The 115343-nt window shown below is 61.4% G+C and carries 100 protein-coding genes (2 of these 100 only partly in view); 57 read left to right on the top strand and 43 right to left on the bottom strand.

The annotated features are described in order from the left end of the window. A protein-coding gene (locus HB676_RS04710) for a sensor histidine kinase (protein ID WP_213736502.1) crosses the window boundary here: on the top strand, positions 1–841 show its 3' portion. It extends 668 nt beyond the left edge of the window; 841 of the gene's 1509 nt are visible here — the last part of the coding sequence; its start codon lies off the left edge, out of view; the stop codon is at positions 839–841. A gap of 113 nt (positions 842–954) precedes the next feature. Here the strand turns inward: HB676_RS04710 and HB676_RS33705 are convergent, their stop codons facing one another. Then, positions 955–1242 carry a hypothetical protein gene (locus tag HB676_RS33705; protein ID WP_346347255.1) on the bottom strand — a complete coding sequence of 96 codons (288 nt, stop codon included), beginning with the start codon at positions 1240–1242 and terminating at the stop codon, positions 955–957. 776 nt (positions 1243–2018) lie between these two features. Between HB676_RS33705 and HB676_RS04700 the strand changes: the two genes are divergently transcribed. The 5 genes from HB676_RS04700 to HB676_RS04680 all read left to right on the top strand — a co-directional run bounded on the left by HB676_RS04700 (position 2019) and on the right by HB676_RS04680 (position 7750). After that, positions 2019–2414, top strand: coding sequence for a helix-turn-helix transcriptional regulator (locus HB676_RS04700; RefSeq protein ID WP_213736501.1), 396 nt, complete (start codon positions 2019–2021; stop codon positions 2412–2414). 490 nt (positions 2415–2904) lie between these two features. After that, positions 2905–4248 (top strand): L,D-transpeptidase family protein, encoded by a 1344-nt coding sequence (locus HB676_RS04695; protein ID WP_213736500.1) that lies wholly within the window; start codon positions 2905–2907, stop codon positions 4246–4248. 181 nt (positions 4249–4429) lie between these two features. Continuing rightward, positions 4430–5254, top strand: coding sequence for an enoyl-CoA hydratase (locus HB676_RS04690; RefSeq protein WP_213736499.1), 825 nt, complete (start codon positions 4430–4432; stop codon positions 5252–5254). A 120-nt stretch (positions 5255–5374) separates the two neighbouring features. Next, complete coding sequence (locus HB676_RS04685) at positions 5375–6358, top strand: tripartite tricarboxylate transporter substrate-binding protein (RefSeq protein WP_213736498.1); 984 nt, start codon at positions 5375–5377, stop codon at positions 6356–6358. A 204-nt stretch (positions 6359–6562) separates the two neighbouring features. Further along, the gene (locus HB676_RS04680; protein WP_213736497.1) at positions 6563–7750 is read left to right on the top strand and encodes an FAD-dependent monooxygenase; all 1188 of its coding nucleotides are present in this window, start codon (positions 6563–6565) and stop codon (positions 7748–7750) included. Positions 7751–8461: 711 nt separating this feature from the next. Here the strand turns inward: HB676_RS04680 and HB676_RS04675 are convergent. From HB676_RS04675 to HB676_RS04665, 3 genes are all read right to left on the bottom strand, one after another. Then, positions 8462–9544 (bottom strand): isocitrate/isopropylmalate dehydrogenase family protein, encoded by a 1083-nt coding sequence (locus HB676_RS04675; RefSeq protein WP_213736496.1) that lies wholly within the window; start codon positions 9542–9544, stop codon positions 8462–8464. Positions 9545–9688: 144 nt separating this feature from the next. Further along, on the bottom strand, positions 9689–10753 hold the full coding sequence (locus HB676_RS04670; protein ID WP_213736495.1) for an alcohol dehydrogenase: 1065 nt from the start codon (positions 10751–10753) through the stop codon (positions 9689–9691). A gap of 108 nt (positions 10754–10861) precedes the next feature. Beyond that, positions 10862–12067, bottom strand: a complete 1206-nt coding sequence (locus tag HB676_RS04665) for a CoA transferase (protein ID WP_213736494.1) — start codon at positions 12065–12067, stop codon at positions 10862–10864. Between the two features lie 197 nt (positions 12068–12264). Between HB676_RS04665 and glgA the strand changes: the two genes are divergently transcribed. Then, entirely contained in the window at positions 12265–13683 is a 1419-nt protein-coding gene (glgA, locus tag HB676_RS04660; protein WP_213736493.1) for a glycogen synthase GlgA, read from the top strand. Between the two features lie 2 nt (positions 13684–13685). Here the strand turns inward: glgA and HB676_RS04655 are convergent, their stop codons facing one another. The 4 genes from HB676_RS04655 to HB676_RS04640 form a co-directional block, all read right to left on the bottom strand. Next, positions 13686–14924: an MFS transporter gene (locus HB676_RS04655; RefSeq protein ID WP_213736492.1), complete on the bottom strand. Its 1239-nt coding sequence runs from the start codon at positions 14922–14924 to the stop codon at positions 13686–13688. A gap of 96 nt (positions 14925–15020) precedes the next feature. Next, positions 15021–15494 (bottom strand): PRC-barrel domain-containing protein, encoded by a 474-nt coding sequence (locus HB676_RS04650; RefSeq protein WP_213736491.1) that lies wholly within the window; start codon positions 15492–15494, stop codon positions 15021–15023. 149 nt (positions 15495–15643) lie between these two features. Further along, entirely contained in the window at positions 15644–17845 is a 2202-nt protein-coding gene (locus tag HB676_RS04645; protein ID WP_213736490.1) for an amylo-alpha-1,6-glucosidase, read from the bottom strand. 66 nt (positions 17846–17911) lie between these two features. Next, positions 17912–19675: an ABC transporter ATP-binding protein gene (locus tag HB676_RS04640; protein ID WP_213736489.1), complete on the bottom strand. Its 1764-nt coding sequence runs from the start codon at positions 19673–19675 to the stop codon at positions 17912–17914. Positions 19676–19978: 303 nt separating this feature from the next. Here HB676_RS04640 and HB676_RS04635 point away from each other — a divergent pair, with 303 nt between their 5' ends. Further along, positions 19979–21046, top strand: a complete 1068-nt coding sequence (locus tag HB676_RS04635; protein ID WP_213736488.1) for a glycosyltransferase family 4 protein — start codon at positions 19979–19981, stop codon at positions 21044–21046. Positions 21047–21064: 18 nt separating this feature from the next. Here the strand turns inward: HB676_RS04635 and HB676_RS04630 are convergent, their stop codons facing one another. Continuing rightward, on the bottom strand, positions 21065–21805 hold the full coding sequence (locus HB676_RS04630) for a GntR family transcriptional regulator (RefSeq protein ID WP_213736487.1): 741 nt from the start codon (positions 21803–21805) through the stop codon (positions 21065–21067). 182 nt (positions 21806–21987) lie between these two features. Here HB676_RS04630 and HB676_RS04625 point away from each other — a divergent pair, with 182 nt between their 5' ends. From HB676_RS04625 to HB676_RS04600, 6 genes are all read left to right on the top strand, one after another. Next, positions 21988–23262, top strand: coding sequence for an ABC transporter substrate-binding protein (locus tag HB676_RS04625; protein ID WP_213736486.1), 1275 nt, complete (start codon positions 21988–21990; stop codon positions 23260–23262). A 13-nt stretch (positions 23263–23275) separates the two neighbouring features. Next, on the top strand, positions 23276–24145 hold the full coding sequence (locus HB676_RS04620; protein ID WP_213736485.1) for a branched-chain amino acid ABC transporter permease: 870 nt from the start codon (positions 23276–23278) through the stop codon (positions 24143–24145). Then, a complete protein-coding gene (locus HB676_RS04615) occupies positions 24142–25131 on the top strand; it encodes a branched-chain amino acid ABC transporter permease (RefSeq protein WP_213736484.1) in 990 nt (329 codons plus the stop codon). Before HB676_RS04620 ends, HB676_RS04615 begins: the two co-directional genes overlap by 4 nt. After that, on the top strand, positions 25128–25871 hold the full coding sequence (locus tag HB676_RS04610) for an ABC transporter ATP-binding protein (RefSeq protein ID WP_213736483.1): 744 nt from the start codon (positions 25128–25130) through the stop codon (positions 25869–25871). Before HB676_RS04615 ends, HB676_RS04610 begins: the two co-directional genes overlap by 4 nt. Beyond that, complete coding sequence (locus HB676_RS04605) at positions 25871–26575, top strand: ATP-binding cassette domain-containing protein (RefSeq protein WP_213736482.1); 705 nt, start codon at positions 25871–25873, stop codon at positions 26573–26575. The genes HB676_RS04610 and HB676_RS04605 overlap by 1 nt, the downstream gene beginning before the upstream one ends. Positions 26576–27621: 1046 nt before the next feature. After that, positions 27622–28122 (top strand): DapH/DapD/GlmU-related protein, encoded by a 501-nt coding sequence (locus tag HB676_RS04600; protein ID WP_249780056.1) that lies wholly within the window; start codon positions 27622–27624, stop codon positions 28120–28122. 54 nt (positions 28123–28176) lie between these two features. Here HB676_RS04600 and HB676_RS04595 read toward each other — a convergent pair whose 3' ends face one another. Continuing rightward, positions 28177–29244 carry an isocitrate/isopropylmalate family dehydrogenase gene (locus tag HB676_RS04595; protein ID WP_213736480.1) on the bottom strand — a complete coding sequence of 356 codons (1068 nt, stop codon included), beginning with the start codon at positions 29242–29244 and terminating at the stop codon, positions 28177–28179. Positions 29245–29592: 348 nt separating this feature from the next. Here HB676_RS04595 and HB676_RS04590 point away from each other — a divergent pair, with 348 nt between their 5' ends. Genes HB676_RS04590 through soxA form a run of 7 tightly spaced genes read left to right on the top strand, consistent with a single transcriptional unit; the run spans position 29593 to position 35607 of the window. Then, positions 29593–30042, top strand: coding sequence for a (2Fe-2S)-binding protein (locus tag HB676_RS04590; protein ID WP_213736479.1), 450 nt, complete (start codon positions 29593–29595; stop codon positions 30040–30042). Positions 30043–30052: 10 nt separating this feature from the next. After that, positions 30053–32233, top strand: a complete 2181-nt coding sequence (locus HB676_RS04585; RefSeq protein WP_213736478.1) for a molybdopterin cofactor-binding domain-containing protein — start codon at positions 30053–30055, stop codon at positions 32231–32233. Positions 32234–32284: 51 nt separating this feature from the next. Beyond that, positions 32285–33565 (top strand): NAD(P)/FAD-dependent oxidoreductase, encoded by a 1281-nt coding sequence (locus HB676_RS04580; protein WP_213736477.1) that lies wholly within the window; start codon positions 32285–32287, stop codon positions 33563–33565. 16 nt (positions 33566–33581) lie between these two features. Next, positions 33582–34010 (top strand): sulfur oxidation c-type cytochrome SoxX, encoded by a 429-nt coding sequence (gene soxX / locus HB676_RS04575; protein WP_213736476.1) that lies wholly within the window; start codon positions 33582–33584, stop codon positions 34008–34010. Between the two features lie 9 nt (positions 34011–34019). Beyond that, positions 34020–34499, top strand: a complete 480-nt coding sequence (locus HB676_RS04570; protein ID WP_213736475.1) for a SoxY-related AACIE arm protein — start codon at positions 34020–34022, stop codon at positions 34497–34499. Next, the gene (soxZ, locus tag HB676_RS04565) at positions 34499–34819 is read left to right on the top strand and encodes a thiosulfate oxidation carrier complex protein SoxZ (protein WP_213736474.1); all 321 of its coding nucleotides are present in this window, start codon (positions 34499–34501) and stop codon (positions 34817–34819) included. Before HB676_RS04570 ends, soxZ begins: the two co-directional genes overlap by 1 nt. Then, the gene (gene soxA / locus HB676_RS04560; RefSeq protein WP_213736473.1) at positions 34816–35607 is read left to right on the top strand and encodes a sulfur oxidation c-type cytochrome SoxA; all 792 of its coding nucleotides are present in this window, start codon (positions 34816–34818) and stop codon (positions 35605–35607) included. Before soxZ ends, soxA begins: the two co-directional genes overlap by 4 nt. 1 nt (position 35608) lies before the next feature. On the opposite strand, the gene HB676_RS04555 is transcribed toward soxA, so the two are convergent. Then, positions 35609–36952: an MmgE/PrpD family protein gene (locus HB676_RS04555; protein WP_213736472.1), complete on the bottom strand. Its 1344-nt coding sequence runs from the start codon at positions 36950–36952 to the stop codon at positions 35609–35611. A gap of 144 nt (positions 36953–37096) precedes the next feature. Here HB676_RS04555 and HB676_RS04550 point away from each other — a divergent pair, with 144 nt between their 5' ends. Then, entirely contained in the window at positions 37097–38074 is a 978-nt protein-coding gene (locus tag HB676_RS04550) for a tripartite tricarboxylate transporter substrate binding protein (protein ID WP_213736471.1), read from the top strand. 30 nt (positions 38075–38104) lie between these two features. Here the strand turns inward: HB676_RS04550 and HB676_RS04545 are convergent, their stop codons facing one another. After that, positions 38105–38548 (bottom strand): helix-turn-helix domain-containing protein, encoded by a 444-nt coding sequence (locus HB676_RS04545; protein WP_213736470.1) that lies wholly within the window; start codon positions 38546–38548, stop codon positions 38105–38107. 82 nt (positions 38549–38630) lie between these two features. Between HB676_RS04545 and HB676_RS04540 the strand changes: the two genes are divergently transcribed. Both HB676_RS04540 and HB676_RS04535 read left to right on the top strand, forming a co-directional pair. After that, positions 38631–39287, top strand: coding sequence for a cation transporter (locus tag HB676_RS04540; RefSeq protein WP_213736469.1), 657 nt, complete (start codon positions 38631–38633; stop codon positions 39285–39287). 28 nt (positions 39288–39315) lie between these two features. After that, positions 39316–40164 carry a hypothetical protein gene (locus HB676_RS04535; protein ID WP_213736468.1) on the top strand — a complete coding sequence of 283 codons (849 nt, stop codon included), beginning with the start codon at positions 39316–39318 and terminating at the stop codon, positions 40162–40164. 160 nt (positions 40165–40324) lie between these two features. Here HB676_RS04535 and HB676_RS04530 read toward each other — a convergent pair whose 3' ends face one another. The 4 genes from HB676_RS04530 to HB676_RS04515 all read right to left on the bottom strand — a co-directional run bounded on the left by HB676_RS04530 (position 40325) and on the right by HB676_RS04515 (position 44949). Continuing rightward, complete coding sequence (locus HB676_RS04530) at positions 40325–41974, bottom strand: regulator (RefSeq protein WP_213736467.1); 1650 nt, start codon at positions 41972–41974, stop codon at positions 40325–40327. Next, on the bottom strand, positions 41971–42696 hold the full coding sequence (locus HB676_RS04525) for an isochorismatase family cysteine hydrolase (RefSeq protein ID WP_213736466.1): 726 nt from the start codon (positions 42694–42696) through the stop codon (positions 41971–41973). The genes HB676_RS04530 and HB676_RS04525 overlap by 4 nt, the downstream gene beginning before the upstream one ends. Before the next feature lie 340 nt (positions 42697–43036). Further along, positions 43037–44137, bottom strand: a complete 1101-nt coding sequence (locus HB676_RS04520) for a BMP family ABC transporter substrate-binding protein (protein WP_213736465.1) — start codon at positions 44135–44137, stop codon at positions 43037–43039. Between the two features lie 59 nt (positions 44138–44196). Continuing rightward, positions 44197–44949 carry a GntR family transcriptional regulator gene (locus HB676_RS04515; protein ID WP_213736464.1) on the bottom strand — a complete coding sequence of 251 codons (753 nt, stop codon included), beginning with the start codon at positions 44947–44949 and terminating at the stop codon, positions 44197–44199. A gap of 310 nt (positions 44950–45259) precedes the next feature. Here HB676_RS04515 and HB676_RS04510 point away from each other — a divergent pair, with 310 nt between their 5' ends. From HB676_RS04510 to HB676_RS04495, 4 genes are all read left to right on the top strand, one after another. Next, positions 45260–45427 (top strand): hypothetical protein, encoded by a 168-nt coding sequence (locus tag HB676_RS04510; protein ID WP_213736463.1) that lies wholly within the window; start codon positions 45260–45262, stop codon positions 45425–45427. Beyond that, positions 45424–46359, top strand: coding sequence for an urea carboxylase-associated family protein (locus tag HB676_RS04505; RefSeq protein WP_213736462.1), 936 nt, complete (start codon positions 45424–45426; stop codon positions 46357–46359). The genes HB676_RS04510 and HB676_RS04505 overlap by 4 nt, the downstream gene beginning before the upstream one ends. 23 nt (positions 46360–46382) lie before the next feature. Next, positions 46383–47060: a flavin reductase family protein gene (locus tag HB676_RS04500; protein WP_213736612.1), complete on the top strand. Its 678-nt coding sequence runs from the start codon at positions 46383–46385 to the stop codon at positions 47058–47060. A gap of 154 nt (positions 47061–47214) precedes the next feature. Next, the gene (locus HB676_RS04495) at positions 47215–48534 is read left to right on the top strand and encodes a dicarboxylate/amino acid:cation symporter (protein ID WP_213736461.1); all 1320 of its coding nucleotides are present in this window, start codon (positions 47215–47217) and stop codon (positions 48532–48534) included. Between the two features lie 32 nt (positions 48535–48566). Here HB676_RS04495 and HB676_RS04490 read toward each other — a convergent pair whose 3' ends face one another. Next, positions 48567–49841, bottom strand: a complete 1275-nt coding sequence (locus HB676_RS04490) for an allantoate amidohydrolase (RefSeq protein ID WP_213736611.1) — start codon at positions 49839–49841, stop codon at positions 48567–48569. 435 nt (positions 49842–50276) lie between these two features. On the opposite strand from HB676_RS04490, the gene HB676_RS04485 reads away from it, so the two are divergent. The 6 genes from HB676_RS04485 to HB676_RS04460 all read left to right on the top strand — a co-directional run bounded on the left by HB676_RS04485 (position 50277) and on the right by HB676_RS04460 (position 56298). Next, positions 50277–51386 carry a BMP family ABC transporter substrate-binding protein gene (locus HB676_RS04485; RefSeq protein WP_213736460.1) on the top strand — a complete coding sequence of 370 codons (1110 nt, stop codon included), beginning with the start codon at positions 50277–50279 and terminating at the stop codon, positions 51384–51386. Further along, the gene (locus tag HB676_RS04480) at positions 51383–52492 is read left to right on the top strand and encodes an ABC transporter permease (protein WP_213736459.1); all 1110 of its coding nucleotides are present in this window, start codon (positions 51383–51385) and stop codon (positions 52490–52492) included. The genes HB676_RS04485 and HB676_RS04480 overlap by 4 nt, the downstream gene beginning before the upstream one ends. A 1-nt stretch (position 52493) precedes the next feature. After that, a complete protein-coding gene (locus tag HB676_RS04475) occupies positions 52494–53420 on the top strand; it encodes an ABC transporter permease (RefSeq protein WP_213736458.1) in 927 nt (308 codons plus the stop codon). 27 nt (positions 53421–53447) lie between these two features. Further along, positions 53448–54131 carry an isochorismatase family cysteine hydrolase gene (locus HB676_RS04470; protein WP_213736457.1) on the top strand — a complete coding sequence of 228 codons (684 nt, stop codon included), beginning with the start codon at positions 53448–53450 and terminating at the stop codon, positions 54129–54131. After that, the gene (locus HB676_RS04465; RefSeq protein WP_213736456.1) at positions 54128–55660 is read left to right on the top strand and encodes an ABC transporter ATP-binding protein; all 1533 of its coding nucleotides are present in this window, start codon (positions 54128–54130) and stop codon (positions 55658–55660) included. The genes HB676_RS04470 and HB676_RS04465 overlap by 4 nt, the downstream gene beginning before the upstream one ends. Positions 55661–55773: 113 nt before the next feature. Beyond that, positions 55774–56298 carry a nucleoside deaminase gene (locus HB676_RS04460; protein WP_249780074.1) on the top strand — a complete coding sequence of 175 codons (525 nt, stop codon included), beginning with the start codon at positions 55774–55776 and terminating at the stop codon, positions 56296–56298. A 54-nt stretch (positions 56299–56352) separates the two neighbouring features. On the opposite strand, the gene HB676_RS04455 is transcribed toward HB676_RS04460, so the two are convergent. Both HB676_RS04455 and HB676_RS04450 read right to left on the bottom strand, forming a co-directional pair. After that, on the bottom strand, positions 56353–56631 hold the full coding sequence (locus HB676_RS04455) for a hypothetical protein (protein ID WP_213736455.1): 279 nt from the start codon (positions 56629–56631) through the stop codon (positions 56353–56355). 209 nt (positions 56632–56840) lie between these two features. Further along, positions 56841–57956, bottom strand: a complete 1116-nt coding sequence (locus HB676_RS04450) for a hypothetical protein (RefSeq protein ID WP_213736454.1) — start codon at positions 57954–57956, stop codon at positions 56841–56843. A gap of 591 nt (positions 57957–58547) precedes the next feature. On the opposite strand from HB676_RS04450, the gene HB676_RS04445 reads away from it, so the two are divergent. The 4 genes from HB676_RS04445 (at position 58548) to HB676_RS04430 (ending at position 63256) form a co-directional block, all read left to right on the top strand. Next, a complete protein-coding gene (locus HB676_RS04445) occupies positions 58548–60119 on the top strand; it encodes an ABC transporter ATP-binding protein (protein WP_213736453.1) in 1572 nt (523 codons plus the stop codon). Beyond that, the gene (locus HB676_RS04440) at positions 60103–61194 is read left to right on the top strand and encodes an ABC transporter permease (RefSeq protein WP_213736452.1); all 1092 of its coding nucleotides are present in this window, start codon (positions 60103–60105) and stop codon (positions 61192–61194) included. Before HB676_RS04445 ends, HB676_RS04440 begins: the two co-directional genes overlap by 17 nt. Beyond that, positions 61181–62098 carry an ABC transporter permease gene (locus HB676_RS04435; protein WP_213736451.1) on the top strand — a complete coding sequence of 306 codons (918 nt, stop codon included), beginning with the start codon at positions 61181–61183 and terminating at the stop codon, positions 62096–62098. Before HB676_RS04440 ends, HB676_RS04435 begins: the two co-directional genes overlap by 14 nt. A 78-nt stretch (positions 62099–62176) precedes the next feature. Next, complete coding sequence (locus tag HB676_RS04430) at positions 62177–63256, top strand: BMP family ABC transporter substrate-binding protein (protein ID WP_213736450.1); 1080 nt, start codon at positions 62177–62179, stop codon at positions 63254–63256. A 73-nt stretch (positions 63257–63329) separates the two neighbouring features. Here the strand turns inward: HB676_RS04430 and HB676_RS04425 are convergent, their stop codons facing one another. Further along, the gene (locus tag HB676_RS04425) at positions 63330–64676 is read right to left on the bottom strand and encodes an 8-oxoguanine deaminase (RefSeq protein ID WP_213736449.1); all 1347 of its coding nucleotides are present in this window, start codon (positions 64674–64676) and stop codon (positions 63330–63332) included. Positions 64677–64876: 200 nt separating this feature from the next. On the opposite strand from HB676_RS04425, the gene HB676_RS04420 reads away from it, so the two are divergent. After that, positions 64877–65698, top strand: a complete 822-nt coding sequence (locus HB676_RS04420; protein ID WP_213736448.1) for an FAD binding domain-containing protein — start codon at positions 64877–64879, stop codon at positions 65696–65698. A gap of 2 nt (positions 65699–65700) precedes the next feature. Beyond that, positions 65701–68427, top strand: coding sequence for a molybdopterin-dependent oxidoreductase (locus tag HB676_RS04415; protein WP_213736447.1), 2727 nt, complete (start codon positions 65701–65703; stop codon positions 68425–68427). Positions 68428–68492: 65 nt separating this feature from the next. Here HB676_RS04415 and pucL read toward each other — a convergent pair whose 3' ends face one another. Further along, on the bottom strand, positions 68493–69332 hold the full coding sequence (gene pucL, locus HB676_RS04410; protein ID WP_213736446.1) for a factor-independent urate hydroxylase: 840 nt from the start codon (positions 69330–69332) through the stop codon (positions 68493–68495). Between the two features lie 196 nt (positions 69333–69528). Between pucL and HB676_RS04405 the strand changes: the two genes are divergently transcribed. Further along, a complete protein-coding gene (locus HB676_RS04405) occupies positions 69529–70929 on the top strand; it encodes a nucleobase:cation symporter-2 family protein (RefSeq protein ID WP_213736445.1) in 1401 nt (466 codons plus the stop codon). Here HB676_RS04405 and uraD read toward each other — a convergent pair whose 3' ends face one another. From uraD to HB676_RS04390, 3 genes are read right to left on the bottom strand one after another with little or no spacing between them, the layout of a single operon-like run. Then, on the bottom strand, positions 70930–71817 hold the full coding sequence (gene uraD, locus HB676_RS04400; RefSeq protein WP_213736444.1) for a 2-oxo-4-hydroxy-4-carboxy-5-ureidoimidazoline decarboxylase: 888 nt from the start codon (positions 71815–71817) through the stop codon (positions 70930–70932). Between the two features lie 10 nt (positions 71818–71827). Then, positions 71828–72763 (bottom strand): allantoinase PuuE, encoded by a 936-nt coding sequence (gene puuE / locus HB676_RS04395; RefSeq protein ID WP_213736443.1) that lies wholly within the window; start codon positions 72761–72763, stop codon positions 71828–71830. Next, positions 72763–73176 carry a DUF3830 family protein gene (locus tag HB676_RS04390; RefSeq protein ID WP_213736442.1) on the bottom strand — a complete coding sequence of 138 codons (414 nt, stop codon included), beginning with the start codon at positions 73174–73176 and terminating at the stop codon, positions 72763–72765. The genes puuE and HB676_RS04390 overlap by 1 nt, the downstream gene beginning before the upstream one ends. Before the next feature lie 245 nt (positions 73177–73421). Between HB676_RS04390 and HB676_RS04385 the strand changes: the two genes are divergently transcribed. The 4 genes from HB676_RS04385 to HB676_RS04370 all read left to right on the top strand — a co-directional run bounded on the left by HB676_RS04385 (position 73422) and on the right by HB676_RS04370 (position 76908). After that, entirely contained in the window at positions 73422–73733 is a 312-nt protein-coding gene (locus tag HB676_RS04385; protein WP_213736441.1) for a hypothetical protein, read from the top strand. A 122-nt stretch (positions 73734–73855) separates the two neighbouring features. Continuing rightward, positions 73856–74647: a class II aldolase/adducin family protein gene (locus HB676_RS04380; protein ID WP_213736440.1), complete on the top strand. Its 792-nt coding sequence runs from the start codon at positions 73856–73858 to the stop codon at positions 74645–74647. Between the two features lie 231 nt (positions 74648–74878). Then, positions 74879–75352 (top strand): tripartite tricarboxylate transporter TctB family protein, encoded by a 474-nt coding sequence (locus HB676_RS04375; RefSeq protein ID WP_213736439.1) that lies wholly within the window; start codon positions 74879–74881, stop codon positions 75350–75352. After that, positions 75349–76908: a tripartite tricarboxylate transporter permease gene (locus HB676_RS04370; protein WP_213736438.1), complete on the top strand. Its 1560-nt coding sequence runs from the start codon at positions 75349–75351 to the stop codon at positions 76906–76908. The genes HB676_RS04375 and HB676_RS04370 overlap by 4 nt, the downstream gene beginning before the upstream one ends. 13 nt (positions 76909–76921) lie before the next feature. Here HB676_RS04370 and HB676_RS04365 read toward each other — a convergent pair whose 3' ends face one another. The 3 genes from HB676_RS04365 to HB676_RS04355 form a co-directional block, all read right to left on the bottom strand. After that, on the bottom strand, positions 76922–78361 hold the full coding sequence (locus tag HB676_RS04365; RefSeq protein WP_213736437.1) for a M20/M25/M40 family metallo-hydrolase: 1440 nt from the start codon (positions 78359–78361) through the stop codon (positions 76922–76924). 91 nt (positions 78362–78452) lie between these two features. Then, complete coding sequence (locus HB676_RS04360; protein WP_213736436.1) at positions 78453–78875, bottom strand: cytochrome c; 423 nt, start codon at positions 78873–78875, stop codon at positions 78453–78455. A gap of 30 nt (positions 78876–78905) precedes the next feature. Then, positions 78906–80498 (bottom strand): flavin monoamine oxidase family protein, encoded by a 1593-nt coding sequence (locus HB676_RS04355; RefSeq protein ID WP_213736435.1) that lies wholly within the window; start codon positions 80496–80498, stop codon positions 78906–78908. Between the two features lie 145 nt (positions 80499–80643). Between HB676_RS04355 and HB676_RS04350 the strand changes: the two genes are divergently transcribed. Further along, positions 80644–81837, top strand: a complete 1194-nt coding sequence (locus HB676_RS04350) for a urate hydroxylase PuuD (protein ID WP_213736609.1) — start codon at positions 80644–80646, stop codon at positions 81835–81837. Between the two features lie 13 nt (positions 81838–81850). Here HB676_RS04350 and HB676_RS04345 read toward each other — a convergent pair whose 3' ends face one another. Next, positions 81851–83056: a BtaA family protein gene (locus HB676_RS04345; protein WP_213736434.1), complete on the bottom strand. Its 1206-nt coding sequence runs from the start codon at positions 83054–83056 to the stop codon at positions 81851–81853. A gap of 190 nt (positions 83057–83246) precedes the next feature. Here HB676_RS04345 and HB676_RS04340 point away from each other — a divergent pair, with 190 nt between their 5' ends. Both HB676_RS04340 and HB676_RS04335 read left to right on the top strand, forming a co-directional pair. Next, entirely contained in the window at positions 83247–83951 is a 705-nt protein-coding gene (locus tag HB676_RS04340) for a class I SAM-dependent methyltransferase (protein ID WP_213736433.1), read from the top strand. Positions 83952–83959: 8 nt separating this feature from the next. Continuing rightward, a complete protein-coding gene (locus HB676_RS04335; RefSeq protein ID WP_213736607.1) occupies positions 83960–84283 on the top strand; it encodes an SMR family transporter in 324 nt (107 codons plus the stop codon). 31 nt (positions 84284–84314) lie between these two features. On the opposite strand, the gene HB676_RS04330 is transcribed toward HB676_RS04335, so the two are convergent. Next, complete coding sequence (locus HB676_RS04330; protein WP_249780054.1) at positions 84315–85316, bottom strand: YbhN family protein; 1002 nt, start codon at positions 85314–85316, stop codon at positions 84315–84317. Between the two features lie 218 nt (positions 85317–85534). Between HB676_RS04330 and HB676_RS04325 the strand changes: the two genes are divergently transcribed. The 5 genes from HB676_RS04325 (at position 85535) to HB676_RS04305 (ending at position 95442) form a co-directional block, all read left to right on the top strand. After that, the gene (locus tag HB676_RS04325) at positions 85535–85756 is read left to right on the top strand and encodes a hypothetical protein (RefSeq protein WP_213736432.1); all 222 of its coding nucleotides are present in this window, start codon (positions 85535–85537) and stop codon (positions 85754–85756) included. 553 nt (positions 85757–86309) lie between these two features. Further along, the gene (locus HB676_RS04320) at positions 86310–87506 is read left to right on the top strand and encodes an efflux RND transporter periplasmic adaptor subunit (RefSeq protein WP_346347254.1); all 1197 of its coding nucleotides are present in this window, start codon (positions 86310–86312) and stop codon (positions 87504–87506) included. After that, on the top strand, positions 87503–90610 hold the full coding sequence (locus tag HB676_RS04315) for an MdtB/MuxB family multidrug efflux RND transporter permease subunit (protein WP_213736430.1): 3108 nt from the start codon (positions 87503–87505) through the stop codon (positions 90608–90610). The genes HB676_RS04320 and HB676_RS04315 overlap by 4 nt, the downstream gene beginning before the upstream one ends. A 3-nt stretch (positions 90611–90613) precedes the next feature. Continuing rightward, on the top strand, positions 90614–93901 hold the full coding sequence (locus HB676_RS04310) for an efflux RND transporter permease subunit (protein ID WP_213736429.1): 3288 nt from the start codon (positions 90614–90616) through the stop codon (positions 93899–93901). 14 nt (positions 93902–93915) lie between these two features. Continuing rightward, positions 93916–95442, top strand: coding sequence for an efflux transporter outer membrane subunit (locus HB676_RS04305; RefSeq protein ID WP_249780053.1), 1527 nt, complete (start codon positions 93916–93918; stop codon positions 95440–95442). Positions 95443–95514: 72 nt separating this feature from the next. On the opposite strand, the gene HB676_RS04300 is transcribed toward HB676_RS04305, so the two are convergent. The 5 genes from HB676_RS04300 to HB676_RS04280 all read right to left on the bottom strand — a co-directional run bounded on the left by HB676_RS04300 (position 95515) and on the right by HB676_RS04280 (position 99751). Further along, positions 95515–95748: a hypothetical protein gene (locus HB676_RS04300; protein WP_213736428.1), complete on the bottom strand. Its 234-nt coding sequence runs from the start codon at positions 95746–95748 to the stop codon at positions 95515–95517. A 122-nt stretch (positions 95749–95870) separates the two neighbouring features. After that, positions 95871–96857, bottom strand: coding sequence for an ABC transporter substrate-binding protein (locus HB676_RS04295; RefSeq protein ID WP_213736427.1), 987 nt, complete (start codon positions 96855–96857; stop codon positions 95871–95873). A 32-nt stretch (positions 96858–96889) separates the two neighbouring features. After that, entirely contained in the window at positions 96890–98014 is a 1125-nt protein-coding gene (locus HB676_RS04290) for an ABC transporter permease (RefSeq protein ID WP_249780052.1), read from the bottom strand. Next, a complete protein-coding gene (locus HB676_RS04285; RefSeq protein WP_213736426.1) occupies positions 98011–98937 on the bottom strand; it encodes an ABC transporter permease subunit in 927 nt (308 codons plus the stop codon). The genes HB676_RS04290 and HB676_RS04285 overlap by 4 nt, the downstream gene beginning before the upstream one ends. Further along, complete coding sequence (locus HB676_RS04280) at positions 98927–99751, bottom strand: ABC transporter ATP-binding protein (protein WP_213736425.1); 825 nt, start codon at positions 99749–99751, stop codon at positions 98927–98929. Before HB676_RS04280 ends, HB676_RS04285 begins: the two co-directional genes overlap by 11 nt. 329 nt (positions 99752–100080) lie before the next feature. Between HB676_RS04280 and HB676_RS04275 the strand changes: the two genes are divergently transcribed. From HB676_RS04275 to HB676_RS04260, 4 genes are read left to right on the top strand one after another with little or no spacing between them, the layout of a single operon-like run. Beyond that, complete coding sequence (locus HB676_RS04275; RefSeq protein ID WP_213736424.1) at positions 100081–100959, top strand: xanthine dehydrogenase family protein subunit M; 879 nt, start codon at positions 100081–100083, stop codon at positions 100957–100959. Further along, the gene (locus HB676_RS04270; protein ID WP_213736423.1) at positions 100949–101431 is read left to right on the top strand and encodes a (2Fe-2S)-binding protein; all 483 of its coding nucleotides are present in this window, start codon (positions 100949–100951) and stop codon (positions 101429–101431) included. The genes HB676_RS04275 and HB676_RS04270 overlap by 11 nt, the downstream gene beginning before the upstream one ends. Before the next feature lie 5 nt (positions 101432–101436). Continuing rightward, entirely contained in the window at positions 101437–103779 is a 2343-nt protein-coding gene (locus HB676_RS04265) for a xanthine dehydrogenase family protein molybdopterin-binding subunit (protein WP_213736422.1), read from the top strand. Further along, positions 103776–104636, top strand: coding sequence for an NmrA family NAD(P)-binding protein (locus HB676_RS04260; RefSeq protein WP_213736421.1), 861 nt, complete (start codon positions 103776–103778; stop codon positions 104634–104636). The genes HB676_RS04265 and HB676_RS04260 overlap by 4 nt, the downstream gene beginning before the upstream one ends. On the opposite strand, the gene HB676_RS04255 is transcribed toward HB676_RS04260, so the two are convergent. The 9 genes from HB676_RS04255 to HB676_RS04215 all read right to left on the bottom strand — a co-directional run. Next, complete coding sequence (locus tag HB676_RS04255; RefSeq protein WP_213736420.1) at positions 104627–106036, bottom strand: amidase; 1410 nt, start codon at positions 106034–106036, stop codon at positions 104627–104629. The two genes, HB676_RS04260 and HB676_RS04255, sit on opposite strands and share 10 nt — an antisense overlap. Before the next feature lie 9 nt (positions 106037–106045). Then, complete coding sequence (locus tag HB676_RS04250; protein ID WP_213736419.1) at positions 106046–106810, bottom strand: ABC transporter permease; 765 nt, start codon at positions 106808–106810, stop codon at positions 106046–106048. Further along, positions 106807–107628, bottom strand: a complete 822-nt coding sequence (locus tag HB676_RS04245; RefSeq protein ID WP_346347253.1) for an ABC transporter ATP-binding protein — start codon at positions 107626–107628, stop codon at positions 106807–106809. The genes HB676_RS04250 and HB676_RS04245 overlap by 4 nt, the downstream gene beginning before the upstream one ends. Positions 107629–107635: 7 nt before the next feature. Then, the gene (locus HB676_RS04240; RefSeq protein WP_213736418.1) at positions 107636–108610 is read right to left on the bottom strand and encodes an ABC transporter substrate-binding protein; all 975 of its coding nucleotides are present in this window, start codon (positions 108608–108610) and stop codon (positions 107636–107638) included. An 89-nt stretch (positions 108611–108699) separates the two neighbouring features. Further along, positions 108700–109794, bottom strand: a complete 1095-nt coding sequence (locus HB676_RS04235; protein ID WP_213736417.1) for a ring-opening amidohydrolase — start codon at positions 109792–109794, stop codon at positions 108700–108702. Positions 109795–109834: 40 nt separating this feature from the next. Further along, positions 109835–111724, bottom strand: coding sequence for a hydantoinase B/oxoprolinase family protein (locus HB676_RS04230; RefSeq protein ID WP_213736416.1), 1890 nt, complete (start codon positions 111722–111724; stop codon positions 109835–109837). Continuing rightward, a complete protein-coding gene (locus HB676_RS04225; RefSeq protein ID WP_213736415.1) occupies positions 111721–113829 on the bottom strand; it encodes a hydantoinase/oxoprolinase family protein in 2109 nt (702 codons plus the stop codon). Before HB676_RS04225 ends, HB676_RS04230 begins: the two co-directional genes overlap by 4 nt. A gap of 128 nt (positions 113830–113957) precedes the next feature. Continuing rightward, complete coding sequence (locus HB676_RS04220) at positions 113958–114854, bottom strand: LysR family transcriptional regulator (RefSeq protein WP_213736414.1); 897 nt, start codon at positions 114852–114854, stop codon at positions 113958–113960. Between the two features lie 12 nt (positions 114855–114866). Beyond that, positions 114867–115343 carry the final stretch of an amidohydrolase family protein gene (locus tag HB676_RS04215; RefSeq protein WP_213736413.1) on the bottom strand. The gene runs 783 nt beyond the window's last position, so the window shows 477 of its 1260 coding nt (coding positions 784–1260); its start codon lies off the right edge, out of view — the gene reads right to left on this strand; the stop codon is at positions 114867–114869.

The following is a 115343-nucleotide window of genomic DNA, read 5'->3' as shown; positions in this document are numbered from 1 at the left end:
GTATGCCGGGATGTCCAGCAAGTCCGAGGCTTCGCTGCCGACGGTGTCGCTGGAGGGATTGCCTTTAACCACCGCGTTTGCGCGATCCTCGCTCACCGGATGGACGGTGGCGGCCGGCATTACCGAACGCTCGCTGGTCGGCCCGCTCTGGCGCAATCTGGCGATCACCAGCGTGATCGGCGCCATTTTGCTTCTCACCGGCCTCGCCTTTGCAGTGCGGATGGCGACGACGATCGCGCGCGGCGAAACGCTGCATGATCTCCTGATCGAGGAGCTCAATCACCGCGTCAAGAATACGCTGGCGATCGTGCAGGCGATCGCGGTGCAGACCTTTCGAAGCGCCAGCCGGGACGAGCGCGGCAAGTTCGAGGGCCGGCTCGGCGCGCTGGCGGAAGCGCACAATCTGTTGAACACCGAGAAGTGGCAGGGCGCCGAATTGCAGGATGTCGTCGCCCGCGTCCTGCGGCCCTATCTGCTGAACAATCCGGACCGGCTGCGAATGTCGGGGCCGAAGGTGCCGTTGCCGCCGCGGCTGGCGGTGGTGCTGTCGATGATCGTGCACGAGATCGCGACCAACGCCGCAAAATATGGCGCGCTCTCAAACGAGACCGGCACCATCAGGCTGGATTGGGAAATCATCACCGAAAAGGCCCGGCCGAAACTGCGATTGATCTGGGCCGAGACCGGCGGCCCGCTTGTCGTTGCACCGGTACGGCGCGGTTTCGGCTCGCGGCTGATCGAACGCAGCGCGCGGGACCAGCTCGGCGGCGAAGCCACCATCGACTTCCTGCCGCGCGGCGCGGTCTATACGGTGGTCTGCTCGCTGCTGGACGAAGGCTAGGACCGGCCGGGGGGACTCTTTTTTATTTGACGCGTTTTCTTGACGCGGACCGGTGTCCACGGAGCCTGTCATCGGGCGCGCGTTGGCGCGACCCGTTGGCTCGAAAACGCTTTTTACTTGACCAGCTTCAGCGAAACCGCGGGACGTCCGCCCTGGCCTTGGGACGATCCTCGGGGCGATTTCGGGTCGCGCGGCTGTTCGGACAATTCCTCGTCCTGCACCATCGCATCGCACAGCGCCTTCAATTCCGAATCGGCGATCCGGTTGAGCTTGATCCGAAGCTCCAGGATAGCCACGGACACCAATTGCGCGGTCTCGCGATTACCGCTGGCGACAAGTGCGGCCTGACACTCCTCAAGAGTGGCCAGAATCGAAAGCAGTCGTTCTTCTGAATTAGCCACCAGCGTTTTTTCCGTTACCGAGCTTGCTAGGTAAAATCCAGGCGATCCAGTCGGTTTTTCCATAACCCCCCCTCCGCTCCAAATGGTCCGGATAGTCTCGAAACGACGCGGTCGATTTCTTTGCTGCAAAAGTATGCGACATTGTTGCTGCTTCGATCAAGCTCGATAGGCGGGCCGCCCTGCCCGCAAACAACCGGCATCCACGGCGCTGCCGGCGCTTTGGTTCGTCCACGTAGAATGTGGCGGAGAATAGCACGATCACCGCCGTGTTCGAATGCCAAACCTGGGGCCTTTTAAAAAAACTCCTGATCCGGCAGGGCGCAATTGAACGGCATCGCCTCGTCGCGCCCGGCACCATGCGGCCGCCGGGTTGCCGGAGGGCGTCCGGCCTGCCTTCAAGGCTGACTGGGGCCGCAAATTCCCTGACATTTTGTCGCAGGGCGCCTTTTCGGCGCTAATTATAAACGTTCAAAAATGGAGCGATCTTGAACCCGCCGTAGTTGTGGTTCGTATAATATTCTGCCAAGTCTAGATGTGCATGCGTCTGGCCGCTGGCGATAGCATTGCTCTGGAAGCGGGATGACGGCGAGGTACGGAACATTGTACCTCTCATAATCGGATCACAACCGTCATCCATCAATATGCATCTGTTACCTGTGGTTTAGTAAGGACGATTTGACCCATTCAAGCGAGGCCAAAGCGGTATATAAGGGGAAACCCTGACCCTTCCCCATTTGTTTGGGGGGCTTCATGACCGAAGGACGGTAAAAGCAGTTATGAACAAATCAGTCGCAAAGAAGATGAAGCAGCGAAGCGCCGGCAAGCCGGATATCGAACTTGGCAAGCGCATTCGGTTGCGCCGTGTCGAGCAGCGGATTTCCCAGGCCGAACTCGGTGACCAACTCGGCGTCAGCTTCCAGCAGGTTCAGAAATACGAGAAGGGGGTCAACCGCGTCGGCGCCGCCCGTCTTCAGCAGATCGCCACCGCGCTCGATGTCCCCGTCACGTTCTTCTACGACGGCGACGGCAAGGCGCGCGAAGTCGAGAGCCTGCTGTTTCTGGACAGCGCGTTCAGCCTCCGGTTGCTGCGGGCCTACAGCAAGATCAAGGACCAGACCGTCCAGCGTCAGTTGGTGTCCTTGATGGAATCCATTGCCGCCAACGAAGACTAGCGCCGGGCCTGCCCTGCCTGACTGAGATCGGCTTGGCTAATTGCAGCCAGGCCGCTCTCACTTGAAGCGCCGCGAATACGATCGATTAGCGCCAGCGGATCGAGCGGCAGCGTATTGCCGTCGAGAATGGCTGAAGGCGCCCAGCCGTTGGGATGCGCTGCCAATAACCACGACAGGTTTATAGCGTCGGGCGATTCCCGGACGCGTGTTCTTAATCGGCACCTGTCTTGCGAACCATATTAGCCGCCGCCGCGACATATGAAAGCCGCCAACCTTCGCTCGGGGCATGCGGGCAGGGCGGCAGCCGCAAAACCAACTTAATCAGCAATTCTAACTTAATCAGAATGCAACTCTCGCAGGCTAGATTTGCGAAAATCCGATTGCGGACCGCCTCCACCCATTTCGTGCGGCTCAGGCGGCCGGGCCTGTTGATTTCCGAGCCTGTCGATCTCATCGCAGCGCCACGCGGCGCATTCCAGGGGCATCCACCATGCGAAGAATGACCGTCGTTGCCGTCGCCACGATGCTTGTGATCCCATCGGCGCTGGCGATCCCGCCGGCATTTGGCCAAATCGAAGTCGCCGCCGGCCCCGGGCCAGTCGCCGCTAAACCCGCGACCCCGGCAGCGCCCCGCGTGCCAGCGATCAAGCAGGCCGCGGCATCGACTCCCGAATCGCGCTCCGCAGCCGCCTTGGCGCTCTCGCACGAGCCGACCTACGATGAAGGCACCGCGGCGCGCATCCGGGAAGCCGCACTCAGTTATTCGGACCTCGCGGTCCGCGGCGGCTGGCCGACAATCCCCGCCGACGCCAAATTCGCGATCGGCACCGCCGGCCCCAATGACGATCTCCTGCGCAAACGTCTGATGCTCAGCGGCGATCTCGCCCCCGACCACGCCACCGGGCCGTTTGACGAACCTCTCGCCGAGGGCCTGATGCGCTTCCAGTCGCGCCATGGCCTCGCGCCCACGGGAACCATGACCCCGCGCACGCTGACGGCACTCAATGTTCCCGTGCAGAAGCGCATCAAGCAGCTCGAGGCCTCGCTGGAGCGCCTCGACAATATGAATTTCCAGTTCGGACAGCGCTACGTGGTGGTGAACCTGCCCGCGACCTTTGCCGAGGCGGTCGAGAACGACAAGGTGGTGCGGCGCTATCGCGTGATCGTCGGCAAGACCGAGAAGCCGTCGCCAACCCTCACCACAGAAATCACCAGCGTCATCCTCAATCCGACCTGGACCGTGCCGTCCTCGATCGCGAAGACGGAAATTTCCGCGCATATGCGTAAAGACCCGACCTATCTCTCCCGCATGCACATGGAAGTACTCGACGGACACGACGCGCCGATCGATCCGGCATCGGTGGATTGGTCCGGCAGCCGGACGCCGAATTTCACGGTGCGCCAGCAGAACGGCGCGTGGAATGCGCTGGGCGCGGTGAAGATCGATATGCCCAATCCCTATTCGGTCTACATGCACGATACCAACCAGCACAATCTGTTCAGCGACGACTATCGCTTCGACTCGCACGGCTGTTCGCGGGTCGACAATGTCCGCGACCTCGCGACCTGGCTGCTGCAGGAAGAGATGGCGAAGTGGACCCGGCCCGCAATCGACGCGGCCATCGCCACCGGCCAGCACCAGGAAATCGCCCTGCCCAAGAAGGTTCCGGTGGCCTGGATCTATCTGACGGCCTGGATGACCAAGGACCAGACCATCCAGTTCCGCAACGATATCTACAACCAGGACGAACAGCTGCTCGAAGCCACTGCCGAGGAAGCCGCCTTCTTCAACAAGGCGGGCGGCCATCCGTTGACGGCGCATCTGGCGCAGTAAAAGTTGTCGTCATTCCGGGATGGTCCGAAGGACCAGACCCGGAATCTCGAGATTCCGGGTTCTATGCTTCGCATCGCCCCGGAATGACGGTTTGGGCTGCGTTCCCCACCCATTGCCGAAATACTGAAGCAATGCTTCATTGCGGCTGCATCCGATCGCAATCAACAAAAAGCAGCCTCCAATGCTCGATACCCCGAAAACACCCACCGAAAAATCCTACGCCGATGGCACCATCCTGATGAACGCCGCCGAGGGCGTCGGCGTCGTGACCTTCAACAATCCCGCCAAGCGCAACGCGATGTCGATCGAGATGTGGGAAGGGCTGGGCGCGGCCCTGATCGAGCTGCGCGACGATCCGGATATTCGCGTCGTGATCATGACCGGCGCCGGCGACAAGGCGTTCATGTCGGGCGCCGATATCAGCCAGTTCGAGAAAAACCGCCACAACGCGCAGGCGTCGGAAGAATACAGCAAGCGCAGCGACGCGACGCGCGCGCTGCTGGCGGATTATCCCAAGCCGAGCATCGCTTGCATCCGCGGCTTTTGCCTCGGCGGCGGCATGCAGATGGCGATGGCGGCGGATATCCGCCTCGCCTCCGACAACAGCCAGTTCGGCATTCCCGCCGCCAAGCTCGGCATCGCCTATGGCTATAACGGTCTCAGCCAGTTGGTCTCACTGGTCGGGCCGTCCTGGGCGCGGCTGTTGCTCTATACGGGCATGCGGATCGACTCCGCCGAGGCCTGCCGGATCGGCCTGGTCGATCGCGTGATCCCCGATGCAGAGTTGTGGGATGCGACAACTGAAATTGCCCGCACCATTTCCGGCAATGCGCCGCTGGCGATCAAAGCCGCCAAGATCACCATCGCGCAGGTGTTGAAAGATCCCGACCAGCGCGACAAGAAAGCGATCAAGGAGATCGGCACCGCTTGCATGGACTCGGAAGATTTCCGCGAAGGCCGCCGCGCCTTCATGGAGAAGCGCAAGCCGAATTTTACGGGGCGATAGACCCCCTCGGCATGAACCGCGGTGACGCCGAAAAGGCATCACCGTGCTGTTTATGTGATCTTTCCCCGTGGCCGGGAACGCTCTAGCTTCGCAACTGATGCGGCCGGCTAACAGGACAACATGATCAGCAAGCGGATTCTTCTCTCAAGCCTTTTGGCACTCTGCTGCCTTATTGGCCCGGGGCCCGCACGTTCAGATAATTATCCCTCGCATTCGATCGTCATCGTGGTGCCGTTCTCCGCGGGCGGGCCGACCGATACGCTGGCGCGGATCATCGCCGCCCGGATGCAGGTTCTGCTCGGGCAATCCGTCATCATCGAGAACGTCACGGGTGCAGCCGGCACACTCGGTGTCGGACGCGTCGTGCGCGCGGCGCCCGACGGATACACGCTCAGTGTCGGGCCGATGAACTCGCATGTGCTGACCGGCGCGATCTACAATCTGCCGTTCGATTTATTGAAAGATCTGGAGCCGGTGGCGCTGCTGGCCAACAATCCCTCCGTCGTCGTCTCCCGCAAGGACGCGCCGGCCAAGGACCTCAAAGAGCTGATCGCCTGGGTGAAGGCCAACCCGGAGCGAGTGATGGCGGGAACGTCAGGGGTCGGCGCGGCGACGCATCTCGGCGGCATCCTGTTTGAAACCCTGACCGGCTCGCATATCCAGTTCATCCCCTATCGCGGCACTTCATTGGCGATGCAGGCGCTGGTGGCCGGGCAGATCGATCTGATCTTCGATCAAATGTCGAGCTCGTTGCCCCATGTTCAGGAAGGCACCATCCGCCCCTACGCTGTGATGTCGAAGACCCGTGCGCAGGCCGCGCCGGACATTCCCACCGTCGACGAGGCCGGATTGCCAGGTCTTTATCTGCCGGTCTGGAACGGAATGTGGGTGCCGAAAAACACGCCCAAGGACATTATCGACAAGCTCAACCGCGCCGTAGTGGAAAGCCTCGCCGACCCCACCGTACGCAAGCGGCTCGGCGATATCGGGCAGGAAATCTATCCGCCCGAACAGCAAACGCCCGAAGCGCTGCGCGCCTATCAGAAGGCCGAGATCGAAAAATGGTGGCCGATCGTCAAGGCCGCGGGTATCAAGGCGGAATGAACCAACAACAAGAATGCTGGTACCGAATATGCCGGATCAGTGGGTCGCTTGTTGCCCATGCTTCGAGACGCTCGCGATGCTCGCTCCTCAGCATGAGGCTGTCGTGCTTCAACACCTTCGACCTCATCCTGAGGAGACCGCGAAGCGGTCGTCTCGAAGGATGGGCTGCAATACCGATTTGAGATTCCAGGTACCAAAACATACATGACCGTCTCTGAAAGGGTTCTGATCGCCGGCGCCGGTCCGGTGGGCCTCGTGGCCGCGGCCAATCTCGTGCGTCATGGCGTTCCCGTCACCGTGCTGGAAGGCGGCGTTGATTTAAGCACCGAATCCCGCGCCTCGACCTTTCATCCGCCGACGCTCGACATGCTGGCCGATCTCGACGTCGTCGAGCCGCTGATCGCGCAGGGCCTGATCGCGCCGACGTTTCAGTACCGCAACCGCCGCGACGGACTGATCGCAAAATTCGATTTCGGCGACATTGCCGACCAGACCCGGCATCCGTTCCGGCTGCAATGCGAACAGTCGAAGCTGACCCGGATCATCTGCGACAAGCTGCGGGGTAATCCGAACTTCGAGATCGCTTTCGCCAGTCCGGTTCACGCGGTCACCCAGAACAGCAACAGCGTCACCGTGACGGTCGAGCGCGACGGCAAGAGCGAGACGCATGATTATCGCTGGCTGATCGGCGCCGACGGCGCGCGCAGCGACGTCCGCCGCTCGCTCGGCATTGCATTCGACGGCTTTACCTGGCCCGATCGCTATCTCGTGGTCAGCACGCCCTTTGATTTCTACAGCGTCATTCCTCATCTCGACCCGGTGAGTTATCTGGCCGATCCCGTGCGCTGGCATTTCCTGCTGCAGATACCCAAACTTTGGCGCGTGATGTTCCGGATCGCGGCAGAGGAAAGCGACGAACTCGCGCTATCGCCGGAATTCGCGCAAACGCTGATGGCGCAGGTGGTGCCGGGCATCGAGCGCTATGAGATCGCCCATACCACGCTCTATCGGGTGCACCAGCGCGTCGCCGGCGCCTTTCGCAGCGGCCGCGCGTTCCTGATCGGCGACGCCGCGCATGTCAACAATCCGCTCGGCGGCATGGGCATGAATGGCGGCATTCACGACGCGATCAATTTGACCGAACGCCTCGCACAGGTCTGGTACGGGGAAAAACCCGACGCCGAACTCGACCGTTTCGACCTGCAGCGCCGGCTCGTCACCAAAGAACATGTCGAGCGCCAGTCGATCCAGAACAAGCACAATCTCGAAGCCGACGACAATGAATTCCGGGATTTGCTCCGGCAAACCGCCGCCGATCCTGCTTTGACCCGCGAGTACCTCGTAAAAGTCTCGATGATCGGCAGCCTGCGCCGCGCCGAACAATTGGGATAACGCGGCGCACGCTTATTTGCGCGATCATTGATTTGGGTGGGTTGTCCAGCCCTTCGATGAAGAATATTCTGTTTTTCAGAAATGGCAAATCATTGGTATGTTCGCAACCGTCCTGTCCCACAGGAGGGGCGGTTCGCGATCGTCACGGACGCGGGGCAGGATGCGGTGGACGCGGATGCGCCTTTGACGAACGGCGCAAAAGCGGACGGCGAAGTCGTGTGGTCCTGACGCCTCGACGCTGGCGTCAAGTTTCGTGGAATTTATCCGCGGGGCGACGGCGGCAAAAGAGCCCGATCGCCGGGGAGAGCGCGAAATAAGCCGTAAACCATCGCGCGGGGAGTGCCGGGTGTTTCCGGTGTGACCTGACTAACGCGTGTGCTTTTTGCTTTCTGCCATTGCACGCGCGAGGGCGGGCGCACCGAGCGCCCGGCATTCCCTGCGCCCTCTCAAGGGAGGGCGGAAGCTACAGGCATAACTCGGGCGGATTGCGTCGCGGGAATGCGGAGGTGTGTTCTGTCGTCATTGCGAGCGCAGCGAAGCAATCCATTCTTGCTTCCTTGTTGCTCTATGGATTGCTTCGCTGCGCTCGCAACGACGAGTTACCGTAGGGTGGGCAAAGGCGCACCGCGCCGTGCCCACCATGCCGCTAAGTAAAATGGTGGGCACGCTTGCGCTTTGCCCACCCTACGATTGACGAGCCCCGCGATGCGCCTACAACGCTTCCAACACCGCCTTGGCAATATCCGCAGTGCCGTTGCCGCCGCCGAATTCCATCGGCTTGATGCCATCCGCATAGACCTTGTCGACCGCGCGCTCGATGCGTTCGCCGGCTTCTGCGGCGCCCTCAAGGCCGTGCTTGTCGGCGAGCCAGTCCAGCATCATCGCGGCGGAGAGGATCATGCCGGTCGGATTGGCCTTGCCCTGCCCCATGATATCGGGTGCAGTGCCGTGGCACGGCTGGAATACCGCATGATGATCGCCGACATCGGCCGATGGCGCCATGCCCATGCCACCGATCAGGCCCGCCGTCATGTCGGAGAGGATGTCGCCGAACATGTTCTCCATCACCATCACGTCGAAATCCCAGGGACGCTTCACCAGCATCGCCGAACAGGCATCGACATAGAGCCGGTCGGTCTTCACGTCAGGATGGCGCTTGGCCGCGTCGTTGAACATCTCGCGGAAGAACGCGAACGCCTTAAACACATTCGCCTTGTCGACGCAGGTCAGCCCGCCATTGGCGCGCCCGCGCGCCTTGCGGCGCTCGGCGAGGCGAAACGAAAACTCGAACAGCCGCTCCGAAGTCTTGCGCGTGATGACAAGCGTTTCGCGCGCCTCGGTGTCGGTGACGATCCCCTTCCCCATCGAGGCAAACAGGCCCTCGGTGGATTCGCGGATCACCACGAGGTCGATGCCGCGTTGATCGGCGCCGACGATCGGGCTTGGCACGCCCGGAATGAGCCGCGCCGGACGCACGCCTGCATAAAGATCGAAATGAAAGCGCAGCTCCACCTGCGGCATGATCTCGGTGTTATCGGGGTAGCGCACCGACGGCAGGCCGCAGGCGCCGAGCAAGATCGCGTCGGCCTCGTCGCACAGCCGAACCGTACTCTCGGGCATCGACTTGCCGGTTTCGAGATAATGGTTGGCGCCAGCCGGCGCCTCGGTGAAGCGGAACTTCAGATCCGAGGTCTTTTCGATCTTGCGCAGGATCTCAAGCGTCGGGTCCATCACTTCAGGACCGATACCGTCACCGGGCAGCACAGCAATATGGAACGCGTTATTGGCAGACATGGGGATTCCTTGGATGGGGCGAATAACAATCGTCACTGCGGGTATACCGTCATTCCGGGGCGATGCGTAGCATCGAGCCCGGAATCTCGAGATTCCGGGTCTGGTCCTTCGGACCATCCCGGAATGACGGCAGTAGGAGCGGAGTTACGGCGTCAGCACCGCACGCCCGACCAGCCTGCCCTTTTGCAGATCGACCAGCGCCTCGTTCGCCTTGGCGAGCGGCATCGGCGTTACCGGGATCGGGGCAATGTGCTTGGTGCGCACCAGATCGAGCAATTCCTGCGTCTCGCGGAGATTGCCGACATAGCTGCCCTGGATCGTGATCGCCTTGATCGGGATCAGCGGCAGCGCCCATGGCGCGCCGCCGCCGAACAGGCCGACGATGACAAGCTTACCGCCCTTGGTCAGGCAGTCGAACCCGAGCTGCGTGGTCTTGGCGTTGCCGACAAGATCGATCACGGCGCGAATGGGCTCGCCGGCTTTCTTCGTCAATTGCTCCAGCGCATCGGGCGCGCTGCCATCGACGGTCGCAAGCGCACCCGCGGCCTCAGCCGCTTCACGCTTGCGCGCATCGATATCGACGACGATGGCGCCCTTGCCGCCCATCGCCTTGAGCAGCGACAACGCCATCAGGCCAAGCCCGCCGGCGCCGAAAATAACGATCGGCGTGTGGAACACGTTCTCGACCTTCTTCAGCGCGCTGTAGGTGGTGACGCCGGAACAGGCATAGGGCGCCGCGGTGATGGGATCGAGGCCCTTCAGATTCAAGAGATAGCGCGGATGCGGCACCGTCATGTGATCGGCATAGCCGCCGTCGCAATAGACGCCGAGCGCATTGGGTTTCAGGCACATGTTTTCATCGCCGGCGAGACAGGTCTCGCATTTGCCGCAGCCGAGCCACGGATAGACCAGCGCGACGTCGCCGACCTTGAGGCCGCCGGTCTCATTTTTGGCATCCGGCCCGAACGCCAGTATTTCGCCGACGGTTTCATGTCCCATCGTGCGCGGCAGCGATACGCCGCGATCTTTCAGCGACAGTGGCTTGCGTCCATGGCCGAGATCGTAACCGCCTTCCCAGATGTGCAGATCGCTGTGACAGACACCCGCCGCCTTCACCTTGATCAGGACCTGCGTGCCCGATGGCTGCGGTGTCGGATGATCCACTTCCTGCAAAGGGGCATTGAAATCGGTGACCTGGAAGCTTTTCATGTGTTTCTCTCCCGTCGATGGCTTTGTATTTTAGATAGGCCGGAAATGCGGCCGCCGACAAGGCCGCAAAAGGCTTGGCTGCAAACGGCTTGTCGGCAAAGGATGTGCTCAGCGCCGTTCCGCCACTTTCGATTTGCCGGCAAAGGCAGCGATGGCCTCGTCCGAAAGACCGCTCTCTTTCAGGAGTGCAACCGTATGTTCGCCCAATGTCGCCGCGCGCTTTCCGGCGGTGACATTGGTTCCGGACATGCGAAACGGCATGTTCAGGACCTTGAATTTACCGCTGTCGTCTTCCACCTCGACCAGCGCGCCGCGATGCGCGATCTGCGGATCATTCAAGGCTTGCGCGACCGTGCGATAGGCCGAACAGGGAACGCCCACCGCGTTCATTTCAGCGAGACATTTTTCGGTATTGAGGGTGCGCGACCAGGTCTCGATGCCCTCCATCAATTCCTTCCAGTTGCTGCGCCGGTCGCCATATCGCGCAAAGCGCGGATCGACGATCCATTCCGGATGGCCAGCGGCCGTAACCAGACCCTGGAACGTCTTCTCGCTGGCGATCGCCACCATCACATAGCCGTCCGCGGTCTCGACCGGGCCGAACATCGGACGGCTCGGCGGCGCCACCTCGAATTGCGACCACTGCACTTCGTTCAGCGTCAGACTAAGCATCGACTCCAACATCGATACGTCGATGTGCTGGCCTTTCCGGCTCTCATGGCGCTGATACAGCGCCGCCGAAATGGCGCCGAAGGCATAGACGCCGGTCAGCACGTCTGCGTGATAGATGCCGCAATAATCCGGCCGGTCGCGCCCGGGCTGGTACGACAAATGCGCCATGTCATAGCCCGAGGCCGCATGGATCACCGGCGCATAGGCCGGCAATTCAGCCGACGGACCGGTCTGGCCGTATCCGGAGATCGAACAATAGATCAGTTTCGGGTTGAGTTGCTGCAGCGAGGCGTAGTCGAGCTTCAACCGCCGCATCACGCCCGGGCGAAAATTCTCCACGACGATATCGGTGCTCGCGACAAGCCGGCGGATCGCCTCGACGGCATCGGGCGATTTCAGATCGAGCACCAGGCTCTTCTTGCCGGCATTGAGCTGACCGAAGGTGCTGCTGCAACCGCCGCGAACCGGTGGCCGGGTTCGCATCGTCTCGCCTTCGACGGATTCGATCTTGATGACCTCCGCTCCCATGTCCGCCAGCATCCGCGTGCAATGGGGGCCGGCAATCGTGGTCGAAAAATCGAGCACGCGAAGACCCTCGAAACTCCGTGTCGTAATCCCCTCATCGTTTCCTTCTATGGTCATCGCAGAACTCCCTTTGGCCTTTATACTTTCAGCCTTGGCGCGACCCTAGATGGGCCTACCGCGCCGGGAAAGCCTCTTGGACAAAGGCGGAGTAAACCGCCGATGACGGTCCCGGGAATTCTCCCAGTTAATTCAAGGAGAAACTGGAACCATTCTTGCATAGTCAGAGTTAGCTCCCCGTGGGTGAGGGCGTTTTCTTGAGGGTCTTGTTCGTTACGACTGAAATGGATGATTTCGTCCGGGTGGGCGGTCTTGCAGCCGTTTCAGCGGCCCTACCCCGGGCGCTTCGCCGCCAAGGCGATGTTCGGGTTTTACTGCCGGGTTATGGCGACGTCGTCGAACAACTCACACATCTTGAAATCATTGGCCAATGCCCGGCATTGGCGGAAATGCCGGCCTGCTCGCTCGGGCTGGCATCGACCAAGGACGGTCTGCCGGTCTACGTCGTCCTGTGTCCACAATTGTACGAACGCCCGGGCAATCCCTATGGCGATGAGGCGGGCCGGGATTGGCCCGACAACGACATCCGCTTCGGGCGATTGGCCTCAGTCGCTGCCCAATTAGCGGCAGGCAGTCTGGACAAGAATTGGGCAGCCGACCTGGTTCACGCCAATGACTGGCAGTCGGCGCTGGTGTCGGCCTATCTCGCCTGGAACGGCACCAAAATCCCGACCATCCTGACCATCCACAATCTGGCCTATCAGGGTCTTTTCCCGAAGGAGTCGCTGCGACGGATCGGCGCGCCGGAAGACTCCTTTCATATCGACGGCCTCGAATTCTACGACAAGCTATCGTTTCTCAAAGGCGGTCTGGTCTACGCGTCCCATCTGACCACGGTCAGCGAGACCTATGCCCGGGAGATTACGACGTCCGAACTCGGTTGCGGACTGGAAGGCCTTCTTCAACGCCGCTCCGACGCCAGGCAATTGACCGGCATCCTGAACGGCATCGACGAGAGCTGGGACCCACGGGTGTGCGCCCAGTTGGCGCAGCAATTCGGCGCCGGAGACTGGGAAGGCAAGCGCGCCAATTCGGATTATGTCCGCCACCAATTCGGTCTGGCAGTGTCGCGCGGGCCGATCTTCGGCCTCGTCGCCCGTCTCGTTCATCAAAAAGGCATCGACCTCGTGCTGTCGGCCGCCGATGAGATCATTGACGCCGGCGGACAGATCATCGTGACCGGCAGTGGTGAGCCCGCGCTCGAACAAGCCTTGATCGACGCGCATCGCCGCCGGCCGGATGCGATCGGTGTCGTGATCGGCTTCAATGACGGCCAGGCCCGGCGGATTTTTGCCGCCAGCGATTTCACCCTGATGCCGTCGCGCTTCGAGCCCTGCGGCCTGAGCCAGATGTATGCGCAAAGGTTCGGATCGCTGCCGATCGGTCATCAGACCGGCGGGCTGGCGGAAACCATCACCGATGGGGAAACCGGATTTCTGTTCAGCCAGCCTTCGACCGAGTCTTTTCTCGGTGGCATCCGCCGCGCGTTCTCCGCCTTCGGGACCAAGGATCGCCTGGACTCGATGCGCCGCAGCGCAATGGCGCGATCTTTTAGCTGGGATATTTCGGCGGCCTGCTACGGCGCGCTTTATCGCAAGGCGTTGTCGCCGTCTTGAAATCATGCCGTGCTTCGCCGGGTCTCCGGCATCACGAACCAGATCAGCGCCAGCCCGGTCGCCGCGACGGCCGCAAGCCCGCTAAAGGCGACGCTGCTGCCGAACTCGTCGCTGACATAGCCGGCCAGCACGGTGCTCAGCGAAGCGCCGATGCCGGTCGCGGTGCCGACGATACCCTGAGCGAAATTGAAGTGGCCGCTGCCGAATGCGACGTCGGCTACGATCAACGGGATCATGACACTGAACACCGCCGCCGTGACGCCATCGAACACCTGAACCGCGACCAGCAAATAGGGATCTCTGACGGTCGCAAACAGCACGCCGCGGATCGCCAGCGCGGCGAACCCCATCAGCAGCAACGGCCGCCGTCCCCATTGCTGCGCCTTGCGTCCGACCGACGGAGAGCTCAGCGCGACAATGGCCTGCGGCACGATGATGCACGCAGCGATCAGGACTGGTGCCCAGCGGCTCGAGCGGGTGGTCACGACACCCGCCATCAATGGCAGCATCGCCCCATTAGCAAGCTGCAGCAGCAGGATGCTGGCGGCAAAGATCAGCAATGGCCGCTGGCGCACCAGATCGAAAACGCTGGTCGCTTTGGCATCGGGTGTCTCGCGCGGCGCCAAACCATGCGCGCGCGCCGGATCGATTTCGCGTTCGCGAATCCGCGCCAGCGCCAGCAGAGTCGGAATGGCCAGCAGGAAGGTAACGATAAATACCGAGCCGCTCGACAGCAGATAACCGCAGGTGCCCATGACGGCGGCGGCGACACCATTGCCGAGCGATGCAAAGCGGGCGTTGCGCCCGAACCGCTCGCCGATCGCAAGCGGCCCCACCAGACCGAGGCTGATCGCGGCAATGGCAGGACCGAGCACGCAGCTCGCGGCCGCATGCAGCGTCGCCGCGGCAATCACGATCGGCAGGATCGGCCATACGACATAGCCGAGCGCACTGACGCCGATGGCCGCGACGGCAAGGCCGGCCACCAGCCGTTCGGACTTCGCCGCATCGACGATGGCGCCGCCGGGCATCTGCCCGATCAGTGCGACGATGCCGCCGATCGACAGCACGAAACCGATCTCGACCTGCGTCCATTTCTGCGTCGTCAAATAAACCGCAACGAACGGACCGAAGCCGGTCTGCACATCTGCCAGAAAGAAAATGAACCAGTCGAGCCCGCGCAGACTGGCGCGCGACGGAGTAGGCGCTGGCTCGGGCGTTACCGGTTCCGTTGCCGACATAACCACACCGTCGTCGACGGCCGCTTGTTCGTCACGGTCATCGTCGGTTGGGTCAATCGAATGTCGGGGCAATCGCGCGAACAGAATATTTCTCCGCTAATGATCGAATTGCAATGGTTGCAGCGTACCGGACGCACCGAGCACCACGATGGGCGTATCCTCCTTGTATTCAGGCGCCTCGCTGACCTGCTCCTTGGTCAATTCAAGCGTGATACTGTCGCTCTTGTTGGCGATGCGCCCGAAATGCAGCGCGTTCCAGTCAACCACGATCCTTCGGCTGCCGACGCCGAGAAAGCCGCCAAAGTCGATCACCGCCGCACGGACCATGCCGGCGCGATCGACAATGACATCGACGATGCGGCCCATGTCCTCGTCGGTCGTGCTGCGGACGTCACGCCCGAGCACGCCGTGCGCATCCCTGGCGCCGATGATGGTGACGGACGGTGGCGGCGCCGGCGAAGGCGTGCTCTTCGGCTGCGGCGCACTCGCATCGTTCTGAGCCTCGGATGCCGCGACCGACAGGGCGGCAAGACCGACTACCATCAACATGAACAAAGATTTCGTGCGCATGTCGTCTCCTGAATCCACGATCGGAAGGCTGCGTTGGCGTACTCGGCAATCATTCATGCGCAGTCAGCCGGCCCCGCTGCGCCGCGGGCCCCCGTACCAAGCCGGACCGATGACAAAAGTTCGAATCCCGGCCGAAGTTTCCCCCGGCTCTACTGCGTCAGGACGAGGGAAACCTGAATTTGGCCGCGCGTGCGCAACACCTCGAGCGACACGTCGTCGTTGTGCCGGCGGACCCGTAGGTCGACACTGGAGGGACCCAGTTGCAGCTCCCGCAAGATCACCTCGTTCAGGAACCCCGGCAAATGCGGGTTGCGCAGCCGGATCTCGCCGCGCCGCGCATCGAACTCCAGACCAAGGGCGGCCTCCAGCAGGGTGAACGGCGTCGCGCTGGCCCAGGCTTGCGGCGCGCAGGCGACCGGGTAGAGCGTCGGTCCGCGTCCCTTCTCGCGCCGAAAACCGCAGAACAGTTCGGGAAGCCGGCGCAGATCCATGTAGGTCGCGGCGCTGAACAGGGCCTCGAATACATTGTCGACCGCGTGTTTGAGATCGTAACGGGCCAATCCGAGCGCGATCAGCGCGTTGTCATGCGGCCAGATCGAACCATCGTGATAGGACATCGGATTATAGCGCGCCTCGCCGCGCGCCACGGTGCGGATGCCCCAGCCGGTGAAAAAATGCGGGCGCATCAGATCGGCCGCGACCATTCGGGCCCGGTCCGCGCGCACGATACCGGTGAACAGCAATTGGCCTGCATTGGACGTCCGCACCTTGCACGGCTGCTTGGCGCCGTCGAGCGCCAGCGCATAGGTGCCGAGTTCATCGCACCAGAACGCGGCTTCGAAGCGCTCAGCAAGAAGCCTGGCTTCAGTCTCAAGCTGCCGCGCCTTGTCCGGATGTCCGAGACGCAACGCGCAACGCGCCGCGAGTTGCTTGCCGGCGAAGACATAGCCCTGCACTTCCGCCAGTGCGATATAGCCTTCCGCGAGCCGCCCGTCGGCATGGAAGATCGCGTCGTAAGAATCTTTCCAGCCCTGGTTGGCGAGGCCCTGTTCCGACGCGCGTTGATATTCGACAAATCCGTCGCGATCGGGATCCCCTGCCCCGTCGATCCAGCACAACGCCGCTTCGATCGAAGGCCATAACTCGGCCAGTGTCTCATCGTCGCCGGTGCGCTCGACATACAAACCCGCCAGCAGCACGAACAGCGGTGTGGAGTCGACGCTGCCATAATAATGCGCGAACGGTACTTCGCGCAGCGCCGCCATTTCGCCACCGCGCATCTCATGGAGGATTTTCCCCGGCTCAGCATCGGCGAGCGGATCGACCGTCTTGGCCTGATAGAAGGCCAGCCGCTTCAGCACGCCGCGCGCAACCCGCGGGTCGATCCACAGCATTTGCAGCGCGGTGATGATGCCGTCACGGCCGAATGTCGTCGAATACCAGGGAATGCCGGCATAGGGATATCGCCCCTGCGGGGTGTCCGTCATCAGCATGTTGAGGTCGGCCATCGACTGGCACAGCACCTCATTGAAGATGTTGTTGGAGGTTTCGATGCTGGTGGCACCCGCGTTCGATTGGCGCATCTCGCGGCGATGCGCCAATAGTCCGCGAAAGAACGGCACCGACTTGTTCGAAGCCGGCTTGTTGCAGGATGCGGCGACAAACAGCGAACTGCTCCGTTGCGGCGCCAAGTCGAGGTGATAGGTCGCGGCATTCACCGCGATGCGCGTCGGCCGTGGATCGAAATGCAGTGCAGTGGCGCGCGATTTGCCATCGAGCCCGTTATATTCGAACATGACATCGGCGGGACCAAGCAATTTGCTGGTGCCGACGCCTCGTCGCGGCCGCTTTTCGCCGCGCACCTCGAACAAATCGGCGAAGTCATTGTCGAACAGCAATGTCAGGTCAAAGCTCGCCGGGCGATCACCATGATTCTGAACGCCGATGCGCTGATAGGCCGTGCCGCGCCACAGAAAGATCGTGCGCACGATGTGCAGCATGTCCTTCTGCAGCACGATCCGGCCATTGCGGTAGACGTCGGGATTGGTGAGATCGACCGTTAATGACGAATTGTCATCCCGCAAATTCGATCCAAGCAGCAGGGGCTGGACTTCATCCAGAACAAGCTCCAGCCGCGCAACATACCGAGTGTCGGCATTGAACAGACCGTCCGGCCCGCCGGCGGACGCGCCGATGTCGCCGTGGCTGTCGAGCACGATGAAAGTGTCATCATGCTTGAGCGAGCGCCGCGGCCTCGCCGCGGGTCCGGTCATCGGGATGTAGAACGGGGATTCCGTGACCAATTCGACGGTACGGGACGTCACGATCTGGGTTACGGCTTCGGCTGACATCTGACCTCGCGCGGGTTTCCTGCCTTTGGTGATCGACGCACTAGGACACAACACGTCAGAGGGGCTTCAGGCGGCGTGCTTGGCGAGACGGCTCATTTCCTGCGTAACCAAGTCTCGATAAGGACCCTGGCCCTGCATCAGGCGATCGGGCGGGCCGTCCTCGATGATCTTACCAGATTTCAGCATCACGACGCGGTCGAAATTACGCAGCGTTGCCAAACGGTGCGCGATTGCAATAACCGTACGCCCGCGCATCAGGCGGCTCAACGCTTCGCGGATCGCCTCCTCCGATTCGCTGTCGAGCGCCGCGGTCGCTTCGTCCAGCAGCAGGATTGGCGAGTCCTTCAGGAACGCGCGCGCGATGGCGATCCGCTGCCGTTGGCCGCCCGAGAACTTGACGCCGCGATCCCCGACCATGGTCGCGAGCCCATCCGGCAGGGTTTCGACGAAATCGCAGCGCGCCGCGATCGCCGCGCGCAGCACCTCGTCGTCGGTCGCGTTCGGCCGTCCGTATCGAATGTTTTCCATGATCGAGCGATGGAATAGCGAAATGTCCTGTGGCACCACCGATATCGCTTCGCGCAGGCTTTGCTGGGTAACGCGGGAAATATCCTGACCATCGATCGTGATGCTGCCGTGCTGGACGTCGTAGAACCGCTGCAGAAGAACGAACAGGCTGGATTTTCCGCCACCGGACTGACCGACCAGACCGACTCGTTGTCCCGGCTGAATCCGAAGACTGAATTTATCGAATACGCTGAGCCCACCCGGATATCGAAACGAAACGTTGTTGAATGTGATCGCGGCACCGCTTTTGACCAGCGGCTCGGCCTCCGGGTGGTCGCGCAATTCATGCGGCAACAGCAACGTGGCAATCGCTTCGGTCAACCGGGCGACGTGCTGGGTGACATCAACCAGCGCTACGGCCAAATCGCGCGTTGCATTCAGAATGGAAAGTCCGAGGGTGCAGACCAGCACGACATCGCCGGTGCTGGCGCCGCCGCTCTGCCACAGCGTGATCGCCCACGCCAATAGGGCGATGATCAGCGCAACAGTAACGGCAGCATGGGTCAGCCGCAGTTTTTCAAGATAGCGCAGACTTCGCCCACGCGCGGTGGTTTCCCGGTTGACGGTGGCGTCAAAGCGGTCGTGCTCGAAGCTGAGACCACAGAACGCCCGGACCAGCGGCATATTGTTGATGACATCGACCATTTCGCCATCCACGGCGGCGGCCTTGTCCGCGAAGTCATCATGCAAGGGCTTGCCGGCCGCGGCGAGATGGAACATCGCAACCACCATGCCGCCGGCGATGACGATCAGACCGGCCGCCATCGGCAGGCTGACGGTTCCGATCAGGGCGATGGCAGCAACCGTCGCAATGCATGGCGGCAGTACGTTCCAGACGAACATGTTCTCGACGGTGAAGACGGCATTTGATGTAGCCGTAATGCGGCTGGTCAGCATGCCCGGCAAGCGGTCGGAGAAATAGCTCGGCGCATGACCCGTCAGGTGACGGAAAATATCGCGACGCAAATCGCCGGTCACGCCGACAAAGGTGAAGCTCGCGGTCCAACTCGCGATCCGCCACAGAAAATTATCAGCGGCGATCAACGATATGAGAAAAACGAATGCCAGCCATACGCCGCCAGCACCCGTTGGCCCGGCTGATAAACCGTCGACCAGATACTTCACGCCATACTGCGTGCCTACCGAACAAGCAACCGCAGCAACGACCGCTCCAAGAATGACGACGTGGGATGCAAGACGCTGGCGGATATAGCGCAGCACGAACGGAAAAGGGCGACTGGCATATCCTGAAAGGCTGTCCATGTGACTGCAAACCCCGTTGGAATTGAAGAAAAACCCGCCGGATTGAATGACCGACGCCGCCTCGTAGTTCCCATCATGCTGCCCCAATTGCTGCGCGAAAATCTTGCAGCATGGATCGCGATTGAAACCTGATCGGACGAGATGGCATCAACAAGACCATCCTGTGGAGGAAGTGCGCTGGTGGAAGAAGTGCGCATCATCTGGGAACTTCGCACATGCGGAAACGTTCCCTGTTCGGCATGCCGGTGCTGACGACGTGGCGGGGCGTTTTTTACTCACTCATGACAAACGGGAGACGGATAGATGCGCATCGCGCAAGTTGCTCCGCTGACGGAGGCTGTTCCACCGAAACTCTATGGCGGAACCGAGCGGATGGTACACTGGCTGACCGAAGAACTGGTAGCATTGGGAAATGAAGTAACGCTGTTCGCCAGCGGCGACTCCCAAACCTCAGCGAAACTTGACGCAACGTGGCCGAAGGCGCTTCGTCTCGATGGATCCGTCCGCGACCCGAACGCGCTGCACATGGTGATGCTGGAGCGCGTCCGGCAAAAATGCGACGATGAGGAATTCGACTTTCTGCATTTTCACCTCGACTACTATCCGTTCTCGCTATTTCACCGCCAGCCAACGCCGTTTGTGACAACTTTGCATGGCCGGCTTGATCTGCCCGAACACCAACCGGTCTTTACGACCTTCTCTTCCATACCGGTGATTTCGATCTCGAACGCACAGCGGCGTCCGGTGCCGCAGGCCAATTTTGTTCGCACCATCTATCACGGCCTGCCGGAAAGACTGCTGACGCCGCAGCCGGTGGCCCCCAGTTATCTGGCCGTGCTCGGGCGAATTGCGCCGGAGAAAGGCGTGGATCGTGCCATCAAGATCGCGATCCGCTGCGGCATTCCGCTCAAGATCGCCGCCAAGATCGATCGCGCCGACCAGGAATATTACGACGAAATCATCCGCCCGCTGATGGATCACCCGCTCGTTGAATATATCGGCGAAATCGGCGACCACGAAAAATCGAACTTTCTAAGCGGCGCGATTGGGCTCCTGCTCCCCATCGACTGGCCCGAGCCGTTTGGCTTGGTCATGATCGAAGCAATGGCCTGCGGAACGCCTGTCATTGCCTATAATCGCGGTTCGGTCGCAGAAATCATCGATGACGGTCTGACCGGCTTCATCGTCGAGGACGAAATCAGCGCGGTGGCGCGTGTCGGCCGCCTGTCCAGCCTGGACCGAGGTGCCGTCCGCAAGCAGTTCGAGGCACGGTTCACTGCGCGCCGTATGGCGCTCGATTACCTCGCCACCTATCGCAGTCTGAAGGAAGCTGCCGAACCACGCATCAAGCTGGTGAGCAGCGCGGAATAAAGCTGTTGCCGCCGGGGGCTAATGCACCGGCGCCAAGTCGGATTTGCCAAAGCGTCGCTCGTAAGCCTTGATATAGGCTTCCGGCGATGCCTTCAGATGCTGCCGGGTGAGTTTGATCAAGTCTTCGCGGCGCGAACCGCGAAGCGCCTTGATCATTTCAACATGATCGCGACGCGCACGATCGAGCGATTGCGGAAATGCATTGGCATACGATCTGATGCCGTAGGCCTTCTGGGCCAGCAGATCGATGGTTTCTATCAGGCAGGCATTGCCGCAGAGACCGAACAACACCTGATGAAAACTGAGATTGCTGTAGAAGACCGTCAGAAGGTCGCCTGCGGCAACCGCCGCGCTGTGTTTCCGCTGCAGTTCTTCCAACCTCTCGATGTCCTTGTTGGCGACAGGAAACGGAATGATGCGGACCGCCATCAATTCCAGTTCTTCGCGGACCGCGTAGATTTCCCTCACCTCGAGAGGAGTTAAGCCACGAACCAGCGCGCCGCGATTGGGGATGCGCTCGACCAGACCCTTTTTCTCAAGCTCGAACAGCGCCAGCCTGACGTCGCCACGATGAGTCGCAAACAGGTCGCAAAGATCCTGTTCGACCAGACGCTCCTTCGGTTGACGCCGCCCAAGGACTATGTCCTCCTCGATGCGCTTGGCAATGAGGAGCGCCGCCGGTTCTCGCGCAGGCGGGTTTGGTACCGGCAGGGATTTAGGCGTTCGGGCTGTCGCCTGTCTGGAAGGTTTTCCGGCCATCATTTCCCCGATTAGAGGGCGTGTCTGCCGCTCCGACGCAACCTGCAGCATAGCAAGCCGCCAAAAGTTTTCAATTCTGAAGATAATATCGATAACAGTATTGTAAACAATTTTGGTTGGGACTAGCATCCTGCAAAACGGCGGACAGCGACTTGTACCGCCATCGCGCAGGGGGAAACGGCATGAAGAAAGATCGCAAGGATTCCGTCAGTTGCAAGGCCGGCCTGAGCGAAAGTTCGGCTGCATCGAGCCAGACCTTGTCGAAGCGGCATGGCCGCCGCGAGTTTCTCCTGAAGACAGGCGGCATTCTCGCCGCCGGTGCATTCGGCGCCGTGCCGTTGCGCGGCTGGGCCGCGGATCCCGTCAATATCGGCGCGCTTTATCCAACCACCGGAAGCATGGCGCAAATCGGTATCGGTTGCGTCGCAGCCGCCAAGCTCGCAGTCGACATGATCAACGACGCCGGCGGCATCAGGTCGCTCGGCGGCGCCAAGCTCAATCTCATCATCTCGGACGTTCAGAGCGACACCACTGTGACCCGCACCGAAACGGACCGACTCATCACCGGCAACAAGCTGTCGGCGATCCACGGCTGCTTCGCCAGCGCGCTGACGCTGATCGCCAGCGAGGTAGCCGAGCGCGCCAAGGTGCCGCTTCTGACCGGCTCCAGTTCCGATCAGCTCAACAAGGGCCGCACCCACACCTTCACGCCGTTCGCCCGCGCTTCGCAATTTGCGCAAGCTCAATTGCGGATGTCGCGGCTGGTCAGCGACAAGCCGAAGGTCGCGGTGATATTCGAGAACACCGCATTCGGCACTTCGACCTCCAACGGCTTGCGGGAGCAGGCCGCTGCCGAAGGCGTTGAAATCGTGTTGTTCGAGCCTTATTCCGCCGGCTTCACCGATGCCAGCCCGCTGATCAACAAGGTCAAATCGGCGGGCGCCAACGCGCTGTTCTCGGTCTCCTATCTCAACGATCTCATTCTGATCGTGCGGACCGTCAAGCAGGTCGGCCTCAACATCGCGATCAATGGCGGCTCCGGCGGTTTCGTCATTCCGGATTTCTACAAGAATGTCGGAAAACTCGGCGAAGGCCTGCAGGGCGTGGCGCACTGGAACCACGACATGGATGCCAACTCCGAAAAGGTGAACGCCGAATACAAGAAGCGCACCGGCGAATTCCTGTTCGAATATGCCGGCGGCCTCGTCGCCCAGACCTTCATCATCGCCGATGCGCTCGAACGGGCCGCCTCTCCCGATCCGCAGAAGGTGCGCGACGCCATCGCGGCGACCGACGTGTCGTCGGGATTTGCCGCGATGTGTCCGGGCGGCAAGGTCAAGTTCGGACCCGACGGCAAGAACATCCACGCCCATCCGGTCGGCGTGCAGTGGCAGAACGGCGATCTCGCGAGCGTCTATCCGGAAGAAGACAAGCGCGCACCGCTGTTGAAAACCTGACCGGTCAAACGCCATGTGGGAGACAATAGCCCAGGCCGTCATCAACGGCCTGCTCATCGGCGGCATCTACGCGCTCGTCAGCATCGGCGTGACGCTGATTTTCGGCGTGGTCAAGATCGTCAACTTCGCCCAGGGCGAATTCGTGATGATTGGGATGTACATCAGCTTCTTTCTTTCCAGCCAGTTCGGCATCGATCCCCTGGTATCGTTGATCGTATCGATGCCGGTGCTGTTCGTGATCGGCGTCCTGGTCCAGCATTTCCTGATCCGCAGGGTGCTGGGCCCCAACGACATGCCGCAGATTTTTCTGACGTTCGCGCTGTCGCTGCTGTTGCTTAATCTCGCGCTGATGCTGTTCTCGGCGAATTACCGCACCGTCCACACCTCCTATTCCGACGAGGCGCTTCACCTCGGAGAGCTTTATATCCCGGTCGCGAAGCTGATCGCCTTTGTGGTGGCGATGGCGCTGAGCGGCGCGCTCTGGGTTTTTCTACACACCACCGATCTCGGCAAGGCGATGCGTGCGGCGGCCCAGAACCGCGACGTCGCGACGCTGATGGGGATCAACCCCAACCGGGTGTTTTGCGTCGCGCTAGGCATTGCCTTGGCGCTGGCGGGCGCGGCCGGCTCATTGCTGATGCCGTTCTATTCGGCCTATCCCTTTGTCGGGCAGGTGTTCGTGCTGATGGCCTTTGTCGCTGTGGTGCTGGGCACGCTCGGCAATGTGATCGGCGCGCTGGTCGCCAGCCTGATGATGGGCGTGGCCGAATCCCTCGGCATCCAATTCGTCGGCGCCGACTCCGGCCTGATCGTGGTGTTTGCGATGCTGCTGCTGACCCTCGCCTTCAAACCAACCGGCCTTGGCGGAGGGCGCGCGCGATGACCGGACGCGCCCAAAGCCTGCTTTGGCTGACGATCGGCATCATCGTGCTGATCGCCCTGCCGATGGTCGTGAAAAGTTCGTTCGCGATCGACATCTTCATCCGGATCCTGCTGTTTTCTTTCATCGGCGTCGCCTGGAACCTGATGGGCGGATACGCTAAGCAGCTTTCGCTTGGCCATGCCGCCTATTTTGGATTGGGCGCCTACACCTCGACGATCCTGCAGATCAATTACGGCATCTCGCCCTGGATCGGGATGATTGCCGGCGGCGTGGTCGCGATGCTGGCAAGCCTGCCGATCGGCTGGCTGTGCTTCCGACTGCGCGGCCCCTATTTCACCATCGCCACCATCGCGACGGCGCAGGCCTTGATGCTGATCTTCCTCAAATTCCGCGATTTCGCCTGGGGCGCCGAGGGAACTACGATCCCCAATCTCGGCAGCGCGCCGCTCATGATGCAGTTCGAAACCAAAGCATCCTATTACTACGTGGCACTCGGCCTGCTCGTGCTGGGCCTTGCGATCACCTACCTCATCGAACGCTCCTGGATGGGCTATTACCTCGTCGCGATCGGCGAGGATGAAGACGCCGCCGAGGCGATCGGCGTCAACGCTCCAAAAATCAAGCGCGACATCTATCTGATCAGCTCCTTTCTCACCGCGCTGGCCGGCACGTTTTACACGCAATACATCTACTTCATCGATCCTGCGACGGCGTTCAGCTTCAACATCTCGATCGAGGCGGCGCTGGTCTCGATCGTCGGCGGCATCGGCACGTTGTGGGGCCCGGTGATCGGCACCGTCCTGTTAGAGACAACGTCGACGCTGCTGCAAAGCTGGCTCGGCAGCTCGATCGGCGGTGTGCAGCTCACGGTTTACAGCCTGATCCTGATGGCCGTAATCCTGTGGCGGCCGACCGGATTGATGGGCATGATCAGCGAAGCCTGGCATCGCTTCGCCAGCCGCAAACCGGCGCGGGCCACGCCATGACGGACGCGCTGGTTATTCGCGGTCTCAGCAAGCGGTTCGGCGGATTGCGCGCCGTGCAGGACGTCTCCTTTACCATCAAGGAAAATGAAACCGTCGCATTGATCGGGCCCAACGGCGCCGGCAAGACCACGAGCTTCCATCTCATCACTGGTTTCCACAGGCCGGACTCCGGTTCGGTGTCGGCCTTCGGGCGGGACATCACGGGATTAAAGCCCCACGACATCTGCGCCCACGGCCTCGTGCGCACCTTTCAGGTGGCAAAACCGTTCGGCGCGATGACGGTGCTCGATAACGTCATGACCGGCGCGTTCCTGCGCGACAGGCATGCCAGCGTCGCGCGTGAGAAAGCCCGCGAGGCGATCGAGTTCGTCGGTCTTTCGCTCAAGGAGAAAACCGCGGCAAAGGATCTGACTACGATCGACCAGCGCCGGCTTGAAATGGCGCGCGCGCTGGCGACGCAGCCGAGGCTTCTATTGCTCGATGAAGTCATGGCCGGACTCAATCCTTCAGAGATCGATCAGGCGGTGGCCTTGATCGGAAAGCTGTCGCAGCGCGGCCTGACCATCGTCATCGTCGAACATGTGATGCGCGCGATCATGGCCGTCGCCCGCCACATCGTGGTGCTCGATCACGGCCAGAAGATCGCGGAGGGCACGCCCAAGGAGATCGTCGAAAATCCGGAAGTGGTTCGTGCCTATCTGGGCTCCTACGTGCACCCGCCAACATCGGGAGAGAGTTAGTGCTCAAACTGTCAGGTGTGAGCGCCAGTTACGGCTCCGTTCCCGCCATTCACAATGTCAGCATCGAGATCGGCGAAGGCGAAGCCGTCGGCCTGCTCGGCGCCAACGGCGCCGGCAAGAGCACGACGTTGCGCGCGATCTCGAAGCTCGTGAAGATGTCGTCGGGCACCATCATTTTTGCCGGGACCGACCTCTCGACATTGCCGCCGCATCGAATTCCGGAACTGGGCATTGCCCATGTGCCGGAGGGCCGCCAGGTATTTCCTGAAATGACGGTGCAGGAAAATCTCGAGATCGGCGCTTATGTCCCGAAAGCCAAGCTGGAACGCAGCCGCACGCTGGATCTGGTCTACAGCATTTTTCCGCGGCTCGCCGACCGCAAGAAGCAACTGGCCGGCACCATGAGCGGCGGCGAGCAGCAGATGCTCGCAGTCGGCCGTGGCCTGATGCTCAAGCCTCGGCTCCTGATGCTTGACGAACCTTCGCTCGGCCTCGCCCCTGTGATGACCGACGTGACCTTCGAGAAAATCGGCGAAATCCACAAAATGGGCACCGCCATTTTGCTGGTGGAGCAGAACGTCAGCCGCGCATTGTCGCTGGTGCAGCGCGCCTATGTGCTGGAAAGCGGCAGCGTGACCATGCAGGGGACCAGCGCGGAACTCGCTGACAACGAGCAGGTTCAGGCGGCGTATCTGGGGATCTGATTGAAGTGTCTCGACCTCATCCTGAGGAGGCGCGAAGCGCCGTCTCGAAGGATGAGAGCCACTGCGCACTCATGGTTCGAGACGGCGCAAGAGCGCCTCCTCACCACGAGGGAGAGAGTCGCGCTCGCTGTTGCAGAGGAGCGATAGTATCTATTCGAATTTCAAACAGCCAAAACGCGGAACAGAGAATCGTCATTGCGAGCGCAAGCGAAGCAATCCATGGTGCAACAAAGAAGGTGTGGATTGCTTTTCTGCTTTCCCTCCCCCCGCGAAGCGGCGGGGAGGGATCAAGGGTGGGGGGGTGGTGCTGCGAATACCGCTGCCAGCGAGTTTGCCGATAGACCCCCCACCCCCGACCCCTCCCCGCCACGCGCTGACGCGCGCGGAGGGAGGGGAGAAGAAGACGAATTCAATTTTCAAACAGCATTTCACATTCCCGCGGCGCAATTCGCCCGAGTTCTGCTCTCCTCGTTCCGCTCTCTCTTTAGAGGGCGTGGGGAATGACGGGTGCTCGATGCACCCGCAGCCGCGCGTGTAGTGGGTGGTAGCACGCGCGTTAGTCACCACGAGTACACCGGAGAACCCGGCATTCCCGCACGCGATGGTGTTAACGGTTTCCTTCGTACTCTCCCCGGTGATCGGGCTCTTTTGTCACCGTCGCCTCGCAGATATTTCCGCAAGACTTGAACGCCAGCGTCGAGGCGTCAGGACCACACGACTTCGCCGTCCGCTTTTGCGCCATTCGTCAAAGGCGCATCAGCGTCCACCGCATCCCGTCCCGCGTCCGTGACGATCGCGATACGCCCCTCTGTAGGACGAGACAGGCGGATTCTGATTTGATTTGGGGTAAAACGCGAAGCAATTTATTTTTGCGCATCCGACTGGACACATGGAATCACACTGATCCGCCTCGATAAATTCGTCTGCGCGCACATGGGCCGAGGCGGCTATATTTGGCGAATCACAGCCGCCCCGGAGGAATATCAGGAATGGCGAATGACGATCGCATTACGATCATTCCCCGGAGAACGCCGGAATCGGCTGCGATGTCGGCCAGCGTCAAACGGGCGATGGCGATCACCGCTAAACTCAACCGCTTGACGTTCAACGATGCTGACGAAGTCCGGGCCTTGTTCAGTGAACTGATCGGCAGGAAGGTGGACGACAGTTTTCTGCTGATCCCGCCATTCTACGCGACCGGCGGGGCCGACACCCGCATCGGGCGCAATGTCTTCATCAATCAGAACTGCACTTTTTACGATCTTGGCGGGCTCGACATCGCCGACGACGTGATGATCGGACCGAACGTCAGCCTCATCACATCGGGCCATCCCGTTGAGCCGTCCCGGCGGCGCGATTTCACCATCGCAAAGCCCATCGTGATTGAAAGAAACGTATGGATCGCCGCTGGTGCCATCATCATCGGCGGCGTGACGGTGGGAGAAAACTCGGTTGTGGCGGCGGGCGCCGTCGTTACCAAAGACGTTCCCCCCAATACGCTTGTCGGAGGAAACCCGGCGAAAGTCATTCGTGCGATCGCCGAGTGAAATCGCTATTGCGGCAATCCTGATTCGACAGCCCCACTCCGGTCAACGCATCACTTACGCCTTGTCTGACTGCAGAATATCCACAATGGCCTGGCCGGTCGCGGCCGTGCCGAGCTTGCCGCCGACATCCTTGGTCGCGCGGCCGCTTTGGATCGCGGTCGCGACGGCACCTTCGATGGCGCGGGCGGCCGATTCAAATCGCGGCGCACCAGTGCGCTCGCCATGCCAGGCCAGCAGCAACGCGGTCGATAAAATCAGCGAGAACGGATTGGCGATATCACGCCCGGCGATATCGGGCGCCGAGCCGTGCGCAGCCTGCGCCATCGCGTGTTTAGCGCCGACATTGAGCGAGCCGCCAAGGCCAAGGCTGCCTGACAATTCGGCGGTCAGATCCGAGAGAATGTCGCCGAACATGTTGGTCGAGACGATCACGTCAAATCGATCCGGCTGGCGCACCACATGCGCCATCATGGCGTCGACCAGGATGTCATCGACCTCAAGGCCGGGATAGCCGCGCGCAGCCTCGCGGCAGATATCGATAAACATGCCGTCGCCGATTTTCAGCACATTGGCCTTGTGAACGATGGTGAGGTGCTTGCGCCGGCGCATCGCGAGCTGACAGGCCGCCTGCGCGATTCGCTCGCAACAGTGCCGAGTGATGCGGCGAAGCGAGATGACGACGTCCGATGTGACGAGAATCTCGCCATTGCCCTGCTCCATATTGCGGTCCGCATAGAAGCCTTCGGTATTTTCACGCACCACCACCAGATCGAAATCGCCGAGCCGGTTGCGCAGACCGGGATAAGTCCGGGCCGGCCGCACATTGGCAAACAAATCGAGGTTTTTCCGGAAGTATTTCGACGGGTTGATCTCGCCGCGCTGCTCGTCCTTGAAGTCAAAGGTGGCGGCGGGCCCGAGGATCAGACCGTCGGCGGCCTGCACGGTTTCCAGCAGCCCGGGCGGGATCGTTGAGCCGAATTGCTTCAGGCTGGCATGACCGACTTCATGCTCATCGGTCTGGATGCCGAGCTGGAAATGCTCCGAGGCGGCCCGCAAGACATTATATGTCGCGGCTGATATTTCCGGCCCGATGCCGTCACCCGGCAGAACGACGATACGCATGATGAATTCCTTGAAGTGCTGCTGAAACCGACGCCCGGCCGCCAGCCGAACGGGTCGGTTTGTAGACGATTTGTGCGCCCTGATAGCGGCAATCGGGGCATAACCGCAATGCATTCCCGGGTTACTAGTGCCAGCCGGCTGTCGAGCGGGCCCGCAAAGGTAGCGGAAGGCCGCCGAGGCAGCGGCCCGGAGGCAACCGCCTGCCAGATCAAATTATTCCCCCGGGCGAACGCCAATTCTTGATTTGAACTGTTCTAGAATCCAGTCCAACATCCCCCCGAAGTTCAATCGATGGATTGGGCTAACCAGACGTTCGATCGATGGATCGGACAAAATCAGGGGAACGCGATGGCAAACCTCAATGTCAATGGGAAGACTTTCGACGTCGATGTCGAGCCGGATACGCCGCTATTGTGGGCGATACGGGAAAATGTAGGGCTCACGGGGACCAAATATGGCTGCGGCATCGCACAATGCGGCGCCTGCACCGTCCATGTCGACGGGGTCGCGATGCGGTCCTGCGGCGTGCTGGTCAGTGAAGCCGTCGGCAAGAAAATCACCACAATCGAAGGCCTCGCCGTCAACGGCGTCCTGCACAAGGTGCAGCAGGCCTGGGTCGCCAACGACGTCCCGCAATGCGGCTATTGCCAGAGCGGCATGATCATGGCGGTGGCCGCGCTTCTCAAGGACAATCCGAAGCCGACCGACCAGGATATCGACGACACCATCACCAATATTTGCCGCTGTGGCACGTTCAAACAGGTGCGTGAAGCGATTCACGCCGCCTCAGACGTTTGAGGGGGCAGCCATGAACCAGATGCCAACTCTCAGCCGCCGCTCCTTTGTGATCGGCACCGCCGCTGTCGGCTCCGGCCTCGCGCTCGGCCTCGATATTCCCTTTGGCGGCCCGACCGTCGTGCGCGCTGCCGACGGCTCGCCTGAAATCAACGCCTGGGTCGTGATCCAGCCCGACGACACCGTCGTCATCCGCATCGCGAGATCGGAAATGGGCCAGGGCACATTGACCGGCCTCGCCCAGCTCGTCGCCGAAGAACTCGAATGCGACTGGTCGAAAGTCACCACCGAATATCCAACGCCGGGCCAGAGCGTCGCGCGCAAACGTGCGTGGGGCGACTTCTCGACCGGCGGCAGCCGCGGCATCCGCACCTCGAACGAATACGTCCGCAAGGGCGGCGCGACCGCGCGCGTGATGCTGATCCAGGCCGCTGCCAACGAGTGGAAGGTGCCGGCTTCGGAATGCACCGCAGCCAACAGCATCATCACCCACACGCCGTCGGGTCGCACCACGACCTACGGCAAGGTCGCCGAAGCCGCGGCCAAGATCGAGCCGCCGGCCGACGTCAAACTGAAGGACCCGAAGGACTGGAAAATCGCCGGCAAGGGCCTCAAGCGGCTCGATACCGTCGACAAGACCACCGGCAAGATGACCTATGGCATCGATATTAAGTTGCCGGGGATGCTCAATGCCGCGATCAAGGCCTGTCCGGTGTTCGGCGGCAAGCTGAAGAGCTACGACGAAGCCAAAGTCACGGGCATGAAGGGCGTCAAGAAGGTCGTCCCGGTCGGTGACTACGCTGTCGCGGTTGTCGCCGATACCTGGTGGCACGCCAAGACCGCGCTGGAGAAGCTGCCGATCGTCTGGGACGAAGGCCCGAACGCCAAGGTTTCCAGTGCATCGATCGCCAAATGGCTCGAGGAAGGTTTCGACGACTCGCAGCCGGCCTTTGTCGGCAACGAGAATGGCGACGCCAAGGCCGCGATCGCCAAGGCCGTCAAGAAGGTCGAAGCCGTCTACAACTATCCCTACCAGAACCACGCACCGATGGAGCCGATGAACGCCACGGCGCTCTATACGGAAAACAAATGCGAAGTCTGGTGCGGAACGCAGAACGGCGAAGCGGCTTTCGCGGCCACGCTGGAAGCTTCCGGCCTGCCGGCCGACAAATGCGACGTCTACAAGCAGATGCTCGGCGGCGGATTCGGCCGTCGTGGCCAGACCGACTATGTCCGGCAGGTCATTGCGATCGCCAAGCAGATGCCGGGTACGCCGATCAAACTGCTGTGGTCGCGTGAAGAGGATATGCAGCACGGCGCCTATCATCCGATTACGCAAGTCAAGATGACCGGCGCCTTTGACGCCGACAACAATCTGACCGCGTTGCGGATGCGAATCTCCGGGCAATCCATTCTGTTCAGCCTGCGCCCCGAAGCGCTGGTCAACGGCAAGGATCCGGCTACCTTCGCCGGCCTCAATCCGACCGGCGAAGCGGCGATCGGATATTCGGTTCCCAACCTGCTGATCGATCACTCGATGCGCAATCCGCACGTCCCGCCAGGTTTCTGGCGCGGCGTCAACGTCAACCAGAATGCGATCTACCTCGAATGTTTCATGGACGAGCTGGCGAATGCGGCCGGCCAGGATCCGCTCGAGTTTCGTCGCAAGCTGATGACCAAGAACCCGAAGCATCTTGCGGTGCTCAATGCCGTGGCCGAAAAAATCGGCTGGGGTACGCCCGCACCGAAAGGCGTGTTCCGCGGGATCGCGCAGCATATGGGCTATGGCAGCTACGTTGCCGGCGCCGCAGAAATCTCGGTCACCGACGGCAACAAGATCAAGGTGCATCGCATCGTTGCCGCGACCGATCCGGGCTATGCGGTCAATCCGGCGCAGATCGAACGGCAGATTGCCGGCTCATTCGTCTACGGCCTCTCGGGCCTGTTCTATGGCGGTTGCACCGTCAAGGACGGCCGCATCGAACAGTCGAATTTCGACAATTACAATTCGATGCGGATCGCCGAGATGCCCAAGGTAGAGTCGATCGTGATGCCGAGCGGCGGTTTCTGGGGCGGCGTCGGCGAGCCGACGATCTGCGTCGCAGGGCCTGCGGTGCTGAATGCATATTTCGCAGCCACGGGCAAACGCCTGCGCTCGGTACCGCTGAGGGATCAAAACATCACCTTCGCCTGACCTCACACGCGGCGGCCCCAACGGGCCGCCGCATCATCTTCGGACATGCTCATGGACGCGCTGCGCCTGATGACGCGGAGAAACGTCGTTCGTGGCATCGCCGCGACAACAGCGTCGTTTGCTTCCCCGTACCCTTCCCGCGCGCAATCCGCCGCGCGGGTTGTCGTGATCGGCGGCGGCTTCGGCGGCGCCGCGTGTGCACGTGCGCTGCGACGGATCGATGCGAAACTGCAGGTGACGCTGGTCGAGCCGAACAAGGTTTTCACCGCCTGCCCGTTCAGCAATGAGGTGATCGCCAGCTTGCGCGACATCGAAGCGCAGCAATTCACTTACGACAAGATCGCCGCCGATGGCATCAGCGTCATCGCGCAGGCAGCCGTAAGGATCGATCCGCAAGCGCGTACGGTCGGCCTCGCCGACGGCACGACGCTCTCTTACGATCGCCTGGTGCTATCGCCCGGCATCGACCTGCGATACGAGGCGTTGCCCGGCTATGACGAAGCATCGGCGCTAAAAATGCCGCATGCCTGGAAGGCGGGCGAACAGACTGTCTTGCTGCGCCGGCAACTCGAAGCGATGGACGATGGCGGCGTGGTGGTGCTGGCGGTGCCGGCGAGCCCCTCGCGATGCCCGCCCGCCCCGTATGAACGCGCCAGCCTGATTGCGCATTATCTCAAGGCGAAGAAGCCACGCTCCAAGATCCTGATCCTCGATGCCAAGGACACCATTCCGCAGCAGCGGCTGTTCGAAAACGCCTGGAAGGAACTGTATCCCGGCATGATCGAACGGATATCGCTATCTCAAGGTGGCCGCGTCGTATCGGTCGAACCCGCGACCAACACGCTGGTAACTGACTTCGGCAATTACGAAGCTCAAGTTGCGAATGTCATTCCACCGCAGAAGGCCGGCACCATCGCCGGCATCGCGGGCACGGTCGACAATACCGGCTGGTGTCCGATCGATCCCGTTACATTCGCCTCAAAACTGGCACCCAATATTCACGTCATCGGCGATGCCTGCATCGGCGGCGGCATCCCGAAATCCGCCTCCGCCGCCAACGCCGAGGCCAAGGCCTGTGCCGCCGCGGTCGCAAGCCTGATCGCAGGCAAATCGCCGGCGGCGCCGAAACTGGACGGCACCTGCTACAACACCGTCGCGCCGGGCTATGCGTTCTCGCTGTCCGGCACCTATCAGCCGCACGATGATATCTTTGCCGAGGTCGAAGGCACCGGATTCACTAGCCCGGTCGATGCACCGCGCGATATCCGGCTGAAGGAAGCCGAAATTGCGCAGGCCTGGTTCCACACCATCACGGCGGAAACCTTTGGCTAGGTCGGCAATTCATATCATGTGGCTTGCCGCGGCCGGGCTCACGCTGGCCCGTGCCGCGAGCGCGCAGGAATTGCGGCCCTACACCATCACGGGAGATTCCATTGCCGAATCTCTGACGGGCGCGCCGGGAGATGCGGTGCACGGCCGCGCATTGGTGCTGGAACGCACCAGCACTTGCATTCTGTGCCATAGCGGACCATTTCCGGAAGAGAAGTTTCAGGGCGATCTTGCGCCGAGCCTGGCAGGCGCCGGCAGCAGATGGTCGATAGGCCAGCTTCGGCTACGGCTGGTCGAAGCGTCGCGCCTCAATCCCGCGACGATCATGCCGTCCTATTATCGCGTCGACGGACTGGAGCGCGTCGGCACAGCGTGGCGCGGCAAGCCGATCCTGACCGCCGAACAGATTGAGGATATCGTGGCGTATCTTGCGACGCTGCGCGACTAGGAAAACACGATGCACGAACCGAAGAATTCATCGCGCCGCCAATTTCTAAGCCTCGCCGGTAGTGCGGCAGTGATGGGTGTCATTCCAATCGTTACGGTGACGCCCGCCGAGGCAACGCCCGCGATGCTGGCCAGCGCGATCCGCAATGTCGTCGGTACAGCTACCGTGCAGACCGGCAAGATCAAGATCGACGTGCCGCCTTTGGTCGAAAACGGCAACACCGTGCCGCTAACGGTGACCGTCACCAGCCCAATGACGGAAAATGACTACGTGAAAAGCATTCACGTCTTCAATGAAAAGAACCCGCAGCCCAATGTCGGCAATTTCTATCTCGGACCACGATCCGGCCGCGCCCAGATTTCCACGCGGATTCGGCTGGCCGATACGCAGAAGATCGTCGCGATCGCGCGACTGTCCGACGGGTCGTTCTGGTCCGTCAGCGCCGACGTCGTGGTGACGCTCGCGGCCTGCACCGAGGAGGTGATCTGATGGCTTCCGCGCTGATCAATGTTCCCAAGAAGGCCAAACGCGGCGACATCATCGAGATCAAGACGCTGATGTCGCACATCATGGAAACAGGCTATCGCCGCACCGCGACCGGCGAGCTGGTGCCGCGCGATATCATCACCAGCTTTAGCTGCCGCTACAACGGCGTCGAGGTGTTTCGCGCCGACCTGTTTCCGGCGATCGCCGCGAACCCGTTCATCACCTTCTTTACGGTAGCGACCGAGAGCGGCAAATTCGATTTCGAATGGATCGGCGACCAGGGTTTTACCGAAACCGCTTCGGCCGCCATTTCCGTCGAATGAAATTGATCCGGACGATAGCCGTTGCAGGCCTGCTGCTTGCGGCTGGCTTCGCGGTCCCTCGCCTCTGCGCCACCGAAATCCCGCAGGCCGAGCGCCGCTCCGGCTACACTTTCATGTCGCCGGACACCAAAGCGATCCAGGACGACGACACCGCCAATCCCGGCATGCTGTGGGTACTCGACGGCGAAGCGTTGTGGAAACGCAAAACGGGTACCGCCGACAAGGCCTGCGCCGATTGCCATGAGGACGCGCGCGCGAGCATGAAGGGCCTCGCGGCGCGCTATCCCGCCTATGACAAGACGCTCGGACGCCCCGTCAATCTGGAACAGCGCATTAATCTCTGCCGTGCGCAACATCAGCAGGCGACGCCGCTACCTTATGAGAGCCGCGACCTGCTCGCTTTGACGGCCTTTGTCGCGCAGCAGTCGCGCGGCATGCCCATTACGGCCGGCGCCGACCCGCAACTGGAACCGTTCGTTGCCAAAGGACGCGATACCTTCATGCGCCGGCAGGGCCAGCTCAATCTCGGCTGCACCAATTGCCACAATGATAATTGGGACAAGCATCTCGCGGGCTCCGCGGTGACCCAGGCGCTGCCGACCGGCTATCCGCTCTACCGGCTGGAATGGCAATCGCTGGGCTCGCTGCAACGCCGCCTGCGCAACTGCATGACGGGGATGCGGACGCAGATTTACGATTACGGCGCGCCTGAGCTGGTCGAACTCGAGCTCTATCTGATGTCGCGCGCGCACGACATGCCGATCGAGACGCCAGCGGTGCGGCCGTAGACTACCTTAGCACGGCCAGCGATGCCAATTTCGAAACATCCGCGCTCTGATCGAGCGCCCAGATCGCCTCGATCAGCGGCGTGATGTCGTGGGAGGAATCCCAGCCCGCGGCGGCGGTCCGCAATTTCGCTTCGAGATCGCTGTCGGCAAATGGATTGACGTCGCTGCCGCGCGCGGCGGTTTGCGACAGTTTGTGGACCTTGCCGTCGGCCGTGGTGATGTCGACCGCGGCCGCGATGGTGGAAAAGCTTTCGTCGCGCAGCACCTCGACTTTGCCGCGCAGCGCTGTCACTTGGGGATCCCTGGCGGAAGCATCGTTGAATTGCTCGACCCCGGCCTTGCCGGTGACCAAGGCGGCGGCGACCGCGTGCTGCACACTCACCTGCGACTCGCGGCCGGTCGAAATGTCAGGCCGGTCGGTGCGGATAGCCAGCAGCGGATTGCCTCGCACCACGACGGCGGTCACGACCTCCGCCGGATGATCGCGTCGCCAATCCAGCACGCAATCGAGCACCGGATTGATCACGAAGCCGCAGGGATACGGCTTGTAAGACGTCGCCATGATCTGCCAGCTATCGCCCCAGCCGTCGGTAACCGCCGACAAATCGACTGTCTCGTTCAGCACGCTATAAAAGCCCTGTACGCCGGCCAGCGGCTCCGGCGGTCCGTCGAACCCCTTCTCTGCCAGCAGCGCCGACCACAACCCGTTACGCGCGGCGTTACCGACGCTCGCACTTTTCGCTGCGGTTCCCAGACATTCACACAGCCCCGCGGCCTGCGTCGCCGCGGTGCCGAGCGCCGACACCATCTGGCGCGCGTCCAGTGCGGCGAGTTTGCCGGCGCCGGCGGCCGCGCCGAACACGCCGCAGGTCGAGGTGATATGCCAGCCCCTGTTGTAATGGCTGGGCGAGATCGCATTGCCGATGCGGTCTTCCACTTCATTGCCGAGAATAAAGGCCAGCAGCAAATCGGCGCCCCTCACCGGCCGCAATTCGGCATAGGCCAGCAGCGCCGGTGCCACCGGCGCGGTCGGATGAATCACCGTTCGCACATGGGTGTCGCAGAAGTCGTAGACATTGGCGCCGGCGGCGTTGAGGAACGCCGCGCTCAACGCATCGATGCGCTCGGAACGTCCCACCAAAGTTACCTGTTTACCGCCGGAAAATTCGCTGAGGGAACGAAGCGCGATCTCGACCGGTTGGGTACGGCAGCCTGCGAGCGCGACCGCAAAGAAATTCATGAACGAGCGCTTGGCCTGATGCCGCACCGGCGCGGGGATATCCTCCCACCGCGTTGCAACAATATTTTGAGCCAGACTCTCGGTCACCCCAGGTTTGTGCAGCATATTCCACCCTTTTGAAATTTGCGCGGAGCATCGCAGGGAAATGGAAAAGCGCAACGGTGGGTTTGGTAGACCCGGTAGGAATTTCTGCCCTATGGTGCGCCCCAATAATGGTGCAGACGAACACCTGATTTGGGGGGCGGAACCGTGCGAAGCCGGTCGAAGTATTTTGCGTGCCTTTGCCTGCTCGCGATCATCTGCGCGACGCAAACAGCGCGCGCCGACGAATATCCCTCGCGCCCGATCCATCTGATCGTGCCGTTTGCCGCCGGGGGCGCGGCGGATTCGACCGCGCGCGTCATCGCTTCGCGCGTCGGCAAGACCATCGGACAATCCATCGTGGTCGAGAATCGCGGCGGCGGCGGCGCGATCATCGGCACGGAAGCAGCGAACAAGGCCGAGCCGGACGGCTATACGCTGCTGCTGGGCCAGTCCGGGCCGATTTCGATCAATCCGGCAGTTTACGCGAGCCTGCCCTACGACCCCATCAGGGATTTCGCACCGATATCCCTGACCTCAACCTATCCCTATGTGATGGTCGTCAATGCGGCGCTGGGCGTGAAGACGCTGCAGGAGTTCGTGACGCTCGCCAAGAGCAAGCCCGGCGGATTGAATTACGGCACCACGGGCGTCGGCTCGTCCAACCATCTGGTCACTGAATTATTCGCCGGCCGGGCCGGCATCCGGATGACACATATTCCCTATCGCGGCACCGCGCTGGCCGTGACCGATCTGCTCGCCGGACAGGTGCAGGTGGTGTTCGCCGATCCGATCTCGTCGCTGCAATACGTCAAATCAGGCGCGTTGGTCGCGCTGGCGGTCACCAGCAAGGAACGCTCGCCGATCGCGCCTGATGTGCCGACGATTGCGGAGAGCGGCTATGCAGGATTCGACGCATTGGCGTGGCACGGCATACTGGCGCCGGCCCGCACACCGCCGGCCATCGTCGCCAGACTCAATACCGAGATCGTCAAGGCTCTCAACGATCCCGAAACCAAAGCGCTGTTGGCGACACAGGCGATCGAGCCCGTCGGCAGCTCACCGGACGCCTTTGCCGATTTTATCAAGCGGGATATTTCTCTGTGGAAAGACGTGGCCGAGAAAGCCAAAATAGAAGTGAGGTAATCAGCCCCTTCTGTCATTCGATCTCGCCCGTCAAACCCTGATGTTGCTCTTTACTCCTGTCTTCTTTCGAGCAATCGGGTGCGGGGATAGCGCCTGGATGACGCGACACTCCGCAATGCGCCCGCCCGCGCAAGCCGCCAGGGTATCGTGAAGTTCGCGGCGCAGCCGTTTGAGCGTCGCAATCTTCCCTTCTATCGCCACCAAATGACGCGCAGCGATCTGGTCGATTCCCGCACACGGGCTCTCCCGGTGCCCTGCAAGATCAAGCAATTCGCGTATATCCTCGATGGAAAAACCAAGTTCACGCGCTCTGCGGATGAAGGCTAGGCAGTCCACGTGTTCGCTGGCATAGCTGCGGTAATTGCCGCCGGTGCGATCCGGTTTCGGCAGCAGACCAATCCGTTCATAGTAGCGGATGGTTTCCACTTTCGTTGCCGTAACCTCCCCTACCTGACCGATGCTAAATCTCGCCATACCCTTGACCCTGTAGTGACTACAAGGTTGAGACTACCATATCGGCCGTTCCTGCGCCAAGGAGAGGAACAAGGAGGCGAATATGGGTGCCAATTGTTGCGAACATCATCACGAGCCTGATGCCGGTGGTGACCTTGGGCGCCAATTCGCGTATCGGCGCGTCCTTTACGCCGTGTTCGCCATCAATGCTGCAATGTTTGCAGTCGAGATCGGCGCAGGCCTTACTGCCGGTTCCGCTTCGCTCCAGGCGGACGCGCTCGATTTTCTGGGCGATGCCGCCAACTACGCGATCAGCCTTTATGTGGTGGGGATGGGACTGCGATACCGTGCCACTGCCGCCCTCGCAAAGGGAGTCTCGATGGGACTATTCGGTGTATGGGTGAGCGGCATCACCGCTTGGCATGCCTGGCACGGAACGTTACCGCAAGTCTTCACCATGGGTGCCATCGGCGGAGCGGCACTTGTGGCCAATGCCGTTTCTTTCGGGTTGTTGTGGAAGCATCGGGTTGGCGATGCCAACATGCGTTCAGCCTGGATTTGCACGCGAAACGACGTGTTCGGCAATCTCGCCGTGCTGCTAGCGGCGCTCGGCGTGTTCGGAACTGGCAGCGGCTGGCCCGACGTGATCGTCGCAGCGATCATGGCAGGCCTAGCTTTGCAAGGCGCAGGCATCGTCGTCATGCGGGCGCTTGCAGAACTACGATCAACGCGGAAGCCACAGATCGTCTCTGTTGGCTAGGATGAACAGAATTGATTGTCAGGACCACATGAGAATCGCGCTGGCAACTATCGGACTCATGGTCATGCCGGCTGTCGCGATGGCCGAGGACCTTGAAACAACGCATCTGTTTGGCTTTACCCTCGGTACCGACGTGAACAACGTCGGAGAGGTCGAGGGAGAACTTGAGACGGTTGGCCGATTTGGCAAGAGCGACGGTACCTACAAGGTTCTTTCACCGACACTGGGACTCAAATTTATTCCATTCCAGAACTTCTCGATCGAACCTGGCATCGGTGTCGATTATTACAAAATTTCAAGCGTGCCCGGCCTCGAGGATCGGCAGCAATTGGGGCTCGATAGATTATCGGTTGAATTTCGGTATCGCCTGCTCGATCGCGGGCAAGCGCCAATCGGACTCACTCTTGGCGTTGATCCTCACTGGGGCCATATCGACGACATCAGCGGCGATCCGGTTAGACAGTACGGTGTCGATTTTCTGGTAGCCGTCGACAGGGAACTTATCGCAAATCGGCTTTTCGCGGCCTTCAATCTGATTTATCAGCCCGAAACGCAGCGACAACAAATTACCGGCGCATGGCAAAGCCAATCCGATTTCGGGATTTCGGGCGCGCTGACGTTGCAGGTAAGGCCAGGAATTCTGGTCGGAGCGGAGGCACGCTATCTGCGCAGCTTCGATAGTCTTGGATTTGACGCGCCTGCCGGGCAGGCATTTTTTATCGGTCCGACCTTTTATGCGAAATTCAACGAGCGCATCTGGATGTCGGCCGCGTGGAGTCTCCAGGTTGCGGGGCGCGCATCAAGCGAGCCCGGATCCCTTGATCTGACCAATTTCGAGCGGCGCCAGGCGGTACTTCGGTTTGGCTATAATTTCTGACGCAATGAGTTGGGCGGCTCCCCTCCCTTCCAGTCGCATTATACTCTAGTCGCCGGCAAACGAATTTGGGGAGGAGACGCCTTGAGTTGGCGTCTCCTCCCCTTATTCTCGTTGTCGAACTCCGTTCACAGCGCCGTCGCGATGCGCCGTCAGACTTTTGTTACTCAGCCGGTACCGCGTGCGGTATATCGTGTTCCGGAACATAGACGGTGCTGGTGCCGAGTTTCGCCACCGCCAGGAAAGCGGCCGCGACGACGGCATAGGACAGCGCGACACCGGGCGTTACGCCCAACCCGCCACCGATGCCGACGGCTTCACCGTGCATGAAGCCAAAGTAAGTGAACACCGCACCGGCGAACGCGAAGGCAGAAGCTTTCACAAAGTCGCGTTCGATCACGAACACGCCGATCGCGCCGAGGATCAGGCCGGCGACGATCGAGCCGCCGCCCATGATTTCGAGTCCGTGATAGATCACGCCCTGTTGTGGCAACGAGGCAATCGCCGCCGCCTTGACGTCGCCGACCTTGTCGGCCGCCAGACCGCCAACAGCTTGTGCCGCGTTGACGGTCGCACCCAGCATGGTGTCGATCTGCAGCTTGGCCCAGGCCGCGAGATGCGGCGTCAACGCCAGCACGATGGCCGGCGCATGTTTGACCGGCGTGGTCTGGAACGCCTGCGCACCAATCAGCATGCCGATGTAGAGCAGGATCGGCGAGATCGCGACCACCGGCACCAGCGCCAGCAGCACCGAGATGATGCCGAACCAAGCCAGCACGATCACCAACAGGCCGGTCGCCGCCGAATAGCCGATCCGGCCGCCCATCGCCTTCCATCCGGGATGGCCGATGTAAACGGCGTTGATGAAGGGATTGCCCATCAGGCAGCCGATCAGGCTGACGACACCGTCGGCGGTCAGAACCCGCGTGGTCGGATATTCGTCGCCCGCGGCCTCGGCGCTTTCGACGTTGTCCATGGCTTCGACGAGATCGTAGATGCCGAACGGGATCGCCGTCACCAGAATGACGCCAAGGAATTCGAAGCCCGAGAATACCTGCCCGAAGGCCGGCAGCGGCACCGAGAAGCCGAAGCCCGCGAAGGCATCACCGACGCCCTTGACGCTGAGCCCACCCAGTCCAAGCCCGAACAGGTTCGATCCCCATGCGATGATCATGCCGACCACGATGGCGACAAGGCCGGCCGGAATGTTCTTGGGAAATTTCACACCGCCAAACCAAGCCATCAGGATGATGGCGAAACATACGAGACCGATCTGCGGCGTCATGTACATTTCGAGCGCCGGACGCATCGAGATGAAGGTCACGGAGACGCCGGCCAGCGTGCCGAGCAGGGCCGCGCGGGGGGTGATCTTGCGAATAAAAGGCGCGATAAATCCGCCGATCATCAGGATGAAGCTCTGGAAGAACACCCAGACCAGACCAGCCGACCAAGCCTTCATCGGATCGCCGGTCTTGATGGCGACCGGCAGCATGATCACGAAGGTGACGATAAACATATGCGGGACGCTGACGCCGGATGGCAGCGCGCAGACATCATTGCGGCCGGTCTTCTGCGCCAACCGATAGGCGAGAAAGGCGTAATAAAGCGTCGACAGGCACATCATCAGGCCGAGCGCCGGCAGGATGCGACCGAACACCAGCGAGTCCGGCATCTTCAGCACGAAGCGCAACAGCCCCGTCAGCACCAGCATATTGACCAGGATATTGGTGCCGAATCCGAAGAAGGCGTTCCAGTCGCCCGGCGTCCACAATACCGGTTTGAAGCCGGCAGTCCCCGTAGTGCTCGTGCTCATCGTGATGCTCCTGCTGCCAAATTGTGTGAAGTCTCCGGTGTCATTGCCTTGAGAACTGCGGCGGAGTCGCTGACCCAGCCGAAGATGCCACCCTGGGCCTTGATCATTTTCAGGCCCATTTCGTGGAATTCGGGGAAGTAGGATGCGCAGCCGTCGGACAGCACGACGCAGCGATAGCCGCGGTCGTTCGCCTCGCGCACGGTGGTGTTGACGCAGACCTCGGTGGTCACGCCGCACACCAGCAAATTCTCGATGCCGTATTTTTGCAGGATGTCGCCGAGTTCGGTGGCGTAGAATGCGCCCTTGCCGGGCTTGTCGATGACAACCTCGCTGTCGAGCGGATACAGCGCCGGAATGATATCGTGTCCGGCCTCGCCGCGGATCAGGATCCGCCCCATCGGGCCGGGATCGCCGATGCGAAGGCTCGGCGCGCCACGCTCGATCTTCGCAGGCGGCGCGTCGGAAAGATCCGGCGAATGGCCCTCGCGGGTGTGCACGACCAGCATGCCGAGATCGCGCGCCGCACTCAGCACCGACGCAATCGGCTTCACGGCGCGGGCCAGTTGTGAGACGTCGTTGCCGAGCGTTTCGCCGAAGCCGCCGGGCTCCATGAAGTCGCGCTGCATGTCGATGATCACGAGGGCCGTGGCGGACCAGTTGAGACTGATCGGCTCGGGCTCAGCGACGACGGTGCCACTGGATAGTTGCTTTGAGTTCGCCATAAGCACATGCCCCCACACGAGAGAACTCTCGAAGGGTACTAAGCAAAGCCCGTGCCATTGTGTACAACGACGTTCGGCGTCGGCGCGTTCTGGAATCTCGCGCAGATTCAATCGTTTGGTTTCAGCAGTGACGTCTGCTTATTCTCTAAGCGCAACCTTTCCAGCGAGCATTTGCTTATTCGTTAAGCGGGATGCTGCGTGTGTTCGTTGCGTAGGCACGCCGCAAAACTTCATCCACGCGGCACCGCGGCCTCGCGAAATTCCACGACCATGCAACACGTTTGGCATGACGCCGGAACGATGGCGGCAGCGTATTGCTGCCGCCAAAAATTCCGTTGAATCAAACGGTACCGACAATTCCTTCGACGAGATAATCGGTGGATTCGAGCGACGGATCGTAAAGTCCGGTGTCCTTGCTGGTAACGACCTTGCCGGTGTTGGTCTTCACCGTGCCGGTAAAGATCGGCTTGCCGGCCTTCAGTTCGGCGATCGCGGCCATCGCGGCATTCTTGCCGGCTTCGCTGGCGCCGGGACCGAACGCCGTGCTTGCCACCATGTCCTTGTCGTAGCCGCCGATCACCATATTGGGCAGCTTCTCGCCCTTGGCGATCATGCCGGCGAAGCTCTTATAGATCGTGCCCCACTTCAATTCGGCGCCGGTGATGAACCCCTTCGGCGCGAGATTGGCCTGGTCGGCATTGTGGCCACAGCTCTTGACGCCACGCTTCTCGGCGGTCTCGATCACCACCTTGGGGCTATCGATGTGGCAGGCAATGATGTCGCAACCGGCGTCGACCAGCGCGTTGGCGGCCTCGGCCTCACGCACCGGCAGCGACCAGTCGCCGGTGACGATCAACTGGACCGAGACATTGGGATTGACCTTGCGCGCGCCCAGCATGAACGAATTGACGTTGCGCAGCACCAGCGAAATCGGCTTCGCGGCGATGTAGCCGATCTTGTTGGATTTGGTCGACAGGCCCGCGGCAATGCCGTTTACGTAATGGCCCTGGTCGAGATAGCAGAAATAACCGCCGGCATTCATCGGATCTTTATTGGGCTGCCACAGCGACGTCGGGTGGCGGAATTCGACCTTGGGGTATTTCCGCGCGGCATCGACCATGAAGGGGTTGAAGTAGCCGAACGAAGTCGGGAACAGCAGCGACGCGCCGTCGATATTGATCATCGACTCCATCGTCTTCTGTACCGCGACCGTCTCCGGCACATTCTCTTCCTCGACCACCTTGACGTCGGGAATTTCCTTCAAGGCCTTGGCGCCGACCGCATGGGCCTGGTTCCAGCCGTAATCGGCGCGCGAACCGACATAGACGATGCCGACGGTAATGCCGGCGGCGCGTGCCGGATCGACAAGACCCGAAAGCACGAAGGGGCTGGCGGCGGCGCCACCGAGAAAGGTACGGCGAGAGAGCGAAAGCTTGGTCATGGACAAACTCCTTTGATAGCCGGGCCTCGCGGGCGCGGCGGGAAAGATGTTGCTGCGGGTTATTTGGCCGCCTTCACTTTTCGTCTCGACAACCGCGCGACCTTTGGCGGATTGCCGGTTTCCGAAGTCTGGACGTAGCGCGACAGCACGGCGCCCAGGTCAAATTGCGCATCGCGACCCTGATCCAGCAGCGCGCGGTGCTCGACGGAGCCGAGATGATGATCCATCACGGCAATCGCCGCCTCGGCATTGCGACCGCGCAACGCCGTCACGATCTCACGATGTTCGTTGACGGCGCAGTCGGCCGAATGGGGCCGGCCATAGAGGGCGAGGATCAGCGAACAGCGCGACACCACTTCGCCGAGATAGCGCCGCAACAGGCGGTTGCCCGACATTTCCCCGAGCTTGATATGGAATTCGCCGGCCAGCCGGATCGACACCCGCGCCTCGCCGGCCTTGCGCGCGACTTCTTCCTCACGGACGTGGCCTTCGAGTTCGGCGCCGAATTCCGGCCGCCAGCGCGCGATCACCAGCCGGACCACTTCACGCTCCAGCGTGCGGCGAACCTCGAATACTTCCTTGGCTTCTTCCAGCGTCGGCTTTGCCGTGGTCGCGGTGCGCCGCGGCGGCGCATCGACCAGTCCCTCGGATTGCAATTGCGCGAGCGCCGCCCGCACCAGCGTGCGGCTCATTCCGAACCGCGCGCCGAGTTCATCCTCCGGCAGCTTGGTGCCCGGCGGCAGCGCCTGTTCGATGATCGCCTGGCGCAAGGCCTGACAGGCAAAATCGACGCGGCTGGATTTCTTGCTCATCCCAAATCTCGTTGCGAGGCCGGATCCGCAAAACTCGGCGGAAATCTCGCATACGATAATTCAGCATTGAGTACACAAGATGCGGCAATTTTGTTCGATGCGCTCGAATAATTGGCAGCAGCCCGCCCAAACTTTGCGCTTCGAATAGCCTTTAAAACGGGAGATATTGAGATCCCTTGGGGCATCGGCGTTCGCCTGGCGGATGCCGGCCCGTGCTCCAACACGAGTTCGAGGGCGTTAAAACCGGGAACGTATTGTAAATCCTGTATACAGGATTTGGCGAGCCTGGTTGACGCTGAGAGGAAGCTTCATGACCGATACGATCGTCAAACTGCGATTGAACCAGCAGCAATTGGAACTGATGGACCGCACGATCGCGCAAGGCGTGGCCGCCGACCGCATCGCGCTGGTGCGGCTGGCGCTGCGCGAATACGCCGCCGCGCACAAGGGCGATGCCGCCAAGGGAGGCGCGCGATGACTTCCCGGCAGGTCATTTCCGAATTCGTCATGGAGCCCGGCACCGGCAAGGCGATCGAGCTCCTGAAGGGGCAGATCCTGCGCATCGAGCAGGTCGAGGGCGGCCAATGCGCCGATTTCAACTGTTTCAACCTGCATGATTATAAAGAGTTCATGCATTGCGGCCGCACCCGCACGGTACACGGCTTTCATCCGACCACCGGCACCTTCATGTGGTCGGCGCCGCCGCGCGAGCGGGCGATGCTCTATATTCTCGAAGACACCGTCGGGCGTAACGACGTGCTGTTTCCGCGCTGCAGCGCCTATGTCTATGAAGCCGCCTACGGCTTCGCCGTGCATACCAATTGCCACGACATCCAGGCCGAGGCGCAGCGCGAATATGGCCTGACGCCGGATGACGTGCACGACTCCTTCAACCTGTTCATGTGCACCGGCGTCGACGAGGACGGCCACGCCTTCATGACGCGACAGACCACCAGGAAAGGCGACTATGTCGACCTGCTGGCATTGATGGATGTGCTGGCGGTGCCCAATGTGTGCGGTGCCGATGTGATGAAGACCAGCAATTTTGCGTTGAAGCCGCTCAAGCTCACGGTGTTCGCGGCGACCGACGCCGATCTGGCCAGCGTACCCAGGACGCCCACGCTCGCAAGCCAGCGCACGCCAAAGGACTTCAAGAATCCCGCGATCAAAAGCGACCGGCCGCTGCGCCGCGACCCTGCTTACAAGCCGGAGTTTCCGAACACGCCGATCGTCGTCACGGAATTGCCGATCGCGCTGACGCCGGAGGAACTCGCGATGTTCAAGGCCGTCAAGCGAACCGACATTTACGGCGACGATGACGCGGCCGCGTTGCGCGACCTCCTGTTCTCGTGGTGGGAGGAACGCTTCCTGCAGGCCCATGCCGGTGCGCCGTCCATCGAGAGCAAGTGACCGAAAATAATCGAAAGCCCATGATGGACGCTATCGTTCCCCCAGAAGATGTCACGTTCGACTTCCGGACGCTGTCGGCGCGTGACCGTTACAAGCTGATGATCGGCACTGTGGTGCCGCGGCCGATTGCACTGGTGACCACGGTCGATCCGCAAGGACGCATCAACGCGGCCCCTTTCAGTTTTTTCAACTGCCTGTCCGCGGATCCGCCGATCCTGGCGCTGGGGGTGGAAAACCATCCTGACATGTCTTTCAAGGACACCGCGCTCAATATTCGCCTGACCGAAGTGTTCACCGTGAATATCGTGTCGCACGCGATCGCCGAAGCGATGCATGTCTGCAGTGTGCCGTTCGCGGCCGGGCGCGACGAATTGCAGGCGGCCGGCTTAACGGCGATGCCGGGCTCGGCGGTCGCGTCGCCCTGGATCAAGGAAGCGCCAGCGTCCTTTGAATGCCGCCGCCACGTCACACTGGAACTCGGCAAGTCGCGCCAGATCATTCTGGGCGAAATCGTCTTCGCGCATTACCACGATGACATTATCGACACCGAGCGGATGCACATAGATCCCGCCAAACTGGACGCCATCGCGCGTCTCGGCGGCAATACCTGCTCGACCATCCGCGACCGCTTCGAGATGTTGACCCCGACGCTGGCGGAATTCGAGGCCGCCATGGCTGGAGCACCCGATCGGGATTCCTGATCGAAAGCGGTCGCCTCCTCCCCGCCCCCAAATCGGCCTTTTGCCATCCCGGAAAATCGGCTTTGCTGGACGCTGGCATATCCGGTGGAACGTTTGTTGCTTGTCGCTCAGCGTTTGCCGCTTAAGACGTCTTAAATTTACGGGGGAGCTTTTGATGACGACAATCACTGCCACGGCGCCGGTCGCGCGAAAGCCAATCTATACGTCTCTGTTTGTTCAAGTTCTTGCCGCGCTGCTATTGGGAATCGTGCTTGGCATGGCGGTTCCCGATTTCGCCATCAGCCTGAAAGTATTCAGCGACGCGTTCCTGAAACTGATCTCGATGATCGTGGCGCCCATCGTATTCTGCGTGGTGGTGCATGGCATCGCGGGCGCCGGCGATCTCAAGAAAGTCGGCCGCGTCGGCGTCAAGGCGCTGATCTATTTCGAGACCATGACCACGGTCGCGCTGATTGTCGGACTACTGCTGGCCTATCTGTTCGGGCCCGGCCACGGCATGAACATCGATCCTTCCACACTCGATGCCAAGGCTCTCAACACCTACGCCGACAACGCTCACAAGCTGAAGGGTGGCGGCATCGGCAGCTTCCTTTTGAACATCATCCCGACGACTTCCTTTGACGCGCTGTCGCGCAATGACGTGCTGCAGGTGCTGTTCTTCGCGATCCTGTTCGGCGTCGGTCTCGCGCTGGTCGGCGGCGAAAAGGGCGAGAAGATTTCCTCGCTGATCGATGCGGTCTCGACCGTGTTGTTCCGGGTGATGGGGCTGATCGTGCGGCTGGCGCCGCTCGGCGTGCTCGGCGCGGTCGCCTATACGGTCGGGCAATACGGCGTCGGCTCGCTCAAGCAACTGGTCTCGCTGGTGGCGCTGTTTTATGTGTCGCTGGCGATCTTCGTGCTCGGCGTGCTCGGCGGCGTGATGGCGCTGGCCGGATTGAATATCCTCAAATTCCTCTCTTACATGCGCGAGGAATTGACGATCGTTCTGGCGACCGCGTCGTCGGATGCGGTGCTGCCGCAGATCATGCGCAAACTCACGCGGATGGGCGTCAAGGATTCGGTGGTCGGGCTCGTGATTCCCACCGGCTATTCCTTCAACCTCGATGCGTTCTCGATCTACCTCACGCTGGCGGTGGTGTTCATCGCACAGGCGACCAACACGCCGCTGTCGTTCGGCGATCTCATGCTGGTGCTCGGGGTGTCGCTCATCACCTCCAAGGGCGCGCATGGCGTTCCCGGTTCGGCCATCGTGATCCTCGCAGCCACGCTCAACGCGGTCCCGAGCATTCCGGCGATCGGACTCGTGCTGGTGCTGTCGGTCGACTGGTTCATCGGCATGGCGCGCGCGCTGGGCAACCTGATCGGCAATTGCGTGGCCACCGTCGTGGTGGCCGCCTGGGAAGGCGATCTGGATCGCGAAAAAGCCAGGCACGTTCTCGACGGCGATGTCGTGGTCGACGTCACCGCGGGTTAGGGATCAAGGCCACGCTTCACGGCGCGTCCTTTTCACACCTTGGCGGGTTTCGCGGCAGGCCGAAAGTTTTCGATCAGCCGCAACAGGACGCGCGCGCCGGTCTCGACATCCGCCACTTCGACATGCTCGTCCGGATGGTGGCTGATGCCGCCGCGGCAGCGCACGAACAGCATTGCGACGTCGGCGATGTCGATCATCGCCATGCCGTCATGGCCGGCGCCGCTCGGCAATTCGAACACCCGATAGCCTTCGGCCGCGACGGCGTCCGCGACTTGCGCCTTGAGCCACGGCGCGCATGGCACGGTGCGGTTTTCATGGGTGACGTCGACCTTCAGCACCAGATTGCGGCGTTTGGCGACCGCATCGATATTGCGGACGATATCGGTCACTGCGCGCTTGCGATGCACATCGGTCGGCGCGCGAAGGTCGATGGTGAAGGCGACCTGCCCCGGGATCACATTGGTCGCGCCGGGCATGGCGTGGATGTATCCAACCGTCCCGACCAACCCGCCGTCGTCCGTGCGGCACAATTCCTCGATCGTGGTGATGCATTCCGCAGCGCCCGTCAGCGCATCGCGGCGCAGCAGCATCGGCACCGTGCCGGCATGGCCGGCCATCCCGGTGATGTTCGCCGCCAGCCGCGTCGCGCCGGCAATCGCTGTGACGACGCCGACCGGCAGGTTTTCGGCTTCCAGCACCGGCCCCTGCTCGATGTGCAGTTCGACATAGGCCAGCAATTCGCTGGGCGCCCGCGCCGCCGCGCCGATGTGATCGGGATCGAGCCCAAATTGCGTGAGCGCCTCGCGCATCGAAATGCCCTCGGCGTCCTTTGAAGTCAGCACACGCTCATTGAATGTCCCGGCGATGGCCCGGCTGCCCAGCAGCGTCGAGGCGAAACGGACGCCTTCTTCGTCGGCAAAGCCGGTCACTTCGATCGCGAACGGCAATCGCCGGCCTCTCTTGTGCAGATCGGCGACACAAGCGATCGCGGTCAGCACCCCGAGCGGCCCATCCCATTTGCCGGCGTCGCGGACGGTATCGTAATGCGAACCCAGCATCAGGCATGGCAGGCCCGGACGCTCGCCCTCGTAACGGCCGCAGACATTGCCGATCGCATCGAGATGCGCCTGCATACCGGCATCGCGCATCCAGCTCAGGATCAGATCGGCCGCCGCACGATGTTCTGAGGTCAGGAAAACGCGCGCCAGATGCTCCGGCGTTTCGGAGATTTTTCCGAGCTGATTGATCCGCTCGACGATCTCATCGCCGAGCGATGAATGCTTGAACCCGGCAGTGTCCGCAGTCATCTCACTCATGATCTTCCAGTGATGCAGCCGATCCGCGCGCTGTTCGGCCGATCGATACAAATACGGTGCCAGCGGACCGGCGAATCCGACGGGGGCCATTATTCCCCGACTGGTAGCAGTCTCAGCCCGGTTGACCAGTCGGCAAATGAGCTGAGGTGTCGGCCGGGATCGCAACGGCGGGGCCCGATCCGGCTTAATGCCTGCTTAACTCCCTTGCATACAATCCAAAAAAGTAGCCTATATTTTAATCTTCACTGAGCTGCACAAGTTTTATACGGGAGCTCAGTAGTATAAAATACTAAATAATATCAATATTTTACAAGACAATGCCCACCAAAGCGGCTCTGGCACGAAGCTTGCGAAAGGTCTGTTGGGCTCCGCCGGGTTGGCGAAGCCGCGTATTAGCGGCGGTCCATCCGCCAAAGGGAGCAACCAATGGATTTTGGCAGGATTTCACGACGGCATCTTTTGCAAGGCGGCGCCGCGCTGACGCTCGGCACCGCGCTCGGCGGGCGTTCGGCTTTCGCGGCCGACACCACGATCGGTTTCATCTATGTCGGCTCGCGCGATGACTATGGCTACAATCAGGCGCACGCTGCGGGTGCGGCCGTATTGAAGAAAATGCCCGGCCTCAAGGTGGTCGAGGAAGAAAAGGTTCCGGAAACCGACGCCGTCGAAAAGACGATGGAGTCGATGATCAACCTCGACGGCGCGTCGCTGCTGTTTCCGACCTCGTTCGGTTACTACAATCCGCATATGATCAAGATGGCGAACAAGTTTCCGAAGCTTCGCTTCGAGCATTGCGGCGGCCTGTGGACCGACAAGGATCCGAAGAACGCCGGCAGCTATTTCGGCTACATCGACGAGGCGCAATTCATTTCGGGGATCGTCGCCGGCCACACATCGAAGACCAGCAAGCTCGGCTTCGTCGCGGCCAAGCCGATCCCGCAGGTTCTGCGCAACATCAACGCGTTCACGCTTGGCGCAAAACTTGCAAATCCCAAAGCTACGACACAAGTGATCTTTACCGGTGACTGGTCCATGCCTGTCAAGGAAGCCGAAGCCACCAACAGCCTGATCGATCAGGGCGTTGACGTTCTGACCTGTCACGTCGACGGTCCCAAGACCATGGTCGAGAACGCCGCGCGCCGCGGCGCGATGGTGTGCGGCTATCACGTCAATCAGTCGGCGCTCGCGCCGAAGGCCTATCTCACCGGTGCGGAGTGGAACTGGGAAGCGCTGTATCCGAAGTTCATCAAGATGATCGCCGCCGGCGAAGCCATCCCGAACTTCTATCGCGGCGGCTTCAAGGAAGAGATCGTGAAGCAATCGCCGTATGGCGAGGCGGTCTCGGCGGAAGCACGCAAGCACGCCGACGAGATGAAGGCCAAGCTCATCGCCGGCACCTACACCATCTTCAAGGGTCCGATCATGGACAACAAGGGCAAGACCGTGATCACGGCCGGCACCGATCGTGGCCAGAAGGATCCTGAGCTCGAGAAGATGGATTATCTGGTGGAAGGCGTCATCGGAGCCACTTCGTGACATCAGAAGTTGCTGATCCCGCCGAAGCCGTTGCCATTTCTCCGGCTGCAGACCCCGGTTTCTTGCAGCGGCACGGCGGGACCATCGAATACATTCTCATTCCGGGCGCGGCGCTTGTCGGCGCGCTCGGGGTGTTCGGGGTTTTTGTCGCTTTATTCGGCAAGAACCCGCTCGATCTTTATTTCTACATGTACCAGGGTGCATTCGGTACCTGGTTCTCCTGGCAGAACACGCTGACCCGCGCGGCGCCGTTGATCCTGACAGCACTCTGCACCGCCCTGCCCGCACAGCTCGGCATGGTCATCATCGGCGGCGAAGGCGCGCTGCTGATCGGCGCGCTGGCATCGACCAGCATCGCGCTGACCATGCAATGGGCGCCGCCGCTGGCCGTGCAACTGGCGATGGCCGCTGCCGGCATGGTTGCCGGTGGACTCTGGATCATGCTGTCGGGCGGGCTTCGCCAGTACCGCGGCGTCAATGAAACGATTTCAAGCCTGCTGCTGGTCTATATCGCGCTGGCGATCCTCAACCATCTGGTCGAGGGCCTGATGCGCGATCCGACCAGCCTCAACAAGCCATCGACCCGCGAGATCGGCGCCGCCAATATGCTGGGCTCGATCCCCGGCACCGACGTGCATTGGGGACTGGTGTTCGGGATCATCGCCGCGGTCGCGTCCTACATCCTGATCTATCACACCGTGTTCGGCTTTGCGGCGCGGGTCGCCGGCGGCAATATCCGCGCGGCCAAGATCGTCGGCCTCGGCGTCGGCAAACTGATCATGACCGTCTGTTTTCTGGCCGGCGCATCGGCAGGCCTTGCCGGCATGGTCGAAGTCGCCGCGGTGCAGGGCCGCACCAACGCCAACCTCGCGGCCGGCTACGGCTTCACCGGCATTCTGGTCGCGTTCCTGGCGCGGCAGAATCCATTGGCCGTTATTCCGGTGGCGATCCTGCTCGGCGGCATCAGCGCCAGCGGCGGGCTGTTGCAGCGCCGGCTTGGCCTGCCCGATGCTTCGGTTCAGGTGCTGCAAGGCATTATCTTCGTTTTCGTTCTCGCGAGCGATGCGCTGTATGGACGTATTGGCTTCCTGAAAGGGAAATCCTGAGATGGCGGACGGCACGATAGGTCTCTGGACGGTCCCGTTGGCGGTGCTTGGCGGCGCAATCCGCGTCTCGACGCCATTCCTGTTCGTCAGCCTCGGCGAATGCATCACCGAACGCTCCGGCCGTATCAACCTCGGCCTTGAAGGCACGCTGGTGATGGGCGCAATGAGCGCCTATGGCATTTCCTATCTCACCGGTTCGCCCTGGCTTGGCGTGCTCGCCGCCGGTGTCACCGGCGCGCTGCTCGGCGCGCTCCACGCCGGAATCTGCTCGCTACCAAGAGTCAACGACATCGCCGTCGGCATCGCGCTGATGCTGTTCGGGACCGGGCTGGCCTTTTATCTCGGAAAGCCGCTGATCGAACCGACCGCGGCACGGTTGCCCGCGATCGATTTCGGATGGTGGAGCGACATTGCGCAGGTTCGCGCCGCGCTGCGGATCAACGTGCTGTTCCTGATCGGCATTGCGCTGGCGCCAATTCTGTATTGGGCCTTCAAGACGACCCGCTGGGGCCTGCTGATCCGCACCGCCGGCGAAAGTGCCGACGCGGCGCGGGCGATGGGATATTCGGTGCTCTCGATCCGCCTGCGCGCGACGATGGTCGGCGGCTTCCTTGCCGGAATCGGTGGCTCGTTCCTGTCGCTGTTCTATCCCGGTAGCTGGAATGAAGGCCTCTCCAGCGGCCAGGGCATTACGGCGGTGGCGCTGGTCATCTTTGCACGATGGGACCCCCTGCTATGCATGTGGGCCTCGCTCGCCTTTGGCGGCGCCGCGGCCCTCGGACCGGCGCTGCAATCGGTCGGCGTAACCTCGGGATATCATCTGTTCAACGCCGCGCCTTACATTCTGACGCTGGCGATCATGATCATTACCTGCTCGCCGAAGCGTACTCTGACCGGCGCGCCAGCTGAACTTTCGATCACCAAATGACCCTTCACTGACAGACGAGACCGTGACATGGCCGAGCGCTATCTGAAGTCCGAGCCCTATGCGTGGCCCTACAATGGCGACCTGCGTCCGGAAAACACCGCGCTCATCATCATCGACATGCAGACCGACTTCTGCGGTGTCGGCGGCTATGTCGACAAGATGGGCTACGACCTGTCGCTGACCCGCGCGCCGATCGAGCCTATCAAAAAGCTGCTCGGCGTGATGCGCGCCCAGGGTTTCCACATCATCCATACCCGCGAAGGACATCGCCCCGACCTGACCGATCTGCCCGCCAACAAGCGCTGGCGGTCGCGGCAGATCGGCGCCGGGATCGGCGACCCCGGCCCGTGCGGGCGCGTGCTGGTCCGGGGCGAAGCCGGCTGGGAAATCATCCCGGATCTGGCGCCGCTGCCGGGCGAACCCATCATCGACAAGCCCGGCAAGGGATCGTTCTGTGCCACCGACCTCGAACTGATGTTGCGGCTGCGCGGCATCGAGAACATCGTTCTGACCGGCATCACCACCGACGTCTGCGTTCACACCACGATGCGCGAGGCCAACGACCGCGGCTTCGAATGCGTGCTGATCGAGGATTGCTGTGCGGCCACCGACAAGAGCAATCACGACCACGCGCTCAAGATGATCAAGATGCAGGGCGGCGTGTTCGGCGCGGTGGCGACGTCCACCGCGCTGATCGGAGCTCTGTCATGATCATCGGCGAAATCCCGCTCCCGAGCGGCGCGCTCGGCGTCGATGCCATCGCGATGACCATGCGCTTTGGCGAATTCGTCGCCCTGGACAATGTCGAACTGAAAGTGCGGCCCGGATCCTTCCACGCGCTGCTGGGCGAAAACGGCGCCGGCAAGAGCACACTCGTCAAATGCATCATGGGTTATTATCACCCGACCGAGGGCGACGTGCTGGTCGGTGGCCGCGAACAGGCGATCGCCAACCCAAAGGACGCGCACGCGCTCGGCCTCGGCATGGTGTACCAGCACTTCACGCTGGTGCCCGCAATGACGGTCGCCGAAAATCTCGTGCTGGCGCGCGACGACGTGCCTGCGGTTGTGAACTGGGCCAAGGAAAAGCAGGAACTCGAGGCGTTCCTGGCGCGCATGCCATTCAAAGTGCCGCTCAATTCCAGGGTCTCCGATATTTCCGCCGGCGAGCGGCAGAAGTGCGAAATCCTCAAGCAGCTCTATTTGAAGCGCCGCTTTCTGATCCTGGACGAGCCGACATCGGTGCTCACGCCGGGCGAAGCCGACGAAGTGCTGGGCATGCTGCGCGCCATGGTCGTCAATGACGGCCTGACGATCCTGATGATTACTCACAAATTCCGCGAAGTGATGGCGTTCGCCGACGAAGTGACGATCCTGCGCCGTGGCAAGCTGGCGGGACATGGCAACGTCGCCGATCTCACGCCCGACAGCATGGCACGGATGATGATCGGCGCGGAAGAATTGACGCTGCAGCCGGCGCGGGTCGGCGAAGTCGGTGACGTCAGGCTCGCACTCAGCAAAATCAACGCGCTTGACGATGCCGGTGCGATTGCCGTTCACGACGTATCGCTGGCGGTGCGCGGCGGCGAGATCGTCGGCATTGCCGGCGTTTCCGGCAATGGCCAGCGCCAGCTTGTCGAGGTGCTCGCCGGCCAGCGCGAAGCCGAGAGCGGCGAAATCCGCGTCATCGGCGACGTCTACCACGCCAGCCGCGAGGAAATGCGCCGGCACAAGATGTCGCTGCTGCCGGAAGAGCCGCTGAAAAACGCCTGCGTCGGCGGCATGAGCGTCGCCGACAATATCGCGTTCCGCGAATTCGACCGCGAGCCGTTCGCGAGCGGCGGATGGTGGCTCAATCGCGCGGCGTTTCGTACCGATGCCGAAAAGAAGATCGGGCTCTACAAGATCAAGACCCGCACGCCGGATACGCCGATCTCGGCGCTGTCGGGCGGCAACGTCCAGCGCGCCGTGTTGGCGCGCGAACTCGGCGGCGAAGTCGAAGTCCTGATCGCCGCCAATCCCTGCTTCGGACTGGATTTCGCCGCGGTCGCGCAAATTCACGCCGAGATCATGGCCGCGCGTAACCGCGGCGCCGCGGTGCTGCTGGTCAGCGAGGACCTCGATGAGCTGCTCGAACTGTCGGATCGCCTGCTGGTGATGTTCCACGGTCAACTGGTCTATGAAGCCCGCGCCAGCGAAGCCGATCTGACCGAAATCGGACGGCACATGGCGGGTCACTGATCCCGGCCTATGCTTCGGCGCTTGAAAATGAGACGCTTTTTCTTGACGCTGGCCGCAATCCACCCCGCTTGAAAACGCCGTGTGGCTTGCCTGCCCCGGCGGCCCTCTGCATGATGCGCGAAGCGGCAGGAACGATCATGGGCGGCATTCCAAATCCCAGCACATCTGAACTCGACGAGCTTTTTCTGCGCCGATCGTTCGATGTCGCCCGCCGCGCCATCACCCACGGCAATCATCCATTCGGCGCGATCCTTGTCGATGAGAACAACAACGTCCTGCTTGAAGCCGAGAACGGCTACATGCCGTCGCATGACGGGACTGCCCATGCCGAGCGCCTGCTCGCCACGCAGGCCTGCACGACCCTCAGTCCGGCGGTACTCGGCAAGGCCACGCTCTATTCGTCCGCCGAACCCTGCGCGATGTGCGCGGGCGCGATCTATTGGGCTGGAATTGGCCGCCTGGTGTACGGCCTGAGCGAACATCGGCTGCGCGCCGTCACCGGCAACCATCCGGAAAACCCAACCCTCGATCTGCCCTGCCGTCAGGTTTTGGCAAGCGGCCAACGCGCCACCGAAGTGGTTGGACCAATGCTTGAAGACGAAGCCGAGGCGCTGCACGCCGGCGTCTGGGAGAAATAAGGCGTTTCCAGCTAAAGCCTGCCCCAGACGCGATCCGGCTGCTCCATCCCGATTTTAGTTCGTCGTATTGCCGGTTTTCGTCGGTGGCTTTGCTGGATGGGTTTTCGCGGTGACCTTAGGCGTATCCGCGCTCCGCGCGACGCCCCACGGGTCGGCTGCAGGCTTGTCAGGAATGTTCTTCAGCGAATCTTTGTAACGTTGGTCGGCCGTGCGTTCCGCCTCGAGTTCCTGCCTGGATTTCGGTGGTGCGGGCGGCGGTCCGGGGGCAGGTCCTTGGCCGTATGCGGGCGCGACCAGTATCGCGATCATCGCTGCGGCGTAGATGGCTCTCATACATGGCTCCTTCCAGGATCGTTCAATTTTTCCCGCGATCAGGCGATCGGTCAATAACCCCTGAGCTGCGAAAGCCGCCCCAAAGGCTACGCAAAAGCACCGCACGATTATGGTCATCCGATGATCGCGCAATGAGAAGACGTCCGAAACGAAAATGGCGCCGCGAGTTCATCGCGGCGCCATTTACTTACCTGAAGAGGATCAGGTGATTAGAACTTAACAGTCACACCAGCCTGGTAGCTCGATTCGGTGCAGCTATGGGTGCTCTGATACACAAGGGCTGTTCCCGTATTGCAGACGCCGAGTTCAGCATTGTGGTCGAGGCCGAACTTGTTCTGCCAGTAACGGTAGGACACCCAGGTGGTAACGAACTGAGCGTACTTCGGACCCCAGAAAGCCTTGGAGGCGTCGAAGGTCAGACGGATCGGTTCGCTGTTCAGCTCGGTCTTGGTCGCGGTGCTTTGAACGCCACCGAGCGGATTGACCAGGTGGGCGTCGTCGCCTTTCGGTCCATACCAACCGGCACGGCCGCTGATGGCGAAGTAGTTGATGCTCTCGGGCAGGAAGCCGAGATCCATGTAGTAATTGATTTCGACGGCCCAAGTCGTGTTGAATTTGACTTCACCATCCAGGTTGCAGTTAACACCCGGTACCGCGCCGGCAGCGGTAAAGCTACCGCACTGGCTGAAGGAGTTACGGTTGAGTTCCTTATAGGCCAAGGGCGCTACGTTGAAGTAGCCCTTGTAGGGAAGATCGAAGGCGAACTGCAGACCGGCTTCGAAGGCGCGCTTGTTGGGAGCGAAATAGTTATTTTCCGTCTCGCCCTCTGCACCGATTTCGAACGAAATGTTATGCAGCGGCCCATAAGAGAAAGCCTTGGTGTTGAAGATTTCGTTCCACCCGTAAGTGCTGCGGAGCAGGCCGAAGAACTCGGTCGCACCGGAGCAGCTCGCCGCAACACCGGAGGGAAGAACGCCAGCGTTGATGCAGGGGCCGGCCGGATCGTTGTGGTCCGACTTGAACAGGTTCACGCTGAAGAAGTTGGTGCCGTAGGCCCACACGTCGAAATGCGTGAACGAATAGACGCTCTTGGCCGTGTCGCCGTTGTTGGTACCGTTCGGACGGACTGACCATACGCCCGGATCGGTGCCCTTGCCGATATAGGAGAAGGTTACCCGGTCATCGATCACGAGAAAGAAGGGAACGTCCGGAATCGGCTTGGCCTTCACTTTGACGGGAAGGTCCGCAGCGCTTGCGAAGCTCATAGGAACAAAAGAGGCAAGTGACAGCATCGCGGCTGCAATTGCTTTGGTACGATAGGACATTCGGATTACCCCCAAAGTTGAACGATCCACATTGATCGAGGTCCTTGAGCCGGACACTTGCGCCGTTCGTTAATTCTGAGAAGCCTCAAGTTTTTCCATGGGCTGCCGCAAGTTTCATCAATAAGGTTCCGTAGATCAGCGAGTTAAGCCCGGTCGGCACGAATTATTGCAACGCACGAAATTGCCTCCGGCAAGCCTGAGAATGGCAGATGTGCCTATGTTTACTGGTTATTTTCGATAGTCCGACGCGACATGAGCAGCAAATCCGCCGGCAAAAAACCGATGTCCTGTGGCCTCTGACGAGGACAAAACAGGGCCGCTCACATTCGCGGCAGGCCTGGTGGGCGCTTTCGATTTGGAATCGACCGTCACAATTTTGCAACAGGATTTTTGGGGATTTCGACCCCTGACCGGACGGAATGAGGCTCCGGGGACACATTGGGCGCTAGACTGCGCAACGGCGTCCCCGGGGAATCACTGCCGGGCAAGTGCCAAAGAGTTGGGCAAACGCTGGCGCTTTTTCCCTACTTACGCCGAAGTCTAAACTAGCTCACTATTAAGGCACCCCATTCCTCATACGCGTGGCAACGAATGTTAGACCCGACGCCTACCGGCCTGCATTCCGGCGGAACACCCCTGCTCCAGACAGTTGGGCTGACCAAGCGTTATGGAAATTTTCTGGCCAACGAAGCGATCGACATCGATATCTGGCCGCAGCAGATCCATGCCCTGCTCGGCGAAAACGGCGCAGGCAAGTCGACACTCGTCAAAACAATTTACGGATTGATCCAGCCGAGCGAAGGCGAAATGCGCTGGCAGGGCGAGAAGATGGTTCTCTCCGGACCATCCGAAGCGCGCGCGCGCGGCATCGGCATGGTGTTTCAGCATTTCTCGCTGTTCGACAATCTCACCGTTGCCGAAAATGTGGCGCTGGGCCTCGACGGCAAGGAATCGTTCAAGGACATGTCCGCGCGCCTTGAGGAAGTCTCCAATGTTTACGGGCTTCCGCTCGATCCCAAGCGCGAGGTCTGGCAATTGTCGGTGGGAGAGCGCCAGCGCATCGAAATCGTACGGGTATTGATGCAGAATCCCAAATTCCTGATCCTCGATGAGCCGACAGCGGTGCTGACCCCGCAGGAAGCCGATCAGTTGTTTATCGTGCTGGACCGGCTGAAGGCGGAAGGCCGCGCGATCCTCTACATCAGCCACAAGCTGGAAGAGGTGAAGCGCCTCTGCGACACAGCTACCATCCTTCGTGGCGGCAAGAAGGTTTCGACTTGCAACCCGCAGCAGGAGACCGCCGCGTCGCTGGCGCGCATGATGGTCGGGGCCGACATCAAGGAAGTCAAAGCGGCCGCGGGCCGGAAAACCACGGTGCCGCGCCTCGTCGTCAACGACTTGAACATGGAGCCCGACGATCCCCACGGCGTGCGACTCGCGAATATTTCGCTCGAGCTGAAGGGTGGTGAAATCTTGGGCATCGCCGGCGTTGCCGGTAATGGGCAGGATGAACTTTTCGCGGCGCTGTCGGGCGAGCGCCAGTGCCCGGACCCCGGCACCATCGTGATCGACGGCCACGCGGCGGGACATCTGTCCATCACGCTGCGCCGCAAACTGGGCGCGGCCTTTGTGCCTGAAGAGCGCCTCGGTCACGGCACCGCGCCCCGCATGAAGCTTTCGGAGAATGCCTTGCTGACCGGCCACGCTGCCAGCGGCATGGTGCAGCATGGTTTCGTCAATACCGCCGCGACATTATCGACCGTCGATCGCGCAACCGAAACCTTCGACGTGCGCAAGGCCAAACGCGATCCCGAAGCGGCGAGCCTGTCCGGCGGCAATCTGCAAAAATTCATCGTCGGCCGCGAAATTCTGCGTAACCCCGCGGTTCTGGTCGTCAGCCAGCCAACCTGGGGCGTCGATGCCGGCGCGGCCGCCGTTATCCGGCAGGCCCTGCTCGACCTCGCCGCGAGTGGCGCCGCAGTACTCGTGACCAGCCAGGACCTCGACGAACTCGCCGAAATCACCGACCGGATCGCCGTGATGTTCCACGGCCACCTCTCGCAGCCGATGGCGACCGCGGAAGCGACGCGTGAGAAGCTCGGCCTGTTGATGGGCGGAAGCAGTCTGGAGCAAAAGGAAGCGCCGCATGCAGTTAGTGCTTGAGAAGCGCGCCGAGCGCTCCAACACCATCGCGCTGATTTCGCCGCTGATCGCGATCGGCCTGACCATCGTGACCATGACCATCCTGTTCGCCATTCTCGGCAAGAACCCCATATTGGCGCTGCACGCCTATTTCATCGCTCCCCTGAGTGACAGCTATTCGCTGCAGGAAATCGCAGTGAAGGCCACGCCGCTGGTGATGATCGCCGTCGGCTTGTCGCTTTGTTATCTCGCCAATGTCTGGAACATCGGCGCCGAGGGACAGTTTCTGATCGGCGCGGTGGCCGGCAGCTGGCTCCCGGTCGTAACCCATGGCACCGACGCCGGATATTGGGTGCTGCCCGCGATGCTGGTGTGCGGCACGGTGGCGGGCGCGCTCTACGCGCTGATACCGGCGATCTGCAAGGTGAAATTTGGCGCCAGCGAAATCCTGACCAGCCTGATGCTGGTGTATGTCGCGGATCTTTTTCTGGATTACATGGTGCGCGGGCCATGGCGCGATCCGAACGGTTTCAACTTTCCGACCACGGCGGAGTTCGACCCCGTCGCAACGGTGCCGCTTCTGGTCAGTGGCGGACGGCTGCATCTGGGCGCCATCATCGCGTTGCTCGTGGTGGCCGCCGTCGCCGTGATGCTCGGCCGCACGATTAAAGGATTTGAAATTCGCGTCGTCGGCGCCGCGCCGCGCGCCGCGCGGTTCGGCGGTTTCAATTCCAATCAGTTGATCCTGCTCACCTTCGCCATCTCGGGCGGATTGGCGGGACTGGCGGGCATCATCGAGGTGGCCGGACCGGTCGGACACCTGCAGCCCGGCTTTTCACCCGGCTACGGCTTCACCGCGATCATCGTCGCGTTTCTCGGCCGATTGAACCCGGTTGGAATATTAATTGCAGGTCTTTTCCTCGCACTCACCTTCATTGGCGGCGAACAGGCCCAGATTGCGATGAAAATTCCGCTCGACGTCACCAAGGTGTTTCAAGGCATCCTGCTGTTTTACGTACTCGCCTGCGATTCCCTTATTCTCTACCGGTTCCGTCTGATCTTCCCGTCGCCAAAGGTGTCCAGTGGCGCTGTTTGAAGCCATCATTCTTTCGGTATTGGCGGCATCGACGCCGCTATTGATCGCGGCCATCGGGGAACTGGTGACCGAGCGCGCCGGCGTGCTCAATCTCGGCGTCGAGGGCATGATGATCATGGGCGCGGCCTGCGGATTTGGCGGCGCATGGCTTAGCGGCTCGGTTATCGTCGGAGCCTTGTGCGGGATCGTCGCCGGCACCCTGATGTCCCTGATCTTCGCTCTCATGACGCTGGGCCTTGCCGTCAATCAGGTGGCGACCGGTCTTGCGCTCACGATCCTCGGCATCGGGCTTTCGGGCCTGATCGGAGCCGGCTTCGTCGGTGAGCGCATCACACCGGCGCCGCATCTCTATATCCCGGGGCTCACCGACATTCCCTTCGCCGGGCGCATCCTGTTCGGTGAGGACGGCTTCATCTATCTGTCGCTGGCATTGGTGATCGGCGTCTGGCTGTTTCTCTACCGCACGCAAGCGGGCCTGATCCTGCGGGCCGCCGGCGACAATCACGTTTCGGCGCATGCGCTGGGTTATCCGGTGCTGCGGATCCGGATGTTCGCGGTGATGTTCGGCGGCGCCTGCGCAGGCCTCGCGGGCGCTTACCTGCCGCTCGCCTATACGCCGTTCTTCATTCCCGGCATGACCGCCGGCCGGGGCTGGATCGCGCTGGCGCTCGTGGTGTTCGCATCATGGCGGCCGGGCCGGCTGGTGATCGGCGCCTATCTGTTCGGCGCGGTGACCATCCTTCAACTGCATACCCAGGCCCTCGGCCTCGGCATCCCCTCGCAATTCATGTCGGCATTGCCCTATCTCGCAACCGTCATCGTCCTCGTTCTGATTTCGCGCGCACGGACCGGCGGTTCGACCGCTCCCGCGGCGCTGGGAACGGTGTTCGTACCCGATCGATGAATGAATACCCGATACGCACACGATGGGGCGTGGGCGCATCGGGGTTGACAGTCCACCCCTTAGTGTCAGGAGAAACCCATGAGAAAGCTTCTCATCGCGGCGACGGCAGTGATGATCTCTGCCGGAGCAAGCTTGTTCAGCGCATCCGCCGCCGACAAGCTCAAAGTAGGCTTTATTTACCTCGGCCCGGTCGGCGATTTCGGCTGGACCTACCAGCATGAACTGGCACGCCAGGCATTGGTGAAGGAATTCGGCGACAAGATCGAGACCACCTATCTCGAGAACGTCAGCGAAGGTCCCGATTCCGAGCGTTCGATCGAACAGCTCGTGCGCGCCGGCAACAAGCTGATCTTCACCACCTCGTTCGGTTACATGGATCCGACGCTGAAAGTCGCGAAGAAATATCCCGACGTGCATTTCGAGCACGCTACCGGCTTCAAGACCGACAAGAACATGGGCATCTACAATGGCCGGTTCTATGAAGGCCGCTACATCCAGGGCGTGATCGCCGGCAAGATGTCGAAGGCCGGCGTGCTCGGCTACATCGCGTCGTTCCCGATCCCGGAAGTCATCATGGGCATCAACGCCACCATCCTCGGCGCCCAGACCGTCAATCCGAATATCAAGGTCAAGATCATCTGGGCGAACACCTGGTTCGACCCCGGCAAGGAAGCTGACGCCGCCAAGGCGCTGCTCGACCAGGGCGCTGACGTGATCATGCAGCACACCGACTCGCCGGCTGCGATGCAGATCGCTTCCGAGCGCGGCAAGCTGGCGTTCGGCCAGGACTCCGAAATGATCAAGTTCGGTCCGAAGACGCAGCTGACCTCGATCATGGACAACTGGGCGCCCTACTACATCGACCGCGTCAAGGCCGAACTCGACGGCAAGTGGACCACGGATAACGTCTGGGGTGGCTTGAAGTCGAAGCTGGTCGTGATGGCGCCCTACACCAACATGCCCGACGACGTGAAGAAACTGGCGATGGATACCGAAGCCGCAATCACCGAAGGCAAGCTGTATCCGTTCAAATGCCCGATCGTCGACCAGGACGGCAAGACGGTTGAGTGCAAGGGCGGCGACCATCTCGACGATGGCCAGGTGCTCAGCATGAACTTCTACGTCAAGGGCATCGACGACAAGATCCCCGGCAAGTAACGTCGGCGCTTCCGAGAAAATCATCGGGTCCGGGCAGCAATGCCCGGACCCTTTTTCATGTGGCTAAAAAACTCTATCCAACCTGCATCGCATGTGCCGCCGCGCTGTGGCGCCGGATCAGATCGGGCACATCAAGTCCGGGAATGACGCCGTCCGACACCACCCATTTGCCGCCGACCATCACCCGGTCGGCGCGATAGGCCCCGCACAGCACCAGCGCCGCCAGCGCATCGCCATGGCCGGAGAAACGCAATTCATCGAGCTTGAACAACGCCAGATCGGCGGCTTTTCCGACCGCGATCTCGCCGAGTTCGGGACGGCCGACACAGGCCGCCGATCCCCTGGTGGCCCAGCGCAGCGCGTCCTTGTGGCTGACACGGCCGACGCCGTAGCGGGCGCGCTGCAGCAGGAAGGCGGCGCGCACTTCCTGCATCAGGTTGGACCCGTCGTTCGACGCCGAGCCGTCGACGCCAAGGCCGATCCCGACTCCCGCCTCTTCCATGTCGCAGACCGGACAGCAGCCGGACGCCAGAAGCTGGTTGCTGCAGGCGCAGTGGCTGATGGTGGTCTTGGCCTTGCCCAGCCGTTTCATTTCCTGCGCGTTGAAATGAACGCCATGGGCGAGCCAGGTCCGCGCATTGAGCCAGCCGCATTGTTCGAGATAATCGAGCGGCCGGCAGCCGTACATCTGCTCGCAGAATTTGTTCTCGTCCTCGGTCTCCGCCAGATGGGTATGCAGGCGAACGTCAAGCTTGTCGGCCAGCGCGGCGGTCGCCTTCATCAGCGATGTCGTGACCGAGAACGGCGAGCAGGGCGCCAGCGCGATCTGCACCATCGCATCCTCGCCACGCTGATGATATTTGGCCACGACGCGCTCGCTGTCGGCGAGGATGGTATCTTCGTCCTGCACCACGCTGTCGGGCGGCAACCCGCCGTCGCGCTGCGACAGGTTCATCGACCCGCGGGTCAGCAACACACGGACTCCCAGCCGCTGCGCGACGCCGACTTCGATATCGACGGCCTCCTCAAGCCCCCCGGGAAACACGTAATGATGATCGGTCGTGGTGGTGCAGCCCGACAGCAGCAGCTCCGACATCGCCACCGTGACCCCGAGATTGAGAGATTCCGGCGTCAGCCGCGCCCATACCGGATAGAGCGCCTGCAGCCACGGAAACAGCTCGCGGTCCATCGCGGCCGGTAGCGCCCGCGTCAGCGTCTGGTAGAAATGATGATGGGTATTGATCAGGCCCGGCAGCACCACATGGTCGCCTGCCTCGAAAAATGCCGCCGAATGGGTCGGCTGGCCGCCCTTGGGTACCAGCTCGACGATCTTGCCGTCCTGAACGACGATGCCGCGCTCGGCCCCGTCGGCGAGAATGGCCAGAGGGTCTTTGATCCAGATCGCCCGCTTATGGTCCATAATCCAAGCCTTCCCAATTCACGCCGGCCTTGTAACTTCAGCCTTCATATTCCAGCCGCTTAATTCAAGCCTTGCAATTCCAAGCCTTGCAATTCCGAGCCTTGCAATTCAAAGACCAGCCGAATCCATGCGAGAGTTGGCGCTGGTCTTGCAAGAATGCTTAAAGAGAGATGCATCTTGTTGAAAGCGCTAACATATCCATGGACCTGAACACTATCAAAGAGGTTGCCCGTCCGCAGAAGCGGGAACATCTGCCCGTTTGGACGGCAGGCGATGCTTGGCTCGCAGGCGGGACCTGGTTGTTCTCAGAACCCCAGGCGCACCTGACGCGGCTGATCGATCTCACCGACCTCAAATGGCCGGCGCTGACGATCAGCGAGAGCGGGCTCGCGATCGCGGCGACCTGCACGGTCGCGCAGCTTGATGCCCTGGCCTGTCCGCCGGAATGGCTCGCCGCCCCCCTGATCAACCAATGCTGCCGCGCGTTCCTGGCTTCCTTCAAGATATGGAAAACCGCCACCGTCGGCGGCAACATCTGCATGTCCTTGCCCGCCGGCCCGATGATCTCGTTGACCACGGCGCTCGACAGCGTCTGCACGATCTGGAAAGCCGAGGGCGGCGAGCAACGTGTCAGCGTTGCCGACTTCGTCACGGGTAACAATCGCAACGTCCTTGCGTCAGGCGACCTGCTGCGCCAAATCGAAATTCCGCTGGTGGCGCTGAAACGGCGCACGGCATTTCGCCAGATCTCGCTGACCCCCGTCGGCCGTTCCGCGGCACTGCTGATCGGCAGCCTCGGCAGCGACGGCGCCATGCTGCTGACGGTAACGGCATCGACGGCGCGGCCAATTCAGCTCGCATTTCCCGGGATTCCGGACACGCGCGAATTGCGCGAGGCGATCCGCGCGCGCATTCCCGACGACCTCTATCACACCGATATCCATGGCAAGCCGGCCTGGCGCAAACACATGACGCAGCGCCTCGCCGAAGAGATTCGCGCCGAACTGCAGGGCCTGGTGTAACCATGGCCTTTCAGATCAACGGCAAGGATTTTCCAAACACGCCGCGGGCCGGACAATGCCTGCGCACGTTTTTGCGTGAGCTTGGGCATTTCGGCGTCAAGAAAGGCTGCGATGCCGGCGATTGCGGCGCCTGCACGGTGCTGATCGACGACGAGCCGGTCCACAGTTGCCTGATCCCGGCCTTCCGGGCCGAGGGCCACGCCGTCACCACCATCGAAGGGCTCGCGCCCGAGGGCGGCATCCATCCGATGCAGCAGGCATTTCTCGATGCGCAATCGTTTCAATGCGGATTCTGTACCGCCGGCATGATCCTGACCTGCGCATCGCTCAATCAGGCGCAGCGGCAGGATCTCGGCGCATCGCTGAAGGGAAACATCTGCCGCTGTACAGGTTACCGCTCGATCGAGGATGCCCTCAACGGCAAGACCAATATCGAGGACGCCAGCGCCGGCACCGCGTTCGGCCGCAGCCTGCCCGCCCCCGCGGGCCCGCAGGTGGTGCGCGGCGCCGCGCGCTATACTTTCGACACGACGATCGAAGGCCTGCTGCAGATCAAGATGCTGCGCTCGCCGCATCCGCACGCAAAAATTATTTCGATCGACAAGACTGCGGCGCTGGCAGTGCCGGGTGTCCATACGGTGCTCACCTTCGAAGACGTGCCGGATCGGCTGTTCTCGACCGCGCGGCACGAAAAGAGCTGGATGGATCCGGACGACACCAGGATACTCGACAACGTCGTCCGCTTCATCGGGCAAAAGGTTGCCGCCGTCATTGCCGAGACCGAAGCAGCCGCCGAGGAAGGATGCCGCCGTCTCGTCGTGGAGTATGACATTTTGCCCGCGGTGATCGATCCGGCGCAGGCGATCGCACCGGGCGCGCCCGTGATCCATCCCGACAGGACCAAAGAAAATCGCGTCGCCGATGCCCAACGCAACATCGTAGCCGAAACCCACGGCGAGTTCGGCGATGTCGCCAGCGCGCTGGCGCAATCGGCCTTTACCTATGAAGGAACCTTCACCACCCAGCGCGTCCAGCACGCCGCGCTCGAAACCCATGGCGGAATAGCCTGGGTCGATTCCGGCGGTGTCCTGAACGTGCGCTCCAGTACGCAGGTGCCGTTCCTGACCCGGCGCGCGCTGTCGGAGATTTTCGATCTGCCGCCCGACAAGGTCCGGGTGTTCTGCGAACGTGTCGGCGGCGGCTTCGGCGGCAAGCAGGAAATGTTCGTCGAGGATATCCTCGCGATTGCCGCCATCAAGACCGGACGGCCGGTGAAACTTGAACTGACCCGCGAGGAGCAATTCATTTCGACCTCCACCCGGCACCCGATGCGGATCACGGTAACGGCGGGCGCCGACAAGGACGGCATACTCACCGCACTGCAACTCAACGTGCTGTCCAACACCGGCGCTTACGGCAATCATGCTGGCCCGGTCATGTTTCATGCCTGCGGCGAGTCGATCAGCGTCTATAATTGCCCCAACAAGAAGGTCGATGCCGTCGCCGTCTACACCAACACCGTGCCGGCAGGCGCCTTTCGGGGCTACGGCCTGCCACAAACGCAATTCGCGGTGGAAGCGGCGATCGACGAAGTCGCCAGGGGCCTTGGCATCAACCCCTTCGAATTCCGCCGCCGTAACGCGGTCAAACTGGGCGACCCGATGGTGGCGCCTCCTGGCGGGGAGCACAATGACGTCATCTATGGCAGCTACGGGCTTGATCAATGTCTCGATCTGGTCGAGCGCGCGATGCAGGTGCAGGGGCCGAAAACCGATCTCTCCGCCGAATGGCTGATCGGCGAAGGCATGGCGCTCACGATGATCGATACCGTGCCGCCGGCCGGACATATCTCGGATTCCAAAATCACGCTGCGTGAGGATGGCGGCTTCGAACTCACGGTCGGAACGGCGGAGTTCGGCAATGGCACCTCGACGGTGCATCGCCAGATCGCCGCGAGCGCGCTCGCGACGACCGTCGATCAAATCCGGCTGCTGCAATCCGACACCGCCCATGGCGGTCACGATACCGGCGCCTATGGCAGCACCGGAACCTTCGTCGCCGGACGCGCGACGCAGGCCGCGGCGGAAAATCTGGCTGATGAGATCAGGATTTTTGCTTCCACGGCGATGAAGACCAGCCCCGAAAGCTGCATTCTCAGAAATAATTCGGCAGTCTGCGGCAAGCAGACTTTGTCCTTTGCCGAAATCGCAGAGGCTGCGCGCAAGCAGGGACAGGCTCTCAGCGCGAGCGGAAACTCGCAAGGCACGCCGCGGTCGGTGGCCTTCAATGTTCAGGGCTTTCGTATCGCCGTGAACAAGGGCACCGGGGAAATCAAGATCCTCAAAAGCGTGCATGCCGCCGATGCCGGCCGGGTCGCCAATCCCATGCAGTGCCGCGGACAGGTCGAGGGCGGCGTCGCGCAATCACTCGGAGCCACACTATACGAAGAAATGGTGATCGACGAGGGCGGCCGCGTCACCAATCCGAAAATCCGCGACTATCATCTGCCATCCTATGCCGATATCCCGCGCACCGAGGTGTTGTTCGCCGATACCGTGGATTCGATCGGGCCGATGGGGGCGAAGTCAATGAGCGAAAGCCCCTACAATCCAGTGGCCGCAGCCATCGGCAATGCGATCGCCGATGCCACCGGAATCCGCTTTACTAGCGTGCCGTTCAAGCCGGACCGGTTGTTTCCGGCGCTGCATGAGAAATTCGGCAAGACTTGATTTAACAAGACTTGATTTAACAAGACTTGATTTAAGATGGAATTGCGACCGCACCGCTTGCACAATCAGCCCCGGCCGACCGTGCATTCGATCTGGCCGTGCGGCTCGTCCGTCGGCAAGAACACGTCGTTGTTGTTATCCAGGCCGAATGCGGAGAGATTCATCGGGATGAAATGCATGTTCGGGCAGGCCATGCTGATCTCGGAAATTTCCGGCACCACGGCCAGCACTGCTTCGCCCATGCGATACAGGCTGTCCTGCACGCTTGCGCTATAGGTGGTGCCGAACACCTCCAGCAACGTCGCAAGAATTTTCGCGTTGGTGGCGGGATAGCTCGATGGCTTGCCCGACCACTTCCACGACGCGACCATGCTGGTCGCGCACATCCGGTCATTGGTCGGCGGGATCGTAGTGTAACGATCCTTGAAGTAATTCTCCCAGCCCGACTGGGTCGACTTCATGAACGTGAAGCCGTCGATCCCCGACTCCATCGTCGATCCGCTGCGGGTCGCCATCACTTCGACCGTCGGCTTGCCGTTGCTGTCGAGAATAAAACTATGCGGATGCGGCTCGCCGCCGAAACTGAGCCGGCTCCATTTGGTCTCGTGCGCCGTGATCGTCGCGGAAATGGCCTGCGGATACAGATCGAGATATTTCTTGGCCAGCGCCTGACAGAATTCCTCGGTGCTCAGTCCGGTGTTCTCACGCGCGACGACGTTGACCACGTTCTTGATAGTGTCCGTCGACACCGAAGTGGAATTATCGGCGCCGGTGTAGGCACGGGCGAAATCACCCTCGAGCATGGCCTTGATGTTGAGCTGACTGACCTCATGCCGGTCGCCGTCGCGATGAATCCGCATTACGCGGACCCGGCCTTTTCCGTATCGGTTCTTGATCAGCGGCACAGGCAAAACCTCCGGTTCAACCGGTGCATTCGCGAAGCTCTGGCGCCCGGTCCAGCCTGATCACGAGCAACGTTCGTGCCATTCGAGTGGTTTTGGGGCGGCTATATCGGGAAACAAATTCTCTTAATGCCTCTTGGCACGGGCCTTGTATTGGTTTTGTCATAGTGGGCGCGGGCCAACGCTGGGGAGCACATTCATGAGCACAGAAACCATCCATCCGGTCGACGAGATCCTGCCGACCCCTCGCCTGCTGGCGCTTGGGCTGCAGCATGTTCTGGTGATGTATGCCGGCGCGGTCGCAGTACCCCTGATCATCGGGCGGGCCCTGAAATTGTCGCCCGAAGACGTCGCATTCCTGATCAGCGCCGATCTGTTCGCCTGCGGACTGGCGACATTGGTGCAGTGCATCGGATTTCCCGGCGTCGGCATCCGGCTGCCGGTGATGATGGGTGTTACTTTCGCTTCGGTAGGCCCAATGCTGTCGATGGCTACCTCGCCGGATATCGGACTGCTTGGCATCTATGGCTCCGTCATCGCTGCCGGAATCTTCGGCATCATTGCCGCGCCTTTCATCAGCCGCTTGTTGCCGCTGTTCCCGCCCGTGGTGACCGGCACGATCATCATGGTGATCGGCATTTCGCTGATGCGCGTGGGCATCAACTGGGCTGGTGGCGGAATACCGACCCTGACCAAAGTCGTCGACGGCGTACCCGGCGCATTTCCCAATCCGGGCTACGGCCAGTTGCAGGGGCTGGGCATCGCGCTGTTCGTGCTGTTGATCATCCTCGGCTTGATCAAGTGGGGCACCGGCTTCATCGCCAACGTCTCGGTGCTGCTCGGCATTATCGCGGGCGCCATCCTGGCCAGCGCGCTCGGTGTCATGCATTTTGAAAAGGTCGCCGCAGCACCTTGGGGCGACATCGTTCTTCCGTTGCACTTCGGCATTCCGCAATTCCATCTCGTGCCGGTCGTGACCATGTGCATCGTGATGATCGTGGTGATGATCGAATCGCTCGGCATGTTCCTGGCGTTGGGCGAGATCACCGGCAGGACGATCGACCGCGACGCGCTGTCCCGCGGACTGCGCGCCGACGGCGTCGGCACGCTGCTCGGCGGCCTGTTCAACACCTTTCCCTACACATCGTTCTCGCAGAACGTCGGTCTTGTCAGCGTCACCGGCGTGCGGTCGCGTTACGTCACCATCGCGGGCGGCGCCATCATGCTGCTGCTCGGCTTTGTGCCGAAGATGGCTGCGCTTGTCGAAGCCGTCCCGCTGGTGGTGCTGGGCGGCGCCGGTCTCGTGATGTTCGGCATGGTCGCCGCGACAGGCGCACGAATCCTGACCGCGGTCGACTTCAAGAACAACCGCTATAATCTGTTCGTGGTCGCGATCTCGGTCGGCTTCGGCATGATCCCGCTGGCCGCGCCGAATTTCTTCCGCAACCTGCCGCACGACCTGCAACCGTTATTGGAATCCGGCATCCTGCTCTGCGCGCTGGTTGCCGTGATCCTGAATGCGTTCTTCAACGGCATCAGCAGCAAGGCTGCCGCCGAGGCGGATGCTGCAGCGATCGCGTCATCGGCGCAGCATGTGTGATCAGCTTCCGCGATAGGTCGCATAACTCCAGGGCGTGACCAAGAGCGGCACGTGGAGATGGCCTTCGGGATCGCTGACCGAAAACCGCAGCGGAATCTGGTCGAGGAACGGCGGGTCCGACATCGGCACCTGCCGCTGCTCGAAATAGCTGCCGACGCTGAAGGTCAATTCGTAGCGGCCGATCGGCACCGGCCGGCCGCCGATCAACGGCTGATCGGTACGGCCGTCTGAATTGGTGACCGCACGCGTCACCACCCGGCTCGCGCCGAGGTTCGATAGCTCAACCAATTCGACCACTATCCCGGCGGCCGGCTTGCCGCTGTGAGTATCGAGCACATGGGTCGACAACCGTCCCTGCACCTGCAGCCGATCGTCCGCAGTCACGAGCTGATCGACGCGCAGAGCGGCTATCCGGCAGATCTCCTCGATCGACTTCTGCGTTTCAGTGTTTGCATCGTTCGGCAGGCGGCGCTCGAAATCGCGCAGGATGGAATCCTTGGTATGGCGGCGCACGCAGACGATATAGGGAAATTCGAATTTGGTGCGGTAGGCGTTGTTGACCCGCTCAAAGGCCTCATATTCGGCATCCGACAGCCGGTCGAGACCGACGCTGTTCTGTTCGGCATTGGATTCGGCGGTGAGTCCCGCGGCGCGCTGCGTCTTGTTGGCGAGATCGGGATGCGCCCTGATCAGCGCGAGGCGCAGTTCCGGGGCCGCCCGATCGACCGCATCTTTCATCGCCGCAAACAACTGGGTGACCCCGGCGAACGGACGCGCCGCTGCAGCCTGCTCGGCGATCCAGGGCGAATACTCGAAGATGTTCGCCAGCGCCTCGACAAAATCGGCCTTGCTGCAGGCGTTCAGGTCGACAAGTGTTCTTTGAGACATGATGTCCTGACTATCCGATATTCGGCGCGTTGGCCGCCAGATGCGAAAGATGGGCATGCCAATGCTGCGCGATCTGCAGCCGCGTCGGCACCCAGACCCGTTCGTGACTCATGATGTAATCGAGAAAGCGCATCAAAGATGCGGCGCGGCCGGGGCGTCCGACGATCCGGCAATGCAGGCCGACCGACATCATCTTCGGCGAGGTCTCGCCTTCCGCATACAGCACGTCGAAACTGTCCTTCAGATATGTAAAGAACTGATCGCCGCCGCCGAACCCCTGCGCATTGACGAAGCGCATGTCGTTGACATCGAGACTGTAGGGAATGATCAGATGCGGTCCGGCAGGTCCCTTGATCCAATAGGGCAGGTCATCGGCGTAGGAATCACAGGAATAGAGAAAACCGCCGGCTTCCATCACCAGCTTGACGGTGTTGATCGAGGTTCGCCCGGTGTACCAGCCCAAAGGACGCTGCCCCGTCACCTCGGTATGCACGCGGATCGCGTCCGCGATCTCGACGCGTTCTTCGGCCTGCGACATGTCCTTGTGCTCGACCCATTTCAGGCTGTGGCTGGCGATATCCCAATTCGCCTCCTTCATCGCGGCAACGATGTCAGGATTTCGTTTCAGCGCTGTCGCAACGCCGAACACCGTGGTCGGCAGCTTGCGATCGGTGAACATCCGCCATAGCCGCCAGAAGCCGGCGCGCGAGCCGTATTCGAACATCGATTCGATATTGGCGTGGCGCTGGCCGGGCCAGGGCTGCGCGCCCAGCACATCCGACAGGAACGCCTCGGATGCGCGGTCGCCATGCAGGATGTTGTTTTCGCCGCCCTCTTCGAAATTCACCACGAACTGCACGGCGACGCGGGCATTTCCGGGCCAGCGCGGATCGGGCGGGTTGCGGCCATAGCCACGCAGATCCCGGGGATATCCGGCTTCAGCCATCACACTTCCTCGAAGCGGACTTTCTGCGCGCCCTTCCAGAGCACGGTCTTGCCCAAGGCGGGCAAGTTCTCGAGATTTGAGGTCAGCGTGATGAAGTGATTGCCGGCGAGCTGTCCCATCTTGCTGGCGAAATGCACGCCGCCATAGGCCAGCAGAATCTCGGTTTCGCTGATGCCGCCGGGATAGAGAATGATCTGGCCGGGTGCGGGATAGCTGGTGTGGTTCTCATAGCTCACGCCGAAATCGAGATCGCCGAGCGGCATCCAGACCCCCTCGCCGCTCCAGCGAACATGGATCGCCTGGCTCTCGAACGGCATCGCGCGACGGAAGGCGGCGACGGTCTTGGGCGCCAGTTGTTCTTCGAAACGTGCCTGGAACGTGAAGTCACCGGCGTGGACAATGAGTTGGCTCATTCAGGGATACTCGTGATTGCGTTGGAAGGAAGATGTTTGAAAATCGACGGCGGCCGAACCTGTCGTATGCTTGGTAAGCAAGGAGCATTCCAGCCGATGGTTAATTCTAGGGCCTTTAGGGCCGCCGGCAAAGGCCGATTGAGGCCCCACTTCGGCCAAATAACGGCGATAGACATCCCATGGACTTACCCCGGCCGATCCGGTTCAATGGCGGCCACCTGCGGATATTTGGCGAGAGAACCCCGATGAAGAAGCTTGTATTTGCGATTCTCCTGATCGCGTCACCCGCGTGGGCCCAGACCACTCAGCCCAAACCGGCGCCCAGGGCCGTCACCGCGCGCGCCGACGTTTGCGCGCCGATCGGCCGCACCGCGGACGGCAAGCTGGTCTACTCGATGAAGTGCGATAATTTGCCGGTACCGGTCGCGCCAGCGCCACCCCCGCAGGCTGAATATACGCCGCCGCCCGAACCCGAAGTACAGCGCAGCGGATTGTTCGGGATGTCGTTCTCCCGATCTGGATCTCAGGAAGCGGGGCCGCCGCCCGCCGGTCATTAACGCGCCCACCATTCCTGCCTGCCGCTGCAATGCCCGCATTGCAGGATTGCCCTGAGCCGCTTGCGGCGCGGTCAACGTTGCGCGTAACCTGCGATGAAGAAACCATCCCAGGGAACGACGCCATGACCCCCGTGAATTCTCCGGCCATCAAAATCGTCAAATCGGTCCGCGAACAGGTCAGCGCCGAGGAATGGCAAACGCGCGTCGATCTCGCGGCCTGCTACCGTCTCACCGCGATGTACGGCATGACGGAGATGATCGCGAACCACATTTCATGCCGCGTTCCCGGATCGCATGACCACTTCCTGATCAATCCCTACGGAATGCTGTACGAAGAAATCGATGCGTCGAGCCTGATCAAGGTCGATCTCGACGGCAACACGCTGTTCAACGCGTCGGACTATGGCGTCAACGCCGCCGGCTTCGTCATCCATAGCGCGATCCATATGGCCCGGCACGATGTCGACTGCGTCGCGCATACGCATACGCCGGCCGGCATGGCTGTCTCGGCCATGGAATGCGGGCTATTGCCGCTCGCACAGACCTCAATGCGGTTTCTGCACATCGCCTATCATGACTTCGAAGGCATCGCCGACGAACTCGGCGAGCGCGAACGGCTGGTGCGAGACCTCGGCAATCATGAAGCGATGATTTTGCGCAACCACGGATTGCTGGTCGTGGGACGGACCATTCCTGGGACATTCAACCTGCTGTTTCGGATGGAGCGCGCCTGCGAGGTCCAGGTGATGGCGTTGTCCTGCAATACCAAGCTCACACTGCCGCCGCAGGACGTCCTGGAAAAGACCTTCGACAAGATGAAGCCGCGCCCGGAGCTGCCCAATCGCAACGGAGAACTGGCCTGGCCGGCGTTGCTGCGCAAACTCGACCGCGTCGATCCGTCGTATCGGAATTGACCGACGGCTATCGGCCCTCTGGTTTTCGCTCCGGTCGGCTTCATGGTCCCCTTTCTTGGGGGCAGGTGCCGGACCGCGCCAATTTGGCTGATTTTATCGCCCGATAAACCGGGCTAAGGTATTCGCCGGACAGGGGGCCCTTTCCGGCATAAAAGTGAGACGGGGCGATATCGACAGGGCTCGCCACGACAGGTAGGGTCCGCAATCAAAGAAAATTCCGGAGAGACGCCGTTGTTGAAGAAGTTCGCCTGGAAGCGTGATTACTATGCTGGCGGCCTAATGCTTCTGATTGGAGTAGGAGCCGCGGTGACCGGCACTGGCTACAAATTCGGCACGCTCGCCCGGATGGGCCCCGGCTTCATGCCGGTCGTGCTGGGTGTCGTTCTGGCATTCCTTGGCCTTCTGATCGCTGGAACCGCCTTGGGGTCGTCCGAACCCGACGACAAGAACTTTCTGCCGGACAATCCGCAATGGTTCGGCTGGCTTTGCATTCTCGGCGGGCCTGTCCTGTTTATCGTGCTGGGCCTGTATGGCGGCATGATCCCGGCGGTGTTCGCCTGCGTCTTTGTCTGCGCACTGGGCGACAAGACTGCCACCTATAAATCATCGGCGATACTGGCGGCGGGCGTCACCGTATTCGGTGTGCTGCTGTTCCATTATCTGCTCAACATTCCCTTCCAACTGCTGCGCGGGGTCAACCTGTGATCTCCACTGCACTCACCGATCTCTGGTACGGCTTTGGCGTCGCGCTCGAGCCGCACAATTTGATGTATTGCTTCCTCGGCGTGCTGGTCGGCAATCTCGTCGGCGTGCTGCCGGGAATGGGCCCGGTTGCGACGATATCGATCCTGCTGCCGCTGACTTTCGGAATGCAGCCGGTGCCGGCGATCCTGATGCTGTCGGGCGTCTATTACGGCGCCCAATATGGCGGTGCGATCTGCTCGATCCTGCTGAACCTGCCATGTCATCCACCGCATGCGGTGACGTGTCTGGACGGATTTCCGCTCACGAAGCAGGGCAAGGGCGGAACCGCGCTCGGCATCACCATCATCGCGGCTTTCATCGGTGCGTCCTTCGGCATCACCGAAATGATCTTTCTGGCGCCGTTCCTCGTCAAAATGGCGCTCGAATTCGGCCCTGCCGAAGTATGTTCGCTGATGCTGGTCGGATTGCTCGCGGGCTCGACCTTGGCCAAGGGATCGCCGCTCAAGGGCATCGCGATGACGGTTCTCGGCCTGCTGATTGGCATTGTCGGATCGGATATCGAGACCGGACAGCCGCGGTTTACTTTCGGCATTACCGAATTGTTCGATGGCGTCGAAATCATCGCGCTGGCGCTCGGCATGTTCGGTATCGCCGAGTTCCTGAACAGCATCAACAATACCGAAACCGTCGACATGAAATACGCCAAGGTCGGCATCTCCGACATGTTCCCGTCGAAGGCCGATCTCAAGCTGGCGTTCTGGCCGATGATCCGCGGCACCTTTATCGGCAGCCTCTGCGCGCTGATTCCGGGCACCGGACCGACCATCGCCTCGTTCGTCTCCTACGCCACCGAGAAGAAGATATCCAAGACGCCGGAGCGCTTCGGTCACGGCGCGATCGAGGGCGTGGCCTGCCCAGAAGCGTCAACGCACTCTTCAGTACAGGGCGACTTCATCCCAACCATGAGCCTGGGCATTCCCGGCGACACCGTGATGGCGTTGCTATTGGGCGCGCTCATCATTCACGGCATCGTTCCCGGCCCGCAGTTGATCAGCCAGCACGCTGATATCTTCTGGGGCCTGATCGCCAGCTTCTGGATCGGCAACATCCTGCTGGTCATTCTCAACGTGCCGATGATCGGCCTGTGGGTGAAGCTGCTGAGCATTCCCTATCGCTACCTCTATCCGAGCGCGATGTTCTTTGTCTGCATCGGCGTCTATGCCGCCAGCAACGACATGTTCCAGGTCGGCGAGACCGCGTTCATCGGCGTGGTCGGCTACATCCTGCTGCGGCTGGATTTCCACCCTGCCCCAATCCTGCTTGGCTTCGTGCTCGGACCGCGGTTCGAGGAAAACTTCCGGCGCAGCCTGCTGATCTCGCGCGGCGACCTGATGACGTTTATCGAGCGTCCGATCAGCGCGTTCTTCCTCTTGATCTGCGTCGTGCTGATCGCGGCCCAGATCTATGTCTGGCTGCGCAAGCCGAAGATCATCGCCGATGAAAAGGCCATCGAGGCGCAGGTGCCGGCAACACCGTATTCGGGGCTGGCTGAGTAACAGCGAGCCTCGACTACGATCCACCGGATAATAGTTTCACGAGCCGGTAGAGATACTCATCGCCCTCGTAGAACGATTTCACGGCAATTCGTTCGTCCTTGCCGTGAATCCGGCTGTCGTTGATGTCGCCGGCCAAACCCGAATGGCCATAGGTCGGAATCCCGGCATTGCGCAGATAGCTGCCGTCGGTCGCGCCTGATATCATGGTGGGGATTACGACCGCTCCGGGCCAAAACTGCTGCGACAGCTTCTCGATCGATCCCATGATCTCCTCATTGAGGGCGGACGGCGCGCTCAGCACTGGCTGATCGATCTGCGTGATCGCGATCTGATCGTCCGCCAGCACTTTGGTCAGGGTTGTCCTGATCTCGTCGACGGTCTCGCCCGGCATTACCCGGCAATTGACCGTCGCGCCCGCCAGTTGCGGCAACGCGTTGAAGGCCTGCCCGCCCTCCAGCATCGTCGCGACACAGGTGGTGCGCAATATCGCGTTGTAGAACGGATTGGCCGTGAGCCGAGTAAGCGAAGCCTGATCCGGCCGATCGCCCGACATCGCGCGCATATCGGCCGCGGTCTGACCACCCTCGAGTTGAGCGGATCGCTCGAAAAAGGCGCGCGTGGTCTCATTCAGCTTTGGCGGAAAGTCGAATTTGGAGAGCCGTGCGAGCCCCTCCGAGAGGCGATAGATCGCATTGTCCTTCATCGGGACCGCGCTGTGGCCGCCGCGATTTTTAACCTCGAACCGAAAGGTCACCGAGTATTTTTCGCTGGTCTGGACGCTGTTCCTGATCGGCTTGCCGTCTTTCAAACCGACGCCGCCGCCCTCGTTCAAGGCAAATTCCGCATCGATCAGCTCGCGATGATTCCTGAGCAGCCACTGGATTCCCAGAGCGTCGTGGTCGAGGATTTCCTCGTCGGTCTCGAGTGCGACGATGATATCGCGATCGGGCTTGTAGCCTTCCTGTCTGTAGCGGATCAGATTGGCGACAAAGGACGCCGCCATATATTTATCGTCGCCGCTGCCGCGCGCGTAGAAATAGCCGTCCTTCTCGGTCAGCTTGAACGGATCGACCGACCAGTCCTCGCGGCTGGCCGGCACCACGTCGAGATGCGCCACCAGCAGGATCGGCTTGCGAGCGCCGGTGCCGCGCAGCCGCGCGACCAGATTGCCCTTGCGCGGCGCGGGCGAGAAAGCGTGAACGTCAGCGGCCGGAAAACCAGCCGCCAGCAGACGCGCCGCCATCGCTTCAGCCGCCCGCGAGGTGTCCCCCGTCGCGGTCACGGTGTTGATCTCGACCAGCTCCTTGTAGATGTCGAAGGCCAGTTGCTGTTGCGGGCTCAGCCCTTCGGCCGCCGCGGGGCGCGGCGCGAGCGGGAGGATTGAGACCAGCGTAGCGAGGCAAGCAATACGAAGGGACGATGTGAAGCTTCTACATACGACGGCTGCAAACATCCTGCGCTCCCAAGACTACCGCTGACCTCGGCAAATTCAGACAGCTAACATGTGCGCTGGCGAGATGCCGGGCAAGGCATGCTGTCCATCTTTACCGGCGAACCGCCCGGACATCTTCAGCGGTCACCGCATCCTGATAGGAATTTCCAAAATGCGTCCGCACGTAATTCACCACGGCGGCCACCTGATCGTCGCTCATCACCTCGCCAAAGGCCGGCATGCCGCGCTGTCCGTTGACGACGATACCAACCGGATAGCCACTGGACACCAGATTGCTGTCGCCGGCGAGCGACGGATAGGTTCCAGCGCCGGTCGCGCCCTTGGCGTCGGACATGTGGCAGGCCCGGCAGACATTGGCGAACAATTGCTCGCCGGTTTTCTCGGCAAATCTGTAGCCAGGACTGAAAACCGGGTCTCCGGCGCCTTGGGTATAGGCGGGCACGGTTAGCAGAAGCAGCGCCGCTGACATCGTCGCGGTGAAGGCGCGGCGAAGATTTGCGCTAGGGTGCATCATGTGAACGGCCCTCCGCTTCAACGCGCCGCCTCACGCCTTGACCACGCGCTCATGCAGCCGGGCGATGGCGTCCAGCGATGACAGGATCGCCCCCTCCTGCCAGGCCGGAATATAGGACGCGTGCTCGCCTGCAAGGACGATACGACCGTCAATCTGGCAGAGGTTGGCATAGTGCTCGGCCCGCGCCGCTTCGCTCCAGTCGCCGGCGCAGCCCATCGTAAAGGGCATGCGGTGCCATGCGACCGAGACACCATTCTCGTATTTCGCCCGGTATTGCGGGTGAATGGCCGCGCCGAATTCAACCGCGCGGGCGATCCGCTCGGCCGGCGGCAGCGACGTGAACTCGAACGCGTTGGGGCCGAAAATATACGCGCCCAGCAGCACGCCCTTGCCGCCGCTGTTATAGCCGCTGTTCGGATAGGCGATCTGCTGAATCGGCAAATCCGTGTAGCTGATGCCACCATAGATCGCCTCATCCTCTTCCCAGAAGCGGCGCTTGAACTGCAGGCCGATCTTGACCGAGGACGAATAAGGCACGGCGTCGATCGCCGCCTTCATGCGCCCGCCGACATTGACCGGCAACTGACCGAGAATCGGCAGCGGGATGGTGCAGATGCACCAATCCGCCCTGGCCTGTTGCGGCATCCCCGGCGCCTTGAGATCGGTATAGGTGACGGTGACGCCGTGCTCGTCCTGCTGAATTCGGGTCACCTTGGCATCGTAGCGGATGACCTCACCGACTTCCCGGACGAAGGCCTTGCCGATCATGTCCATGCCGCCGACCGGCTGAAACATCGTGGTCTGGAAATTGTAGCGCGCGAAATTCTGCAGATGGCGCCAGAGCCGCGATTTGAGAATATCCGATAGCGCGATCGGCTCGCTCGGGATCGGCACGGCCGTGAGGCCGCCGCCGGGATCCTTGACGTAGCCACGAGCCTCCGCGGAATTGAGATTGGCCTTGTAAGCGTAATTGCGGTCGAGCGCGCCCCACGACCGCAGCGCCTGCATCAGGGTTTCGCGGTCTTCTTTGGTGACCAACTCGTCCAGTCTTCCTTGCTGCGTAACCTTGGCAAGCAATTCGGAAACCTGCCCCTGAAAATCGGCCTTGATCTCGCGAATGCGTTGCGGCGCGCCGCCGAAAGCGCCGGTGGCATGCAGGAAAGCGTTGTGGTTGAGCTGCGTGAACGGCTCGAGCGCGACGCCGAGCCGCCGACAGTAATCCAGAACCGCGCGATGGTGACGCGGAATCCGCCACGGGCCGGGATTGAGATAAAGGCCTTGTTCGAATTCGCAGGTCTGTGTGACGCCGCCGAGTTCGGTGAAGGAATCCCCGCCCCGTAAGGTCCAGTTACGGCCGCCTGCCCGGCTGTTGAATTCCAGAATCTGGACGCGGTATCCCGCCTTGCGCAATTCCAGCGCGGCCGTCATGCCGGCCAGCCCGGCGCCGAGGATAAGCACCGAGGCGCCCTTCGGATCGCCGTCGAGCTTGATCGGCCCCTTGTAACCGGAGTCGGCCGCGAACCCCAGGCTGGTCATCGCCTGATACATGGCGGCACTGCCGGAAAGCGTTCCGATCAGGGACAGCAGATCGCGCCGGCTGACGGTTACGGGCTCGTTTGGCATCGCCGCTTGTTACCCGGTCGTATCGGGGGAAACGCAGACAAAAACGTCCCGGACATATTGTCCTCACCGCAAAAAATGTAACACACTGCACTGGATCAATTAAAGGTGTTCCGGTCCATCCATCGAACGAAGGCGACAAACGATGATGTGGGAATCCATACTAACCGAATGGGCGAGCCTGATACTGCGCTGGCTGCATGTCGTGGCCGCCGTCGGATGGATCGGCAGTTCGTTCTATTTCATCCATCTCGACCTCAGCCTGCAGCCGCGCCGCGATCTGCCCGAAGGCGTCTACGGCGAGGCGTGGCAAGTCCATGGCGGCGGCTTTTACCGGATCATGAAATATCTGGTCGCGCCGGCCAGCATGCCCGACGAACTGACATGGTTCAAATGGGAAGCCTATACCACGTGGTTGTCCGGCTTCGCGCTGATGGTCGTGGTCTATTATCTCGACGCCGAGCTGTTCCTGGTCGACAAATCGATTCTCAATTTAACGCCGCTGCAAGCCGGGATGTTCAGCCTGGGCAGCCTGATTATCGCGTGGCTATTATATGAAGGCGCCTGCCGATCCGGATTGGCCCGCCACGAATTGCCCTTTGCAATCGGCGGATACGTATTCCTTGTCGGCCTGACCTACGCCTTCACGCATGTTCTGAGCGGGCGCGGTGCGTTCAACCAGATCGGGGCGATCATCGGCACGATCATGGTCGCCAACGTATTTGCGACGATCATTCCCAATCAGAAGAAAATCGTCGCGGCTTTGCTGGCAGGCCAAAAGCCGGACCCAGAACTTGGCCTCGCCGGCAAACAGCGATCGGTCCATAACAACTACCTGACCTTGCCGGTGATCGTGCTGATGATCAGCAATCACTATCCGCTGTTGTTTGCGACGCGTTACAACTGGGTGATCGTGGCCATCGTGCTCGCGCTGGGTCCGATTATCCGGCATTTCTTCAACGAACGGCACAAGGGGCACAAATCGCCGTGGTGGGTATGGGGTGCCGCGGCCGCCGGCATGATCGCCATCATGCTGCTGTCGGCGGCCGGTCCCCGGAATGCCACGACCGGCGCGCTATCCACGGCGCCCACCTTCGCCAATGTTCAGGACATCGTTCTATCCCGATGCAGCATGTGTCACGGCGCGGAGCCGGTCTGGGAATCGATTGTGACCGCGCCAAAGGGCATTCTGCTGGATACGCCCGAACACATCCGCCGCAATGCCCGGCTGATTGGACGCAACGCGGCGTGGTCGACTGCCATGCCGCCGGGTAACGTCACCGAGATGACCACGCAGGAGCGCACGCTGATCGCGGCGTGGCTCGCGGCCGACGGCCTGTAAACGAGACGCTCGATCAGCGTCTCGCGTAGCAGTGGAAGCCGCCGTAGATCCCCGATCGATCCTGCGCAAAGCCGATCGCGCTTCGCTTCTCATCACGGCACCAGATTTCGCGTAGCGACGCGAGCTCCGGGCTCTCCAGCGGCGACTCCACGCCGGCGGTGCGAAAGATCACGCGAACATTGTCGCTGCCGGTACGATCGATGGCATTCCATAGCGCGCGGATTTCATCCGGCGCCATCCAGTCCTGCGAGTCCAAGAGCACGACCGCGTCGACCTCGCGGGCCGGCAGGCTTTCCAGGAACAGCCGAAGATTGGCGTGAACCGGAATGATCAGGCCCGCGCCGTTGCGCATCCGCTCAAACTGGCTGCGTTGCAGATAGGGCGGCAGGCAGCGATCGCCGGGACCGGGATAGCTGCGATGCAACGCCTGCCAGGCGAAATAATTCGTCTCATTGGGGTGGGCGTTGATCAGGCGCAACAGCCGCTCGTGGAGCACCTCGTTGAGCGGCGCGCCGCCGCCTAGCAGAACGCGTTGCTGCGGCGGAATCCCAAGGCTGAACAGCAGCGCAGGCGTGCCAATGATCAGCCGGGCCAGCGGCGAATGAAACAGGCGATGCAGACGGTCCAGCGCTTCCACGCGTTGCGGCGCATCAGGTTTGCCGTTCAGCAATGCTGAGAGATCGATCCGGGCCAGTTTCGCCAGCACATGGGCAATGCCGATGAAACGGCCGAGCATGCCGTGGCGATAAAACCCGTCCGTGAAATAGGCGTGGCGCGGACGACCGACGACATTGCGCTTGTCCCAGTAAACGCGCGCATCCGCATCCAGCACGGGCCGCAGCCGCTCGCGATAAAGCTCCGAGTTCGCGGGCAAAGCGGCATTGCCGAAGAACTGCCAGAACTCGTTGTATCCCGAGCAGGCGCGAATACCGGCTAGCTTGAGCTTGAGCAGCGAAAGGTGCGCTTCATTGAGATCGACCGCGTAGACCTGGGCCGGTTGCGCGGTCAGGTACGACAGCGCATTGCATCCACCCGACGATATCGTGACGATGGTCGAGCCCAGCGGCAATTGCAGCGCGGCCAGATCGGCTTCGGGGTCTTCCCATATCTGGGTATAAACCAGACGACGAAACCAGAATGCGAAAAGCCTGTCCCAGACAGTCGCTTCACCCTCGGTCCTGGAGTTGCGGACCGCGTCCGCGATAAGCTGCGTGTTCATCCATTCCTCGAATCAACAATCTGACAACGGTATCGCGCCCGCGCTGCAGTTTTGCGACAGCCTGAGGAAGTGGCACGCCTGTGCATTACGGGTATTTTTACGCTCCCCCGCCGCGCGCCGTCATCTGTCACATCCTTGTCGCGTGAACATCGCAAGGAGGAAGCGATCACGGGCCAGATGAGGTGCATGGATGTCTGCGTATTCTCAGGATGTCGGCGCAGATCAGTCGTGGCCGGTCGAAGCCACGCGCCGCATGAACCGGATGTACCGCCGGCAGCGCCACATCTACGACGGCACGCGGCGCTATTATCTTCTCGGCCGTGACCAGTTGATATCGGGGCTGCAACCCGGCGCGGGCACCAGCGTGCTGGAAATCGGCTGCGGCACCGGCAGGAACCTGGTGCTGGCGGGCCGGCTCTATCCCGAGGCGCGATTTTTCGGCGTCGACGTTTCGACGGAAATGCTGACTTCCGCAATCTCGGCCATCTCGCGGGCCGGTCAGACCGGTCGCGTTCGCGTCGCGCACGGCGACGGGACCACATTCAATCCGCAAAATCTGTTCCGCATCTCCCGGTTCGACCATGTGATGATTTCCTACAGCCTGTCGATGATCCCCGACTGGCGCGGCGTTCTGCAAGCCGCCGCCGCTCACCTCAAGCCGGGCGGTCGCTTGCACATCGTCGATTTCGGCGCTCAAGAGCGATTGCCGGGTGTCGCCCGCGCGTTCCTGCTGCAATGGCTTGCGATGTTCGACGTCACCCCGCGCGACGATCTCGAGCGCGTATTGTCTGACATGGCTGAGGCCCGGGGCGCCGATCTGAAATTCGAACGTCCGTTTCGCGGCTATGCGCAATACGCCGTGATGACGTTTCCATCGGAGCCAAGAATATCGTGAGCAATCTTATTAGTCCTTGGCTCGCATTGTTTGCGGCAGGACTGCTTGAGATCGCGTGGGCGCTCGGTCTGAAATATTCCGATGGCCTCACCCGGTTTTGGCCGACGGCCGGAACTTTGGTCGCCATCGCCTTCAGCTTCGGGCTGATGGCCCTCGCTCTGCGAACGCTGCCGTTCGGCACAGCCTATGCGGTGTGGACCGGAATCGGCGCCGCCGGCAGCATCATTGTCGGAATGTTGCTTTACAGCGAACCCACCGATCCCGTTCGCATCCTTTGTCTCACGCTGATCGTCGCCGGGATGGTCGGGCTCAAGCTCAATTCGCCAATGTGAGAAAGTGGCGTGAGATAGCGGCCGCGCGATTTCAGTTGCTGCGCCTCGCGCGCCAACTTCTCCATCCTTCCACGCCGCCGAACAAACAGAGCGCCAGCACAAACGGAAGGAAGTGATACAACACCCGGAACATCAGAAGTGCGGCAATCAGCGGCTCCTTGTCGTCCCCGCCCAGCCCAAGCAATATCGTTGCATCGAACACACCGATGCCCGCCGGCGTATGGCTCGCAAAACCGAGCAAGGTGGCTGCGATGAACACCGCGGTGACGGGAAATATCCCGATATTCAGTTCGGCTGGAATCAGCACATACATCGCCAGCGCCGCCGCGCCGAGATCGAAAAGCCCGATCACGATCTGCAGCAGGACCATCGGTCCGGTCGGGAGCCGGACCGGCCATCGCCGGGTCCCGATATTTCGGGGAGCAAGCCAGGTCCATGTCAGGAAACAGAAGACCGCGATCAGCAATGCGGCCGCCAGCCATCGGTTGAGCTGCGGCGACAAATGGTCGATGACGCCGATGGCGTCCGGCGCATAAAGCAGGCCGAATCCCAACGCCGTCAAATTGCCCAGCCAGAAGGTCAGTCCGGTCAGAAAAGCGATATTCGCGACATCCAGTACACCAAGGCCGTGATACGAATAAATCCGATAACGGATCGCGGGCGACACCAGCGAGACCGCACCCAATCCGTGCGAAATCGGATAGCTGGTAAAACTCGCGAGAGCGGCAGTCCGGTACGTCACCTCCGGACGCCCGATGGTGCGAAGCGCCAGCAGGTCATAGAGCGTCAGGCTGAGATAGGAAGTCGCCACCAGCATCGCGGCCAGCGCGATCAGGCCCGGATGTGTGCGGCGAACCACCGCGAAGACCTCGTTGTAGTCGATGGCCTTGATTGTGTGCGTCAGCACAAAAATGGCGACCGCAGCAATGACCAGTCCGAGAACGACACCTAAGCCCTTCAGTCGGACACCGCCGCCAGGCGGTTTTGGCAACACGGTGGCTTTCAGGATGTTCATCCAATCGGGCAACGACATCAACTATCGCGCCACCTGATTCGGGGTGATCGATACAATCCATTGACACGTTGATGTGACAGCCGCGTTACCGGATATTTCAAACTCACAACGATTCAAGAAATGTTGTTCGCGAAGACCGAAATCCCGACGCATTGCGGTCGCATCCCATTCACGCTGGCTTTGTAAGACGGCCACGAAAGCCAACGCCATGATTCTCAGTATGAGCTTGGGATCGCATGAATACGCAAATCGACTACGACCTCACGCCCGATCAATGGGAAACGCTGAAGGCGCTGCGCGTGCCTGCATCGGGGTTTTCCAAACTGAATCGCTCCGTTCTCGAGCAGTTGATCGCACTTCGCCTCGCGGTGATGATCGACAATTTGCCCGTCATGACGCCGGCAGGGCGCACGACCCTGATACGCGGCTCATCCAGATTGTGGGATGTTGCTGCCTGATATCGGGCCTTTCGCCGATTTTAACCACGCAAGCCCGATCCGGCTCAGAGCGGATGGCACTGCCTGTTTCCGGGATACGGTTTTGGCGATTCCTTCGGGTAGCCCGCATAAAGCCATCACGCTTTCATTGGAACCCAATCCCAGATGCGAAGACCTTGCTTCTGCGTTGCCGCGCGGCCTTGTGGCGGACCCCGGATAGGTACAAAATATCGGGGGCTGATTGTTAGCCGACCCCAGTATTTGAGCGAACCGGCCAAAATGTCGATCGGACTGGCCGTCGTTCATTTTGAGCGGAAAACCGCAATTCTTTCCGATTGTTAATGCGACAACATCCTGCGGAGTCGTTCAAATGCGATGGCCGGAGAACCTCTAAGGCAGCCCGAACGACAAACCGCGGAACATCGCTGAAACCGCTGAAAAACACCGACCCGATGGCAGGTTCATGAACCAACCGATTAAGACCCTCAAGGAAGATCCCTCAATAGGACCTTCGCAGACCGACAAGCCCCGGTCGCGCCGTTGGCTTGTTCTGACGACCATTCTGGCTGTGCTGGTGGTCGCCGGCGTCGTTTGGTGGAGCAAGCAAGTGGGCGCGCCAGCGCCGGCCGGCGGCGGCCGCAATGCCGGGCCAATGTCAATCGTGCCCGAGGTGGTCGGCAAGGGCGACATCGGGATCAACCTCAACGCCCTGGGCACGGTGACTTCGCTCGCAACTGTCACCATCAGGACCCAGATCAGCGGCTACCTCCAGAAGATCGCCTTCAAGGAAGGCGATGACGTCAAAAAGGGTGACCTGCTCGCGGAAATCGACTCCCGGCCCTACGAGGCTGCGCTGGCCCAAGCGAACGGGAATCTGGCGCGTGACGAAGCGCTGCTCAAGGGTGCCCAGGTCGACCTGACCCGCTACCAGGGTCTGGCGGCGCAGAACGCCGTGCCCCGTCAGCAGTTGGATACGCAGATCGCCTTGGTCGCGCAGGATCAGGGAACGGTCGAAGCCGACCGTGCCGCGGTCAAGGCCGCCCAGGTCAACCTGGCATATTGCCATATTGTTTCCCCGCTGGACGGCCGCGTCGGCTTGCGTCAGGTCGACCAGGGCAACTACGTGACACCAGGCGACGCCAACGGTCTCGTCGTGATCACGCAATTGCAGCCGATCAGCGTGCTGTTCACGCTGCCCGAAGACAACATCCAGACGGTGTTGAAGCGGATGCAGGGTGGCGCCGTGCTGCCCGCGGCGGCCTATGATCGCAGCGGAGCCAGCAAGATCGCCGACGGCGTCTTGCAGACCTTCGACAGCCAGATCGATCCCACCACCGGAACGATCAAGGCGCGCGCGCAATTCGCCAACGACAATAAACTGCTCTATCCGAACCAGTTCGTGAACATCCGGCTGCTGGTTGATACGCACAAGGACGTCACGACGATGTCCACCGCGGGCATCCAGCGCGGCGTGCCCGGCACGTTCGTCTATCTCGTCAATGCCGACAGCACCGTCTCCGTCCGCCCCGTCAAGCTCGGCGTGACCGAGGGCGAACGCGTGGAGGTTATCTCCGGGATCGTGCCGGGCGATCGCATCGTGATCGACGGCGCCGACAAGCTGCGTGACGGCGCTAAAATCAATGTCCGGAGCGAGGCCGACTCCGCAAAGCCGGCAGATCCCAGCAAGGCGGGAGATCCCAGCAAGACCGGAGATCCGGACAAGTCGGGCGGCGGCAAGAAGCGGCGGTCGGAAAACGGACAAAAACAATGAGTCCGTCGCAGCCGTTTATTCTGCGGCCGGTCGCAACGACGCTACTGATGATCGCCATCATGCTGTCCGGCTTGCTGGCGTTCAAATTCCTGCCGGTCGCCGCTTTGCCCGAAGTGGATTATCCGACCATCCAGGTCCAGACTTTCTATCCCGGCGCCAGTCCGGACGTGATGACGTCGTCCGTCACGGCTCCGCTGGAGGTGCAGTTCGGGCAAATGCCCAATCTCAACCAGATGAGTTCGGTGAGTTCGGCCGGCGCATCTGTCATCACCCTGCAATTCGGGCTGACGATCTCCCTCGATGTGGCCGAGCAGGAAGTGCAGGCCGCGATCAATGCCGCGGGCAATCTGCTTCCCGCCGACCTGCCGGCGCCGCCGATTTACGCCAAGGTCAATCCGGCCGATGCGCCGATCCTGACATTGGGTTTGACGTCGAAGACCATGCCGCTGACGCAGGTCGAGGATTTCGTCGATACACGGCTGGCGCAGAAAATCTCGCAGCTTCCCGGCGTCGGACTTGTCAGCATCAGCGGCGGCCAGCGGCCGGCCGTCCGTATCCAGGCCGATATTCGCAAGCTCGCCGCCTACGGACTGAACATCGACGATCTGCGCACCACCCTCGGCAACGCCAACATCAACACGCCGAAGGGAAACTTCGACGGCTCGATGCGCGCCTATACCATCAACGCCAACGACCAGATCCGGAATGCCAGCGACTACAAATCACTGATCGTCGCCTACAAGAACGGCTCGCCGGTCAGGCTCAGCGACGTCGGCAACGTCATCGACGGCGCCCAGAACGACAAGCTCGGCGCCTGGATGAACGAAACCCCGGCGATCATCCTCAATATTCAGCGGCAACCCGGCGCCAATGTCATCGCCGTAGTCGAGGGCATCAAGGCGCTGTTGCCGCAATTGCAGGCCTCGCTGCCGGCCGCCATCGACGTCAACATTCTGACCGATCGAACCGTCACCATCCGCGCCTCGGTGCAGGATGTGGAATTCGAATTGACGCTCGCCGTCGTCCTGGTGGTGCTGGTGATCTTCGTGTTCCTGCGCAATGCGCGGGCGACGTTGATCCCGAGCCTCTCGGTCCCGCTGTCGCTGGTCGGCACGCTCGGCGCGATGTATCTGTTTGGCTTCAGCCTCAACAATCTCTCGCTGATGGCGCTGACCATCGCTACCGGCTTCGTGGTCGACGACGCCATCGTCGTGATCGAGAACATCTCCCGTTACCTCGAAGAGGGCGACAGCCCGTTGCAGGCCGCGCTTAAAGGCTCCGAGCAGATCGGCTTCACCATCATCTCGCTGACGGTATCGCTGATCGCGGTGCTGATCCCGCTGCTGTTCATGGGCGACGTCGTCGGGCGCCTGTTCCGGGAATTCGCCATCACGCTGTCGGTGACTATTCTCATTTCGGCGGTGGTCTCGCTGACGCTGGTGCCGATGGCCTGCGCCAAGCTGCTCAAGCCCGAGACCGATACGCATGAGAACGCGTTTCAGCGCTATAGCCGCGAAGGCTTCGACTGGATCATCGCGGTCTACGGACGCGCGCTGACCCGCGTGCTCGATCATCAAACGCTCGTGCTGTTTGTCGCGCTCGGCACTTTCGCACTGACCGCCGCGCTCTATGTGGTGATTCCGAAGGGGTTCTTTCCGCTACAGGACACCGGCGTCATTCAGGCGATTTCCGAGGCGCCGCAGTCCGCTTCCTATGCCGCGATGGCGGAGCGGCAGCAGCAACTCGCCAGCATCATCCTGAGGGATCCCGACGTCGTCAGTCTTTCCTCGTTCATCGGCGTGGATGGAACCAACACGACATTGAACAGCGGCCGCATCCTGATCAATCTCAAAGACCATGATTCACGCAAATCCGACATCACCACGGTGATGCGGCGCATCCAGAACAGCACGGCGGGCCTGACCGGCATCACGCTCTATCAGCAGCCGGTTCAGGATCTCACGATCGAGGGCACCGTCAGCAAGACGCAGTATCAGTTCATCCTGCAGGATGCCGATCCGGTGCAGTTGGCCGAATGGACCCCCAAACTGATCGACAAGCTGCGGGAACTGCCGCAACTCTCGGATGTCGCCAGCGACATTTCCAATCAGGGGCTCTCGGTCTTTGTCGAGATCGATCGAGATCAGGCCGCGCGTTTCGGGATTACGCCCGCGACCGTCGACAATGCGCTGTATGATTCCTACGGCCAGCGCATAGTCTCCACTATCTTTACCAACTCGAACCAGTACCGCGTCATCCTCGAGGCCGATCCAAGCCTGCAGACTTCGCTGCAATCGCTGTCGGATATCTATCTGCCCTCGTCGGTGGGTGGCGCGCCGGTCCCGCTTTCCGTGATGGCCAAATTCCGGGAAGAAACCGCGCCCCTTCAGGTTTCCCATCTCGGGCAATTCCCTGCATCGACGGTATCGTTCAATTTGGCCCCGGGTGCCGCGCTCGGCGATGCGGTGACGGCGATCAAGCAGACGCAAGCCGATATCGGCCTGCCGGCCAGCGTGATCAGCAGCTTCCAGGGCGCCGCATTGGCGTTTCAATCATCGCTCTCCAACCAACTTTTCCTGATCCTAGCGGCGATCATCACGGTCTATATCGTGCTGGGTGTGCTCTATGAGAGCTTCATCCATCCCGTCACCATCCTCTCCACGCTGCCATCCGCCGGCATCGGCGCGCTGCTGGCGCTGATGGCGGCCGGCGACGAGCTCACCATCGTTGCCATCATCGGCATCATCCTCTTGATCGGCATCGTGAAGAAGAACGCGATCATGATGATCGACTTCGCGCTGGACGCCGAGCGCAATGAGGGCAAGCCGCCGCGGGAAGCGATCTACCAGGCCTGCCTGTTGCGCTTCCGTCCGATCCTGATGACCACCATGGCGGCCGTGCTTGGCGCGTTGCCGCTGATGATCGGAACCGGTGCGGGTTCCGAATTGCGCCACCCGCTCGGCATTTCCATCGTCGGTGGCCTGCTGGTCAGCCAGTTGCTGACCCTGTTCACGACGCCGGTGATCTATCTCTGGTTCGATCGGCTGGCGACACGGTTTGCCGGACATTCGGGCACAACCGGCCCTGCGAACGAATTGAACTGAGCCATGGGACCGTCAACCCCCTTCATTCGGCGGCCGATCGCAACGACGTTGCTCACCTTCGGTCTTGCGGCGGCGGGAGTTGTGGCGTTTTTCAAGCTGCCGGTCTCGCCGTTGCCGCAGGTCGATTTTCCGACCATTTCGGTGCAGGCGACCCTGCCGGGCGCCAGTCCGCAGGATGTCGCGACCACCGTCGCGAGCCCGCTGGAGCGGCATCTCGGGCAGATCGCCGATGTCACCGAGATGACCTCGTCGAGCACGGTCGGCGGCGTCCGCATCACCCTGCAGTTCGGGCTCAACCGTGACATCAATGGCGCGGCGCGCGACGTGCAGGCCGCGATCAACGCGGCCCGCGCCGACCTTCCGACCAGCCTGCGGTCCAACCCGACCTACCGCAAGGTCAATCCCGCCGACGCACCGATCCTGATCCTGACCCTGACGTCCGACACCATGACCCGTGGCGATCTCTATGACGCGGCCTCGACCGTGCTGGCGCAGAAGCTGTCGCAGGTCGAGGGCATCGGTGAAGTCGTGGTCGGCGGCAGTTCGCTGCCTGCGGTCCGGGCCGAACTCATTCCGCAGGCGCTCTACAAATACGGCATCGGCCTGGAGGACGTGCGCGCCGCGCTGGCCGGCGCCAACGCGCACAGCCCCAAAGGGGGCATCGACGTCGGCGACCAGCGTTACCAGATCTACGCCAACGACCAGGCCAACAAGGCCGCCGACTACCGATCCCTGATCGTCGCCTACCGGAACGGCGCGGCGGTTCATCTCTCCGATGTCGGCGACGTCACCGACGCCGTTGAAAACCTCCGAAACGCCGGTCTCGCCAACGGCAAACCAGCCGTCCTGATCATCCTCTACCGGCAGCCGGGCGCGAACATCATCTCCACCGTCGATCTGGTGAAGGGACTGCTGCCCCAGCTTCGGGCCTCGATTTCACCGGCCATTGACATCGGGCTGGCGGTCGACCGTTCGACCACCATTCGCACATCGCTGCGCGACGTCGAGCGCACGCTGATCCTCGCCGTGCTGCTGGTGATCGTGGTGGTTTTTGCCTTCCTGCGGAACCTGCGCGCCACGCTGATACCGGTCGTCGCGGTATCGGTGTCGCTGATTGCGACCTTCGCCGCCATGTATCTGATGGGCTACAGCCTCGACAATCTCTCGCTGATGGCGCTTACGGTCGCGACCGGATTTGTGGTCGACGACGCCATCGTCGTGCTTGAGAACATCACCCGCTACGTCGAGAACGGGCTGAGCCCGATGGAAGCGGCGCTCAAGGGAGCCGCCGAGGTCGGATTTACCGTGCTGTCGATGAGCATCTCCCTGATCGCGGTCTTCATTCCGATCCTGCTGATGGGCGGTATTGTCGGCCGCCTGTTCCGCGAATTCGCGATGGTGATCTCGATATCGATCATGATCTCGCTGGTGATTTCACTGGCGACAACCCCGATGATGTGCGCCGTGCTGCTGCGCAATGACCACGGCGGGGGACATGGCTGGCTCTATCGGACCAGCGAGCGCTTCTTCGATGCCATGCTGAACGCCTATCGGCGAAGCCTGAGCGTTGCGCTGCTCCATCCGGCCTCGATGATGTTGATTTTCGCCACGGTGCTGGGCCTCAATTTCTATCTGTATGGCGTGGTTCCGAAGGGCTTTTTTCCGCAGCAGGATACGGGGCGGCTGACCGGCTCGATCCAGGCGGACCAGAGCATTTCATTTCAATTGATGCAGCAGAAGCTGACGCAATTCGTCACCATCATCAAGAACGATCCCGCGGTGGATGCGGTCGTCGGGTTCACCGGCGGAGGGCAGACCAATTCCGGCTTCATGTTCGTTTCGCTGAAGCCGCTCAGTGAACGCTCGATTTCCGCGGATGGCGTCATCGCGCGGCTGCGGCGCCAGATGGCGGTTATTCCGGGAGCGACCCTGTTCCTGCAGGCGGTGCAGGATATCCGCGTCGGTGGCCGCGCCAGCAATGCGCAATACCAGTTCACCCTGCAGGGCACCACACTGGATGAACTCAATGAATGGGCGCCGAAGATCGCCGCGGCGCTGCAGGCCGATCCGATCCTCACCGACGTCAACAGCGACCAGCAAAACAAGGGGCTCGAGTCCGACCTCGTGATCGACCGCGACGCCGCCGCGCAATTGGGGATCACCGTCAGCCAGATCGACAACACGCTCTACGATGCGTTCGGCCAGCGCCAGGTGTCGACCATCTATGTCGCGCGTAACCAATATCATGTGATCATGGAAGTAGCGCCGCAATACTGGCAAAATCCCGAAACGCTCAAAGACGTCTACGTCAGCACCTCCGGCGGCTCGGTCGGCGGATCGCAGGCGACCAACGCGGTCGCGGGAACCATCGTTGCCGGGAAATCGACTTCAGCCAATTCCGCCAACGCGCAGGCCGCTCGAAATCTCGCCAACAACTCCATCGGCGCCACCGGCAAGGGCGTATCCTCCACCGGCTCGGCAGTCAGCACCAGCGCGGAGACGATGATTCCGCTGTCCGCGGTGGCGCGCTTTACGCAAGGCGCGACCCCGCTCGCCGTCAATCACCAGGGCCTGCTGGTCGCGACCACCATTTCGTTCAACCTGCCGCCCAATGTGTCGCTCAGCACCGCGGTCTCATCGATCGAAGGCGCGATGAACCGAATCGGCGTGCCCGCCACCATTCGCGGCACGTTCCAGGGCACGGCAAAGGCGTTCCAGGACTCGCTCAACAATCAACCTTTCCTGATCCTCGCCGCCTTGGTCACGATCTACATCGTGCTTGGCGTGTTGTATGAAAGCTACGTTCACCCCCTGACGATCCTGTCCACATTGCCGTCCGCCGGCGTCGGCGCGCTTCTGGCCCTGATGGCGTTCAAGACCGAATTCAGCATCATGGCGCTGATCGGCGTTATTCTGCTGATCGGCATCGTCAAGAAGAACGCCATCATGATGATCGATTTCGCACTCGACGCCGAGCGAAGGCGCGGGCTCAGTCCGCTGGATGCGATCTACGAAGCCTGCCTGCTCCGGTTCCGGCCGATCATGATGACGACCATGGCGGCCCTGCTCGGCGCCCTGCCCCTTGCGATCGGCATCGGCGACGGCGGCGAGCTTCGCCAGCCGCTGGGCATTGCGATTGTTGGGGGCCTTATCCTCAGTCAGGTGCTGACGCTCTATTCAACGCCGGTGATCTACCTGTATATGGACAGGCTCCGGTCCTGGGGCCAACGTCTGAGGGATGGCGGTGCTGCACCGCTCGCGCCCGATACCAAGCTGCAACCGGGCGAATGAGTTTCGATAGTAACATGCCAATAGTAAAACCGATGATCGGCCAGGCTCTCCAACGAACCTTGCGTAAGTTTGGCAGCAAGATGCGTGCGGCATCCGCGCTCTCTGTCCTGCTGCTGAGCCCTGCGCTGTCGGGCTGTATCCTTGGGACCGAAAAACCCGATCTCAATCTCGAAGTGCCCGTGACGTATCGCGAAGGGGGCCATAAGGCACCTGACGCCGCCCTTCCGGCGCTGGATTGGTGGCGGGGCTTTCGCTCCAGCGAACTGACGTCGCTGATGGATGCGGCGCAGATCTACAATCTCGACATCGCCGTGGCCATTGCCCAGATCGAACAGGCCGACGCGCAAGTGGGCGTGGCAGGCGCGCCGTTGCTGCCCACGGTCACCGGCACGGCAACGGCGGAGCGCGAGCATGTCTCCACGGCCGGCGTCAACACCAATGGCGTCGGCATCGGCGGCGCGTCGACGTTCTCGCAATACAGCATGGGCCTGACTGCGAGCTATATGATCGATTTCTGGGGCAAGAACCGCGCGACGCTTTTCGCCGCCCAGGAGACCGCGACCGCCGCCCGGTACAACCGTGAAGTCGTGACCTTGACGGCGATCGTGACCGTCGCGAATACCTATTTCCAGGTCCTCGCCGCACAGGACCAGCTGCGCGTCGCACGCCGCAATCTCGCCGCGGCCGAACGCATTCTCACTTTGATCAAGCAGCAGTTTAACGGCGGCACGGCTTCGCAACTCGACCTGTCGCAACAGGAAGCGCTGGTATCGACCGAACGCGCGGCCATTCCGCCGCTTGAAATCACGCTGCGCCAGAATATCGCCGCCCTGGCGCTTCTGGTCGCACGCGCGCCGGCGAATTTCACAGTGACCGGCGGCACGATGACGCAAATCGTGATTCCGCGTGTCACGGCGGGCTTGCCTTCGGAACTGCTTAACCAGCGGCCGGATATCCGTGAGGCCGAGGCCCAGTTGGCGTCTTCCAATTTCAGCGTTGAAGCGGCGCGCGCCGCATTCTTCCCGCAGATCCAGTTGACGGCGACCGCAGGCGTCCAGAGCGCGGCCCTCGCCTCGCTGTTCGGACCGGGCGCCTGGTTCTACACGCTGGCCGCGGGCCTGACGCAGCCGATCTTCGATGGCTTTCTTCTGGAGAGCCAGTTGAAACAGGCGAAAGGCGTGCAACTGCAGAACCTGCAGGCCTATCGCAAGGCGGTGCTGTCGGCGTTCGCCGACGTCGAGAAGGCCCTCGTCGCGCTATCGCAATCCACCTTGCAGGAGCGCCTGCAAGCCCAGGCCGTGGCCGATTCCCGCAAGGCATTCGAGGTATCCGAAACGCAATTACGCGCCGGCACGGTCAATCTCATCACGGTGCTGCAGACCCAGCAAACGCTGCTCACCAACGAGAACAATCTGGCGCAGGTGCGGTTGACCAAGCTGCTCGCGGCCAGCAGCCTGTTCCAGGCGCTGGGCGGCGGATGGAATCCGAACGGACAATTGTCGTCGCTGCAGCCGGCTGTTCTGCCGCTGCCGCCACAATAGGATTGCTCGGTGTTCGGAATTTAATGGCCGGCGATCCTGCGCGTTCGCACGACCCGTTGGCTCAAAAACGCTCTAATCCGCCTCTTTGGATAGTTCGTTCAAAAACCTGTTGAGCGCGCTGCTGCCGGCTTCCTGCGCTGCCCGATGCGAGCGATAGCCATCGCCGGAAATCTTGACGCCCATCGCCTCTTTTCGGCGCTGGATCTCCCAGCCAAAAGGATTAGCGCCGTCGCCGCGACGGCTGACGACGACGAAATAGGTTCTGCTTTTATTGTCGGGATGCATACTCAATCCAACCGCCGGCAATGGCAGTTCGCTCCCGGTCGATAATGTCGACTATGAAGTTTGCGCAATCGTCGTTTCTTGTTCAAGGCACGGGCGGCCGAACTGGCCGGCCGCCCGCCTGGCATCCGTTTTTGTAATCCGGATTATTTCATCGCGTCATAGACGGCGAACGAGTAAGCGCCTTCCGGCTTCTTGGTAATGACGGGATCCGATCCGCCGGCCATCAACTCGGCAACCGTGCGGTCGTAATCCTTGACATCGAGCTTGCCATCGGCGGCACCGAGCAGCTTGCCGATCTCGGTCATCATCCGCGTCTGGTCTTTGGCGGTTTTCGCACCGGTCGAGTCGCCCGCCAGGATGATCTTCACGGTTTCATCCACATGGCTCTTGGCGTAGTCCCAGCCCTTCATCGAAGCCTTGACGAACTTCGCCATCTTGGCCACGAACGCCGGGTCCTTCAGGTTCTTTTCCAGCACATAGAGACCGTCTTCCAGCGTCGCCACGCCTTCGTCCTCATATTTGAAGACGACGAGCTGGCTCGGCTTGTAACCGCCGTCGATCACCTGCCAATACTCGTTGTAAGACATCGTCGAAACGCAATCGGCCTGCTTCTGCAGAATCGGATCGACGTTGAAACCCTGCTTGATGACCTTGACGCCAGCCGGCGAACCGTCGGTCTTGAAGTTCAGCTTCGACATCCAGGACAGGAACGGATACTCGTTGCCGCCATACCAGACCCCGATGGTCTTGCCCTTGAAATCGGTCGGCTTCTTGATGCCGGTATCGGCGCGGCAGGTCAGCATCAGGCCGGACTTCTTGAAGGTCTGGGAGATGTTGACCAGCGGCACGCCCTTTTCACGTGACGCCAGCGCCGACGGCATCCAGTCGACCACCACGTCGGCGCCGCCACCGGCGATCACCTGCGGAGGTGCGACGTCCGGACCGCCCGGCTTGATCGTGACGTCGAGCCCGGCGTCCTTGTAGAAGCCCTTTTCCTTGGCCACGAAATATCCGGCGAACTGGGCCTGCGCGACCCATTTCAGCTGGATGGTGACGGTGTCCGCCGCCTGCGCAGTCGCCAACGACAAACCCATCGTCACGCCTGCTGCGATTGCCACTATGTTCTTCATGCGATACTCCGAAGCTGTAAGAACCCGCCGAGTCAGGTTCGATAGGATGGATGCCAAAAAGTGGTCGCGCGCTCGGCAAGCGCGACAAGTCCGTAGAACGCCATTCCAGCGATCGCAGCGAGAGCGATTTCCGCCCACACCATATCGATCGCCATTCGCCCCGCCTCCGTGGAGATGCGAAATCCGATGCCTTGCGTCGGCGTACCGAAGAACTCGGCGACGATCGCACCGATCAGCGCCAGCGTGGCGTTGATCTTCAAGGCATTAAAAATGAACGGCAGCGCCGCTGGCAGATAGAGCTTGGTCAGCGTCTGCCGATGGTCCGCGCCATAGGATCGCATCAGGTCGCGCTCCATATGTCCGGCCGCGGATAATCCCGCCAGCGTGTTCACCAGCATGGGAAAGAACGTCACCAGCGCCACGACCGCGGCCTTCGATGGCCAGTCGAAGCCGAACCACATCACCATGATCGGGGCCACGCCGACCAGCGGCAGCGCCGAAAAGAAATTGCCGAGCGGCAGCAGGCCGCGCCCCAGAAAAGCATAACGCTGCGCGACGATCGCCACCAAAAGACCCGCCCCGCAGCCGATCGCGTAGCCGATCAACACGCCGCGAATAAAGGTCTGGACGAAATCTTCGCCGAGCGTCGGCAATGACGACGCAAACCGTACCGCCGCGGCGCTGGGGGCCGGCAGGATCACCGAGGGTACGCCGAAGCCGCGGACCAGCACTTCCCAGAGATAGAACACGACAGCACCGAACAGCAGCGGAATCGCGAGATTGAGCGTACGGCGCGAAGTGTCATGGCGCGGCCGCATCGACGCCAGCGCCACCACGCAAAGTATCGCGCCGAGCCAGGCCGCCAGCACGATCGTCCAGAAGCCAACCGAAGCGGAGCCGTTGATGTTGGTATCGCGCAACAAGGCCAGCGTCGTCGCAGCCGCGCACAATACACCAGCGGCACCCAGGCTGGTCGCCCACATCCCGCCGGCCCAGCCAGCGACAGCGAACAACAGCGCCGCCGCCAGCGTGAGCACCAGCAGGGATGGCCGCGCCTGCAGGCCGGGAACAATTTCGCCGGACAGTGGCAGAACCAGCGCCAGCAGCATGGCGGCTGCCGCGAGGATAAAGCCCAATCTGCGCCTGCCTGGGTTCAAGACCGCGTCCCCATTTGTCGCGCGACACCGCGCTCGGTCAGATCCACCAATCCAATCAAGCCTGAGGCCAGGACTGCCGCCGCGAGCAACGCAGCCCAAATCTGGATGGTCTGGCCATAGTAGGAACCTGCCAGCAGCCGCGCGCCAATTCCGGCCTCGGCGCCGGTCGGCAATTCAGCCACGATAGCACCAATGAGCGAGATCGTAATCGCGACCTTCAGGCTGGCAAAGAGAAAAGGAACGGCCGACGGCCAGCGCAGCTTCGACAGCACCTGCCGCGGCGTCGCCGACCATGTCCGCATCAGGTCGAGTTGCATCGGATCCGGCGCGGTGAATCCCTTCACCATTCCGATCGTGATCGGGAAAAAGCACAGATAGGCCGAGATGATCGACTTCGGCAGCAGACCCTGCAAGCCGATCGCGCCGAGCACCACGACGAAGATCGGCGCCAGCGCCAGGATCGGCACCATCTGCGAACAGATGATCCAGGGCAGCAGGCTCTTCTCCAGCACGCGGCTATGCACGATCATCAGCGCCAGACCAATCCCGAGCAGCGCACCGAGCAGGAAACCAAGCAGCGTCGCCGAAAGCGTCACCGCGGAATGATAGACTAGACTACGCGGCGCGGTCGGCGCATAGCCGAAAACCGAATCGACAAAGGCGCTGATCACCTGATGTGGCGCTGGCAGCAGCGGCCGCTCCGCGCTCATGGTCCCCTCGATCAGCTCGGAGACCGTGTAAGGCGTCTCCTCACGCTCGAACCCATCGCGCACCAGCGAAAGGTTCATGAGCACTGCGGCGATGTACCAGATCACGATCAGCGCCAGGACGATTGTCGCGATCGGCGCGTAACGCACGAACAGCGGATGCTGCCGCAGCGTGCCGCCACCTGATGCGGACAGAGCGAGCGCGCTATTCGTCATAGGAATGCCCTGCCCGGAGGCCGACGCGCACGCGCTGCGCGATCTTGAGGAATTCTGGTGTCTCGCGAATTTCCAGGGTGCGGTCACGCGGGAAATTGCAATCGATGATGTCGATGATCCGGCCGGGCCGCGGCGACATCACCACGATCTTGGTCGACAGGAACACCGCTTCGGGAATCGAGTGGGTGACGAACAACACCGTCTTTCCGGTCTTGTCCCACAATTGCAGCAGTTGCTCATTGAGGTGATCGCGGACGATTTCGTCGAGCGCGCCGAACGGCTCATCCATCAATAACAGCGCGGGATCGAACGACAACGCGCGGGCGATCGATACGCGCTGCTGCATGCCGCCGGACAATTGCCAGGGAAACTTGCGCTCGAAGCCGGTGAGATTGACCAGCGCTAGATAGCGCGCCGCGCGCAGCTTTTGCTCGCTATCGGAAAAACCCATGATCTCCAGCGGGAGCTTCAGGTTCTTCTCGATCGTGCGCCACGGGAACAGCGCCGGCGCCTGAAACACATAACCGTATCGGCGTTCAAGGCGCGCCTGCTCCGCGCTCATGCCGTTGACGAGAAGCGTTCCGGACGTCGGCTGCTGCAGATCGGCGATCACCCGCAGCATTGTGGTTTTGCCGCAGCCGGAAGGACCGATGAAGGAAACGAATTCGCCGTCTGCAATCTGCAGACTGACATTCGACAACGCGTCGACCTTGCCGTCGGCGGTCTCAAACGTCAGCGAAACATCGCGAACGTCCACCGCCAGCCGTTGTGGCGAGGCTGTCGATTCAATGCGGGCATCCGCTGTGTTGTTCATACCTACCAGCTCGCTCGAAGCGACGAACGACTCTCGCACGTCACGCGGTAGCGTAACGTCCGGATCATCCAGCTTCAATGCTTTCGGCATTCCCAGCGCCATGCGTAAATACTGGCAAACAGCGCAGCAAATAGCGCGCACAATGTTTGCGCATGCAGAGATATTTGTGGGCAAGCATCACCATCGGGGCCAAACATGCCCTTATCGGTTTTTCAGATGACCGAAAAACCGGTCGGTTTTTGACTTGCGCAAGGTGCCGCCTCATACTTTGCAGGCGGCGTTTCGCCTATGGTGCAGGGCCGCATTTCGATTGCTTGCACGCGAGCGCCATGAAGCCTGCTCCATTCAAATATATCGCCGCTGCCTCGCTCGAGCATGCGCTCTCGCTCAAGGCTGAATACGGCGATGACGCCAAGTTTCTGGCCGGCGGACAAAGCCTGATGCCGACGATGAATTTTCGTCTCGCCCAGCCGGCCATCCTGATCGACCTCAATCGGATCGAAAGCCTCGGCGGCATCCGGCCCGGCGATGCCGGCGGCGCCCGCATCGGCGCGCTGACCCGGTATCGCAACCTGGAACGCGATGCCGGCTTTGCGCGAATGTTTCCGTTGATTGCCGAGGCGTTGCCGCATATCGCGCATCCGCAAATCCGCAACCGCGGCACGATCGGGGGAAATCTTTCGCACGCCGATCCAGCATCGGAGCTTCCCGCCATCATGCTGGCGCTCGGGGCCAGATTCCACATTCAGACCACCAAGCAAACGCGCTCGGTCGAGGCGCCGGATTTTTTCTTAGGAGCCCTCACCACCGATCTTCAGCCCGATGAGATGCTGGTGGAAGTCGAACTGCCGTTGTCGAAGCCGCGCACCGGATCCTGCTTCATGGAGGTCGCGCGGCGGCGCGGCGATTTCGCGATCGTCGGCATCGCCGTCATGATGACGCTGGGGAATCAGGATGAATGCACCCACATCCGGCTGACGTTTTGCGGCGTGGGCGAGACACCCATCGATGCAAGTTCGGCGGCCGATCATCTCATCGGGAGCGCACCGACCGAAAAAGCGATCTGCGATGTCGCAGCATCCGTGCAGGCGATGATCGATCCCGGCGGCAGCGTTCACGCCACGGCGGACTATCAGCGCCATGTCGCGGGCGTTCTCACCGAGCGAGCCCTGCAAACAGCTTTTCAACGGGCGCGCGATGGACACTGACGATCACGACATCACAGTGTCGGTCAACGGCGTGCGTTACAAGCGTCGCGTGGAATCGCGCATGCTGCTGAGCGATTTTCTGCGCCACGATCTGGCGCTCGCCGGCACGCATGTCGGCTGTGAGCACGGCGTTTGCGGCGCTTGTACCGTCCTGCTCGACGGCCAGCCGGTACGCTCCTGTCTGATGTTGGCGGTGCAAGCCGAGACTCACGAAATCTCGACCATCGAGGGCCTGACGGACAAGGACGGCGCGTACCATCCGCTGCAGCAGGCGATGCATGATCACCACGGCCTGCAATGCGGCTACTGTACGCCCGGCATTCTCATGACAATGACCGCCTTCCTTGAAGAGAACCTGTCGCCCAGTGAAGATGAGGTGCGCGAGGCGCTGTCGGGAAATCTGTGCCGTTGTACCGGGTACCAGAACATCGTCGATGCCGTGATGGCAGCGGCGCAGCGGATGCGGGGTTGACGGGAATGTCTACCCGCACATTCGGCGAACCGATCAAGCGCAACGAAGATCGTCGCCTTCTCACCGGACAGGCGTTGTTTATCGACGACGTCGAATTGCCCGGGCTGTTGCATGTGGCGTTCCTGCGCAGCCAGGTTGCGCATGCCAAGATTCGCAAGATCGATGTATCAAAAGCGCGACAGCGGCCGGGCGTGGTTGCCGCCTATGTCGCGGAGGATCTTGGTGACTACTGGAAGCCCGGCCCGCTTCTCGTGCCGCCGCCCCCGATTGCCGGCATTGTCTTCAACCAGCGGACTCAAGTCCCGCTGGCCCGTGACAAGGTCCGCCATGTCGGCGAACCCCTGGCGATCATAATCGCAGAGAGCCGCTATATCGCCGAGGACGCGCTCGACGATATCGACGTGGAACTTGAGCAGCTTCCGGCCGTGGTCGATCTGGAACGGGGGCTGCGCGCGGGATCCGCGCTGGTTCACGACGACGTCGGCTCCAACGTGTCGGCGCACGTCCGGCAGACCAAGGGTAATTACGCCGCGGCAGCCGCCAAGGCCGATTGCATCATCAAGCGGCGTTTTCGATACGAGCACGGCATTTCCTCGCCGATCGAGACCCGCGGCGTGGTCGCGCAGTGGGACGCACGCGCCAACCAGATGACGATTTGGGATACCACCCAGGCGCCGGTGTTCGTCCGCAACGGGCTTGCCGCCATGCTCGGACTCAACGAGCGCAACGTTCGCGTGATCGCGCCGTTCGTCGGCGGCGGCTTCGGGCCTAAGATCATGATGTTCTATCCCGAGGAAGTGCTGCTGCCCTGGGTATCGATGAAGCTCAACCGGCCGGTCAAATGGATCGAGGACCGGCTCGAGCATTTCTTTGCGACAACGCACGAGCGCGGACAGATTCACGATGCCGAGATCGCGCTCAGCCGCGACGGCAAAATCCTCGGCATCAAGGACGTCTTCCTGCATGACGGCGGCGCCTACGATCCCTACGGGCTGACGGTCCCGATCAACAGCCAATGCACCCTGCTCGGCCCCTATGTGGTGCCGAACTACGACAGCACCTTCACGCAGGTGTTCACCAACCTGACGCTGGTGACCCCGTATCGCGGCGCAGGGCGCCAGCACGGCGTGTTTGTCATGGAACGCCTGCTCGATTTCGCCGCGCATGAACTGAAGATCGATCGCGCGGAAATCCGCCGGCGCAACCTTATTCCGGCCGATGCGTTCCCTTACAAGAACGAAATCATCTATCAGGATTTCCAGCCGCTTGAATATGATAGCGGCAATTACGAGCCGGTGCTCGATATGGCGCTGGAAGCGATCGGGTACAAAACCTTCAAGGAACAGCAGGCTGCGGCACGAGCCCAAGGCCGCCATCTCGGCCTTGGGCTCGCCTGCTATGTCGAGGGCACCGGCATCGGCCCATATGAGGGCGCAAAAGTTCAGGTGCAATCGAACGGCAAGGTCAGCATCGCAACCGGCATTGGCACCCAGGGCCAGGGGCATTTCACCGTCTTTGCCCAGATCGCCGCCGATCAATTAGGGGTCGCGGTCACCGACATCGATGTCGTGACCGGCGACACCGATCAGTTCTATTGGGGCGCCGGCACCTTCGCCAGCCGCGGCGCTGTGGTTGCAGGCAATGCCGTCAACGAAGCTTCCAAGGTGGTGCGCAAGAAGGCGCTCAAGCTCGCCAGCGACCTCTTTGAATGTTCCGAAGAAGACCTCGTGCTCGAGGACGGCAAGGTTTCGATCGTCGGCATCCCCGAGAAATTCGTCCGGCTTGGCGATCTCGCAAATCAGGCCAATCCAATGCGCGGAGCGGTTCAGCCGGGCACCGAACCGGGACTGGAATCAACGCAATATTTCGGACCGCCAATGGGCGCGACCGCCAACGGCGTCCACGCCATGGTCATCGAAGTCGATCCGAGGACCTTCGATCTGAAAGTCCTGAAATACGTCGTGGTGCACGACTGCGGCACCGTGATCAATCCGATGATTCTGGCCGGCCAGATCCATGGCGGCGTCGCGCAGGGCATCGGCAACGCGTTCTATGAAAAACTGGCCTTCGACGACCAGGGGCAGTTGTTGAATGCTTCGCTTGCGGATTATCTGCTACCGACCGCGCTCGAGGTTCCTCGGATGGAACTCGGCCACACCGTGACCCCGTCGCCGCTCAACCCCATGGGCATAAAGGGCGCCGGTGAGGCCGGTGCTATCCCGGTCGGCCCGATGTTCGCGCAGGCGATCGAGGATGCGCTCGACCTGAAAGAGCGCGGTGTCGAATTGCTCGAAATTCCGCTCAGCCCGAGCCGTGTGTTTGAACTCACCCGGAAGAGTGGCCAATGATCCTGATCACAGGCGCAGGCGGCAAGACCGGCAAGGCGGTTCTCAAGGCGCTGGTGGCGCGAGGCGCGCTGGTGCGCACCTTCGTTCGAAATCCGGCGCATGAGGCCGCCTTGAAGACGATCGGCGCCGATGACGTCGTGATCGGCACGATGGACGATCCTCAGGCCCTCGCCCGCGCCACCCACGGCATCGAGGCGATCTATCACATCTGCCCGAACGTCAGTCCGCATGAAATGCCGTTTGCCACAGCGCTGATCGATGCCGCGACGAGTTCCGGCGTATCACGCTTCGTCTACCATTCCGTGCTGCATCCGCAGATCGAGGCGATGCCGCACCACTGGAACAAGCTGCGGGTTGAGGAAATGCTGTTCAGCTCCAAGCTCGATATCACCATCCTGCAGCCGACGGCCTATATGCAAAACAGCCTTAGTGAATGGGACCGCATGGTTCGCGACGGCATCTACCGCGTGCCCTACCCGATCGATACGCGGCTGAGCCTGGTCGATCTCGAAGATGTCGCCGAGGCCGCAGCCACGGTGCTGACGAGCACCAATCACGCCGGCGCGACTTACGAATTGGTGGGCACGCCGCCACTCAGCCAGATCGAGATCGCGGAGGCGTTCGGCCGGGCATTGAAAAAACCCATTCACGCCGAGGCCGAAACCGTTGAAAGCTGGGATGCGCGCACACGCAGCGCCGGCCTGGAAGATTACGCCCGCGAGACATTGGCAAAAATGTTTCGCGCCTATGCGCGCGACGGCCTCAAGGGCAATCCCAACGTGCTGGGCTGGCTGCTGGGACGGCCCCCGGCTTCGTTTGAGAACTTCACCGCACGGATCGCCGCGGCTCAGGCGTGAGGCGGCCAACCGACGGGCCGGATTTGCTGCACGATCTTCATGACCGACAGGATCAACGGTTCCTCGAAGCGCGGTCCGACGACCTGGATTCCGACCGGCAATCCGTCGCTGGTCTGCCCCGCCGGCACACTGCCGCCGGGCAGGCTCATCAGCGTGATCAGGAACGAGCCGGCAATCCAGTCGGTGTAATTGTCGAGCTTCTTGCCGTTGATCAGCGTCGGGAAATTCATCTCCACCGGAAATTGTTTCACCGGAGATTGCGGCGTGATCAACAGATCATATTGCTCGAAGAATTTGGCAAAGCGCGCAAACAACTCCGCGCGTTTCTGTTCGGACGCCGCGAAATCCAGCGGCGTCACCTTGAAGCCAGCCTTGACGTTGCCTTTCAGGTTGACGCCGAATTGTTCCAGATGGTGGAGATTGGCGAATTGCTGCCCGACCATCCAAAGCCCGCGCCACGCCTGGTAGGGCGACTTGCCGTCGGAAATATCGAACGCGATCTCCTCTACCGTGGCGCCGGCATCGCGCAGCGACATCGCGGTTTGCCGGCAGATATCGTCAATCTCCGGCTCGACGCCTATGCCGGCGATATCCGATACGTACGCGATGCGCAGGCCCTTGACGTCATGAACCTTGGCGACAATGGCACGGGCGCTCGCCCATGGCGGCGCGACCGAGATCGGTGAGGCGCGGCTGAAACCGACGATAGCGTCCAGCATCAACGCGGCGTCCTCGGCCGTGCGTGCCAGCGGCCCATGAACCTGACCGGGATCCCACGCCAGCGGCATCGGCAGGTTCGGCGTCAATCCCGGGGTCGGCCGGATGCCGACAATGCCGCAGAACGACGCCGGCATCCGGATCGAGCAGCCGAAGTCAGTCCCCTGCGCCAGCGGGACCATCCCGGTCGCGACCGCAACCGCCGATCCGCCGGAAGAACCCGCGGGGCTCAGCGCCGGATTCCAGGGATTGCGCGTCACGCCAAACACTTCGTTGAAGGTATTGGCGCCGGCGGCGAATTCGGGCGTGTTGGTCTTGCCGAGCACGATCGCGCCGGCGGCTTTCAGGCGCCGCACCGCTTCGGCATCCTCTGACGGGACGTTGTCCTTGAACAGTGGCGAGCCGTAGGTGGTGCGGATACCCGCGGTCGGCGTGATGTCCTTAATGGCAACCGGCAGTCCATGCAACGAACCCAGCGCGTCGCCACGCATGACCGCCGCTTCGGCGTCCTTCGCCAGCGCCCGCGCCGCGTCGGCCACCAGCGTCACAATGGCGTTGAGTTTCGGATTGACGCGGGCGATGGTGGCGAGATGGGCGTCCAGCACCTCGACCGGGCTCACGGCCTTGCTGGCGATCATCGACGCCAGTTCGACGGCGGTCTTGCGACTGAGACTTTCGCTCATATGGATTTCCTATTTGCCCGACCAATGCACGAAGCGGCGCTCGATCGTAAGGAACAGGAGATTGAGACCATAACCGAGCGCCCCGGCCGCGAAAATAGCCGCATACATGTCGGGCATATTAAATAGCTGCTGGGCCTCGAACACGCTCTGGCCGAGGCCATCGGTCGAGCCGATGAACATCTCGGCGACGACGACAATCACCAGCGCCAGCGACACGCCGTTGCGCAGGCCGACGAATGTCTGCGGCAGTGATTCCAGCAACATCACATCCCACAATATCCTGAGACGGGAGGCGCCCATCACGCGCGCCGCGAGAATTCGTGTCTTGCGCGCATTCATCACGCCATAGGCGACGTTGAACAGGATCACCAGCGCCGCTCCGAACGCCGCCACCGATATCTTGGTGCGATCACCGACCCCGAACAGCACCAGAAACAACGGGAACATCGCCGAGGCCGGCGTCGATCGGAAGAAATCGATCACAAACTCGACCGAGCGATAGACCTTTTCCGACGAGCCCAGGAGAATGCCGAACGGAATCGCGATAATGGCCGCGATCGCCGTGGAATAGATCGTGCGTTCGACCGTCTTGAGGAAGTCAACGCCGAGCTTGCCGCTGGTCATCCCGATCCACATCGCGCGGAATGTCGAGACCGGCGACGGCAGCAGGACCGGATCGACAATGCGAGCCCAGACCGTCAGCGACCACACCGCCAGCAGCACGGCGATGCCGACAAAGGGCAGCAATATCTGCAGGCGTTTCAGCGCGATCATCCCTTGCGAACCTCGCGCTGGAATACTTCGAGACAATGCGCCTTGGTGCTGATGAAGTCGGCTTCCGACATGGTCTGGAGAGTGCGCGGCCGCGGCGCGTCATAATGGACGAATTCCACCGCGCGTGCGGGATGGCGTGACAGCAGCAGAATCCGGTCCGACAGGTATACCGCCTCTTCCAGATCGTGCGACACCAGAACCGTTGTCGTCGAGGTCTCCACGAAAACACGCTGCAGCTGTTCGCGCATGAATAGTGTCATCTCATAGTCCAGCGCGGAGAATGGCTCATCGAGAAACAGGATTTCCGGCTCGACGATCAGCGCGCGCATGATCGAGACCAGTTGCTGCTGGCCGCCGGACATCTGGTAGGGGTAGAGATTGAGGTCGATCTTCACATTGAGATTGGCGACGATTTTCTCGACGCGGGCGGTACGCTCGGACTTCGACACCCCCATTACCTTCAGGGGATAGGCGATGTTGTCGAAGGCCCGCAGCCAGGGAAACATCGCTTCGCGGTAATTCTGGAACACGTAACCGAATTTGATCTGGCTCAGCGGTTGCCCGTCGAACAGGATTTCCCCGGCATCGACCGGGATCAGCCCCGCGATCATGTTGATCAGCGTGCTCTTGCCGCAGCCATTCGGACCGAACACCGACATCAGCTTGCCGCGTGGAATATCGAAGTCGAAATTGTCGTATATCGTGGCGTCGGAAAAATGCTTGCTCAGTCCGCGGATTGTGACATGCGGCGCGGTGCGCCGCGCGGCCTCATGGGCATTGCGGGACAGTTCCATCTTTGCAGCAGGCTGTGCGGTCACCGGCGCCTCAGTACTTCTGCAGGATTTTGGTGACATCCAGCTTTTCCGGAACGACCCCGATCGAATTTCCAAAATCGGCAAATTTCTGCAACTCGCCGACCTGTTTCGGCGTCATATCGCCGACCATGATATAGCCAAGCATCGGAACGGTATCGACGACATTGTCGGGCGTGAACGTGTTCTTGGCGAGATATTTGCGTGCTTCTTCCGGATTCGCGTTGATGTAATCGATCGCCTTGCGCCACGCCGCGGCGAAACGTTTTGCTACGTCAGGCCGCTTCTGGATGAAATCGCTGGTCATCGCGCAACCCGCCGCATAGGCGTTGGCCGCTTCGTCGCCGAGGATATATTTCGAGATCACCCCCGCCTCGAGCGACCGCGCGACGCCGGACTTGATCATCATCGAGGCGCTGGGCTCAAGCGTATAACCCCCATCAAAGGTGCCTGCTGTCATGGCATTGACATGTTGCCCCATGTCGAGCTGATCGATGGTGTAATCACCCTCCTTCAAGCCATTTTTGGCCAGGATCGCCTTGGCGGTGTTGAGATTGGCCGGCCCCGGCGCCGACATCAGCTTCGCGCCCTTGAGGTCGGCGATGGTCTCGGCCTTGAAGCCGTTGCGGACCACGAATTGTTCCATCTTCCAGACCTTGGTCTGGCTGTGCATGCCGATATACATCGCGACGCCGGGCTTCTTCACATCAGCGTTCAGGCCTTCGAGCGTCACCAGAACCGCCGCGACCTCGATCTGATTGGTCATCATCGCCGCGACATTCGGCGGGCCGCCCATCAGCCTGGTCGTTTCAGGCTCGATGTTCTGCTCCTTGAAGAATCCGCGCTCCAGCGCGACAAAATAGGGCAAAGACGAACTGATCGGGAATACCCCGACCGAAACCTTGTCCTGCGCCACCGCCCGGTCCGGCGTGAAGGCGCCCAGAACCATCACCGCGGCGGCACAGATCGTAAGTTTCAGCGATTTCATCACGCGCTCCCGTCTTCCAAATTACCGGGCCATCCAGCCGATGGCCGATGGCCGATGGCACCGATATTCGAGCAAGGAACGTGCCGGTTTTACTCGTCCAGCTCAACAATCGCGATCACCGGACCGCCGCCATGCGGCCCCTGATGCATGGCATCCACCGACACAAACACAGCGGGATCGCCGATCGCCAACGCCGCCACACTGCCGACCGCAGCCTTGGAATGACGGTGATGGTGGACATCGGAATCGTCGAGCATGATCTGCCGCCGGCCGCGCAGCTTGCCGGTCCGGTCGGCCTCGCATTTCATGAAGCAATTGACGACCCGGCCCTTGAGGTCTTCCGATCGCGGCCGTTCCGGCAATTCGATGCCGGCATCCCGAATTGAATCGTAAATCCCATCGATATCCAGCGCATCGCGCATTACGGAATGGCCGATGCTGTAGCGGCCACCGGCGCCGGCCTTGTTGCCGAGCAGTACGATCTGCGCCTGGGTCAGTTCCACGCCGGACGAGCACGACGCCACCGACGAGTAGAGATCGAGATCCTTGCAGATCTGCTCGGCTTTCGGCATCGACACCTCGCCCAGCGCCACGGCGATGCCGAGCGCGGTGGTGCCATTGGAAACGCCCATGGAGTCATGCACCTCGCAGGCCACCGTCTGGTGGCGCGACTCGGCGTCGCGGACCGACTCGATCGTCAGCAGCGGCGTCTTGGTCTGGACATAATGCACGTCCTTCGGGTCGGTAATCCCGGCATTCTTCATCGCCGCCTTGACCGCGTCCGCGACCTTCTGGACCATCGCGGGACGTCCGATATCCTCCGGCAGCAATTCCGCGCTCAATGCCGTACCAATCACCAGCCGCGACTTGCCGGCGGGACCGGTCTTATTGTTACGCGCGAAAATCGTGGCGTGGGGCGTGATGACGCCGTCGCAGCCGCCAGACCACACCATCGGGATGTTGTGGATCTCAGCTTCCGAGCGCGTGCCATGTTTGAGCAGCACGCGCCGGAACGCCTGGTCGGCCAGGATGCGGGTGAAATCATTGACGCCGCCATTGCCCTCGGTCTTGCCGATCACGGCAATGACTTCGTCGGCGCGGAACTTGCCGGACGTGATCAATTCCTCGAGACCGCTCGCGTCCTGAACGGTTTTCAGTTCGACCTTCGCAACTTCAATCGCCATTCGTGGGCACTCCGCTATCCCTACCGTAACTTAAATCGGTTCATCGCATCCGCGGCCGATGTTCGCCGCGCAGCATCTTTTCATAGCCTATCCCACGGTCGATCATCTCAGGCGTGGCAGTTTGCGCCTTCGCCAGATCGGCCCGGCGCTGTTTGGTCGCGGCCTCGTTGATCTCCGGCTGGCCGGTTGCACCTGCCACCGTGAATACCACACCATAATCGTTCTCGGCACTGGCGAGCGACACCCGGCCCTCGATCACGTCGCGCAACACAAGCTCCAGTTCACGCTGCAGCGGATCGCCCCAGCCACCGCCGCCGGTCGTCACCACGCGAACGACCTGCCCTTTCAGGACAGCTTCGCCATCAACGAGACCGCCGAGATCGTAGCCCTCGCCTTCCGCGTCCACCGTGACGCAAAATGGCTGTCCGGCCTTGCCGCCGTTCAAACCGTAGCAGCCGAGCCGGACCCGGTCCGCCGTCACAATCGTGCGGCAATCAACCAGCGCGCGGTAATGCTTCTCGTAGCCCTGCCCGCCGCGGCGCAGGCCGGCGCCGCCAGAATCGGTACGCAACGCCAGCTTCTCGACCAGCAACGGAAACCGCGTCTCGGTGAATTCCGCGGGCTGATTGCGCGAATCCGGTACGATATGGATCGCATCATTGCCATCGGCATAATAGCGGCCGCCGGAGCCGCCGCCGAGCACCTCGCGCGAGAGAAACGACTTGCCGTCCAGATCAGTACCGAAGAATCCGGTGTAGCGGATGGTTTCCTGGTCAGCCGGCATGCGGCCATCGACCGCCTGTGCCACCACGCCTGCGAGCAGCCCGAGAACGCGCAACAACACGAACGACCGCGCATTCGTCGCGGCCGGCCATTCCGGCGTGATCAGCGTACCCTTCGGGGGAAAGATCACCTCAAAAACGTCGCACACGCCTTCATTGACATGAATTTCCGCGGCGCGCTCGGGCGTATCGGCCAGATTGCGCAGGATCGGCGCGATCCATTTGATCAGGAAGGCACCGTCGGCATAGTCCGCCGGCCAGTTGATCGGTCCGGTCGATTGCGGATCGGTGCCATTGAAGTCGAGCGTGATCTTGCCGCCCTTCTTGGTCATCTTCAGCGCGATCTTGTGCAGCTTCGGATCGGTGATGCCGTCATGCTCGACGTAGTCTTCCCAGGAATATTCGCCGTCGGCGATCTTGGCGAGCAGCTCATTGCGGTAGATGTCGCGGCATTTATCGAGGATCGCCTGAAAGCAGGCTTCGACCTGCTCGCGGCCGAAGCGCTCGAATAGCCCGCCCATCCGGCGCGCGCCCATCAGGCAGGCCTGGATCTCGCTGTCGAGATCGGCCGACAGCATCTCCGGCACGCGGGTATTGCGGCGAACGATGGTGAACACCGCATCGTTGCGCACGCCCTCGCTGTAAATCTTGACCGGCGGAATCGCGATGCCTTCCTCGAACACCGTCGCCGCAGTGCCCGGCATCGAGCCCGGAACCCGGCCGCCGACGTCATCATGATGCCCGAAGGCCTGGATATAGGCGACCACCTCACCACCGTGAAACACCGGCACGGTGCTGCAGAGGTCAGGCAAGTGGCCGATGCTGCCTTCCGTCAAATAAGTATCGTTCATCAGGAAGACGTCGCCGGGCTTCATGGTCTCAGGCGGAAAATCCCGCACCACGCCATTGGGCATCGCCGAATAGGAACGGCCCGTCAGCTTGCGGCAGTAACGGTCAAACAACCCGACCCGGAAATCATGGGCTTCGCGGATCATCGGGCTGCGCGCGGTTCGCTCGATGGCATATTCGATTTCGGCCTCGATCGAATTCAGCGTGCCCTCGACGATTTGCAGCACGATCGGATCGACCGAAACGGTCTCGCGCAACGGTGCGGTCGGCCACGGATGCGAAGTGGAATGCATGTTCATCGCGGCAACTCCTGCGAAGATTTGTCCTGCGAAGAAAGGGCGCGGATCACCAGAATGCCGTGCGGATCGACTTCGACATATTGGCCGGGAAATACCACCGTCGTGGAACCGAACTCCTCGACGACCGCGGGTCCATTGACCCGGCCCGCCGGCGGCAGCGACGCGCGGTCGAACACCGGTGTGTCCACAAACCCTGCGCCGAAATAAACCGCCCGGCTCGATTTCGGCGCGGTATTGCCCGTGCCTCCGGCAAGTTTTGGCATCTGCGGCCGTTCAATCAGACCGAAGCCCGATACGCAGAGATTGACCAGTTCGATCTTCTGCTGCCCAGCGTAATCATAGCCGAACGTCCTGCGATGCGCCGCATTGAAGGCGCCGATCAGTCCCGACAAAAATGTCGCATCGACCGCGCCGCCCGGCGCGGTAACCCGCACCTCCATCGACTGGCCGGCGTAGCGAATATCGGCTTCGCGAACCAGCCTGATGCGCGAGGCTTCGATGCCGTCACGTTCCAGTGTCGCGACCGCATCGCGCTCCAGCGCGGCATAGCGCGCCGCGACATCGGCCAGATCGATGACATCTTCGTGCATGACCTTGGTGACGATGTGGTCGGTGCGCCAATCTACCGCAAGCAGGCCGAACGCCGAAAGATTGCCGGGGTTCGGCGGCACGATGCAGGCCTTCATCGCCAGCAGATCCATCACAGCGGCGGATTGCGCCGGGCCCGCGCCGCCAAATGACAGCAGCGCAAAGGCGCGCGGATCGATGCCGCGCTGGATCGTCATCTGCCGGATTGCGTTCGCCTGACTCCAGTTCGCGATCTCGATAATGCCGCTGGCGAGCTGCTCGACACTCATGTTGCCCGGAAGCCGCGCGGCAAGCGCCGCGATCCCCTCCCGCGCACGCGCGACATTGAGCGCAATGCCGCCGCCGATCAACGAGGGTGGAATACGTCCCAGCACCAGATTGGCATCGGTTATGGTCGGCTCCTTGCCGCCGTTCGGATAGCACATCGGCCCGGGTTCGGCGCCGGCGCTGCGCGGGCCGACCTTGAGGTGCCCCTCGCGGCTGATCCAGGCGATCGAACCGCCGCCGGTGCCGATGGTCTCGATGTCGATCATCGGGATGCGCACTGGAAACGGACCGACCGATCCGCCATTGGTGACATGCGGCTTGCCACCTTCAATCAAGCAAAGATCTGTCGAGGTGCCGCCGGCGTCCAGCGTGACCAGATCGGGAAAGCCCGCAATCTCGGCAATGACGGCGCTGCCGAGCGCCCCGGCCGCCGGACCTGAAAGTGCCGTGGTGATCGGCTTGCGCACCACCTGATCGGCGCTGGCGACGCCGCCGCTCGATTGCATCACCAGGAACGGCTTGTCCTGTAAGCCCGCGCCAAGCTCCTGATGCACGCGCTTGAGATAGCGTTCCATATGCGGCTTGACGAAGGCATCCACCAACGTGGTCACCGCGCGTTCATATTCGCGATATTCCGGCAGCACCACGCAGGACAGCGACAAGGTCGCGTCCGGATATTCCTCGGCGACGATTTCCGCGGCGCGGCGCTCATGCGTATCATTGGCATAGGAATGCAACAGGCAAATTCCGATGGCGCGAATGCCCTGCGCGCGAAAATACTGTGCCGCCTCGCGCACGCTGGCTTCATCAAGCGGACGCAATTCGTTGCCGCGAAAATCCAGCCGGCCGCCGGCTTCCCGGACGAATTGCAGCGGCACGATCCGATCAGGCTTGACCCAGAAGTAGGAATTTCCGTAGCCCTCGGGCACCGACTGCCGGGCGATCTCAAGGATGTGACGGAAGCCCGCATTGACGATCAGGCCGAGTGAATTGATCTCGCCTTGCAGGAGCGCGTTGGTCGCAACCGTGGTGCCGTGGGCCAGACCTGCGACATCATCCGTGGTCGCACCGGCAGCAGCGAGAATTTCGTTGACCCCGCGCAACAGGCCGATCGCGGGGTTGGCCGGCGTGCTCGCAACCTTGGTGACTTGCGTTGCACCGGATTGCGTATCGACCGACACGATGTCGGTGAAAGTTCCGCCGGTATCGATGCCGATACGAAATCGCGCGGCCAAAGATGGAGATGACATGCCTGGTACCATCGATAAATTCACGGGGACGTGCGCGCGTCAGCCAAACCACCGCACTGCGGCAGCATGGGTCCGACGCTCGGCCTAAGTCAAAAGCCGATTATCGATGGCATTATCGGAAAATCCGATCAGCCGGATTTGAGCATTTCGCGCAGTTTAAGCAATGCTGTTTCTTTGCGGCGTGACAGCGGCTCACGCCTACGAAACAGGCTGAATGCGACATTTCGCGCAGGCGTGATCGTGAGCGCTTTCAGCAATCCCAGCGTCACTTCATTCTCGGCGCAAGCGCGCGGAACGATCGCAATGCCGCCGCCCGACTGCACGATCATCTTGATGGTCTCGATATTATCCACCACCGCAAGAATGTTGGGCCTGATTCCCAAATCCGTGAACAGCGAGAACACCACCTGGCCGTAACCCACCGTCAACTCGCTCATGATGAAGGGCTCGGCAAGCAGGCGACCGATATCGATCGGCTGTTTTGAGCGCACCAGAGCGTGCTTCGGATGGGTGATCAACGCCATCTCGGCATCGATCAGGCGGTCGAATATCAATCCGGCCGGTAATCGATCGGGATCGGATTCAATCGCAATGCCGGCATCGATCCGCTCCTCATGAAGTTCGTTGAAGATATTCTTGGTCGGCGCGGTCAAAATATCCAGCCGTACGCCCGGAAGATCGGATTTAAGATCGGTGAACATGCGCGGAATGAAGATCTGGGCCATGCCCGACCCCATGCCGATCGTCACCGTGTCGGACAACGCGCCGCGCAACCGGCGGGCGGTATCGGAGAGGCTGAGCAGATCACCCATCACGCGTTCGGATTCGTACAGGAAAGTTCGCCCGCGGTCGGTGGATTCGATCCCGCCGGAGGTGCGGTTGAACAGTTCGAAGCCGATTTCTTCTTCGAGCAGCTTGACCTGCTCGCTGACAGCCGATTGTGAAATATTTAGCCGCCGCGCCGCCTTGGTAAAGCTGCGCTCCTTGTAGACCGAAAGCGCATAGCGCAACTGGCGAAAATCCAATTTCAAAATCCTCTATCTGGCCGCCGGTATATCGAAATAGCGGCGCGTCTCGAATTGAGTTTCGGCAATCAATTTCCCTTTCCGGATCACCCAGCGGCGGGGCCGCCGTGTGGCGAAAGCCCCGCGCGCATCGTGGGCATCCAGCACCACCAGATCGGCAACGCCGCCGACCGCGACCCGAAAATCCGGCAATCGTAAAGCTTTCGCGCCGTTGCCGGTCACCATATCCATGACCGTCAGAATCTCGGCCGGCTGGCTCATATGGGAGGCGTGGCAGAGCAGGAAGGCAATCTCGAGCGGATCGTTCTGGCCGAACGGATAGAAAGTATCATGCACGCAATCCTGTCCGCAGGCGACATTCACGCCCGCCGCCAGCAGCTCCTTGACCTGCGTCACGCCGCGACGCTTGGGATAATCGTCGAGGCGGCCCTGCAGCATCAGATTGGTGGCGGGATTGGCGATCATGTTGACATTGGCCGCGTGCAGCCG

The organism is Bradyrhizobium sp. dw_411, assembly GCF_018449695.1.
Classification (GTDB): Bacteria; Pseudomonadota; Alphaproteobacteria; order Rhizobiales; family Xanthobacteraceae; genus Bradyrhizobium.
Note: the sequence above shows the minus strand (reverse complement) of the source record. Positions and strands in the feature narration are given on the sequence as shown.

Excerpts from the sequence above, each read along its gene's own strand:
- HB676_RS04700 (WP_213736501.1), top strand. The coding sequence starts at position 2,019 with ATGAACAAATCAGTCGCAAAGAAGATGAAGCAGCGAAGCGCCGGCAAG.
- HB676_RS04695 (WP_213736500.1), top strand. The coding sequence starts at position 2,905 with ATGCGAAGAATGACCGTCGTTGCCGTCGCCACGATGCTTGTGATCCCA.
- HB676_RS04690 (WP_213736499.1), top strand. The coding sequence starts at position 4,430 with ATGCTCGATACCCCGAAAACACCCACCGAAAAATCCTACGCCGATGGC.
- HB676_RS04685 (WP_213736498.1), top strand. The coding sequence starts at position 5,375 with ATGATCAGCAAGCGGATTCTTCTCTCAAGCCTTTTGGCACTCTGCTGC.
- HB676_RS04680 (WP_213736497.1), top strand. The coding sequence starts at position 6,563 with ATGACCGTCTCTGAAAGGGTTCTGATCGCCGGCGCCGGTCCGGTGGGC.
- HB676_RS04675 (WP_213736496.1), bottom strand. The coding sequence starts at position 9,544 with ATGTCTGCCAATAACGCGTTCCATATTGCTGTGCTGCCCGGTGACGGT.
- HB676_RS04670 (WP_213736495.1), bottom strand. The coding sequence starts at position 10,753 with ATGAAAAGCTTCCAGGTCACCGATTTCAATGCCCCTTTGCAGGAAGTG.
- HB676_RS04665 (WP_213736494.1), bottom strand. The coding sequence starts at position 12,067 with ATGACCATAGAAGGAAACGATGAGGGGATTACGACACGGAGTTTCGAG.
- HB676_RS04655 (WP_213736492.1), bottom strand. The coding sequence starts at position 14,924 with ATGTCGGCAACGGAACCGGTAACGCCCGAGCCAGCGCCTACTCCGTCG.
- HB676_RS04650 (WP_213736491.1), bottom strand. The coding sequence starts at position 15,494 with ATGCGCACGAAATCTTTGTTCATGTTGATGGTAGTCGGTCTTGCCGCC.
- HB676_RS04645 (WP_213736490.1), bottom strand. The coding sequence starts at position 17,845 with ATGTCAGCCGAAGCCGTAACCCAGATCGTGACGTCCCGTACCGTCGAA.
- HB676_RS04640 (WP_213736489.1), bottom strand. The coding sequence starts at position 19,675 with ATGGACAGCCTTTCAGGATATGCCAGTCGCCCTTTTCCGTTCGTGCTG.
- HB676_RS04635 (WP_213736488.1), top strand. The coding sequence starts at position 19,979 with ATGCGCATCGCGCAAGTTGCTCCGCTGACGGAGGCTGTTCCACCGAAA.
- HB676_RS04630 (WP_213736487.1), bottom strand. The coding sequence starts at position 21,805 with ATGGCCGGAAAACCTTCCAGACAGGCGACAGCCCGAACGCCTAAATCC.
- HB676_RS04625 (WP_213736486.1), top strand. The coding sequence starts at position 21,988 with ATGAAGAAAGATCGCAAGGATTCCGTCAGTTGCAAGGCCGGCCTGAGC.
- HB676_RS04620 (WP_213736485.1), top strand. The coding sequence starts at position 23,276 with ATGTGGGAGACAATAGCCCAGGCCGTCATCAACGGCCTGCTCATCGGC.
- HB676_RS04615 (WP_213736484.1), top strand. The coding sequence starts at position 24,142 with ATGACCGGACGCGCCCAAAGCCTGCTTTGGCTGACGATCGGCATCATC.
- HB676_RS04610 (WP_213736483.1), top strand. The coding sequence starts at position 25,128 with ATGACGGACGCGCTGGTTATTCGCGGTCTCAGCAAGCGGTTCGGCGGA.
- HB676_RS04600 (WP_249780056.1), top strand. The coding sequence starts at position 27,622 with ATGTCGGCCAGCGTCAAACGGGCGATGGCGATCACCGCTAAACTCAAC.
- HB676_RS04595 (WP_213736480.1), bottom strand. The coding sequence starts at position 29,244 with ATGCGTATCGTCGTTCTGCCGGGTGACGGCATCGGGCCGGAAATATCA.
- HB676_RS04590 (WP_213736479.1), top strand. The coding sequence starts at position 29,593 with ATGGCAAACCTCAATGTCAATGGGAAGACTTTCGACGTCGATGTCGAG.
- HB676_RS04585 (WP_213736478.1), top strand. The coding sequence starts at position 30,053 with ATGAACCAGATGCCAACTCTCAGCCGCCGCTCCTTTGTGATCGGCACC.
- HB676_RS04580 (WP_213736477.1), top strand. The coding sequence starts at position 32,285 with ATGGACGCGCTGCGCCTGATGACGCGGAGAAACGTCGTTCGTGGCATC.
- soxX (WP_213736476.1), top strand. The coding sequence starts at position 33,582 with ATGTGGCTTGCCGCGGCCGGGCTCACGCTGGCCCGTGCCGCGAGCGCG.
- HB676_RS04570 (WP_213736475.1), top strand. The coding sequence starts at position 34,020 with ATGCACGAACCGAAGAATTCATCGCGCCGCCAATTTCTAAGCCTCGCC.
- soxZ (WP_213736474.1), top strand. The coding sequence starts at position 34,499 with ATGGCTTCCGCGCTGATCAATGTTCCCAAGAAGGCCAAACGCGGCGAC.
- soxA (WP_213736473.1), top strand. The coding sequence starts at position 34,816 with ATGAAATTGATCCGGACGATAGCCGTTGCAGGCCTGCTGCTTGCGGCT.
- HB676_RS04555 (WP_213736472.1), bottom strand. The coding sequence starts at position 36,952 with ATGCTGCACAAACCTGGGGTGACCGAGAGTCTGGCTCAAAATATTGTT.
- HB676_RS04545 (WP_213736470.1), bottom strand. The coding sequence starts at position 38,548 with ATGGCGAGATTTAGCATCGGTCAGGTAGGGGAGGTTACGGCAACGAAA.
- HB676_RS04540 (WP_213736469.1), top strand. The coding sequence starts at position 38,631 with ATGGGTGCCAATTGTTGCGAACATCATCACGAGCCTGATGCCGGTGGT.
- HB676_RS04535 (WP_213736468.1), top strand. The coding sequence starts at position 39,316 with ATGAGAATCGCGCTGGCAACTATCGGACTCATGGTCATGCCGGCTGTC.
- HB676_RS04530 (WP_213736467.1), bottom strand. The coding sequence starts at position 41,974 with ATGAGCACGAGCACTACGGGGACTGCCGGCTTCAAACCGGTATTGTGG.
- HB676_RS04525 (WP_213736466.1), bottom strand. The coding sequence starts at position 42,696 with ATGGCGAACTCAAAGCAACTATCCAGTGGCACCGTCGTCGCTGAGCCC.
- HB676_RS04520 (WP_213736465.1), bottom strand. The coding sequence starts at position 44,137 with ATGACCAAGCTTTCGCTCTCTCGCCGTACCTTTCTCGGTGGCGCCGCC.
- HB676_RS04515 (WP_213736464.1), bottom strand. The coding sequence starts at position 44,949 with ATGAGCAAGAAATCCAGCCGCGTCGATTTTGCCTGTCAGGCCTTGCGC.
- HB676_RS04510 (WP_213736463.1), top strand. The coding sequence starts at position 45,260 with ATGACCGATACGATCGTCAAACTGCGATTGAACCAGCAGCAATTGGAA.
- HB676_RS04505 (WP_213736462.1), top strand. The coding sequence starts at position 45,424 with ATGACTTCCCGGCAGGTCATTTCCGAATTCGTCATGGAGCCCGGCACC.
- HB676_RS04500 (WP_213736612.1), top strand. The coding sequence starts at position 46,383 with ATGGACGCTATCGTTCCCCCAGAAGATGTCACGTTCGACTTCCGGACG.
- HB676_RS04495 (WP_213736461.1), top strand. The coding sequence starts at position 47,215 with ATGACGACAATCACTGCCACGGCGCCGGTCGCGCGAAAGCCAATCTAT.
- HB676_RS04490 (WP_213736611.1), bottom strand. The coding sequence starts at position 49,841 with ATGACTGCGGACACTGCCGGGTTCAAGCATTCATCGCTCGGCGATGAG.
- HB676_RS04485 (WP_213736460.1), top strand. The coding sequence starts at position 50,277 with ATGGATTTTGGCAGGATTTCACGACGGCATCTTTTGCAAGGCGGCGCC.
- HB676_RS04475 (WP_213736458.1), top strand. The coding sequence starts at position 52,494 with ATGGCGGACGGCACGATAGGTCTCTGGACGGTCCCGTTGGCGGTGCTT.
- HB676_RS04470 (WP_213736457.1), top strand. The coding sequence starts at position 53,448 with ATGGCCGAGCGCTATCTGAAGTCCGAGCCCTATGCGTGGCCCTACAAT.
- HB676_RS04465 (WP_213736456.1), top strand. The coding sequence starts at position 54,128 with ATGATCATCGGCGAAATCCCGCTCCCGAGCGGCGCGCTCGGCGTCGAT.
- HB676_RS04460 (WP_249780074.1), top strand. The coding sequence starts at position 55,774 with ATGCGCGAAGCGGCAGGAACGATCATGGGCGGCATTCCAAATCCCAGC.
- HB676_RS04455 (WP_213736455.1), bottom strand. The coding sequence starts at position 56,631 with ATGAGAGCCATCTACGCCGCAGCGATGATCGCGATACTGGTCGCGCCC.
- HB676_RS04450 (WP_213736454.1), bottom strand. The coding sequence starts at position 57,956 with ATGTCCTATCGTACCAAAGCAATTGCAGCCGCGATGCTGTCACTTGCC.
- HB676_RS04445 (WP_213736453.1), top strand. The coding sequence starts at position 58,548 with ATGTTAGACCCGACGCCTACCGGCCTGCATTCCGGCGGAACACCCCTG.
- HB676_RS04440 (WP_213736452.1), top strand. The coding sequence starts at position 60,103 with ATGCAGTTAGTGCTTGAGAAGCGCGCCGAGCGCTCCAACACCATCGCG.
- HB676_RS04430 (WP_213736450.1), top strand. The coding sequence starts at position 62,177 with ATGAGAAAGCTTCTCATCGCGGCGACGGCAGTGATGATCTCTGCCGGA.
- HB676_RS04425 (WP_213736449.1), bottom strand. The coding sequence starts at position 64,676 with ATGGACCATAAGCGGGCGATCTGGATCAAAGACCCTCTGGCCATTCTC.
- HB676_RS04420 (WP_213736448.1), top strand. The coding sequence starts at position 64,877 with ATGGACCTGAACACTATCAAAGAGGTTGCCCGTCCGCAGAAGCGGGAA.
- HB676_RS04415 (WP_213736447.1), top strand. The coding sequence starts at position 65,701 with ATGGCCTTTCAGATCAACGGCAAGGATTTTCCAAACACGCCGCGGGCC.
- HB676_RS04405 (WP_213736445.1), top strand. The coding sequence starts at position 69,529 with ATGAGCACAGAAACCATCCATCCGGTCGACGAGATCCTGCCGACCCCT.
- uraD (WP_213736444.1), bottom strand. The coding sequence starts at position 71,817 with ATGTCTCAAAGAACACTTGTCGACCTGAACGCCTGCAGCAAGGCCGAT.
- puuE (WP_213736443.1), bottom strand. The coding sequence starts at position 72,763 with ATGGCTGAAGCCGGATATCCCCGGGATCTGCGTGGCTATGGCCGCAAC.
- HB676_RS04390 (WP_213736442.1), bottom strand. The coding sequence starts at position 73,176 with ATGAGCCAACTCATTGTCCACGCCGGTGACTTCACGTTCCAGGCACGT.
- HB676_RS04385 (WP_213736441.1), top strand. The coding sequence starts at position 73,422 with ATGAAGAAGCTTGTATTTGCGATTCTCCTGATCGCGTCACCCGCGTGG.
- HB676_RS04380 (WP_213736440.1), top strand. The coding sequence starts at position 73,856 with ATGACCCCCGTGAATTCTCCGGCCATCAAAATCGTCAAATCGGTCCGC.
- HB676_RS04365 (WP_213736437.1), bottom strand. The coding sequence starts at position 78,361 with ATGTTTGCAGCCGTCGTATGTAGAAGCTTCACATCGTCCCTTCGTATT.
- HB676_RS04360 (WP_213736436.1), bottom strand. The coding sequence starts at position 78,875 with ATGATGCACCCTAGCGCAAATCTTCGCCGCGCCTTCACCGCGACGATG.
- HB676_RS04355 (WP_213736435.1), bottom strand. The coding sequence starts at position 80,498 with ATGCCAAACGAGCCCGTAACCGTCAGCCGGCGCGATCTGCTGTCCCTG.
- HB676_RS04350 (WP_213736609.1), top strand. The coding sequence starts at position 80,644 with ATGTGGGAATCCATACTAACCGAATGGGCGAGCCTGATACTGCGCTGG.
- HB676_RS04345 (WP_213736434.1), bottom strand. The coding sequence starts at position 83,056 with ATGAACACGCAGCTTATCGCGGACGCGGTCCGCAACTCCAGGACCGAG.
- HB676_RS04340 (WP_213736433.1), top strand. The coding sequence starts at position 83,247 with ATGTCTGCGTATTCTCAGGATGTCGGCGCAGATCAGTCGTGGCCGGTC.
- HB676_RS04330 (WP_249780054.1), bottom strand. The coding sequence starts at position 85,316 with ATGTCGTTGCCCGATTGGATGAACATCCTGAAAGCCACCGTGTTGCCA.
- HB676_RS04325 (WP_213736432.1), top strand. The coding sequence starts at position 85,535 with ATGAATACGCAAATCGACTACGACCTCACGCCCGATCAATGGGAAACG.
- HB676_RS04315 (WP_213736430.1), top strand. The coding sequence starts at position 87,503 with ATGAGTCCGTCGCAGCCGTTTATTCTGCGGCCGGTCGCAACGACGCTA.
- HB676_RS04310 (WP_213736429.1), top strand. The coding sequence starts at position 90,614 with ATGGGACCGTCAACCCCCTTCATTCGGCGGCCGATCGCAACGACGTTG.
- HB676_RS04305 (WP_249780053.1), top strand. The coding sequence starts at position 93,916 with ATGCCAATAGTAAAACCGATGATCGGCCAGGCTCTCCAACGAACCTTG.
- HB676_RS04295 (WP_213736427.1), bottom strand. The coding sequence starts at position 96,857 with ATGAAGAACATAGTGGCAATCGCAGCAGGCGTGACGATGGGTTTGTCG.
- HB676_RS04285 (WP_213736426.1), bottom strand. The coding sequence starts at position 98,937 with ATGACGAATAGCGCGCTCGCTCTGTCCGCATCAGGTGGCGGCACGCTG.
- HB676_RS04280 (WP_213736425.1), bottom strand. The coding sequence starts at position 99,751 with ATGAACAACACAGCGGATGCCCGCATTGAATCGACAGCCTCGCCACAA.
- HB676_RS04275 (WP_213736424.1), top strand. The coding sequence starts at position 100,081 with ATGAAGCCTGCTCCATTCAAATATATCGCCGCTGCCTCGCTCGAGCAT.
- HB676_RS04270 (WP_213736423.1), top strand. The coding sequence starts at position 100,949 with ATGGACACTGACGATCACGACATCACAGTGTCGGTCAACGGCGTGCGT.
- HB676_RS04265 (WP_213736422.1), top strand. The coding sequence starts at position 101,437 with ATGTCTACCCGCACATTCGGCGAACCGATCAAGCGCAACGAAGATCGT.
- HB676_RS04260 (WP_213736421.1), top strand. The coding sequence starts at position 103,776 with ATGATCCTGATCACAGGCGCAGGCGGCAAGACCGGCAAGGCGGTTCTC.
- HB676_RS04255 (WP_213736420.1), bottom strand. The coding sequence starts at position 106,036 with ATGAGCGAAAGTCTCAGTCGCAAGACCGCCGTCGAACTGGCGTCGATG.
- HB676_RS04250 (WP_213736419.1), bottom strand. The coding sequence starts at position 106,810 with ATGATCGCGCTGAAACGCCTGCAGATATTGCTGCCCTTTGTCGGCATC.
- HB676_RS04240 (WP_213736418.1), bottom strand. The coding sequence starts at position 108,610 with ATGAAATCGCTGAAACTTACGATCTGTGCCGCCGCGGTGATGGTTCTG.
- HB676_RS04235 (WP_213736417.1), bottom strand. The coding sequence starts at position 109,794 with ATGGCGATTGAAGTTGCGAAGGTCGAACTGAAAACCGTTCAGGACGCG.
- HB676_RS04230 (WP_213736416.1), bottom strand. The coding sequence starts at position 111,724 with ATGAACATGCATTCCACTTCGCATCCGTGGCCGACCGCACCGTTGCGC.
- HB676_RS04225 (WP_213736415.1), bottom strand. The coding sequence starts at position 113,829 with ATGTCATCTCCATCTTTGGCCGCGCGATTTCGTATCGGCATCGATACC.